We start from the raw sequence: 110,736 nt of genomic DNA on the forward strand, positions 1-110,736 counted from the left end.
CCTTCTTCCATGGCGATGGGGTTGATCAGCTTCACGGTGATCGACACGTTGTCACCCGGCATGACCATTTCCTTGCCTTCGGGCAGCTCGATCGAGCCGGTCACGTCGGTCGTGCGGAAATAGAACTGCGGGCGGTAGTTGTTGAAGAACGGCGTGTGACGGCCACCTTCATCTTTGGACAGCACGTAGATCTCACCGGTGAAGTGCGTGTGCGGCTTGATCGAACCGGGCTTGCACAGCACCTGGCCGCGCTGCACGTCTTCGCGCTTGGTGCCGCGCAGCAAGATACCGACGTTGTCACCGGCCTGGCCCTGGTCCAGCAGCTTGCGGAACATTTCCACACCGGTGCAGGTGGTCTTCTGGGTGTCGGAGATCCCCACGATCTCGATCTCTTCGCCAACCTTGATCACGCCACGCTCGATACGTCCGGTCACCACCGTGCCACGGCCCGAGATGGAGAACACGTCTTCCACGGGCATCAGGAACGCGCCGTCAACAGCACGCTCGGGCAGCGGAATGTAGGTGTCCAGCGCTTCGGCCAGCTTCATGATGGCCTCTTCGCCCAGCGGACCCTTGTCGCCTTCCAGGGCGAGCTTGGCCGAGCCATGGATGATGGGGGTGGCGTCACCAGGGAAGTCGTACTTGTCCAGGAGCTCGCGCACTTCCATCTCGACCAGCTCGAGCAGCTCGGCGTCGTCGACCATGTCGCACTTGTTCAGGAACACGATGATGTAAGGCACGCCCACCTGACGCGCCAGCAGGATGTGCTCACGGGTCTGGGGCATGGGGCCGTCAGCGGCCGAGCACACCAGCACGGCGCCGTCCATCTGGGCAGCTCCGGTGATCATGTTCTTCACATAGTCGGCGTGACCGGGGCAGTCCACGTGGGCGTAGTGGCGGTTGGCCGTCTCGTATTCCACGTGCGCGGTGTTGATCGTGATGCCGCGGGCCTTCTCCTCGGGCGCCGCGTCGATCTGGTCGTAGGCCTTGGCTGCGCCGCCAAACTTGGCCGCCAGCACCGTCGTGATCGCCGCCGTCAGCGTCGTCTTGCCGTGGTCAACGTGTCCAATCGTGCCCACGTTCACGTGCGGCTTGGTCCGCTCAAATTTCTCTTTTGCCATTTTNGTGATCGCCGCCGTCAGCGTCGTCTTGCCGTGGTCAACGTGTCCAATCGTGCCCACGTTCACGTGCGGCTTGGTCCGCTCAAATTTCTCTTTTGCCATTTTTCAGCTCCAAATCAAAACTGCCGAAACAACCAAAAAACCTGCAAGTACAGATCTGCAAACAACTGGTGCCCTTGGCGGGAATCGGACCCGCGACCTCTCCCTTACCAAGGGAGTGCTCTACCACTGAGCCACAAGGGCCAAGGAAGTCGGCAAGCCGACCATCCCGGAACATTCAAAACCGACCATCGACAGGACATGGAGCGGGAGACGGGAATCGAACCCGCGTCATCAGCTTGGAAGGCTGGGGTTCTACCATTGAACTACTCCCGCCAATTCGCCCCACATTTCGCCCCATCCGCTCGAATCCGCCCACAGGGCCTGATTCGTCGGACGCAAAGTCCCGTCGCTTACAAGTCACACATCGATCGCTGGTGGAGGAGGCTGGATTCGAACCAGCGTACGCGTAAGCGGGCAGATTTACAGTCTGCTGCCTTTAACCACTCGGCCACCCCTCCATAGCGCAGCCCGCGATTATGCCATGGTTTTCGGCGGGCGTGCCAGCCTCGCTGCAAGCCCACCGATCACCAGGAGATGGTCGGGAATCCCTGGTCGGCCAACCAGGCATTCGTCTGACTGAAATGACCACATCCGATGAACGGCAGGGGGCCGCGGCGAGCCGACAAGGGTGATGGGTGGTTGGCGAACAGCAGCAGGTGCCTCCCGGCATCGATCAGGGCCGCCTTCTTCTGGGCATGCGCACCCCAGAGCAGGAACACCTTGGGCTGGCCGGTGGCGCTGCAGCGCTCAATCACACGGTCGGTGAACGACTCCCAGCCTCGCCTGGCGTGGCTGGCGGGCTGGCCGTCTTCCACCGTCAGGCAGGTATTGAGCAGCAACACGCCCTGCCGCGCCCAGCGCACCAACGAGCCGTCGATCGGCTGCGGCAGACCCAGATCGCGCTGCAGTTCCTGGAAGATGTTGCGCAGGCTGGGCGGCGGCTTCACGCCCGGCGCCACCGAGAACGCCAGCCCTTCGGCCTGCCCGGCTCCGTGGTACGGGTCTTGGCCCAGCACGACCACTCGCACCGCCTCTGGTGCGGTGAGTTGCAGCGCCCGCAGGGGCTCGGGGGGGTAGACGGTGGCACCCTGCGCGCGTCGAGCCGCCAGGAAAGCGCTCAGCGCCGACCCTTCTGTCGACGACCAGAAATCGGCCGTCAGGTCTGCCCAAGCTTGCGCATCCCGCATGGCCGGGCGCTCAGGCGAAGAGTTCGGCCAGCGCGAGGCCCGGCTCGGGCGCGCGCATGAAGGCCTCGCCAACCAGGAATGCGTGCACGCCAGCCGCGCGCATGGTCTGCACGTCGTCCCGCCCCAGGATGCCGGATTCGGTGATCAGCAGCCGGTCGGCCGGCACGTCGGGCAACATGTCCAACGTGGTCTGCAGCGTGACTTCGAAAGTGCGCAGGTTGCGGTTGTTGATGCCGACCAACGGAGTCTTGAGCCTCAGCGCGCGTTGCAGCTCGGCACGGTCGTGCACCTCGACCAGCACGGCCATGTTCAAACCCAGCGCCAGCACTTCAAGGTCGGCCAGCTGGGCATCGTCCAGGCAGGCCGCGATGAGCAGGATGGCGTCGGCACCCATCGCCCGGGCTTCATAGACCTGGTAGGGGTCGACCATGAAGTCCTTGCGCAGCACGGGCAGGTCGCAGCTGGCGCGGGCCTGCTTCAAGTAATCGGTGCTGCCTTGGAAGAACTGCTTGTCGGTCAACACGGACAGACAGGCCGCGCTCACCTGGCCATCGCCCTCGGCATAACTTTGCGCGATGTCGGCCGGAATGAAGTCTTCGCGCAGCACGCCCTTGCTCGGGCTCGCCTTTTTGACCTCGGCGATCACCGCTGCCTGGCCGGCAGCGATCTTGGCGCGCAGCGCGCCCTCGAAATCGCGCGTGAGCACGCGGCTCTCGGCGTCGAAGCGCACCAGGTCGAGCGGCTTCTTGCGCTGGGCGGCGGCGATTTCCTCGTGCTTGACGGCCACGATCTTCTGCAGGATGTCGCTCATGGGAATGTTCCGGGTCAGGCCGCGAAGGCCTTGAGTTGCTCGAGTTTGGCCAAGGCTGCGCCGGATGCGAGCGTGCGCCGCGCCAGCGCGATGCCCGCGCCCATGTCGGGCACCACGTTCGCCGCGTACAGCGCGACACCGGCGTTGAGCGCCACGATCTCGCTGGCGGCCTTGAAGGTCGGGTCGTCCCGGCCTTCGAGCACGCCCATCAGCATCTGGCGCGAGGCCTCGGGCGTTTCCACGCGCAGCGCGCGGCTGCTGGCCATGGTCATGCCGAAATCCTCGGGATGGATCTCGTATTCGGTGATCTCGCCGTCCTTGAGTTCGCCCACCAGCGTGGCCGCGCCGAGCGAGACCTCGTCCATGCCATCGCGGCCGTACACCACCACGGCGTGTTCGGCGCCCAGGCGCTGCAGCGCGCGCACCTGGATGCCCACCAGGTCGGGGTGGAACACCCCCATGAGGATGTTGGGCGCGGAGGCCGGGTTGGTCAGCGGGCCCAGGATGTTGAAGATGGTCTTGATGCCCAGTTCACGCCGCACCGGGGCCACGTTCTTCATGGCCGGGTGGTGGTTGGGCGCGAACATGAAGCCCACGCCGACCTGCTCGATGCAGCGTGCGATGGCTTCGGGGGAGAGGTTGATGTTCACGCCCAGGCTCTCCAGCACGTCGGCGCTGCCGCTCTTGCTCGAGACGCTGCGCCCGCCGTGCTTGCTCACGCGCGCGCCGGCCGCGGCGGCCACGAACATCGAACAGGTGGAAATGTTGAAGGTGTGCGAGCCATCGCCGCCGGTGCCCACGATGTCGACCAGGTTCGTCTTGTCGGCCACATGCACCTTGGTGGAGAACTCGCGCATCACCTGCGCGGCGGCGGTGATCTCGCCGATGGTTTCCTTTTTCACGCGCAGGCCGGTGATGAAGGCCGCCATCATGACTTGCGACATCTCGCCGCTCATGATGAGGCGCATGAGGTGCAGCATCTCGTCGTGGAAAATCTCGCGGTGCTCGATGGTGCGCTGCAGGGCTTCCTGCGGGGTGATCTTGTGCGCGGCGGCGGTGTGCGGCATGGATGTCTCCGGGTCTCTTTTATTGGGCGGGATTGTCGGTCATGGCCAGCTTCAGGCCGAAGCCGACGAACAGCAGGCCGGCGGCGCGGTCGAGCCAGTGCATGACGCGCTGCACCGTGTGCACGCGCCGTGTGGCCCAGGCGGCGATCCAGGCGTAGCCGAAGTTGACCGGCAGCGAATTGAGGTTGAAGACCAGCCCCAGCAGCAGGAAGACCAGCGCCTTGTTCGGTGTCTCGGGCGCGATGAATTGCGGCACGAAGGCCAGGAAGAACAGCGCGACCTTGGGGTTGAGCACATTGGTGAGGAAGCCGCGGCGGTACACGCGCCAGAGATTCACCTCGGTGGTGCCCGCGCTCAGATCCAGCGGCGTGGCCTTCGACAGCAACAGGCGCACACCCATCCAGAGCAGGTAGGCCGCGCCGATCCACTTGAGCACGGTGAACGCGGTGGCCGACGCGGCCAGCAGCGCGCTCACGCCGATGGCCGCGGCGAACACGTGCACGAAACAGCCGCTGACGATGCCCAGAGCGGCCACGATGCCCGCGCGCACGCCGTTCCTGAGCGCGTTGGTCACGATGTAGAGCACGTCCGGGCCGGGCGTGAGGTTGAGCAGCCAGCCGGCCGCGATGAAAAGCAGGAGTTGCGGCAGGTCGGGCATGGCGCGCTCCGGTCAGTAGACGGCCGTGCCGGCGGCCCGCACGGCGGGCGCGCCGCCACCCAGCGCGAAGAAGGCCCGGGTGCTGGCGATGGCGCGGTCGATGCCGGCCGTGTCCACGTCAAGGTGGGTCACGAAGCGCAGGCCGATCAGACCAGTGGCGAGCACCCCGTCGCGCGCCAGGTGCGCCAGCAGGTCCGGCCCACGCCCTTCGGCAACATCGACGAACACGATGTTGGTCTGCGCGGAGCGAACGGACAGGCCGTCGATGCCGGCCAGCCCCTGCGCCAGGCGTTGCGCGAGCGCGTGGTCATCGGCCAGGCGGCGCACGTGGTGGTCCAACGCGTGCTGCGCCGCGGCCGCGAGCAGGCCCGACTGGCGCAGCCCGCCACCGAGCATCTTGCGCCAGCGCAGCGCGCGACGGATCAAGTCTTTGGAGCCGCACAGCGCCGAACCCACGGGCGCGCCCAGGCCTTTGCTGAAGCAGACCGAGACGCTGTCGAAGCGGTCGACGATGCCGCGCAATGCCATGTACGGATCACCACCAGCCGCCACCGCCGCGTTGAACACGCGCGCGCCGTCCAGGTGCACTGCCAGCCCGTGCTCGCGCGCCAGCGCCGTCGCCTGGTCGAGGTACTCGGCCGGCATGGGGTGGCCGTTCCAGGTGTTCTCCAGGCACAGCAGGCGCGTGCGCGCGAAGTGTGGGTCGTCGGGCTTGATGGCGGCGGCGATGTCGGCCAGCTGCATCTGCCCGCTGGCGTTCTGCACCAGCGGCTGCGGCTGGATGCTGCCGAGCACGGCCGCGCCACCGCCTTCGTAGCGGTAGGTGTGGGCGTTCTGGCCCACGATGTACTCGTCGCCGCGCTCGCAGTGCGCCAGCATCGCGCACAGGTTGCTCTGCGTCCCGCTGGGCATGAAGAGCGCGGCCTCTTTGCCGGTGATGGTGGCAATGCGTTCCTGCAATGCCTGCACCGAGGGGTCATCGCCAAACACGTCATCGCCCAGTGGCGCGGCCATCATGGCCTCGCGCATGGCGGGCGTCGGTTGCGTGACGGTGTCGCTTCTCAGGTCAACGGTTTTCATGCGATCCGGCGCCGGGCCGCCCCAAGCCGGATCAGCCCCCTCGGGGGGCAGTGACCCGCGCAGCGGTGGAACGTGGGGGCTCATATGTTTTGCTCCAGAAAATTCCTGAGCATGGCGTGGCCATGCTCGGTGAGGATGCTCTCGGGGTGGAACTGCACACCTTCGATGGCAAGCGTCTTGTGTTTCACGCCCATGATCTCGCCGTCCGGTGTCCAGGCCGTGACTTCCAGGCAGTCGGGGCAGCTCGAGCGCTTGATGGCCAGCGAGTGGTACCGGTTCACGGTGAACTGTTCGGGCAGGTTGGCGAACACGCCTTGCTGCGTGGTCGTGATCTGAGAAGTCTTGCCGTGCATCAGTTCCTGCGCCCGGATGATCTGGCCGCCGAAGGCCGCGCCGATGCTCTGGTGGCCCAGGCAGACGCCCAGAATGGGCAGCTTGCCGGCAAAGTGCTGGATGGCCGCGACCGAGATGCCGGCCTCGGCGGGCGAACAGGGGCCGGGTGAAATCACCAGGCGGTCGATCTGCCCGGCGGTCAGGCGCTGGTCGATCTCGTCGACCGTGATCTCGTCGTTGCGCACCACGGTCACCTCAGCCCCCAACTCACCGAGGTACTGCACGATGTTGAAAGTGAACGAGTCGTAGTTGTCCACCATCAGGACTTGAAGCGGCTTGTTCATTCCAGACCCTCCTCGACCAGTTCGGCCGCGCGCAGCAGCGCACGCGCCTTGTGTTCGGTTTCTCTCCACTCCATCTCGGGCACCGAATCCGCCACCACGCCAGCCGCGGCCTGCACGTAGAGCGTCTGGTCCTTGATGATGCCGGTGCGGATGGCGATCGCCACGTCCATGTCGCCGGCGTAGCTCAGGTAACCGCAGGCGCCGCCGTAGATGCCGCGCTTGGTCGGCTCCAACTGGTCGATCAGCTCCATGGCGTGCACCTTGGGTGCGCCGGTGAGTGTGCCGGCCGGGAACGTCGCCTTGAGCACGTCCATGCTGGTCATGCCGTCCACCAGCATGCCCTCGACGTTGCTCACGATGTGCATCACGTGGCTGTAGCGCTCCACCGCGAAGGCCTCCGTCACCTTGACCGTACCGATCTTCGCGATGCGACCGATGTCGTTGCGCGCCAGGTCGATCAGCATCACGTGCTCGGCGCGCTCCTTCGGGTCGGTGATCAGCTCGGTCTCGGTGGCCTTGTCCTGCTCGGGCGTGGCGCCGCGCGGGCGGGTGCCGGCCAGCGGGCGGATCGTCACCTTGGTGCCCTCGACCGTGTTCTCCTGGCGCACCAGGATCTCGGGCGAGGCCCCCACCACGTGGAAATCCCCGAAGTGGTAGTAGTACATGTAGGGCGAGGGGTTGAGCGAGCGCAACGCGCGGTACAGGCTCAGCGGCGATTCGGTGTAGCGCTTCTTGATGCGCTGGCCCACCTGCACCTGCATGAAGTCGCCGGCGGCGATCAGCTCCTTGGCGCGGTCCACCGCCTTGAGGTAGTCGGCCTTGGCGAAATCACGCTCGGCGGGGTAGCCCTGGCTGGGCTTGACCACTGGCGCGCTCACCGAGTACTTGAGTGCCTCGCGCAGTTCGCGCAGACGCTTCTTGCCGTTGGCGTAGGCCTCGGGTTGCGCCGGGTCGGCGTAGACGATCAGGTAGAGCTTGCCCGAGAGGTTGTCGATCACCGCGAGCTCTTCGCACTGCAAGAGCAGGATGTCGGGGCAGCCCAGGGTGTCGGGCGGGCAGGTCTTCTCGAGCTTCTTCTCGATGTGGCGCACCGCGTCGTAACCGAAGTAGCCGGCCAGGCCACCGCAGAAGCGCGGCAGGCCCGGGCGCAGCGCGACCTTGAAACGCTGCTGGTAAGCGGCGATGAAGTCGAGCGGGTTGCCGTGATCGGTCTCGATCACCACACCGTCGCGCACCACCTCGGTCTTGGCGTCGGCGCCAAAGCCGGTGGCACGCAAGAGCGTGCGGGCCGGCAGGCCGATGAAGCTGTAGCGCCCGAAACGCTCACCGCCCACCACCGATTCGAGCAAGAAGCTGTGCTTGCCGTCGCCGCGTCCATGCGCGAGCTTGAGGTAAAGCGAGAGGGGGGTTTCGAGGTCCGCGAAGGCTTCGGCCATCAACGGTATGCGGTTGTAGCCCTGCTGGGCCAGGCTCTTGAATTCAAGTTCCGTGATCATGTTCATTCTTTCCGTCGGCCACACCGGGAGTCATCGACACATCGGGTGGGGCGCTGGGTTCCATGCCATCCGGTCAGGCGCGCTGCCGGGCTAGGGTGGGGTGAAACAGCGGCGGGCGCCTGGCCCGTTGAACGCTGTGCCAGCCCCGGGGGGAGTGCACGTTTACGCTGGCTTGCGCCAGGGCCAGGCTCCCCGGCCGTTGCGGCTCGGCAGAACACCTGAGGGGGTTGTGCATGGGTTGAACATGGTGGCGGGAGTGTAGCAAAGGCCTTGTGGCGTGTCGTGGGTCACGCAGAGAAGCTTTGGTTTTACGGCTAAACCCTGTGAGCGCGGCTTTGACCCGAAGGGACAATTGGAAAAATAGAACGACTGTTCTTTTTTTAACCGACCCGGAACCCCATGAAACGCAACTTTCTCTCCCCATCAATCCTGGGGGCGGTCACCCTGTGCACCGCCCTGCTTTTGCCTGCACTGACCCAGGCTGCCACCGTGGACATCAGCGGCGTCAAACTGGAAGACCGGGTGACTGTCGCTGGCCAGCCCTTGCTGCTCAACGGCGCGGGCACTCGCTACAAGGCCGTGTTCAAGGTCTACGCTGCCGGGCTCTATCTCGGTCAGAAGGTGGAGACGCCCGAAGCTGTGCTGGCCGCCACCGGCCCCCGGCGCATGTCCATCACCATGCTGCGCGACATCGATTCGGCCGAGCTGGGCAAACTGTTTTCGCGCGGCATGGAGGACAACATGGACCGCGCTGCCTTCTCCAAACTCATCCCTGGCGTGCTGCGCATGAGCCAGGTGTTCAGCGATCACAAGAAGCTGGTGGCGGGCGACACCTTTCTGATCGACTGGATTCCCGGCACCGGCACGGTGCTCACCATCAAGGGCACTGTGGAGGGTGAGCCCTTCAAGGAGCCCGAGTTCTTCAACGCGCTCATGCGCATCTGGCTCGGCCCCAAGCCAGCGGACTGGGTGTTGAAAGACGCGCTTCTCGGCAAATCGAAGAAATAGAACCCCCACGCTCCGCCGCTGCGCGGGTCGCTGCCCCCCGAGGGGGCTGGGCCTGCCTTGGGGCGGCCCGGCGGCTGGCCCCGCGCGAATCGCTACGCCAACTCGGCCAACGAGCCGATCAGCCTGTCGTGCGGCGCCAGCGCGATCGGCTCGCCGTGGTTGTACCCATAGGTCACCAGCACCACCGGACAACCGGCCGCGCGCGCCGCGATGCCGTCGTTCTGAGAATCGCCCACCATCAGCGTGTTCGCCGGCGGCGTGCCCAGCGCCTCGCAGGTTTTCAGCAAGGGCAGCGGGTCGGGCTTGGTGCGCTCGAAGCTGTCGCCGCCAAACACGTGGGCAAAAAAGCCCAACAAACCTTTGGCTTTCAGCAGTGGCACGGCAAAACCGTGGGGCTTGTTGGTCAGGCAGGCCAGCGGCAGTCCGCGGGCGCGCAAAGCCGTGAGGCCCTCGACCACACCGGGGTACACGGCACTGTGGTCGCCATTGATGGCGAGGTAATGCGCCTGGTAACGCGTCCAAGCATCGGCCTGCAGCGCCGTTGCGCCATCGACCCCGAGCCCCCCCTGCAACAGCGCCGAGCGGATCAGGTGCGCCGAGCCCTTGCCCACCATGCGCTCGATGTCGGCCCGGGTCACGCCCGGCCGACCGAGTTCCTTCAGCGTTTGATTCAGGGAGACGTCGAAGTCGCCCAATGTGTCAACCATGGTCCCGTCGAGATCCACGATGACGGCTTGAACACCATCGCTCATGCCAGCGCAGCCCGCATCTGATCAATCACCGCCTTGTAGTCGGGCTTGCCGAAGATTGCGCTGCCGGCCACGAAGGTGTCGGCGCCCGCATCGGCCACGCGGCGGATGTTGTCGGGCTTGATGCCGCCATCCACCTCCAGGCGGATGTTCTTGCCGCTGGCTTCGATGCGCCGACGTGCATCTTCGATCTTGCGCAGCGCCGAGTCGATGAAACTCTGGCCGCCGAAGCCGGGATTGACGCTCATGATCAGGATCAGATCGATGTCGTCGATCAGCCAGTCCAGCACATCCAGCGACTGGCCCGGGTTGAAGGTGAGGCCGGCCTTGGCACCCTTGGCCTTGATGGCCTGTACGCTGCGGTGTACGTGGGCGCTCGCATCGGGGTGGAAGCTCACCAGGTCGGCGCCGGCGTCGATGAAGGCGCCGGCCAGCGCGTCCACCGGCTGGATCATGAGGTGCACGTCGATCGGCACCGGCGTGCCGTCGGGTTTGATGGCGTGGGGCTTGAGCGCCTGGCAGACCATGGGCCCGAAGGTCAGGTTGGGCACGTAGTGGTTGTCCATCACGTCGAAATGAATCCAGTCGGCGCCTGCGGCAATGACGTTTTTCACCTCTTCACCCAGGCGGGCAAAGTCGGCGGACAGGATGGATGGGGCGATGAACGCGGCGCTGGGGCTGTGGGACATGGTCAACCTGTGATGGATGGGAAGTGGGCGGCGGGTGCATTTTGGCAGGCATCACGGCGCTGTGCAGGCCCGGGGTAACATGCCGCCCATGCCCAAATACCTGTTCACCTGCGAGGTCGAGCCCCAGTACCTCAGCGAACAGTCTTCACCCGAAGAAGACCAATACGCCTTCGCCTACACGATCACCATCACCAACACCGGTGAGGCGACCGCGCAGCTGATCGCGCGGCACTGGATCATCGACGACGAACACGGCCACACCGAGCAGGTCAAGGGCCTGGGCGTGGTGGGCCATCAACCGCTGCTGCGCCCGGGTGAATCGTTTCAATACACCAGCGGCACCCGCCTGAAGACGCCCACGGGCACCATGCGGGGCAGCTTTTTCTGCGTGGCCGAAGACGGCGAACGCTTCGATGCCGAAGTACCCGAATTTGCCCTGCGCGCGACCGGCGCTGGCGACACACCCTCGCGAGTGCTGCACTGAGGCGCAACCCCTCGGATCCAGCCAGCGTCCACCCCTTCGCTGAGCGCATGCAAGCCCTGACCCTTTTCAAGACTCTCGACCCAGACGCGCCCCTGGCGCAGCGCCACCTGTGGCTGATCGACGCCATGCGCTGGGTGCGAGGCGACGAAAAGGACGTGCAGGCCAGCGTGGCACGGGTGCGCGAGTTTCTCGACAGCGTCCAGGCGCAGCCCGAACTGCAACTGCGCTGGAGGCGTTGGTGGCAGCGCTTCGTGGAGACGGTGGACATCACCCCCCTGCTGGCCGACCACGGCTTTGCGCCCCGCACCGCCTTTCTGAGCGAATTTGGCAACCGCCTGCGCAAGAAAGTGCTGCCCAACACGCCTGAGACCACCGATCTTGCCGAACTGTTCGGCCTGCTGCTGCCCACGCGCTTTGACGTGCGCTGGCTCAAGGCGCTGGACAGCGCCACGTTGCTGCGCCTGCGCAACCTGCTGATCGGCGCGGACGACGAGCCCGGTGCCGACACGGCCGACTTCTGGCAGGTGGCGCTGATGGACGCCATGATTTCCTGTGTGAGCCAGGTCAGCGCGACCGGCTTTGCCTCCGAGATCCGGGTGCGCATGTCGCCCGATGCGCAACAACAAAAGCCGTTTCACCAGTTGCCCAGCGATCTGGAGTCGCTGCGCCGCGAGGTGCGGGTGCACGGCGCGCAAAGCCCCGAGGCGCTGGAGGCGGCAACGCGGCTGCGCAACCAGCTCGACGCCTGCCGCCACGCGGCCTACTCGGTGTATTCGCACCTGGAAGAACACGGCGTCTCGGTGGGCATCGTGTTCCGGCTGCGCCAGTTGCGCGAGCGTGTGGTGCGGGTGAAGGAGCTGCTGGACTGCCTGCAGTCCGACCAGCCCGAACGTGCCACCGTGGCGCTGCTGGCCGATCTGGCCCAGGTGGGGCTGGACAACCGCAGCATCCGCGCACTCGTTGCCGCCAGTTCGCAGCTCACCGCGGCCAAGGTGGCCGAGCGCAGCGCCGAGAGCGGTGAACACTACATCACCCGCAACGCCGCGGAATACAAGAACATGCTGGGCAAGGCCGCGGGAGGCGGCGCGGTGGTCGGCCTCACCACCTGGGTGAAGTTCCTGCTCTACAGCCTGGGTCTCTCGGCTTTCTGGGGCGGCTTCGCCGCGGGCGTCAACTACGCGGCCTCCTTCGTGCTCATCATGTTGCTGCACCTCACGCTGGCCACCAAGCAGCCCGCCGTGACGGCGCCGGCGATGGTGGCCAAGCTCAAGGACATCAAGGAGCTCGGCGCGGTCAGGCGTTTCGTGGACGAGGTGGCCAACCTGTTCCGCTCGCAGGTGGCCGCCATCGTGGGCAACATCGGCCTCGTGGTCCCGGCGGTGGTGCTGATCAGCGCGTTGCTGAAATTCAGCACCGGCCGCGCCATGATCGACCCCGAGCTGGCGCGCCACACACTGCACGACATCAGCCTGCTCGGCCCCACGCTGCTGTTTGCCGCGTTCACCGGCGTGCTGTTGTTCGCCTCCAGCATCGTGGCGGGCTGGGCAGAAAACTGGTTTGTTTTCCACAAGCTGCACTCCGCCATGGAGCACAACCCGCGCTTCACCGGCCTGCTGGGCCGCGAACGTGCCGAACGCTGGGCCAACTACATGCGCACCAACATTTCGGGCCTGGTGGCCAACATTTCGCTGGGCTTCATGCTCGGCCTCACACCGGCCTTCCTCCAGTTCTTCGGTGTGGGGCTGGACGTGCGCCACGTCACCCTGTCGGCCGGCCAGGTGGCCGCCGCGGCATTTGCGCTCGGACTGGGCGTGCTGCTGGAGCCCTCGTTCTGGTGGGCCGTGGCGGGCATCCTGGCGATCGGCCCGATCAACCTGGGCGTGAGCTTCTACCTGGCCTTCCGCCTGGCCCTGCAGGCGCAGAACATCAGCGAGGTGAACCGCCTGCTGATCCGCACCGCGATCAAGCGCCGCATCCGCGTGGCGCCGCTGAGTTTCCTGATCCCGCCGCGCCCAAAACGCGGTGCCGGCGAAGAAGCCGCCCCCACCCATGGGTGAGTTCGAACTGATCCGGCGCCACTTCCAGCGCGAAGGCCATGCGGCCCCAACGCCGGTGGTGCTGGGCATTGGCGACGACTGCGCGCTGCTGCAGCCCCGGCCAGGCCACTTGTTGGCGGTCTCCACCGACATGCTGGTCGAAGGCCGCCACTTTTTCGCGGGCGTCGACCCCGAGGCGCTGGGCCACAAGGCCCTGGCGGTGAACCTGAGCGACCTGGCCGCCATGGGCGCCCACCCGCTGGGCTTCACCCTCGCGCTGGCCCTGCCCGAGGCGCAGGAGGACTGGCTCACCGCATTTGCCCGGGGCCTGTTTGCGCTGGCCGACCAGCATGCCTGCCCGCTGGTGGGCGGCGACACCACGCGCGGCCCGCTCAACATCTGCATCACCGTGATGGGTGAAGTGCGCCCCGGCATGGCGATGCAGCGCAGTCAGGCGCAGGTGGACGACGACCTCTACCTCACCGGGCGCACCGGCGAGGCGCGGCTGGCGCTGGAGCTGATGCGCGGCACCGACTGGGCCACATCGGCCTGTGGCCCGCAGTCGCTGTCCCTGCACCCCGAACTGCGCCAGCGACTGGAGCGCCCCACGCCGCGCGTGGCGCTCGGTGCGCTGCTGGCGGCGTTGGGCAGCGCGGTGCACGCAGCCATCGACGTGAGCGACGGGCTGGTGGGTGACCTCGGGCACATCCTGCAGGCCAGCGGCGTGGGCGCCGAGATCGCGCTGCCCGACTTGCCCGTGGCGCCCGCGCTGCTGCCGCTGACACCGGCCCGGCGTCTGGACTGCATCCTCAACGGGGGTGACGACTACGAGCTGCTGTTCACCGCCGCGCCCACCGCGCGCGCCGCTGTGGAGGCGGCCGCGCAGGCCAGCCACACCCCCGTGCAGCGCATCGGCCGCATCGGTGCGGCGCCCGGCCTGCGGGTGCTCGATGCGTCGGGCCACCCCGTGGTGGTGTCAACGCGCAGCTTCGACCACTTCGCCTGAAAAACGGGATCAGCGCTGGTCGCGCAGCAGCGCGCCCACGATCTGCGCCACGCGCTTCTGCTCCAGCCGCCCGGCCTCCACCCACACGACACGCCCTTCAGGCGCACCGACCAGATCGGCCAACGCGGTGTGGCGGTCGGTGTTGCCGTCAAACAGGAGCACCACGCGCTGCAGGTGGGGTGCGGTGGCGAGCACACCGAGCTCGTGGCGGCAGCCCTGGTTGCGTGCCTGGAAACCGCGCAGGTCCATCAGCACCACATCGGCCTGCGCCACCAGCGCGGCCAGCGCCTGCTGCCAGGTGCTGTCGAAGCAATAACACTCGTTCACGCGGTAGCGGCCGTCGGGGTCGGGATCGAGGTCGAAGTCGCGCAATCGCTCGGCCACTTGCGCCTCGTTGGCCACGAAGCGCTCGGCCAGGCGACCGTTGAGGAAGGTGAACACATCGTCCGGGTCGATGGTGCGGCTGAGCAGGTCGGTGCCGGCGATCAGCACCGTGTTGCCCGAGTGGCGCCAGCGCTCGACCACGCGGTCGAACAGAGCCTGCACGCCTGCGTCCTGCTGGAACACGCGCAACACCAGCAGCGTGGGCGGCACGCCTCGTGGCGCGAGCCAGCCACGCAAGCCCCAGGCCACCAGCGGAATCCACAGCCACGGAATGAACTGGGTGAGCGCGATCAGGCCCACCCCCTGCAGCGATGGCAGCGCGGAGGCACCCAACACCACCAGCCAGTACGCCGCGAGCAGGTACCAGAGATCGGAGAAGCGCTTGCCCCGGTACGCGCGCGCCAGTGCACGGGCGATGGCCCAGGCTGGCCAGGCGAGCAACAACCACGGCGCCAGCGCCATCAGCACGATGGCGGGCCAGGCGCCCACGGTGCCGACCAGCGTGATCAACCAGCGCGGCGGATCGTCCACGCCGCTCACCAGGAGCTGCAGGGCCAACACCGACGAGGCCGCCAGCAGCATGAAGATGGGCAGCAAATAGGGCGCCACCGCGCGGATGCGCCCGCTGGCGCCGATCACCAGCGTGACCAGCACCGGGATCAGCACGAGACCACCCAGCCAACCCAGCGAGGTGGTGAGCGGCTGCGGCGAGACGGAGCGCCACCAGGTGAGCGCCAGCATGGCCAGCAGATAGAGGCCGATGGCGCCCAGCGTGCGCAGCCAGGACCAGCGCCGCACCAGCCCCCAGGTGAGCGCCATGGGCCACGCATAGACCGCGCCGAGCGTGAGCGCCCGCCCGACACTGAGCAGCTCGCTGCCGTAGATGAAGAGCAGCGCCAGCACCGACTGGGTCACCCCGATCAGCAGACTCAGCGCACTCACCGCAAACAGGTAGCGCCAGCTCGCACGCTGATTGGCGCCCGCGTCCAGCATGACGGCGGGCCTGGCCGGCGCTGGCGCCCGGGTAGCGGCCACGGGCTGCGCCGGATCGGGCGGCGGTGAACGCCGCATGAGCGCGAGCATGCGGCGGCGGTACAGGCCCGAGACCACCCAGGAAGCGGCGCCCGTGAGCATCACACCCAGCACCATGGCGGTGAGGATGGCACCGGTGTTCATCTCCATGCGGCTCCCTTCGTCGTGCGCACCAGTATCGCGCCGGCATCACGGTCCAACAAGACCACCGGCCGATAATCCGCCCATGCTCGACACCACCGCCGCCCCTGTGGCCCGCCCGACCTGGGCCTTCCTGTTGTCCCACCCGGCCCACTTCATCGCGCTGGGCGCGGGCGCCGGCCTGAGCCGCCTGGCGCCGGGCACCGTGGGCACGCTGTGGGCCTGGGCGGCCTTCCTGCTGCTCCAGCCGTTGATGTCGACCCCCGCCTGGGCGCTGCTGATCGGGGTGGGCACGCTGGTGGGCTGGTGGGCCTGCACCGTGACGGCGAAGCACATGCGCGTTGCCGACTCCGGCCACATCGTGTGGGACGAGGTGGTGGCCTTCTGGCTGGTGCTGTGGCTGATCGCGCCAGCGGGCTTCTGGGCCCAGTTGGTGGCGTTTGCGCTGTTCCGTTTTTTTGACGCGGTGAAGTTCGGCCCGATGGCCTGGGCCGACCAGCGCTTCAAGGGCTTCGGTCCGCGCGGCGGCTTCGGCATCCTGCTCGACGATTTCGCCGCTGCGGCCTGCACGCTGCTGGTGATTGCCTTGTGGAAATTCTGATGATGAAGACACCCGAACTGGTGGAGGCGCTGGCGCGCGCGCTCAAGACGCGCGGGCTGATGATGGCCACCGCGGAGAGCTGCACGGGCGGCCTGATCGCGGGCGCCTGCACCGACCTCAGTGGCTCCAGCGACTGGTTCGAGCGCGGGTTCGTCACCTACTCCAACGCCGCGAAAACCAGCATGCTGGGCGTGCCCGCCGCGCTGATCGCGCAGCACGGTGCGGTGAGCGAGCCGGTGGCGCGCGCCATGGCCGCGGGCGCGCTGGCGCAGTCCGCGGCGCAACTGGCCGTGGCCGTGACCGGCGTGGCCGGCCCCACCGGCGGCAGCGCCGACAAACCGGTGGGCACGGTGTGGTTTGGCTGGGCCACGCCAGCGGGCACGTTCACCGAACACCAGCGTTTCGACGGCGATCGCGCCGCCGTGCGCGCGGCCACCGTGCGGCATGCACTGACCGGTCTGCTGCAGCGATTGCCTTGAGAGTGACATGGAACCGTTCAAGAACCTGATCAACGCCACCACCGTGGCCAACGCCGGCCTGCATCTGCAGCGCGCGTGGACCGACTTTGACCGCCCGCGCTTCGAGGCGCTCGCCAACGACGGTCTGGACGCGCTCGAACTCAAGGCGCGCATGCTGCAACTGGCGGGGGCGATGCACGCCACGCTGCCCGGCGATTTCAAGCTCGCCTGCACCGTGCTTGAAGCCAGCCTGGCTCCACCGCTTCCACTGAACACATTGGGCGAGCCCGTCGGTTTGTCCACGGCAGAGGCCACCACGGGCCTGAGCGGCTGGGTGATCTGGTCGATGGGCGAGTTCGTCGCGCGCCACGGCCAGCACGACGTGCCGAGCTCGCTGGCCTGCCTGCACGCGCTCACCCAGCGCTCCACGGCCGAATTCGCGATCCGCCCTTTCATCCAGCAGCAACCCGAGGCGGTGTGGCCGGTGCTGGCGCAATGGTCCACCGACCCGAGCGCCCACGTGCGCCGGCTGGTCAGCGAAGGCAGCCGCCCCCGCCTGCCCTGGGGCCTGCGGCTGCACGCGCTGGTGGCCGACCCCACGCCCGCGCTGCCGCTGCTGCGCGCCCTGCAGGACGACGCCAGCAGCTACGTGCGCCGCAGCGTGGCCAACCACCTCAACGACATCGCCAAGGACCACCCGGCCCTGGTGGCGGGCTGGGTGAAAGACCACCTGATCGCGGCCACTCCCGAGCGCAACGCACTCTTGCGCCACGCCAGCCGCGGCCTGATCAAACAAGGCCACGTGGACACGCTCGCCGCATGGGGGCTGGCCAGCGGCTTGAAAGGTCAGGCCCACCTGAGCCTGTCGGCCACCAGCGCAGCGGTGGGCGAATCGATCGGGCTGAACGTGACGCTGCGGTCCACCGCGCGCGGGCCACAGCCACTGGAGATCGACTACGCCGTGCACCACGTGCGCGCCAACGGCGCCACCTCGCCCAAGGTGTTCAAGGGCTGGAAGCTCACGCTGGCAGCCGGCGAAGAACGCACGCTGGTCAAGCGCCACAGCCTCAAACCCGTGACCACCCGCACCCTCTACCCGGGCCCGCACCGCATCGAGCTGCTGGTCAACGGCAAGGCGCTGGCCCAGGCGAGTTTCGACCTCAAGCCTTGACGATGTGCGCGTCCAGCCCACGCCGCGGCGAGGGCTCGATCGTCGGCGCATGGCCCAGCCGCGCCCACATCTGCACCGTGAAACGCGGCGACGGCGCATCCAGCAGTTGGTGAATCGCCGCATAGGTGCCGGCTTGCTCGGGGTACTCCTGCAAGGCCTGCGACAGCGGCTGCATCGACAGGCCCGCCGCGGTGGCGGCCAGCTGGGCGCGCACGTAGGCGCGGCCCGCATTGACCTGCGTGGCGCGGTCATTGCCCTCGCTCACCAGCCAGAAGAACGCGGGCGTGGTGTCGACCTTCGTGTTGAAGTCCTTGATCTGGCTGGTGGTCGCGAAGTCGTCGGGGCCGGGCGCGACGCTGCGGTCGAACAGGCCCACGGCGTCGAGCGCGCGCACCAGTGGAGCGTTGAGCGTGAGGCCGTCGCGGTGTTGCGCGATCTCCTTCGGGCCCACGCGCAGCACCCGGAACGACTCCAGCACCGTGCGCGGCGTCACCAGCTCGATGCGCCAGGCCTCCTTGGCAATGCGACGGTGCTGCGCCAGCGCTTCGGGCTGCGCGGCGCCGACCAAACCCGTGCGCACCGCATGCGGCTGCACGCTGGCGGCGATCGCCTGCAGCGCGGCGGCATCGGGCTCGCGCGCCCCGTAGGCCTCGCGGTTGGTGCGCCGGCGAAAGATCTGCGCAAACAGCGGATCGGGCTGCACCGCCGCGTCGGGCTCCAGGCGGATGCGCGCGGTGGGCCGTGCGTCCACCGTGGCCGGTCCAAAGACACCCTGGGGGAACAGGTCGATCTGCGCGCGCAAGCCCTTCTGCCGCGCGGCCAGATCGAGCAGCTCGATGAAGGTGCCCTGGCTCAACATCATCTGGCGCGAGAACGGATCGGTCTCGGGCAACAGGCGACTGCGGTCGATGAAGAGCGTGATCTCGCCGGGCACGCCCAGGTCCACCAGCCAGGACTGCAGGTTGTGCGAGTGCGGGGCGAGCAGCGCGTGGCCCACCAGCCAGCGCCGCACATCGGCCTGTTCGCCCGGGCCCTGCCAGGCGGCGATGGCCTCGGGCGGCAGCGCGCTGCTGCAGCCAGTCAAGGCGCTGGCGGCGGCGATCGCGCCGCCACCAGCGAGGTGGATGAAGCGTCGGCGGTCCATCTTGGGCTCCTCGCAACGGTGGTGAGGGTCAGGCGCAGGCGGGCGCAGGCAGGGTGGCGCTGGCTGCGTCCTGCGGCAGCAGTTCCAGGCACTGCAGTGTGCGCTGCAACGCCAGCGGCCAGGGCGTGTGCGGCTCGCCGCCGATCAGCGCGCGCAGGTGGCGGTTGTCCAGTCGGTGCGGCTGGTTCCAGAGGTAGCGCAGCGCAGCCAGCGCGCCCAGGGTGGGCATCACCGTGCCCAGCGCGCGGATCGGCAGCCAGGGCATGCCCGCCACGCGCAGCGCCTCGTTCTCGCGCAGCCAGCCCTGCCCGCGGGCCAGCGGCTGCAGCGCGCCCACCCAGTCGTGGCCGGTGAGCGTGTGGCCGCTGAAGTGCAGTTGCTCGAACGCCGGCAGCGAATGGCGCACGCGGGCCACCGCCACAAAGGTCTGCGCCAGGTCGGGCAGGTAGGCCCAGGGCGTGGCGACATCCATGGGGCCGGGGAACACCAGCTTGCCGCGCCGGATGCCGGTGAGCATGGCGCGGTCGAGCCAGGTGCCCTGGCCTTGTCCATAAAAGTTGCCCGCGCGCACGACCACCGCGCGCAGTTCGCCGCGCTGCGTGGCGGCCTCCAGCCGCTCTTCCATGGCGCTGCGGATCTGGCCCATGGCCATGCTGGGGCGGTAAGGCGCACCTTCCATCAGCAGCTCCGGCATGCTCCGACCGAAGTTGTAGACATTGCCCGGCAGCATCAGTGTGGCGCCCAGCGATCGCGCCACGCGCCTCCCGATCTGCAGCATGGGCCAGGCCTCCCGCTGCCATGCCGGGCGCGTGTACTGGTTGGGATTGAGGGCGTGCACCACCACGGTCGCTCCGCCAGACTGCCGCACCTGATCCACCAGCACCTGCACATCATCCGGCGTGCCCAGCGGCAGGGACAACCACTGCACGCCACCGACCCGCGGCGCCTGCGCACCGGGGCGCATCTGGGCCAGCACACGCCAGCCGCCCCGGGCAAACGCCTGCACCGCAGCCAGGCCGAATCGGCCTCGCCCCCCCAGGACCAGCACGGTGCCAGACGAGACAGAAGAAGGGAATGTGTTCATGAAAGGACTCCGGAGAGCACCGACCACCGGCGCCATGCAACGCATTGTGGAAACTGGCGGCCCCATACACAATTGCCTGAATTCAAACACCAGACATGCACAAATGCATACCGGCGATTTCAACTGGGCCTTGATCCCATCGTTCCTCGCGGCCCTGGACCGCGGCAGCCTGATGGCCGCTGCCCGCGCTCTCGACACCAGCCAGCCAACGGTGGGCCGCCACATCGGAGAGCTTGAAGCTCAGCTCGGGGTGGTGCTGTTCGAGCGCACCGGCCGGGGGCTGGTGCCCACCGCGCATGCGCACCGCCTGGCCGAAGCGGCGCGCTCCATGTCGGGTGCGGCCGATCAGCTGGCGCGCCAGGCTGCGGGCGCGCAGGCCGATGCGCGAGGCACCGTGCGCATCAGCGCCAGTCAGCCCGTCACGTGCGTGCTGCTGCCGCCGGTGCTGGTGCAGATGCGCCAGGCTTTTCCGGACATCCAGATCGAGCTGGTGTCGAGCAACGCGGTGAGCAACCTGCTGCAGCGAGAGGCCGACATCGCGCTGCGCATGGTGCGGCCCGACCAGGCCACGCTGCTGTGCAAGAAAGTGGGCCAGGTTGCCCTGGGCACCTACGCGCACCGCGACTACCTGCGCCGCCGCGGCACGCCGCGCGTGCCCGAGGATCTGCTGGCGCACGACCTGGTGGGCAACGACCGCAACACCGACATCCTGCGCGGCTTCGCGGCCATGGGCTACCCAATGCAACGGGAGAGTTTTGCCGTGCGCACCGACGACCTCAATGCCTACCAGGCTGCCGTGGATGCTGGGCTGGGCGTGGGTTTTCTGGCGCGCTATGTGGCGCGACAGAATCCAGACCTTGTGCCCTTGTTGCCCATGCTCGCGATCCCGCCCTTGCCCGTGTGGCTCGCGGTGCACCGCGAGATCCGCAGCAACCCGCGTATCCGCCAGGTGTGGGACTTTCTGGCGGGAGCCTTGCCGCAGGCGCTCGCCTGATGTCGCTCTGACCGACGCCTACACTCGACCGCAGGAGACAACCTCATGACCTCTGACTGGTTCGCCGGATTCGAGCTTCATCAACTGCAAACCCGGAGCGCGCAGGCCGTCGTGTGCGTGGGCGGGCGGGCCGACGGCCCCGCGCTCGTCTTGCTGCACGGCTTTCCGCAGACACACGCGATGTGGCAGCGCGTGGCGCGCGAGCTGGCGCCGCACTTCAAGCTGGTGCTGCCCGACCTGCGCGGCTACGGTGATTCGTCCCACGCGCCGGGTCTGCCCGACCATTCCAACTACAGCAAACGCGCCATGGCGCAGGACGTGGTCGACGTGGCGGACGCGCTGGGCATCGACACGTTCCACCTGTGCGGCCACGATCGCGGTGGGCGTGTGGCGCACCGCCTGGCGCTCGACCACCCCGAGCGGGTGCAAAAGCTCTGCGTGATCGACATCGCGCCCACGCTGGACATGTACGCCCGCACCGACATGGCCTTTGCCCGCGCCTACTACCACTGGTTCCACCTGATCCAGCCCGCGCCACTGCCCGAACTCATGATCGGCGGCAACGCGCAGGCTTACCTGCACGCCAAGCTCGGTGGCTGGGGCAGCGTGGCAGCCAAGGGTGGCGCGCGCCTGCCGCACATCGAACCGCAGGCACTGGCCGAGTACGAGCGCTGCTTCTGCCGGGCGGAGGCCATCCACAGTGCGTGCGAGGACTACCGTGCCAGCGCCGGCATTGACCTGGATCACGACCGCGAGAGCCGCGAGCGCGGTCTGCGCATCGCCTGCGACACGCTCGTGCTGTGGGGCGAGCGCGGCGTGGTGCAGAAGTTCTTCGACCCGCTCGCACTCTGGCAGGCGCAGTGCGCAGGCACCGTGAGCGGCGAAGCGCTGCCGGCGGGCCATTTCATTCCCGAAGAGCTGCCCGAGGCCACGGCCTCGGCGCTGCTCAGCTTCATGACCACCACCGCAGAGGCGTCAACATGATCACCGTCCACCACCTCAACAACTCGCGCTCGCAGCGCGTGCTCTGGCTGCTTGAAGAGCTGGGCGTGCCCTACCAGATCGAGCGCTACCAACGCGACCCCAAGACCATGCTGGCGCCACCTGCGCTGGCGAAGGTTCACCCGCTGGGCAAGTCACCGGTGGTCACCGACGGCAAGGCCACGCTGGCCGAGTCGGGAGCGATCCTGGAATACCTGGTCGAGACCTACGGCGAAGGCAAGTTCGCGCCCGAACCGGGCACACCGAGCTTCCTGCGCTACCGCTACTGGATGCACTACGCCGAAGGTTCGCTCGCCACGCCGCTGCTGCTGCAGCTGGTGTTCGACCAGATCGAGCGCAAGAGCCCATTGCTGGTGCGGCCGATCGCCATGGGCATCTCGTCCAAGATCAAGGGGCTGCTGGTCACGCCCAACCTGAAACGGCACTTCGACTATCTCGAAGCCGAACTGGCGGAGCACGGCCCCTGGTTCGTGGGACGCTCATTCAGCGCCGCCGACGTGCAGATGAGCTTCGGCATCGAAGCCGCCGCCGCGCGCGGCCTGCTCAAGAGCCGCCCCAAGCTCGTGGACTGGCTGCGCCGCATCCACGAGCGTCCCGCCTACCAGCGTGCGCTGGAACAGGGCGGGCCGTTCGACCTCGGAACGTTCTAGCAAACAGCCAGATTCTCTGGCCGTTGGGCTGGGTCAGGCCCCGTGGCACTTCTTGTATTTCTTGCCGCTGCCGCAGGGGCAAGGGTCGTTGCGGCCCGGCGTGGCTTCCTTGCGCACCGGTTCCACGCGCGGCCCCAGGCTCCTGCCGATCTGGGCCAGGTCAACCACCGCCCAGATGGCCGCACCGAACGCGTTGAGGCGTTCGTCGCTCACGCTGGGCGGGCCGTCCTCGGCATGCATGTTCACCGTGGGCGTACCGGTGTCGTCCTCGGTCAGGGCCACCACGTGGTCCAGCGCCTCGTCGATCCAGGCAGCGGTGTCCTTGTCGCGCGGTGGCTCCCAGTCTTCGGGCCAGTTCTCCACCACGAACATGAAGCCCAATGCCCAGACCTGCGCGTAGGCCGGCAGTTCCTGGTCTTTGAAGTCGGCGCGCTCGGCCTCGGGCAAGGCGGCCACGGCACCGCGCACGTCCATCAGCTCGGGGTGGTAGCTGCGCTCGTCTTCCAGCGTCTCCACCGGCGCGGCCAGCGAGGCCGACACCTCGGCGCTGCGACGCGTCCACAGCGTCATGAACTGCTCAAACTGCGCGGTGTTGGCGAAGTGGGTGCCGTCTTCCTGGGGTGCGGTGGGCAGCGGACCGGTGCCCAGCAGCATGGGCAGGAACTCCGCCGGCTCCACCGGGCGGCGCGTGCACAGCAGCGCGGCCATGGCGCCTTCGCAGAACTCCCACTGCGGCACGTCTTCGCCGCGTGTGCGCAAGTCGTCGAGGATGGCGTCGAGTGTGTCGAAGTCGGTGGATTCGAGGGGGGCGGATGTGGGGGTGCTCATGGGCGCGGGGCCTGGCTGAAAGGCTGCCAGTTTAGCCGCGCCTCCTGTATCAGCGGCAGTCGTCGCGGGTCATGTTCGATGGCCCCAGGGTGGGTTCGGTTCAGAGTGCGGGTTTTCGAGCGAGAAGGCGAACTGAATGGCAGCTGTCGGTGGAAGCCCCGGGCGGCAGACGGATGCCACAGTCCACCATCAGCAGGTGTTCGACCACACCCACGGTCCCGATGTCCTGCCCACTGGGCACCCGAGCAGGATCGGGCTGCGGCGCCTGCCGGACGGCTGCCACGGCCTGCGCCAGGCGCAGGGTTCCGGCGTTGGCGGCGGCGATGCGGCTGGCCGCGTTGTCGGCCAGGGTGATCGTGTAGTTGGCCCCGCCGTTGCCGTCGGCCAGCACGACCTCGTTCAGGTGCAGGGTCTTGTTGATACCGATCTCGGCCGTGTCGTAGCTCAAGGTGACGCTGCTCAGTGCGTCGGTGCCGAAGAGCGTGCCCGAACTCAGGTGCCATGTGGTCTGCGCGTCGGTGTTGCCGTCGTAGGCCTTGTAGGCGGCATCGGCCGTGAGCACCAAGGGTGCGGGTGTGATGGTGCTGCCGGCGTTGTCGGCCAGGGTGAGCGTGTAGTTGGCCCCGCCGTTGCCGTCGCTGAGCACCGCATCGCGCAGCAGCAGGCGCTTGCCGCTACCCGCGTGGCGGGTCTCGAAGCTCAGGCCCGCGCTGTCCAGTGTGTCGGTGCCGAACAGGCTGCCCGAACTCACGTGCCAGGTGGTGGTGGCATCGGTGGTGCCTTCGTACACCTTGCTCGTGGGGTCGGCGGTCAGCACCAGTGGCGCGGCGCTGATGCTGCTCGTGGTGTTGTCGATCAGCGTGAGCGCGTAGTTGGCGCCGCCTTGGCCGTCATCGACGGTGATGCCGCCCACGTTCACGGTCTTGCCGGTGCCCACGTGGCGGTCGGTGAAGACGAAGCTGCCACCGCTGAGACTGTCGGTGCCGAAGAGCTGGCCGCTCACGATGGCAGCCGTCGCGCCGGTGGCGTCGGTGCTGCCGTCGTAGACGCGGTTCACGTCGGCGCTGCTCACGCTCAGCAGCGCGGGGGTGATGGTCAGGCCGCCGGTGACTTCTTGGCCGAGCGGGGTCATGTCGATGCTGGCGGCGTAATAGCCGGCGTCGCGCCCGCTGGTTCTGCCTTCGGTCTGGGTCTGGCCGTTGAAGCTGCGCTGGGTCTGCATGTCCACGCGGCGGCGAAAGTCGCGCAGCAGCGGGATGGACTCGCCCTCGTGGATGCGCCAGATCGAATCGCCGTCGGGGTTGCTGTCGATGCTCCAGCCGGCGTAGGTGGCGGCCTGCTTCATCGCGGCGTCGGTGAGCGTGCGCGCGGTGTTGTTGTCGTAGACCTGGTTGTCGGGAAGGATGGCGTAGGTGCGGTTGATGGTGCCGGTGTTGCTGCCCACCAGGCCGATGAAAACGCTGCTTTGGGAGGGGCGGTCGTATGTCCTGATACGGCTGGAACCCACGCTGTCCTCGATCAAGCCCGCGTTGATGCCAGCGACCTGCCCTACGGGACCACCGTCTCCGTTAAGCCAGTTGTTCAAGGGTGTTGTTGAGGTCTGGCTCACGTCAATATCGACTTGAGACTGCCGTATCGTGCCGTTGTTGAGACCCACCAGGCCGCCCGAGGCGGCGTAGTAGCCACTTGTGTTGACCAGGGTGTTGGAGTACACGTTGTAAATCAGGCCGTTGTTGATCGCAGCCAGTGCTCCAAAATAATTGGAGGAGAGTTCTGCGTTGTTCATGGAGACGCCGCCGTTGATCAACTGGAAGTCGCGCAGAACGGACGCTGCGCCCACCCCGCGGAACACGCCCACATGGATATCACGGCCGTTAGCCCCGATACCGTCGGCAAAGATCCTGAAATTCATCAGTTGATGCCCCAGGCCGTGGAACTGCCCGGTGAACTCGCCACCGATGACGTTTTCGGTGGCGGTCACACCGCTGATCGACCCGCCCAGCGCGTAGTGCCCACCGAGGTCGTTGTTGATGCCGACGAAGCCGGCCCCCTGCGTGATCACCTGGTAGGCCTTGTCCGTGCCCAGCCTGCCCTGCTGCAGGTTCAGGTTCTGCCCCTGCGGCAGGTACACGCGCGTGCCGTTGTGCAGGTGGTAGTCGGCCCCCGCGCCGGTGTCCGTGGCCAGGCCGTAGGCCATGGTGAGCTGCGCACTGCCCGAGCCCACCAGGTCCTGGTAGAGGTGGATGTCGCGCTGCGCGCGCAGCGTGAGGCGGTTGGCGCTCCAGCTCACCTGGTCGCGCACGAACAGGTCGCCTACGCCTTCCTGCGCCCCAGCAGTGCTGTCGAGCACCACGTTGCCATCGACCAGCGCGGCGCTCAGCGCCGCGCCGCTGATGTCACCGCCGGTGGCGGCCACGGTGAAATCGGTCGGATCGATGAGCCAGCTGCCGTTGGCGCCGTCGGCGCTGCGCGTGGTGATGCGCGCGCCGTCGGCCACCTTCACCGTGGCCGCGCTGGTTTCGATGAAGCCGCCGTGGCCGCCCTCGGGGGCCGAGGCGTCCAGCGTGCCGTCCACGTTCGTGCGGCCCACGGCCATGTCGCCCAGCAGCACGATGCGGCCTTCGCGCTCTTGCACGGTGAACGCCTGGCTGATGCCGCTGTGGTTGACCACCGCGCTGGCCAGCGCGTCCAGCGCCTGGGCCTCGATCAGGATGGCGCCGCCATCGGCGCTGATGTGGCCGGCCTGTTCGACCAGGGCCTGCAGCGCGCCGCGTTCGATGCGGTAGCCCAGCAGGCCACCGCCTTGGAGCTGCAGCGTGACGTGTTCGCCCGCGGCCAGCACGCTGTGCCCCAGGTGCGTGCTGATGCTGCCGCTGTTGTGCACCTGCGGCGCGGTCAGCACCACGTAGCCTCCTTCGGCGGCGGTAATCTGTCCGGCGTTGCTCACGCTGCCGGTGCTGGTGCCTCTGAGTTGCAGACGCCCGGCGGCGAAGTCTTCGTTGGGCAGCGCCAGCGTGCTGGCCACCAGGCCGCCGACATCGACCCGCGCGCTGGTGCCGAACAGCACGCCATTGGGGTTGAGCAGGAACACCTGGCCGTTGGCGCTGAGCCGGCCCAGGATGTGGCTGGGCTCGGTGCCGAGCACGCGGTTGAGCGCCACCGACTGAGCGCTTGGCTGCACGAAGCGCACCGCCTCACCCGCGCCCACGTTGAAGCTCTGCCAGTCGATGGCCAGTTGCGCGCTGGTCTGGGTGATGGTGGTGGTGCCACCGCCGTGCGCCACGCTGCCGCTGCCCAGCGTGACCTGCCCGTCCTGCGGGCCGGCCAGGGCGGCCGTGCCGGCGCAGGCCAGCGCCAGCGCGGCCAGCCCGCGGGCCTGGCGGCGAACCGTTCGTTGAAGACCTCCGCCTGGGCTTCGCGCGGCAGCGGTTTCGCTCACGGCTTGCCAGGCGCAGCAGGCGGCGTTCCAGACGAGGCGGTGGGTGCGGTTCATGGCGGGTCTTTCGTGAAAACGATGAAACAGGGGGGCGACACGCGCCGGCGCGTTCGAGCAAGAGGTTCAGAAACGCGCGGTCAACGTGAACCAGAGAGCAGGTTCGTCGTTGAGCGTCGGGCGCCCGAGCAGCGGCCAGGCCAGCGTGGTTTGCAAGCTCAGTGGCGTGCCTGCGGCAGACCATTCGGCGTTCAGGCCGATGCCCGCGCCGGAGAGCGTGCGGTGGCTGGCGGCGCCGGGGTCAAAAGGTCTGCGGTTGAAGACCACACGCCCGATGTCGTAGAACACCACGCCCTGCAGCGCGGGTGAGAGGCTTTGCCGCCACTCCAGGGTGAGGCGATCGGCCTCGTCGCCACTGGCTTCACCGCTGGCGTAGGCGCGCACCGCGCGCGGGCCGCCGATGGCGAACTTCTCGGCGCTGTCGAGGTTGCGGCTGGCGCGCTGGCCGGCGTGGGCCACGAAGATCTGCGAATGCGAAGCCACGCGCTGCAGGTGGCTGATTTCCCATTCCCAACGGGTGAAGTGGCCCTGGGTGCGCGCCGTGCCGGCGTCCTGCGCGGCGGCGCCCGGGCTCTGGATGCGCAGGCGGCCGCTCACGATCTGCAGATCGGCGGTGGACAGGCGTTCGCCGGCCCGATCGTTCCAGCTGCCGCGCAAGGCGCCGCTGATCGTTGCCAGCGATTTGTCGGTAACCACCGCGACAGCATCGACCCGGTCGTGCAGCGACTGGTCGGCAGCGGTCAGCGTGGCGCTGATGCGACTGGTGGGTGTGAGCACGAACGGATGGTTCACGAAAGCGCGGCTGCTCCGGGCCCGGCCATTGGCCTGCAGTGCGGCGAAATCACCGCCCAGGCGGTAGCGCGTTTCCTGGTGTGACAGGCCGGCGCGCGTGCCGACACTGGCCACCGGCAGCTCGTAGACGATGCGGCCATGGCGCAGAGCGCGGCCGCTGGTGAGAGCCGCCAGACCGAGCTGATCGCCCAGACCCAGCGGGCTGTTGATCTGCAACAAAGCGGCCAGGCGGGCGCGGCCGGTGTAGCTGCTGCCGTGGTTGTCCAGCACCACGCTGCCCTGTGCCGGTGGCGCGGCATCGAATTCGAGGCCCAGCCGTGAAGTGCCCACGCGTTCACCAGGCTGCAGGGTGGCGCGCGCCGCGCCCACACCGGGCGTGCTGTTCCACTGCAGCAGGGCGCGCTCGATGGGTGCGGTGGCGATGACCTCGCCGACCTGCACATCACCCAGCGTGGCGGACAGGACCGCATCGCTCAGGCGGCTGCTGTTGTTCAGCTCCACGCGATCGATGCGGCCTTCGAGCACGTCGATGCGCACCTCTCCGGCTGTGACGTCTTGCGCCGGCACGAAGGCGCGCGCCACCGGGTAGCCGTTTGCGCGGTAGTGGTCGGTGATGCGCCGCGCGGCGGCCTGCACATCGGCCAGGGTGCGCCCGGGGCCGGACAGGTCGGCCACCAGCGCGAGCAGTTCGTCGGTGGACAACACCGTGTTGCCCTGCAGGACCACGGCCGTGACTGTGAACCGCGCGCCGCCCGCGGCGCCCGCACCATTGGCGGGTTCACGGATGCCGATGGGCGGTGTCGCGGGCACCGGCACCGGGGGCCGTGGCAAGACCTCGCGCTGGATCTGCCCGGCATCGGGCACCGGCTGAGCGGCCGCCATGCTCGCCATGGCCAGCAAGGCGGGTATCGGGAGCCAGGAGGAGTACGGAGCAGAGCGCATGGACGGCCAACCAGGTGTGTGGAAAGTGGGCCGATACCCCGGAGAAAGGGAAAAGTGCGCCACCTTCAAGGCCGAGCGACGGCCGGGAGTGCGAAGATGGCCATTTTTCAATCCGCTCGACACCGTACCAATACCGCTTCCGCACTACTTTGCCCGTACACCTTCCTTTCATCTCCACACACATGCTCGATCGCCTCAATGCCCTGTATCCCGTGCGCTACACCGCGCTTGGCCTGTGTGTGGTGCTGGCACTGCTGAGCCTGTTCACGCTGATCGCGTTCGGCATCGGTGGCTTCTGGTTCCTGGTGTTCGCCGGCCTCTCGGCGCTGGGCATCCACGACGTGCGCCAGACCAGGAGCTCGGTGCTGCGCAACTACCCCGTCATCGGCCACCTGCGCTTCATGCTGGAGAAGATCCGCCCCGAGATCCGCCAGTACTTTCTGGAAAGCGACAACGAAACCACACCGTTCTCGCGCAGCCAGCGAAGCCTGGCCTACGCGCGCGCCAAGGGCGAGACCGACAAGCGCCCCTTTGGTACGCAGGTGGATCAGAACGCCACCGGCCACGAGTGGCTCAACCACTCGATGTCACCCAGCCTGATTGCCTCGCACGACTTTCGCCTCACCATCGGCGGGCCGGGCTGCACGCAGCCGTATGAGGCCAGCGTGTTCAACATCTCGGCCATGAGCTTCGGCGCGCTCTCGGCCAACGCGATCCAGGCACTCAACGCCGGTGCCAAGCGCGGCGGCTTCGCGCACGACACCGGCGAAGGTTCGATCTCCGCCTACCACCGGCTGCACGGTGGCGACCTGATCTGGGAAGTCGGCTCGGGCTACTTTGGCTGCCGCGACGAAAACGGCCACTTCAGCCCCGACCGCTTCAAGGCCAACGCCATGGACCCGCAGGTGAAGATGGTCGAGATCAAGCTCAGCCAGGGCGCCAAGCCCGGGCACGGCGGTGTGTTGCCGGGGCCGAAGGTCACGCCCGAGATCGCGGCCGCGCGCGGCGTGATCGCCGGCCAGGACTGCATCTCACCCGCCGCTCACAGCGCGTTCTCCACGCCGATCGAACTCATGCACTTCATCGTCCGGCTGCGTGAACTCTCCGGCGGCAAGCCGGTGGGCTTCAAGCTGTGCATCGGCCACCCGTGGGAGTGGTTCGCCATCGTCAAGGCCATGCTGGCCACCGGCATCACGCCCGACTTCGTCGTGGTCGATGGCGCCGAGGGAGGCACCGGTGCGGCACCGCTTGAATTCACCGATCACGTGGGCGCGCCGCTGCAGGAAGGCCTGCGCCTGGTGCACAACACGCTGGTGGGGGTGAACCTGCGCGACCGCATCAAGATCGGTTGCGCGGGCAAGGTGATCAGCGCCTTCGACATCGTGCGCGCCATGGCCATCGGTGCCGACTGGTGCAACAGCGCACGCGGCTTCATGTTTGCGCTGGGCTGCATCCAGGCCCAGAGCTGCCACACCGGGCAATGCCCCACAGGCGTGACCACCCAGGACCCGGTGCGCCAGCAAGCGCTGGTGGTGCCCGACAAGGCCGAGCGCGTGCACCAGTTTCACCAGCGCACACTCGTGGCGTTGCAAGAACTCATCCAGGCCGCCGGCCTGCAACACCCTGGCGAGATCACCGCCCACCACCTGGTGCGCCGCGTCAACCAGAACGAGGTGCGCCTGCTCGCCAACCTGCTGCCAGAAACCCTGCCCGGCGCCCTGCTGCACGACCTCACCGGCCAGCACGCGGTGTTCACCATCTACTGGCCGCAGGCGCATGCGGACCGGTTCGCACTGGGCTGAATCAGGCCCCGACCTGCCTTGGGATCGACGCCTTCGGGTGCAAGAACATCACCGGGTCCAAACCAGGATCGCACACACCGCGGACGCCAGGCCAGCCGCGGTACGCACATGGTTCCAGAAGATCCATTCGCGCACATAAACCGGCCAGTAGACCGCCGCCTCCGCAGACGCGGCGTCGAGGCGCGCCAGGCGGTCGTTGCGTGGCACGTTGAAGACCATGGTGACGCCGAAGGTGCCCACGGCGTAAAGCAGGCCGGCCGCGAGCAGCCAGGCCGAGCGCGGCGCGCTCCACAGAAGGCAGGCGACCACCACACACGCGATGGACAGCAGCAGTGTGCACATGAAGGCGCCCATGAACCACGGGTTGATCACCACGACGTTGATGCGCTGCATGGCCGCCACGCCCTGGGCCGCGGGCAACTGCGCCAGCGCCCTCATCACGAAGCTGGAGAAGGCAAAGAACACGCCGCCCACCGTGGCCGCGCCCAAGGCGGTGAAGAGCACCAGAAGGTCGGTCATGCTCATGGTTCCACCTTCGCGCCTTTCTCCAGCAGCAGCTCGCGCAGAACCGAGCGGTGGCAGTGCGATTCGTGCTCGCAGTAACAGCCCATCCTGGGCACGCCGCGCGGCGGGCATCGCACAGTGCCGATGCGGGTGCCTTCGTCCGCCACCCTCTCGCTGCCCAGCCGAACCACGCGAATGACCATGTTGCGCTCCTCGTGTTGTTGCAACCCCGACCGTCGCTGATCAGATGCGCGAACCGTCTTCCAGGAATCGCTCCTCGCGCTCGAACACACCTTGCGCGCCGTAGTGCTTGCGGCGCAGCAACACGCCGCGCTCGCCGTGTTCGTCCTCTCGCGCGAGCACACCCGCTTCGGTGAAGTATTTCTGCCAGCCTTGCAGACGCCCGTTGTGCTCGTTGTTCACCGCCGCGGGCAGGCCGTTGTCCCAGAAACTCTCGGTGGTGCGCTCCTGGTTGCGGCCGTCGCGGCGAATCTGCTGGCGCAGCTTCTGCTTGCCGTTCAGGTACCACTGGTGGATGCGCTGCTCGTGGCCGTCGGCCCAGCGGGTTTCCTGCGTGAGTTGACCGCTCTCGGCCCACTCGCGCGCGATCCCCTCGCGGCCCTCGCGGCTGTTGGGGTCGCGTTCGATGAAGTCGGCCTCGGAGCGCGGCTTGCCCGATGGGTAGAACACCCGCTTGATGCGCCGGCCCTCCTTGAGCTCTTCGGTGCGCACGAGTCGACCTTCGCGGTCCAGCACAGTCAGGCGCTGCAGTTGGCCTTTCAGGTAGCTCACGGTGCCCACGGGCTGGCCCGCTTCGCGGTACAGCGTGACGTCGCTGGCGCGGCCAGCGTGACCACACACCTCGCGGTCTTGCGGCACCAGCGTCACGGCGGCGCAGCGCAGCTCGGTCAAGCGGCCATCGGCCAGGTAGCCGATGGTGAGCACGGTGCGCCGCCCGGCCGCGAAATGCAGTTCCTGCAGATGCCCGGCTTCGGCATAATTTTTCTGCACGCCCACGGCACTGCCGTCTTCCAGGTTCTCTTCCTTGCGCAGCGTGCCCTTGCCATCGAACGTGCGCGCCAGGCCGTCGCGGTTGCCGCGTTCGTTGACGCTGTACTCGCGGCGCTCGCCGTCGGCCAGCTCCATCACCACCGGTCCATGGATGCGGCCATCGCGAAGCGTCTGGTCCAGGCGGCGCACCTGGCCATCGTCGTTGACGCAGCGCATCAAGCCACTCTTGCCGGCGGTGGTGTTGCCGTTGTAGGGGCTCACGCTTTCACCATTGAGTTCGCAGCGCGGGATGGCCCAGGCAGTGGCGCTGCACAAGGCGCAGGCGACGAGCGACAGCAGGCGAATTTCAATCCACATGGCTGGGACTCCACTCTCGACAGACGTTGACGCCCACGCGCGCCAGCCGCCTGGCCATGCACAGCACCGCGTCGTCCTTGCTGACCAGTGTGGCGCGGTGGGCCGTTGCGAGGTCGATGAACTTCTGGTCGTCAGGGTCTTTGCAGGTGTAGGCCGCCTTGGGTGCGTCGGGCACGAGGCGTGTGCAGCGGTCGAAGGCGTCGAGCACATCCTGCGCGGGCCGGGCCTGCGCGCTCAGGCGGCGCGCGATCTGCGGGTAGGCCAGCACGCGCACGAGCTCCTCACGCATCGCGGCGGTGGCCAGCCATTCACCGGGCGTGCGCTCCAGAGCCTTGCGCAGCGGCGCGGTGGCCGGATCCTGGAAAACGAAAAGGTCGAGCGCGATGTTGGTGTCGAGCACCAGCATGTCGGTGGTGTCGGGCACCTCGGCCACGCTCAGGCCTCGGGTTCGGTGCGCGGCTTGCGTGCGGTGAGATCGAAGCGGAACAGGCGGCATTCGATCGGGCCGTTCCACAGCGGCACGCGGCGCGATTCCTTGAAGCGCATCTTGCCGGGCAGCTTGAGATCGGGCGTGAGCAGCCAGGCGGTCCAGCCGGCGTAGTGGCTCTTCCAGTGGGCGGCGAGCTGGTTGAAGAAGTCGCTGCCGTCGCCGCCATCAGGCATCTGCGCGCTTTCCCTGCCGAGTCCGGGCGCGGGTGGCGCCGCCTTGCCGACCGTGAACGTGCGTGGTTCGCGCGGTGCCATGCGCTGGGCGCGGGCGCTGGCGCGGTCTTCCGAGCTTTGCCCGGCTACACCGGCGGCGGCAATGCGCTCGCCATACGGCGGATTGAGAAGCATCACGCCGGGCCGGTCACTGGGCGGCATGCGCTGCAGGGCGTCGCCGCCGCGCAGCTCGATGGCGTGGGCCACACCCGCGCGCTCGGCGTTGCGCTGCGCGAAGTCGACCATGCGGAAGGACACATCGCTGCCGAAGACGATGGGTGCGTGACCCTCTGGCCACTCGCGCTGCTGGCGCTCGGCGTCTTCCAGGATGGGTTGCCACACGTGCGGCTGGAACGGCAGCAGCTTCTCGAAGGCGAAACGGCGCAGCAGGCCGGGCGCGATGTTGAGCGCGATCTGCGCGGCCTCGATCACCACCGTGCCGCTGCCGCAGCAAGGGTCGTACAGCGGCACGATGGCGTCCAGCGGCTGGTCGGCACAGGCATCCCATCCGGTGGCGGCGATCATGGCCGCGGCCAGGGTTTCCTTCAGCGGCGCATCGCCCTTGTCCTCGCGCCAACCGCGCTTGAACAGCGGCTCGCCCGAGGTGTCGATGTACAGGCTCACCGTGTCGGTGGTCAGGTGCACGTAGATGCGCACGTCGGGCCAGGTGGTGTTGACGCTGGGGCGCTCGCCACGCTTCTCGCGGAACCGGTCGCAGATCGCGTCTTTCACCTTCAGCGCGGCGAAGTTCAGGCTGGTCAGCGGGCTGTGCTGCGCGGTGATCTCGACCTTGATGGTCTGCGCCGGCGTGAACCAGATCTCCCAGGCCACGTCACTGGCGGCGTGGTAGAGGTCTTGTTCGCTGCGGTACTCGCCGTGCCAGAGCTGCACCAGCACCCGCTGCGTGAGGCGGCTGTGCAGGTTCAGGCGCATGGCGTCGCGCCATGAGGCGTTGAGCGCTACACCGCCGCGCGCCTTGTGTGGTGCGTCCACGCCGGTGATGCGTTTCACCTCGGCGGCGAGCATGTCCTCCACGCCGGCGGCGCAGGGAAGGAAAACTTGTAACTGGTTCAAAGCGATTTTCTAAGGTTCGCAGGCGCGATGCGCAAGGCTTCTCGATACTTGGCCACGGTGCGCCGCGCGCACTCGATGCCCTGCTCGCGCAGCAGGTCGGAGAGCTGGTTGTCCGACAGCGGTTTGGCCGGCTCCTCGGCCGAGATGAACTGCTTGAGCAGCGCGCGCACCGCCGTGCTCGACGCATTGCCACCGGTTTCGGTGCCCAGCGACGAACCGAAGAAGTACTTGAGTTCGTAGGTGCCGAAGGGCGTGGACATGTACTTCGCGGTGGTCACGCGGCTGATGGTGGACTCGTGCAGGCCGAGCTCGTCGGCGATCTCGCGCAGCACCAGCGGGCGCATGGCGAGCTCGCCGTGCATGAAGAAATTGCGCTGGCGCTCGACGATAGCGCTGGAGACGCGCAGGATGGTGTCGAAGCGCTGCTGGATGTTCTTGATGAACCAGCGCGCTTCCTGCAGGCGCTGCTGCATCGCGGCGTGCCCGGCCTCGCCGCCGTTGTCGCGCCCGCCGCGGTTCTGGCGCATGGCGCTGGCGTACACATCGTGCACGCGCAGGCGCGGCATCACCTCGGGGTTGAGCAGCACCTTGAAGCCACGGCCGGCGTGCGTCACCAGCACGTCGGGCACGACCACGTTGCGTTCCACGTCCACGAAGCGGCGACCCGGTTTGGGCTCCAGCCGGGCAATGAGACCGAGCGCGGCGCGCACCGTTTCGTCGTCCAGGCCGCACAGATTGCACAGGCGCTTCACGTCGCGCTTGGCCACCAGCTCCATGGACTGACCGCAGATGGCCAGGGCCGCGCGAGCCTCGGGCGTGTTGCGCATTTCCAGGATCTGCAGGCGCAGGCATTCGGCCAGGTTGCGCGCGCCCACCCCGGCGGGCTCCATGTGCTGCAGCAGCTGCAGCGCCATGGTCAGGCGTTGTTCCAGCGCTTCGCGCTCTTCCAGCCCTTCGTTGGGGTCGTCGGTTTCCATCGGACCCGACAGGGCCTGCCAGGCCGCGGCCAGTTCGGCCAGGGTGTCTTCGATGTAGCCGTCATCGCTGAGGGACTCGATCAGGAAGTACAGCGCGGCGCGGTCTTCGTCCGACAGGCGCAGGCAGCGGGCCTGGTCGTGCAGGTGGTCTTGCAGGCTGATGTGGGCGCGGGCCAGGTCGGCTGCGCTGGCGGTGTCGTCGTCGCCTGATGAATTGTTGTTGCGCGCGGGTGCGTCACCGCCCCATTCGCTGTCATCCGGCGCCATCTCCACCGTGCCGTCGCCTTCCCAGCTTTCTTCCACTGGCGTGGCGCCGTCGAGCTTTCCCTCGATGGCATCGCCTTCGCCGGTCTCACTGCTGGCGCTGCTGCTCGACTCGGTGCTGGAGAGCATGGGGCCGGGCGACTCGGGCAGCGCGGCCTCGGCGATCTGCTCGCCCGCGCTCACCGGTGCGTCGGTCTGCTCCAGTCCAAAGGCTTCGCGCTCGGCGAGGTCTTCGGAGCGTTCGAGGAACGGGTTCTCGTCGAGCATCTGCTCGACCTCCTGCGCCATCTCCAGCGTGGAGAGTTGCAGCAGGCGGATGGACTGCTGCAACTGGGGCGTGAGCGCCAGGTGCTGCGAGACGCGGAGTGACAGGCCTTGTTTCACAGGCCCTACATCCTGAAATGTTCGCCGAGATAGACGCGGCGCACGTCCGCGTTCTCGACGATCTCGGCCGGAGTGCCGCTGGTGAGCACGTGGCCGTCGTTGATGATGTAGGCGCGGTCGCAGATGCCCAGGGTCTCGCGCACGTTGTGGTCGGTGATGAGCACGCCGATGCCGCGCGACTTGAGGAAACCGATGATGCGCTGGATCTCGATCACGGCGATCGGGTCGATGCCGGCGAAGGGCTCGTCGAGCAGGATGAAACGCGGGTTGGTGGCCAGGGCGCGGGCGATCTCGACCCGGCGGCGCTCACCGCCCGAGAGGGCCGGCGCGGGCGAATCGCGCAGGTGGTCCACGTGCAGGTCCTTGAGCAGCTCGTCGAGCCGGGCTTCGATGGCGGCCTTGCTCAGGGTCTTGCCAGCTTCGTCCTCCTGCAACTCCAGCACGGCACGCACATTGTCGGCCACGTTGAGCTTGCGAAAGATCGAGGCTTCCTGCGGCAGGTAGCCCAGGCCCAGGCGCGCACGGCGGTGGATGGGCAGGTCCTGGATGGCCTGGCCGTCGAGCAGGATCTGCCCGGCGTCCGAGCGCAGCAGGCCGACCAACATATAGAAAGAGGTGGTTTTGCCCGCGCCGTTGGGGCCCAGCAGGCCGACCACCTCGCCCTTGAAGACTGCGAGCGACACGTCCTTGACCACCTTGCGGCTGCCATAGGCCTTCTGCAGGCCCTGTGCCTCCAGCCGGCTGAGATCGGGGGCGGGCAACGGGCGCTTGCCCGGGCTCAAGGCCTGCGTCGCGGGCATCGCCGTCACTGCTGACCCTCGCCAAGCTGGTTGCTGGGTCGCAGGTTGGCTGGCGGCGCCGGCCTGGGGGCGGGGGTGTCGTCCTTGGGCACGGGCGTGAGCATGGCACGCACGCGGCCGGTGGGGTTGTTGGCGGTGCGGTTGGCCACGCCACCGTCCACCGTGAAAACATCGGTGGTGTTGTTGTAAACGATCACACTGCCCGTGGTTTCGTCGTTGAGCTGGGTGCCTTTGAAGCGCTTGAGAATCGCATCGCCCACGAAACGCACGGTGTCGGCCTGGCTGTCGTACTCGATGCGAAGGGCCGTGCCTTCAATGAATTCGTCCACACCGTCGCGCTTCTGGCGGAAAAAACCCGGGCTGCCGTTGACGATGCCGAACTGGTTGCCCTGGGCATCCTGACGCACCTCGACCTTGGCGCCCCGGATGACGATGGTGCCCTTGGTGATGACCACGTTGCCCGTGAAGATGCTGGTCTGGCGAACGTCGTCGTAACGCAAGGCATCGGCCTCGGCATTGAGCGGCAGGTTGCGATCGGCCTTTTCGGCCTGCGCTGCACCGGTCAGGAGCAAACCCACCGCCAGGCAGGCGCCCGGCCAGAACGACCGACGGAAGGAGAAGTGGGGCAAGGTGGAATGCATGGCGTTGTAGGGCACGAAACTTGCATTCATTGTAACGACCGGATGCAGCTTGAGCGGGCCCAAGCGCTCCCTTTACCGACTCTTTTCTCACATGAATTCATGGATGCCGTGGAAGTCGGCCGCACCTCGACACCACACCCCCCAAAGAGAAAGCCCGCACAAGCGGGCCTTCTCTTTGGCATGACGCGACTCAGGCCTTGCGCGCTGCTTCGGCGATCAATGCGTCGGCCACCACCAGGGTGCGGGAGCCCTGACCATTGACGTAGTAGCGACCGGCAACGCCCAGAGAGGGCGTGCCCTCGACCTGGTAGGCCTCCTGCAACTGGGTGGCCTTGGCGGCCAGACCGACCGCCGCGCCGTTGTAGAACTCGTTGAAACGGGCCATGTCCACGCCACCCTGCTTTTCGATCCAGGCGGTGATGACGGGCTGGGTGGTGAGTTGCTGGCGGTCCACATGCATCGCCTGGAACACCTTCGTGTGCAGCCGGTCCACCAGCTTCATGGCTTCCAGCGTGAAGTACAGGCGTTGCATGGGCACAAAAGCGGGGCTGAAGGCCACCGGCATGCGCCGCACGTTCACGTTGGCCGGCTTCTTCTTCATCCATTCGTCGAACGCGGGCTCGAAATTGAAGCAATGGATGCAGCTGTAGGCGAAGAATTCGACCACCTCGACCTGGCTGGCCGGGGTCTCCACGGGCGCGGGGCGACTCAGGCGAACGAAATCGGTGCCTTCCTTGGGCGCCACGCGCTGGGCCAGCGCAGGGGTGAGCGTCAGGCCGCCGGTGGCGGCCAGGGCGGTGGTGCCAGCGGCCAGCAGGGACCGGGAAAAATCACGACGTTGCATGGAATCAGACTCCTTGATGAGGCTTGCTTGGGGCAGCCAGTGCGCTGAAAGTTCCCGATCTGCCTGGGCGGCGGATCAGCGCTGGACGCGCACCAGCGCCGCTTCGACACCATTGGCGGCCAGTTGCTCCTGGGTGAGATCGGCCAGCGCCTTCTGGTTGAACGGACCCACGCGCACGCGGTACACGGTTCGGCCGGATTGTTCGCGCTCGGTCACATCGGCGTTGATGCCCAACATGGCGAGCTTGGCACGTTGGGTTTCGGCGTCTTCCGGCGAGCGGAAGGCGCCGGCCTGCACGAAGTAGGTGAACGGGTCCGCCCCGGGCGCGGGCGCGGCTGCGGGAGGTGTGCCCGCGGGCGCGGCGACCGGTGGCGTGCCCAGCCTGGACTGGACCAGTTCACCCAGGGGGTCGGCGGCCGGCTTGCTTGCGGCTGCGGGCACGGCTGGGAGACCCTTGCCGTCGGCCGGTGGCACCACGATCGCACCTGCTGCCTCCGGTGCCGGCACCGCCGCCGGAGCGGTCTCGCCATTGAGCATCTTGTTGGGGTTCCAGCCTTTGTTGCGCTCGGTTTCCAGCGCGTCCTGGCCGGCGTTGCGCGACACATTGCGGTCAACAAACGGGATCGGAACGCGTGTGACGTAGACCGCCACCGCGAGCGCAATGCCCAGCCCCACCAGCAGACCCACCACGAGGCCGATCAAGGTGCCGCCGAGCGAACTCCGGGATTGCACAGATTTCTTTTTCATCGCTTGTTTCGCCATCACATTTTCTGCGGGGCACTCACGCCCAGCACTGCCAAACCATTGTGCAACACCTGCGCGGTGGCCGCGACCAGGGCCAGGCGCGCCATCTTCACCACAGCGTCGTCGACCAGGATGCGCTCGGCGTCGTAGTAGCTGTGGTAGCTCGCGGCCAGTTCGCGCAGGTAGAAGGTCACGTCGTGCGGCGCGAGGTCGCGCGCGGCGTCGCTCAGCATGGCGGGGTATTTGGCCAGCAGCAGCATCAGGGCCTGGGCCGGCGCGCTGTCAAGCGCGGACAGGTCGGCGTCTTTCAGTGTGGCCACATCGCCGCCCCAGCTGGCCAGCACCGAGCAGATGCGCGCGTGCGCGTACTGCACGTAGTAGACCGGGTTGTCGTTGTTCTTCTGCACCGCCAGGTCCACGTCGAAGGTGTATTCGGTGTCGGGCTTGCGCGAGAGCAGGAAGAAGCGCACCGCGTCCTTGCTGGTCCATTCGATCAGGTCGCGCAGCGTCACGTAGCTGCCGGCGCGCTTGCTGATCTTGACTTCTTCGCCACCCTTGACCACGCGCACCATGGTGTGCAGCACGTAGTCGGGGTAGCCCTCCGGGATGCCCACGTTGGCCGCCTGCAGGCCAGCGCGCACGCGGGCAATCGTGCCGTGGTGGTCGGTGCCCTGGATGTTGATGACCTTGGTGAAGCCGCGCTCCCACTTGCTGATGTGGTACGCCACGTCGGGCACGAAGTAGGTGAACGAACCGTCGGACTTGCGCATCACGCGGTCCTTGTCGTCCCCGTAGTCGGTGCTTTTGAGCCACAGCGCGCCGTCCTGTTCGTAGGTCTTGCCGGCGTCGATGAGTTTCTGCACCGTGGCCTCAACCCGCCCGCTGGTGTACAGGCTGGACTCCAGGTAGTAGTGGTCGAACTTCACCGCGAAGGCCTGCAGGTCCAGGTCCTGTTCGTGGCGCAGGTAGGCCACGGCAAACTGGCGCATGCCGTCGAGGTCGTTGATGTCGCCGCTGGCGGTGAACTCGCGGTCGTCGGCCTTCACCGTTTTCTTCGCCAGGAAGTCGGCCGCGATGTCGGCGATGTAGTCGCCGTTGTAGGCGGACTCGGGCCACTGCGGATCCCCCGGCTTGAAGCCCTGCGCACGCAGGTGGGTGGAGGTGCCCAGCGTGGCGATCTGCACCCCCGCGTCGTTGTAATAGAACTCCCGGTGCACGCTCCAGCCCTGGGTCTGGAACAGGCTGCAGATCGCGTCTCCCAACGCTGCCTGGCGACCGTGGCCCACGTGCAGCGGGCCGGTGGGGTTGGCCGACACGAACTCCACCATCAGCTTCTGGCCGTTGGACTCCGCGATGCCGAAGCGCGCACCAGCGGCCAGCACCTCGCGCACGATCTGCTGTTTGGCCGCAGGTCTGAGGCGGATGTTGATGAAGCCGGGGCCGGCGATGTCGATGTCGGACACCCACTGCGCGTATTCCGGGCGAGCCAGCAGCGCTGCGCGCAAGGTATCGGCCAACTGGCGCGGATTGAGCTTGAGCGGTTTGGCCAGCTGCATGGCCGCGGTGCTAGCGAAATCGCCGTGCGCCGCCACCTTGGGCGACTCGAACGCAGCGCGCGCGCCCGCGCCGGACAAAAGTGTGTCGAGCTCGGCGGCCAGGCCGTCGAGCAATTCCTGTTTGATCTTGAGCATAGAGAGGGGATTTTAGGCGGGGGGCTGCGACAGCCATTGCGCCCAGTGGTCGATGCAGGCGCGCAGCTTGGGCAGGCGGTGGCGCTCGGCCAGCATCACGGCGTAAATCGGGATGCGGCTGTGGTCGAACCAGTCGTCGAGCACGGGCACCAGTTCGCCGCGCGCCATGTGCGGTGCGGACAGCAGGTCGTTCAGGCGCGCGATGCCCACGCCGCGCAGCGCCAGCGAGAGCAGGATCGCCGAGTTGTCGGTGCGCGTGTGGCCTTGGGCGAGAAACACCGCACCCTTGGGCTGGCCCGCGCGGGCGGCCCAGGGCCAGCGGTTGAGCCCCGGGCTGGCGCTGCTGGTGATCAGGCGGTGCGACACCAGTTCGTCCGGATGCCGGGGCGTGCCGAAGCGGGCGAGGTAGCCGGGCGCGGCGCAGAGCCGGCGGCCATGTTCGGCGATAGGGCGCGCCACCAGGTTGTCGCCCAGCACCGCGCCGGTGCGGATGGCGATGTCCACGCCGTCGCGCGCCATGTCGCTGATGCGGTCGTCGGCCAGCACCTCCAGCTGCAGTTGCGGGTGCGCCTCGTACAGCGACGGCAGGCTGGGCACGATCAGGGTCTCGGCCAGCACCGGGCTCACGCTCAGGCGCACCCAGCCGCTCGGGCCGGCGCGCTTGTGGCGGAACGCCGCGGCCAGTTCGTCGCGCGTGTCGAGCAGGCGGCGCGCGTGCGCCGCGAAGGTGTCGCCCTCGTCGGTCAGGCTCAGGCCGTGGGTGCTGCGGTGCATCAGCCGCGCGCCGCAGCGCTCTTCGAGCCGCACCAGCGTGCGCGAGACCAGGCTCACCGGCGCGGCCGCATTGTGCTGGTTTTGCAAAAAACGCAAAGCCATTGAGCAAATCAAGGCGTTTCCGATTCGCGGTCACATCAATACAGTGAATCACCCGCCCCCAGACCCAGGAGATCGCCATGAGCCAGCCCAGCCGCCCCAACCCCCACGACTATGCGAGCGCCCGCCGTGGCGCCGAGCACCTGCGCCGCGAGGCCGTCGACGAACTCTGGCGCGGCGCCGACGCCGTGCTGGACCGCGTCTGCCTCGACGCGAGCGCCCGCCTGGCGCGCAGCACGCAGCGCCTGCAGGCGCGGCTGCGGCGCCACCGGGCTGGCGCTGCGCCAACCCTGGCGGCCTGAGACGCGGGGAGCACGCCATGCCCCTCGTCACCCTCACGGTCCGTCAATCCGCATCCCCGGCGCTCAAGGCCGGCATTCTCGATGCCGTGCATGCGGCGCTGGTGTCCACCGGCGTGCCGCCGGCCGACCGTTTCCAGCGCGTGCTGGCGCTGAGCGAAGAGGACTTCCGCTTCGACCCGCGCTACCCCGACCTGGACAGTGATCGCACACCGGACTTCGCCCTGATCGACATCCTGTGGTCAGCGGGCCGCAGCGTGAAGGTCAAGCGTGCCCTGCTCGCCCACCTCATGGCATCGCTGGCGGTGGCGGGGGTTCAGACCGAGCAGGTCATGGTGTGCTTCCAGGAAACGACCTGGGAGAACTGGTCGTTTGGCGGCGGCCGGATGCCGCACGTCTGAGGTGGCGGGCCCGCCTCAGGCGGGCTGCGCCATCGGCCGCAGGTGCTCGCGCGCCGCGGCCTTCACCGCCGCCGTGAGCCGTTGGGCCGAGAGCGACTCGTGCGCCCAGTGCTGCCAGTAGAGCACCACGTCCACGGTCGCATCGGGCAGCAGTTCCTGCAGGCCGGGGCGCTGCACCAGGTGCTGCTCGGGCACCATGCCCCAGCCCAGGCCGAGCTCGATGGCCGTTTCAAACGCCTCGACCGCCGGCGCGAAGTGGCGTGGGTAATTGGGCTGACGCAGACCAAAGTGCTGTTCGAGGAACGCGTCCTGCAGCGCGTCCTTGCGGTTGAAGATGATGGCCGGCTGCGCCAGCAGCTTGTGCACCGACACCGCACCGCGCGGCGTGCGGCAGCGTTGCACCACGGCGGGCGCGGCCACGCAGCGGTAGCGCATCACGCCCAGCGGCTCGGCCACGCAGCCACGCATCGCCGTGGCCAGCGTGGTCACGCAACCCATGACGTCGCCGCTTTTCAAGGCGTCGTGCGTGTGGTCCTGGTCGTCGATCAGGATCTCCAGCAGCAGGTGGTGGCGCTGCAGCAAGGCGGCCACGCCGGGCAAGAACCAGCTGGCCACCGAATCGGCGTTGATGGCCACGCCCAGGCTTTGCCAGCGCAAGCCGCTTCGGGGCTGCGCACCGCCCTGCAAGCCGTCGAGCAGATCGGCCTCCATCAGGCGCACCTGTTTCACATGGCCCAGCAGCGCCTGGCCGGCCGGCGTGGCGCGCACCTGTTTGCCGCGCACCAGCAGGCGCTGGCCCAGCGTGTCTTCGAGCGACTTGATGCGCAGCGACACCGCCGCCAGCGTGAGCGAAAGGGCCTTGGCGGCCGGGCCGAAACCGCCGTGTTCGATCACGGCGTTGAGGGCCTCCAGTTGGCGGGCGTCGAGCATGGCGCTTGAGAAAAACTCAACCCGAACGGGTTTGGTGAGTTTCAGTTTAAGCCCGGCGCACTCCCTGCTGGGGTGGGCAGACCGGTCAGCGGCAGGCCGCTGTGGTCCTTGAGCCCGACACCGGTGAGCCCCAGGCGGCGGCTCTCGCCGAGCAGCCAGGCCAGGCGGCGCGCGGCGGTGTCCAGGTCCTGCCCGGCGGGGCGCACGTTGGAAATGCAGTTGCGTTGCGCGTCGCTGCAGCCCACGCGCGGCGCGTGGGTGAGGTAGATGCCCACGCTGTCGGGCGAACTCAGGCCGGGGCGCTCGCCCACCACCATGGCCACCGCGGCGGCGCCCAGGCGCTCACCCACCTCGTCGGCCACCGCCACCCGCGCCTGGCGCACCACCACGAGCGGCCCGAGCCGGACCGCGGGGTCGAGCGCGCGGCGGATCGCGCCCAGCAGCGCCGCGCCGTGTTGCTGGATGCCCAGGGCCGAGAGGCCGTCGCCCAGCACCAGCACCAGATCGGGGCTGGTGGCATCGGGCGGTCCGAGCCGCGCCACGCTCTCGTCGTCCAGCCGCCGCCCGAGGTCGGGCCGCAGCAGGTACTCGTGGCGGTCGCGCGCCTGGCTGTGCAGCAGCAGCGGCGACGGCCAGCCCTGCCGCTGCAGGTCCGCGCAGAGGGCCTCGGTGTCCAGCGGCAGGTGGATGGCGTCTCGCGCCTGCGCGTGGGCCAGCGCGAAATCGAGCACCTCGCGCGTGGGCAGGCTCACGCCGGTACGCCCGAGCGCGATGCGCGCCGGGGTGTGCTGGCGCAGGTGCGCCCAGAGGTCGCGGCTGGGTGTGCTCATGCGGGTAGTGGCAGGGTCCACAGCGAAGACGGCAGCGCCGGCTGGCGCGGCGCGGGCAGCAGTTGGCCACGCGCGTCGGTCAGGCCCACGCCCTGCAGCCAGGTCTCGAACTCGGGTGCGCGCTTCAGGCCCAGCATCTCGCGCAGCACCAGCGCGTCGTGGAACGAGGTGCTCTGGTAGTTCAGCATGATGTCGTCGGCGCCAGGCACGCCGATCAGGAAATTCAGCCCCGCGGTGGCCAGCAGCACCATGAGGTTGTCCATGTCGTCGCTGTCGGCCTCGGCGTGGTTGGTGTAGCAGATGTCGCAGCCCATGGGCAGGCCCAGCAGCTTGCCGCAGAAGTGGTCTTCGAGCCCCGCGCGGGTGATCTGCTTGCCATCAAACAGGTACTCCGGCCCGATGAAGCCGACCACGGTGTTCACCAGCAGCGGCTTGTAGCGACGCGCCACCGCGTAGGCGCGCGCCTCGCAGGTCTGCTGGTCCAGGCCGTGGTGGGCGTTGGCCGAGAGCGCGCTGCCCTGACCGGTTTCGAAATACATGAGGTTGTTCCCCACCGTGCCCCGCCCCAGCGCCTGCGCCATGGCGTGGGCCTCGTCGAGCAGCGCGAGGTCGATGCCGAACGAGCTGTTGGCCGCCTGCGTGCCGGCGATGGACTGGAACACCAGGTCCACCGGCGCGCCGTGCGCCATGGCCTGCATGGTGTTGGTGACGTGGGTGAGCACGCAGGTCTGGGTCGGGATCTCGCCGCGCGCCAGCACGTCGGCCAATATGTGGTTGAGGCGCACCAGGTCGGGCACGCTGTCGGACACCGGGTTGATGCCGACCACCGCATCGCCCGCACCGTGCATCAGGCCATCGATCATGCTGGCGACGATACCGGCGGGGTCGTCGGTCGGGTGGTTGGGCTGCAGGCGCACCGAGAGGTGGCCGCGCAAGCCCTGCGTGTTGCGAAAGCGCGTGACCACCTCGCAGCGTTTGGCCACCAGCATCAGGTCCTGGTTGCGCATGAGCTTGCTGACCGCGGCCACCATCTCGGGCGTGAGGCCGGGCGTCAGCCCGCGCAGCACCTCCGGCGTGGCCTGCGCGGACAACAGCCAGTCGCGCAAACCGCCCACCGTGAGCGAGGCAACCGGCGCGAAGGCAGCGGCGTCGTGGCTGTCGAGGATCAGGCGCGTGACTTCGTCGTCTTCGTAGGGGATGAGCGCTTCGTTGAGGAAGACGGACAGTGGCATGTCGGCCAGCACCCAGCGCGCGGCGACCCGCTCCTGCTCGGTGGCGGCGGCCACGCCGGCCAGGCAGTCGCCCGAGCGCAACGGCGTGGCCTTGGCCATCACCTCGCGCAAGCTGGCGAACCGGTGGTTGTGCCCCCCGAGAGTGACAGACAGGCTCACGGTTGCACGCCCCTTGCCCGACTCACTCCACCACGCCGAGCATGGCGTCCAGCGGCGCCGCGCTGCGCTGCGCCGTGGTGAGGCGGAAGTAGAGGTAGGCCAGGGCCATCAGCACCACGAACAGCACCGTGATCATGACGTTGAAGTACACCAGCGCGAACAGGCAGACCACACCGCAGACCAGCGCGATGGCCGGGAACAGCGGGTAAAACGGCGCGCGGTAGGGGCGCTCGAGCAGCGGCTCGCTCATGCGCAGCTTGAACAGCGAGGCCATGGACACGATGTACATCACGAGCGCGCCGAGCACGGCCATGGTCACGATGTTGGCGGTCAGAGGCAGGCCACCGAAGGTGACCCACTGGTCGCTGAACACCGCGATCACACCCACCACGCCGCCGCCCACCAGCGCGCGCACCGGCGTCTTGAAGCGCGGATGCACCTTGGCGAAATAGGCCGGCAAATAACCGGCGCGGGCCAGCGCGAACATCTGGCGAGAGTACCCCAGGATGATCCCGTGGAACGAGGCCACCAGACCAAAAAGGCCAATCCACACCAGCATGTGCAGCCAGCCGCTGGACTCGCCCACCACCATCTTCATCGCCTGGGGCAGCGGGTCGTTGATGTTGGAGAGCTTGCTCCAGTCGCCCACGCCACCGGCCATGATCATGACCAGGAAAGCCAGCACCACCAGCGTGAGGATGCCGGTGATGTAGGCGATGGGGATGGTTCGGCGCGGCTCCTTGGCCTCTTCGGCGGCCATGGCCGCGCCCTCGATGGCCAGGAAGAACCAGATCGCAAACGGGATGGAGGCGAAGATGCCGGCCCAGGTGCCCATGGTGAACTCGCTCGAACCGGCCCAGCCGTTGGCGGTGAAGTTGGCCAGCGACCAGCCGGGTGCGACCACGCCGGCAAACACCAGCAGCTCGGCCACGGCCAGCAGGGTCACCACCAGCTCGAACATCGCGGCAATGCCCACGCCCAGCGCGTTGAGGGTGATGAAGATCACGTAGGCGCCCAGCGCCGCGATCTTGGGGTCGAGCGAGGGGAACTGCAGCCCCAGGTAGGCACCGATGGCCAGCGAGATCGCCGGCGGCGCGAACACGAACTCCACCAGCGTGGCGAAACCCGCGATGAAGCCGCCCGTGGGCCCGAAGGCGCGCCGCGCGTAGGCGAACGGCCCGCCGGCGTGGGGGATCATGGTGGAGAGCTCGGTGAAGCTGAAGATGAAGGTGGTGTACATCAGCGCCACGAACAGCGTGGCCACCAGGAAGCCCAGCGTGCCGGCACTGGCCCAGCCGTAGCTCCAGCCGAAGTACTCGCCCGAGATCACCAGGCCCACGGCGATGCCCCAGAGGGAGAAAGCGCCCAGCACGGGCTTGAGTTCCCGCGATACCTGCTTGGGAGTTGTAGACATGTTGTTGCTCGCATCAAGGATGGATGACGCCCGAAACGGCTCGGGCAGCCCGGTTGGCATCTTGTGCAATCCGGTGCGCGCGGTGGTATCCCGTTTGGGCAAGCGTCGGGGCCCGGGCCGTCTTTTTTCCGATTCGGGATAGCGCAGGGCGGGTTTTCCTGCGGAGCGCCCGGTGGCATGAAACTTGATACTCAGTCCCGGCTGGAACCACGCCCCAAGGAGCACGCCATGTTGGTGCAGTCCGACACCCTCGCCGCCTGCTTCCGCATCAAACGCACGCAGGACGTGGACATCCACGCCCGCAATCTGGACGCGTGGGAGCAGCAGTACGAACAAACGTCACCGGGTGCGTTCCGCGGTGAGGTGCGCGAGCTGCTCGACCACGACCTGCAAGTGTTCGAGGAGGTGGCCAATTGCGCCACCAACCAGCGCTGTCGGCCCTGGCGTGGTGGCGTCTGGGTGGGCCTGGCCGTGCCGGAGGCCGACGGCGGCCTGCGCTTCATGGGGCGTCCCTCGCACGGGCTGCAGCTCATGCTGGCCGGTGGCGAAGAGCCGTTCGACCTGCAGGTGCCGGCCGGCCACGGCCTGTACGGCATGGTGCTCGACAAGGAACAGCTCGCGCGCCACGTGCAGGCCCTGCACCAGCAGCCCTGGCCCGAGCACTGGGCCGGCGTGCCACGCGTACAGCCCGTGACGGCGCGGCAGCGCCACCGACTCGCCGGCATGGTGCGCGAGGTGCTGCGCTGCCTGCACGAACAACCCGAAGCGCTGCACCACGAGGCCAGTCGACGCAAGCTGCGCGAGGCCTTGCTGACCGTGCTCTGCGACGTGGTGATGCCGCAGACGTTGAGCGAAGCCGCGAGCCCGCGCCATCTGCGCCGCCAGGAGCTGGTGCGCAAAGTGCGCGAGTTGGTCTTCGAGCACCCGGAGCAGCCCCTGAGCGTGGCCGAGCTGTGCGCGCGCCTGCACGTCACGCGTCGCACCCTGCAGAACGGTTTTCAGGAAGCGCTGGGCACCAGCCCGGCGACCTACCTGCGCACCGTGCGGCTCAACGCGGTGCGCCGCGCCCTGCGCGAGCAGGCCCCGGCAGTCACCATCGCCGACACCGCGGCGCGCTGGGGCTTCTGGCACATGGGCCATTTTTCGCAGGACTACAAGGCGCTGTTTGGCGAGACGCCTTCGCGCACGCGGCAGCTGGTTTGAAGAGGCGCGGTACCGAGACTACCCACGGACCTTCAGCCACCGGTCGAGGTGCGGGAGCGGTTGCGCAGCGGCTCCATCACCTCGTCGGCCAGGGACTCCAGCAGCTTCGCATCACGCAAGCTCATGGTGCGCGGCTGGGTGTCCAGCAGGCACAGCGTGCCCAGGATGTGTCCTTCCGCATCCCGAAGCGGCGCCCCCGCGTAGAAGCGGATCGCGTTTTCGATCAGCACCGGGTTGGCAGCAAACCGCGGGTCCCGCTGCACGTCGGGCACGACCAGCGCCGCGCCGCCAGCGACGACGTGGCCGCACATCGAGGCACTGCGCTGCGGCCCGCGCTCCGGCTCTCCGACGCCCAGGCGCCCGGCCTTGGCAGAGTCGCCGTGCGTGTACTGCCACTGTTCGTCGATCAGCGTGATCATGGCCACGGGCACGTCAAAGATGTCGGCTGCGCGGCGTGCCGCACTGTCGAACGTGCCGCGCAGCGAAGCGTCCAGCACACCGCTGTCTCGCAGCGCTTGCACCCGCTGTGCGTCGTCGGCGCCGTATTGCGCCGGCGACCAGCCCACCGTTCCTTCGCGTTCCAGCCGGGCGCAGACTTCGGTCACCATGGCGTTGATGGAGCCGACGGCCGCGTCCACCCCCCAGTCGGCAATCGGCAGCGCCGCCAGTTCGGCGCCTTCCACATTCCACAAGGCCAGGATCACTTTCGAGTCGGGCCAGCGCCGCTTGAGCCGGCGTGAGAAGTACTGCGCGTGTTCCTGAGGTTGTGGGCTGAAGTACGACAGCACAAACACTTTCGCGCCTTCGGAGCCCAGCGACGCAATGAGTTCCGCCGTGACCGCGCCGGCTGCCGTCGGCGCTGCCGCAGCGGCCACGCCGTCCAGCGCCAGCGCATGGGCGGCCATGCCCGCGCCCAGGGTATCCACCGTCCAGCGGCTGCCGATGCACAGGGCTTCCAGGGGTGCCTGCGGCCGCTCGGCGGCGTGGCGCATCCGCAGTTCGTCAATCACCGCCGTCATGCCGCTGACGATGCGGTGCCGGTGTTCCGCCGAGGCCTCCTGCAAGCGGTGATCCACAGTGGCCATGCGCAGCACGGGAATGCCGACGTCTTCGTAGAACTGGCGTGGGCTCGACTCGGCCACCGATTCTTCGGCCAGCTCGATGGCATCGGCGCTGTTGCCGGCCAGGAGTCTCTGGTACATGCGGCTGGGGGGTTCCAGGGCGGGCCGGCTACCCAGCATCACGTCCAGGAAAGCCAGTTGCGGCAAGTGCCTTCCGATCACGAGCATGCACACTGTCAGCGGCGTCGACAGCACCAGCCCGATCGGGCCCCACAGCGCCGTCCAGAAGGTTGCTGCAACGATCAACGACATGGCCGACAAGCCCGTGCTCGACCCATAGAGCCAGGGTTCCACGATGTTGTTGCTGATCAGTTCCAGCACCACGATCAGGGCCAGTGCCCAGGCCACCATCGTCCAGCCGGGGTCGACCGCAAAAGCCAGCATCAGTGGAAACGCCGCCCCCACCAGCGAGCCGACGTAGGGGATGAAGCGCAGCACGGCAGACAGCAGCCCCCACAGCAGGGCCCCGGGTATGCCGATCAACCACAGCCCGGCGGCCATGGGAACGGCGTAACAAAGATTGACCACCAACTGCATCGTCAGATAGCGGCTGACGCGCTGGCCAGCGTCGTTGAGCGCATCGGTGGTGCGGTGCACGCTGCCACCGAGCAGACTGACCAGCCGATCGCGCAGGTCACCCGGATTCAGCAGCACCAGGAACAGATAGATCAGGGTGGTGCCGAAGAGCGCGGCGGGTGGGCCGATGCGTTCCAGCCAGCGGCCCACCGCCTCAAACGCCCCGGGTGCCGTCGGAACCAGCTCGACGCGGGCTGGACGCCGACTGCCTGTTGCGGGCTTTTGCTCCAGCTCTCCCTGCGTCTGTTCAATTTCGGATTCGACCGCGTCGATCACCCGGCTGGCCTCGCTGAAGACCCCCGGCGTGCGCAACTGCGCTCGAAACCGGTCGAACTTCGCGGCGATGTTGCTTTGGTAGGTGGGCAGTTCCTTGCCCAGCACGCGGACCTGTCCGGCCATGAACATGCTGAGTCCGATCAAGGCGCCCAGCGTGATCGCGACCACCACCGTCACCGTCACCGCGCGGGGAACGCCCAGACGCCGTATGCGGTCGGTCAAGGGCGCCAGCACGAACGCCAGCAAGGTCGCCAATGCCAGAGGGATCAGCAGGTCGCGCCCGAAGTACAGCGCCGTCACGACCACAGCCACCGCCAGCAAACGCTGGGGAAGCGGCAACGATGTTTCTGGCTCTTGCAAGCTGCACCTCCGGATAGGGAGCAAATAAGTGGAACGCCCATGACGGGCTTCGCCCGTGCAACGCCCCCTCGGTGGCCTGATTCTCAAAGAATACCCGGTGCGCTGTTGGTTGCTCAGCGCACAGTCCGGCGATTTTCGCTGCACGGTCTCAACAATTACTTGATCAACCCAAGTTTGAATTGATTTGGTTTAAATCATGTCCGCCCGCGGGCACACTCCACCCCATTCACCCGCCACCCCGAGCGGGCACCTTTGGTTTCCGGAGCCGCTCGCCATGACCCTCGCTTTCCCCACCTTCACCGCCGGCATGGTGTTGAGCATCTCGTTGATCATGGCCATCGGCCCGCAGAACGCGCACGTGCTGCGCATGGGCTTGCAGCGCCAGCACCTGTGGCTCACGGTGGTGGTGTGCGCGTTGGCCGACATCGCCCTGATCTCGCTCGGCGTGCTGGGCCTGGCGCAGCTCGGTGGTCTGTCGGACAAGCTGATGGGCGCCCTGGTCGGTGCCGGCGTGCTGTTCCTCTCGGTCTACGGCTGGCAGGCGTTCCAGCGCTTCCTGCACCCGCGCGCCCTGGCGCTCGACACCCAGGACGGTGACCAACACGCCACCCTGGTCGCCGAGCCGGTCTCGCGCCGCCAGGCCGTGCTCTCGGCACTGGCCTTCTCGTGGCTGAACCCGCACGCCTGGCTCGACACTGCGGTGCTGATCGGCACGGCGTCGCTGGCCTATGGGCAGGGCAGCACCGTGTTCGGCCTGGGGGCGGCCGCGGGCTCGGTGGTGTGGTTCCTGGCGCTGGGGGTGGCGGCCTTCTGGCTCGGGCGTCGGCTCAACTCCCTGCACGTGTGGCGCGCGCTGGACGGCATGGTTGCGCTCATGATGTGGGGCACGGCGCTCTGGCTGATCAGCAGCCTGGCCTGAACCCTGGAGATGTCCATGTCCCTGCCCTTGCGCAGCGCTGATGCGCCCGTCACCGTTTTCGGCCCTGACTTTCCTTTTGCCTTCGACGACTGGATCACCCACCCGCAAGGCCTGGGCGAGATTCCCGCCGAGCGCCTGGGGCAGGAAGTGGCCATCGTCGGCGCCGGCATGGCCGGCATGGTGGCGGCCTACGAGCTCATGAAGCTGGGCTTGAAGCCCGTGCTGTACGAGGCCTCGCGCATGGGTGGGCGGCTGCGTTCGCAGACTTTCGAGGGCGCCCAAGGCGTGGTGGCCGAGCTCGGCGGCATGCGCTTCCCCGCATCGGGCACGGCGTTTTTCCACTACGTGAGCCGCCTGGGCCTGAAGACCCGGCCGTTTCCCAACCCGTTGACCACCGCTGCCGGCTGCACCGTGGTCGACCTCGAAGGCCAGACGCACTGGGCGCGCGAACTCGCCGATCTGCCGCCCCTGTTCAGCGAAGTGGCCGAAGCCTGGGCGCAGGCGCTTGAAGAAGGCGCGGGCTTCACCGGCCTGCAGCAGGCGCTGCGCGAGCGCGACATTGCGCGCCTCAAGGCGCTGTGGGACCGCCTCGTGCCGCTCTGGGACGACCGCACCTTCTACGACTTCGTCGCCACGTCGAAGGCGTTCGCGAAGCTCTCGTTCCAGCACCGCGAGGTGTTCGGCCAGGTCGGCTTCGGCACCGGTGGCTGGGACTCGGACTTTCCCAATTCCATGCTCGAAATATTGCGCGTGGTGCTCACCGGCTGCGACGAGAACCAGCACCTCGTCGTGGGCGGTGTGCAGCAGGTGCCGCTGGGCCTGTGGCAACACGCACCCGCCGCCAGCGAGATGCGCCACTGGCCCGCCGGCACCACGCTGGCCAGCCTGCACCATGGCGCGCCGCGCGCCGGCGTCACGGCCATAGCCCGTGCAGCGAGCAACGAACTCGCCGTCACCGACACCTGGGGCAACACGCAAACCTACCCGGCCGTGCTCACCACCTGCCAGAGCTGGCTGCTGACCACGCAGATCGCGGTGGAGGAGTCGCTGTTTTCGCAGAAGCACTGGATGGCGCTGGACCGCACGCGCTACATGCAGTCGTCCAAGACCTTCGTGATGGTGGACCGCCCGTTCTGGAACGACCTCAAGGCCAACGGTTGGCCGACCATGGGCATGACGCTCACCGACCGGCTCACGCGCGGCACCTATTTGTTTGACAACGGACCCGACCAACCCGGCGTGATCTGCCTGAGCTACGCCTGGATGGGCGACGCGCTCAAGATGCTGCCGCACGGTACCGAAAAACGCGTGCAGCTCGCGCTCTCGGCGCTGAAGAAGATCTACCCCGACGTGGACATCGCCAGCCACATCATTGGCGACCCGATCAGCGTGTCGTGGGAAGCCGACCCGCATTTCCTGGGCGCCTTCAAGGGCGCGCTGCCCGGCCACTACCGCTACAACCACCGCATGTACAGCCACTTCATGCAGGACGGCTTCGCGATCACCGAGCGCGGCATCTTCATCGCCGGCGACGACGTGTCGTTCACGCCCGCGTGGGTCGAAGGCGCGGTGCAGACTTCCTTGAATGCGGTGTGGGGCATCGTGAAACACCTCGGTGGTCACACGCATGCAGACAATCCCGGGCCGGGCGACGTGTTCGCCGAACTCGGGCCGGTGGCCTTGCCCGACTGAGAAGCCAAGCCCTCACCCACACGCATGACCTCCAACACCCTCACCCTCGCGCTCTGGCAGTGCCCCTACACGGCCAACACCGCCGCAGCCCTGACCAGGCTGGACGCCACCGCCGCGCAGGCGCACGCCCAAGGTGCCGCGCTGCTGGTGTGCCCCGAAATGTCGCTCACCGGTTACCAGATCGGCGCGCAGGCGGTGGCCGCGCTCGCCGAGCCAGCGGACGGCGCACTGGCTCAAGCCGTGAGTGCCATCGCACAACGCCACGACATCGCCATCGTCTACGGCTACCCCGAGCACAACCCAGAGGGCTGGCCGTTCAACGCCGCGCAGTTCATCAGCGCCGAGGGCCAGCGCGTGGCCAACTACCGCAAGACCCACCTGTTCGGCGACATCGACCGCGCCCAATTCAGCCCCGGCCCGCAAGCGCCCGAGGTGTTCGAGTGGAACGGCTGGCGCCTGGGCCTGCTGATCTGCTACGACATCGAGTTCCCCGAGCCCGCGCGCGGGCTCGCGCTGCAGGGTGCCGACGCCATCGTGGTGCCCACGGCCAACATGATCAACTTCGACGAAGTGCAGCGCGTGCTGCTGCCCGCGCGTGCGCTGGAAAACCGGGTGTATGTGGCCTACGCGAACGCGTGCGGGCAGGAAGCCGACACCACCTACGGAGGCCTCAGCACCGTGTGCGGTCCCACGGGTGGAGCCAACCCTTCGGCGGGGCGTGAGGCGGAACTGCTGCTGGTCACGCTCTACCCGGCGGCGTTGCAAAGCGCCCGTGGCGCCGCCCAATGGCCCGACCGTCGGCCTGACCTGTACCCGCAGGGGCGCAGTTGAACCTTAGCAGCCCCGGATCGGCATCAACCCAAATAGAAATCCATGGGGATCAACTCGATGCCCCACCCGCCCGCCTCACCCAACGAGGCGGCGGGGTGCATGGCCGCGAGGCGCACCGCCTCGTCACGGCTTGCAGCCTCGATGATGAACAGACCACCCACCATTTCCTTTGACTCGGCATAGGGTCCGTCGCTGATCTGCGGCTTGCCGCCGCGCGGGCGCAGCGTCATCCAGTCCTTGGGCTCGGACAGTGACGCAGACACCAGCACCTTTCCAGTGGCACGCATCTTCTCGTCCATCGGCGGGCACTGACTCACCAGCGCCTGCACGTCGTCTGGCGCCATCGCGGCGAATTTGGTGGGGTTGTAATACGCAAGACCCAGGTACTTCATGAGAACATCCTTTTTTGATGGTTGGTGTCTTCACGACGAAGCTGGCGAGTGGCAATCGACAGGATTCGGGATGTTTGTGTTGTGACGCCCCCTTCGGACCCCGCTCAAGACGCGGCTACCATGGCGGGCATCGGCCACTTCCAGTCATCCGATTGACAGGGCCATTGACCGGTTCCAGCGCACAGCCGTCGCAGGCCGATCTTCACTTGAAGGTGCCCGTTCTCCAATGCAGTCGCTCAAGGAATCTCGGCGCTGGTAAGCATCCGACGCAGACCGAGCGAGGTCAGATCAAAAAGCCCGGAGTTGCCAGGCCAGAGCTCAGCCATTTGCGATGCGGCTGACCAGGGCTTTGGTGAATTCCGCCGTGCTCGCCTTGCCACCGAGATCGCCCGTCCGAACTTTGTCGATGTTCAGCGTCGCGCCTAGTGCCTGGCGCAGGGTCGTGGCCTTTTCCGTGAGCTGGACGTGGTCAAGCATCATCGCGGCTGCAAGCAGCAGGGCAGTGGGGTTGGCGATCCCCTTGCCAGCGATGTCCGGCGCTGAACCGTGGACCGCTTCGAAGATGGCTGCGTCTGCTCCGATATTGGCGCCGGGAGCCATGCCAAGCCCGCCCACCAAGCCGGCGACCAGATCAGACAGAATGTCGCCGAAAAGGTTGGTGGTGACCAGCATGTCGAACTGCCAGGGGTTGAGCACCAGTTTCATCGCACAGGCATCGATGATGACGGTGTCCAGTTCGAACTTGCCCTTGTACTTGCGTTCGTACAACTCCAGTCCGGTCTCCAGAAAGATGCCGGTGAGCGCCTTCATGATGTTGGCCTTGTGCACGATCGTGACCTTCTTGCGGCCAGTCGCGACGGCTTGTTCGAACGCGAACTCCAGCAACCGGCGGCTCCCCGCGCGGGTGTTGATGCCGGTGGCCATGGCCACGGCATGTGGATCGTCATCGATCTGCACGAAATGTTCGTGTCCGATGTACAGGCCCTCCAGGTTCTCGCGCACCACGACGAGATCGATCTTGTCGAAGCGACCGCCGGGAATGATGGTCAGGGCCGGCCGCAGGTTGGCGTAGAGCTTGAACTCTTCACGCAGTCGAACGTTCGATGAGCGATAGCCCCCGCCAGAGGGAGTTTCCAGCGGACCCTTGAGCGCCAGACGCGTGCGGCGAATGCTGTCGATGGTGGCATGTGGCAGTGGGTCACCGGCTTGTTTGACGCCTTCGAGACCCGCGATCTGGCGGTCCCAGTCGAAAGGGGCTTTGAGGGCATCCAGGGCGGCCATCGTGGCATCGACGATTTCAGGACCAATACCGTCGCCGGGGATCAGGGTGGCAGGTATCGATGCGGTCATGGCGGAGGTCCTGGAAAGAGGGTTGTTGGGGTGGTTGCCCGCTCATCAGGCAGGCGCGCGGGAAAGATACGCTGTTTCAGGCCTTCTTGACCACGGATGACTTCAGCTGCATCGCCCCCGCGCCGTCCACCTTGCAGTCGATGTCGTGGTCGCCTTCGATACGCCGGATGTTGCGCGCCTTGGTGCCCACCTTGAGCACAACCGAAGAGCCCTTGAGCTTGAGGTCCTTGGTCAGGGTGACCGTGTCACCGTCCTGCAGCACATTGCCCACGGCGTCTTTCCAGACCGTCACCGGCTCGGCGGTCTCGGTGGGTGCGCTGGCGCCCCATTCGTGGCCGCATTCGGGACAGATGAGCAGTTCACCATCAGGGTACGTGAGGGTGGACAGGCATGTCGGGCAAGGTGGGAAGCTCATGAATCGGCAGAAAGAAGCGTCAAGAAAAAGAAATCAGACCGTCAGATCGTCCGGCAGCCGGCGCAGCACACCGGCCAGGTCGTCGGCGTAATCGCCTTCGGCCAAGGTGTCAAGCACGCCGCTCTTCCAGAGCTTGGCGCGAACGCGGTGGTTGGCCTCGCACAGCAGTATGCGCACGCCGCGCTTTTGCAGTTTGCGCACCACGTCCTGCAGCGCCTGCAGGCCGGTGAAGTCCATGAACGGCACCAGCCGCAGCCGCAGGATCAGCACCTTCGGGTCGGTGCGGGTCTGCAGCAGCGTGCGCTCCAGGCTCTCCACTGCACCAAAGAAGAAGGGGCCGTTGATTTCGAAGACCAGCACGCCCTTGGGCAGCGCTGGTCGTCCCAGCCCGTGCAGGGCGGACTTGAGGTCGTCCTCGTCCACAGACTGCACCTCCACCGTCGCGGCCATGCGGCGCAGGAAGTGCAGCGTGGCCAGGATCACGCCCACGTTCACGGCCACCACCAGATCGGCAAACACCGTCAGCACGAAGGTGATGACCAGGATCAGCCCATCGGCCCGTGGCGCGCGCAGCAGGATGTGCAGGAAGTGCGGAATCTCGCTCATGTTGTAGGCCACCACGAACAGGATGGCTGCCAGCGCCGCGAGCGGAATGTTCTGTGCCAGCGGCGCCATGAACAGGATCACCGCCACCAATGTCAGCGTGTGCGTGACGCCGGCCAGCGGGCTGGTACCGCCGTTGCGCACATTGGTCGCCGTGCGCGCGATGGCGCCGGTGGCCGCGAAGCCGCCGAACAGCGGCGCCACGATGTTGGCCAGGCCCTGGCCCACCAGCTCCTGGTTCGAGTCGTGTTTGGTACCGGTCATGCCGTCTGCCACCACCGCCGACAGCAGCGACTCGATGGCGCCGAGCATGGCAATGGTGAAAGCCGGCCCGATAAGCTGAATCAGCTGCGTGAGCGTCACCGTGGGAATGGAGAAGTCGGGCAGGCCCAGCGGAATACCACCGAAGGCGGTGCCGATGGTCGCCACACCTGGAATGTTCCAGACCGACTGGATCACCGTGGCCACCACCATCGCCGTCAGCGGCCCCGGCACGCGCGCCATGCCGCGGATGCGCGACGAATACAGCACCAGCAGCAGGCTCAGCACACCGATCGCCAGCGTCGGCACATGCACCTGCGTGATCACGCCCAGCAGGTGCAGCAGCTTCTCGTGGAAATGCTCACCGCCGGTGGCTGGCAGGCCCAGAAAATCGCGCCATTGCCCGACGAAGATGATCACGCCGATGCCGCTGGTGAAACCCACCACCACCGGCGCCGGGATGAATCGGATCACTGCCCCCATCTTGGCCACGCCCATGAGCAGCAGGATGAAGCCCGCCATCAGCGTCGCCACGCGCAGGCCGTCGATGCCGTACTTGGCCGTCACGCCCGCCAGGATGGCGATGAAGGCGCCGGTGGGCCCGGCGATCTGCACACGGCTGCCGCCCAGCAGCGACACCATGAAGCCACCGATGATGGCGGTGTAGATCCCCTGTTCGGGCCGTGCGCCCGAGGCGATCGCAAAGGCCATGGCCAGCGGCAGCGCCACCACACCAACGATGACGCCAGCCACGATGTTGGGCAACAGCCGCCCCTTGCCGAACTGGCCTGAGCGCTTGGCTTCGAGGATGGTGATCATGCGAACGCCCGGGCGCTCCTGGCCTCCCTGAGCACGTCGAGCACATCGGCCTCGATGTCGGTCCACGCCGGTTCCGACATGCCCGATGGCCGTTGCAAATGGTTGGGCAGGCGCGTGCAGACGCTCAAGTTGTTGCGCCCAAACACCACGCTGTTGCCGCACTCCCTCGTGGCCACCGCCAGGGCATTGCCCTCAAAGTTCATGGCGATGCGCTCCAGATAGGCGCCAAAGTAGATGTCGAGTTCGTGCAGGTTGCAGACCATGACACCGCCGGTGGTCAGCAGGCGGGCGCAATGCCCATAGAAGCTCGGGGTGCCCAGCGCGGGCGCCATGCTCTCGGCATCGAAGCCGTCGACCATGATCACGTCATAGCTCGCATCGTCCATGGCCGCGACGAAGTCCGCCCCATCGGCCTGCACCACCCGGAAATCTTGCTGATCCGGCGGCACCTTGAACTGATCCCGCAGCGCAATCACCCGCGGGTCGATCTCCACCACAGTGATGTCCGTGCCCGGAAAGTGCTGGTGGCAGAACTTGGGCAGCGATCCGCCGCCCAGTCCGATCATCAGCATGTTCAGCGGCCTGGGCTGAAACAGCACGAACCCCATCATCAGCCGCGTGTAGTTAAGCACCAGGCGGTCGGGGTTGCGCAGGTCCATGGCGCTTTGCACGTCGGTCGCGCCAAAGCGCAGCGCCCGCTCGAAACGAGCATGATCGATCCGTACCTGCCGCAAAGTCAGGCCTGCGTTGACCGCGGCCCGTTGCAGTGAGGATTCGAAGTCCCATGTCATGCGGGTTCACCGTTGCCGAGCGTTTCGCTGAGCCCCTCAGCGCGGACACAAACCAGGCCATATTCCGGGTTGGTTTTGCAGGCCGCGATCACTTCTTCCAGGCCTGAGGCGGCGAAGCACACCGAGTCCAGCCAGTTCATGGAGCGCATGAAGGCTGGAAATGTGCAGGCGCAGTCGCCAAATTTGTGCTCGAACGCCTCGACGTTGGCGTGCTCATGGCTGTGGTCCAGACAGGGTGACGACCACAGCACGAAGCGACCGTCCAGCCAAGCCGTGGCGACTGGCCAGGTGCGCACCTCGCCCATGGGCCGGAAGCAGATGGCCATCGTTTCGGACGCTTCGGACGCGTCGGACGCCGGTACGAAGACGCGGGCTGTTTTCACGTGCGGGCGCTTTCCTGCCGGCGCAACCAATCCCCCAGGTCTTGCCACAGCGGAGCCGCCACGGCGCTCAGCACCAGCGCCAGCGGCACCGTGGCCACAAAGCCCACCTGCTTGAACGCCAGCGCGCCCGCCAGGCCCCCGGCGAAAAACAGGCCCAGGATGGAAGCGTGAATGCCCAGCTTGTCGCGGTCGGCTTCCACGAAATGCACCAGGTTGCCCGCGTGGGTGCGGTTCCGGTACAGGAGGCGGCCCAACTCGATGCCCAGATCAGTCACGATGCCGGTCATGTGCGTGGTGTAGCGCTGGATCGCCAGAAAACCGCCTGCACTGGCCGCGCCCGCAACGAACGCCGGCATGCCGCCCCACTGGCGGTTCGCGCAGCGGGTGCGCACTTTGTGCGTCAGGCTTCGGATCATGGGGGTGGATTATGCGCCCTGAGCACATCTATAGATTAAATATGATGTGCCTACAATTTCAATACCATGATCATATGATGATCATGCAAAGCACGCTTGTTGAAGCGTCCCCAGGGCCAGTCCGAACGCCCCGCTCCGCCGCCCCCAGAAAGGTTGAACGCCATGTCCTTGTCCGCCCTTGAACGAAGCCTGCGCGCCAAACACCCGCGCTGCATCCGCGTGAATCTGCGTCTCTGGTATGCGCTGAAGTCCGCCAATCTCATCGAGCAGCGCGAGATATCCCCAGACGCACCCGCGCTGGCCGGGGTGCTCTTGCCGCACTTCAAAGAGGTGTTGGTCGTGCTCGATCCCGATCTGGAAGACCGGGCATTCCGGGTTGAAGACGCTGCCGAGCCGTCCGGGCGATCCGCTCCCGGGCCAGTCCACGCAGCGCCCCGAGAGGCGAAGGCCCAGGCACCCGATAGCGCGAAGCCCGAATTGGCCTCCGACCGCCGCTGGATGGGCCGCTACTGAAGTTCGGCCCTGGCGACACGCACATCCCATTTACATAGAATGCCCACATGGAGCTCAAAACCGCCCGTCTGACAGTCCTCATCGACCCGGCCAAGAAGAAAGCCTTCGAGAGCCTGTGTGCGCGCCAGGACGTGACCCCGTCCCAGGTTGTGCGGCGGCTGATCCGCGACTATCTCGCCAGCCACGGCGAGGGTTTTGTACCCAGCGGTGCGGTTCAAGCCGTCTTGGATGCGGAAAAGATCGAGCAGTCCTGATTCGATTCGGGCCTATTCGAAAGAAACCCCGCAAACATTGGTCGGCGGGGTCAGCGCCATCAGATCGCCAATCGGATGCGACAAGAGCTGAAGGACCAGAACGGGTTGCGGTAGAGCGAGATCGCGACTTGTGGATGAAGCCTTTCGATTGCGAACTTGTCTCGTTGGTCGATTGGCAGGTGCGAACGACCGCAATCGCCACATCGGATTTGCCCTGCGGTTTCGGCGAACGTCAAGTTCCAAGGTGGACAGGTCGTCCACCCAACGAATTTTCTATGGGAATGTGCTTGGCTTCCGGACGCAGCACTTTGAGGGACTTTCGTATGGCATAGCGGTGCGCGGCGAGACGGCGTTGTACTTCTGGGCCTGCAATGACAAGCACATCGCTGAAAACACCTCTTGCTACATCCGCGTGCAGGACATCAGGGGCATGCTGCGGGAACTCAGTCCGAAGCTACCCTCGCTGCAGGCCGTGGTCCGAACGGCATGGGGCATGGATGAACTCTACGTCATCGACCCGGACGGCAACCTCATCAAGTTCGGGCAGGAATCGTCGGCGCAGTAGCGCATAGCACCGGCTGGCGCGCCCCGCTGCTCAAGCCTTCACTTCGACCACCTGTTCGAAGCCGCCGAAGATCATGCGTTTGCCGTCGAAAGGCATGGGCAGGTTGCCAGGTGTGGACGGATCCATGCGCGGGTCTTCCATCATTTTCTTCATGGCCGCGTCACGTGTGGCCTTGTCCGGCCATTCGACCCACGAAAAGGCCACCGTCTCCTCGGCCGTGGCCTGTACCGCACGGCGGAAATCGGTGACTTTGCCGTCGGGGACGTCGTCGCCCCACCCCTCGATCACCCGGATGGCGCCCAGCTCGATGAACATCGAGTCGAACTGGCGCGCGTGCTCGATGAACTTCTGCTTGTTCGCGGTTGGGACTGCAATCACGAATCCGTCGATGTACGACATGTCTTCACTCCTGTTGGGTTGACCGGTCGACGCGCCCCCTGTGGGCGCCTCGTATCCCAACGACGAACGACGGGTAGCCAGATCGACAGGCCCCGAGCGCTCAGGGGGCGGCTGCCTGCACACCGCCACCGAGCACGAACTCACCCGGCAGCGCAAAACCGTCCGCAAGGGCCCAGCGCTGCAGGGAGGCGAGGTACTCGGCGCGCACGGCCGTGCGGGTGGGCGCGTCGAAGTGGTTGTAGGCCAGCGCCACCGGCCCGCCCACAAAAGCCGCGTCGCACGCGGTGGTGGCGTCGGGGTAGTCGATGGTGGTGGTGATGCGCTCGGTGTGCACCTGCTGCAGACCGGCACCGGCCAGCGCGTTGCGCAGGTTGTCGCCCCCGCCCAGTCGGAAAAACATCGGGCAGACCTCGGACTGCACGCGCGCATCGACGATGGGAAAGACGCCGGACCATCCGCAGGCCAAGCGCTCGCCCCAGACCGACACCACCAGCCGCCCGCCGGGTCGCAGGCAGCGCGCCATGGCGGCCAGGCAGGCTTCGGGGTCGGGCATGTACATCAGACCCAGGCCACACAGCACCACGTCGAAATGCGCCGGCGGCAACACCTCGTCCACCGTTTGCGCATCGGTGCGCAGGAAGTGGCAACCAGGCGATGCAGCCTGTGCCACCGCCACCATGCCCGCCGACACGTCGCAGCCCACGGCCTCGCCCCGCGGCCCGACGGCGGCCAGCGCCGCGCGCGTGAGCACGCCCGAGCCACACGCCACGTCGAGCACACGCTCGCCCGGGCGCAGTCGGGCCAGGCGCAACACGCCTTGCGTGGCGGGCGCCAGCGCCTCGCGCCATAGGTCCTCGTAGCGGGCCGAGGCATGGTCCCACCCATAGCGCTGCACGCGCAGTTGAAGCCGCCCGTCCATGCTCAGCCCCGGGGGCCGTACACCACGCTGCCCTGCAGCGGCTGGGGGTCGGCGAACACGTGCAGGTAAGGACTGCAGCGGCGCGCTTCGGCAAGCACCGGCTCCAGCTGCTCGGGCGTGGCCTCCGCCTCCAGGTACAGCGTGTGGCGCACCCCGAGGTAGGCGGGGTAGACGCCCTCCATGCCGAGCAAGCCCCGGTTGTCGTAGTCGGCCGCGACCTCGACCTCCAGGCTGCGCACGCCGATGCCCGCGCGCGCCAGAAAGATGCTGTAGCCGATGGCCAGGCAGCTTGCCAGCGCGGCGCGACCGTGCACACCGGGCGTGGGGCCGGCGCCGATGCCACCCCCCTCCACCGGCATGTCGATGCTGAAGCGCCAGTCGCCCTCCTGGGCCTCGCAGTGCAGCCCCTCCACCACCCGCGCCCGCATCACGCTGGTGTCCTGGGCGGCTTCCGGCTTCTTGGCAAAGACGTGCGCCATGCGGCTGAAGGCGTTGCGGATGTGGTCCTGTGCGTCCATGGCGTGTCTCCGGGTCGGTTCAGCGGCGCGTGACGACCACCTCGAGGTATTCACTGGGCACGACCAGCGAGTGCGCGCCCCCCTGGTTCAGGCGGTTGAGCAGCTCAATGAGATCGCGCTCCAGCAGGGCCGCGGTCTCCGGGGGCAAGGCCGCGAAGGCCTTGTGCACCGGCCCGTACCAGGTGCGGAACACCTCGACGAAGTGTTCAGCCGAACGGTACCGGAAGTTGAAGACTTTGGGTGTGGCCGCGATGGCCGATGCCTGGTCGCCGAACAAGGTTTCCAGGTGCGACTTCACGCCCCAGAGCGACGGCGACTTGACGCCCGCGGGCGGTGGCAGGTGGCGGCCCAGGGTCTTGAACAGCTGGCCAATGAAGCCCTCGGGCGTCCAGTTGGCCAGGCCGATGCGTCCACCCGGGCGGCACACCCGCGCCATCTCGTGGGCCGCGCGCTGCTGGTCGGGCGCGAACATCACACCGAAGGTGGACAGCACCGCGTCGAAACGGGCGTCGTCGAAAGGCAGCGCCTCGACGTCGGCCACCTGGGTGGTCATGGCCAGGTGCTCGGCGCGCGCACGCTCGGCGCCGCGCTCCAGCAAGCTGTCCACATAGTCGGTGGAGGTCACGTCGCAGCCGCGCCGCGCCGCGGCCAGGCTCGCGTTGCCGTTGCCGGCGGCCACGTCCAGCACGGATTCGTCCCAGCGCAGGTCGCAGGCTTCGGCCAGCGATTCGCCCACGATCTGCAGCGTGGTGCCGATCACGGCATAGTCGCCACTGGCCCAGGCCATCTGTTGCTTGTTCTTCAGAGCGGTGAAATCGGTCGGGGTGTCCATGTGTCTTCCTTCGGGTTGGGGTTGAACAATGTCGGTGTCTGGAGACCCGACTGTCTGCCCGGGACGCGCAAGGCGTCCTTGGCTTTTTCTGAAGACTTCCTGTATTTTCTGAAGCCACCGTTCACCGGGAGCCCGCGTGCAAGAGTCCTACCGCTTCGATCGCTTCGAACTCCGGCCGTCCGAGCGCGTGCTGCTGGTCGACGGCGCACCCGCCGCGCTGGGCTCGCGCGCGTTTGATCTGCTGCTGTGCCTGGTGGTGCATCACGACCGCGTGCTCACCAAGGGCGAGGTGCTGGAGCAGGTGTGGCCAGGCCAGGTGGTGGAGGAAAACAACCTCTCGGTGCATGTGTCGGCGCTGCGCAAGGTCCTCGGGGCCGGCGCGATCACCACCATCTCCGGCCGCGGCTACCGTTTCACGCTCGACCTGCTCCCGGCCCCCGGCACCCGCCCGGACGCCGCGCCACCAGCCCCGGAGCAGCTGGCGCAACTGGAGCGCCCCACCATCGCGGTGCTGCCGCTGAGCGTGCTGTCGAACGACCCGCGCATCGGTTTCTTCGCGCAAGGCCTGGTCGAAGACGTCACCGCATTGCTGGCCCGTGTGCCCGGCTTCATCCTCATCGCGCACGCCTCGTCGCTGGCGTTTCGCGGCCTGCAGGCGCCGCTGCAGGACGTGGCGCGGCAGCTCGGTGTGCGTTTTCTGGTGCAGGGCAGCGTGCGCCCCAAGGCCGACGCGCTGCGCGTCTCGCTGCAGCTGATCGAGGCGGCCTCCGCCCGCATCCTGTGGAGCGCGCAGTTCGACAGCCAGGCCGACAGCCTGGCCGATGGCGCCGTGGATGCGCAGGAGAACATCGCGCGCGGCATCATCAGCGAACTGGAGCCCGAACTCACCCGGGCCGAAATCGCCCACATCCGCCGCCAGCGTCCGGAAAACCTCGATGCCTGGGCGCACTACCACGAGGCCGTGGGCGCGCTCGCCGCCCAAGGCTGGAGCGCCGACGGCATGGCCACGGCGCGAGACGAACTGCGGCGCAGCACCGCGCTCGACCCGAACTTCGGCCTGAGCCACGGCCACTACGCGCTGCTCACCATCGTGGCGTCCAACATCGGCATGGTCCCGGACACGCCGGACCTGCGCGCCGACGTGCTGGCCTCGGCCAACTCGGCCATCACGCTGGACGACGGCAGCTCCGAGGTGCTGGGCTATGCGGGTTGCGCTCTGTGCGACCTGGGCCATTACAAGCGCGGCATCGACACGCTGCAACACGCGCTGGAACTCAACCCGAGCAACGCCCAGGCACACGTGGCCATGGGCGCCGCGCTGGCGATGAACCGCAAGTTCGACGAGGGTGTTGAACGGATGCGCTACGGGATGAAGATCAGCCCGCGTGACCGCCGCCTGGGCTTCTGGGGCTGGCTGCTCGGGCGCTTCCTGCTGCGCGCCGACCGCGTCGACGAGGCGCTGGTGGAAGCGCGGCGCTCGTGCCGGGTCGACCCGCGCTTTCACCTCCCGCACCTGCTGCAGGCCGCCGCCCTCGATCGCCTGGGCGCCCCCACCGATGCGGTCAACGCCCTGAGGGCCGCGCGCCAGCGACGCAGCCAACTCTCGCTGGACGAGGTGACGCTGACGCACGGGCGGCGCATCGGCGAACGGATCGCGCTGTTGTGGGATCAGACGGAGTGATCCGACGAGAAGCGGCACACCGCCAGCACCTTCGAGTTACGCCGCTACAATTTTCAACCGCCCACTCCACACCCCATGGCCTGCACGAGCAGGCGCTGAGGGTGCACCCACATGAACAACGACAATCCGGGATCCGAACGCCATGAGTGCGACGTTCTCGTGATCGGCGGGGGGCCAGCCGGCTCCACCATCTCACCCATGCTGGCCGAAAGAGGTCACCGCGTGGTGCTGCTGGAAAAGGCACACCACCCTCGCTTTCACATTGGCGAATCCCTGCTCCCGGCCAACCTGCCCTTGCTGGAACGCCTGGGCGTGGCCGACGCGGTGCGCGCCATCGGGCAATACAAGCCGGGCGCCGAATTCGTCTCACCTCACCATGAGCACACACAGACCTTCGAGTTCGCCGATGCCTGGGACAAGTCCATGCCCTACGCGTATCAGGTCAAGCGCGCGGAGTTCGACGAGATCCTGATCCGCAACGCACAAAGCAAGGGTGTCGAGGTGTTTGAGGGCTGCACGGCGCGGTCGGTGGAGTTCCTGCCCGACCACACGGTGCGCGTGCATGCCGAACACGACGACGGCCGCAGCACCGTGTGGAATGCGAAGTTCCTGGTGGACGCCTCGGGGCGCGACACGTTTCTGGCATCGCGCTTCAAGATCAAGGAACGCAACCCGCGCCACAACAGCGCGGCGGTGTATTGCCACTTCGCCAACGCGCGCCGCAACGAAGGCGAGGCCGAGGGCAACATCACGATCTTCTGGTTCGACCACGGCTGGTTCTGGTTCATCCCGCTGCACGACGGCGCCACCAGCGTGGGCATGGTGACCTGGCCATACAACATGAAGACGCGCAACGGGCGCAGCGTGGAGCAGTTCCTGATGGACAACATCGCCACCTGCAAGGGGCTGACCGAGCGCCTGGAGAAGGCCCACCTCGTCGCGCCGGTCGAGGCCACCGGCAATTTTTCCTACGCCGCCCAGCGCAACCATGGCAACAACTACCTGATGCTGGGCGACGCCTTCACCTTCATCGACCCGGTGTTCTCTTCGGGCGTCTGGCTGGCCATGAGCGGCGGTGAGCTCGGCGCGCAGACCATCGACACCTGCCTGCGCGAGCCCGCGCGCGCGGCTGCCGCGCTCAAGCGCTTCGACCGCCACATGCGCTACGGGCCGAAGGCCTTCTCGTGGTTCATCTACCGCGTGACCAACCCCATCATGCGCGACTTCTTCATGGGCCCGCGCAACATCTTCCGCGTGAAGGAGGCCCTGCTCTCCACCCTGGCCGGCGACGTGTACGGCGGCGCGCCCATCGCGCGCTCGCTGTTGGCGTTCAAGGCACTCTACTTCGCGGCCAACATCATGCAACCCCGGCGCGCCTTCGCCGCCTGGCGCAACCGCCGCGCCAACATCCGGCCGGTGGACGACGCGGCCCTGGCCCGCTCGCCGTGACGCTGCACCACACCACCTCGCCGGCATCCGGTGCGCAGGACGCGGGCGCAGAACTGGGGGGCGCGGTGATCGGCGATTTCAAGGAAGCGCCCACCGTGGCCTGGCCGCAGCAGCACCTGCGCGCACCGCTGCTGAACGCCAGCGCGCCGTGGCTGCAGGAAGTCTGGCGCGCCGACGGCCCGGTGCAGCAGGGGCACAGCGAGGGCATCCACTGGCGGCGCAGCGCCGACCTGCTGTACGGCGTGATCGAGCTGCATGAAAACGACTGCGCTGCCAGCGGGACCACGCCCCTGCAATCCGCCAGCCGGCTGGTCTACGAGCGCCTGTTCGGCCTGCTGCGCGCGCAGGGCACGCCCCACCTGTGGCGGGTGTGGAACTACCTGGGCCGCATCAACGGTGAGTCGCACGGACTGGAGCGTTACCGCCAGTTCAACCAGGGCAGGTACGAGGCGTTCGTGCAGGCCCGGCGCGACACCGGTGGCCAGGTGCCGGCGGCCTGCGCCCTCGGCGTGGCGAACGGCCCGCTGTCGGTGGCCTTCCTGGCCGGCATTTCGCCGGTGGTGCCGCTGGAGAACCCGCGTCAGGTGAGCGCCTGGCGTTACCCGGCGCAATACGGACCGCGCGCACCCACCTTCTCGCGCGCCGCGCTGGCCTACCCACAGGGGCAGGAGGCGCTGTTCATCTCGGGCACGGCCAGCATCGTGAGGCACGAGACGGTGCACCCGGGCGACGTGGCCGCGCAATGCGTGGAGACCGTGCGCAACCTGGAATGCATCGTCCTGGAGGCCAATCGCCAGGCCCGCTCGGCCCAGCCGTTTTCGCTCGAAGGCCTCGGTCATCGTGTCTATGTGCGGCACGCGGGAGATGCCGACACCGTGCAGCGCACGCTGCAGCCCCTGCTGCGTGGCGCGCCGGTGGTGTGCGTGCAGGCCGACATCTGCCGAGCCGATCTGCTGGTGGAAATCGAATCCCAGGCGATCCACCCGATGCCACCGGCATGACCGCGATGGCCCGCCCGACCTCGCTGCTGTGGAGCGTGTACGAGCACGTCGCCATGGTGGTGGGCCTGGGTGCGCTCGCGGTGGTGTGCCTGAGCTGGTCGCCGCTGGCGCTCGCGCTGTACCCGGTGCTGCCAGGCCCGCTGGGGCGCTGGCTGGGCCGCCAGGCCATCATGCGCGGCTTCCGGCTGTACGTCGGCGTGCTGCGCCTGCTGTGTGCCTGCCGCTTCGATCTCACCGCCATCGATGCGTTGCGCGACCAGGGGCCCATGGTCATCGCGGCCAACCACCCTTCCCTGCTGGACGCGGTGCTGATCACCTCACGCCTGCCCAACGCGGTCTGCATCATGAAGGCCAGCCTGATGGACAACCCGCTGTTCGGTGCGGGCGCGCGCATGGCACGCTACGTGCGCAACGACAACCTGCTGGGCGCCGTGCTGAGCTGCCGGCGCGAGCTGCGGCAAGGCGCGCAGGTCGTGATCTTCCCCGAAGGCACGCGCACGCAGGGCTACCCGGCGAACCCGCTCAACCCGCTGTCGAGATCGACCGCGCTCGTGGCCACCCGCGCTGCCGTGCCGGTGCAAACCCTGATCATCGAGTTCTCCAGCCCTTACCTGGGCAAGGGCTGGCCGCTGTGGCGCAAGCCCAGCCTGCCACTGACCTGCCGCGTCCGCCTGGGCAAGCGCTTCGAGGCGCCACGCGATGCGCGCGCCTTCACCACCGAGCTCGAAGCCTACTTTCGCTCCGAGCTCGCACAACCTTCCATGGCATGAACCTTCCCAGCACCACACACCTGGTCCTCATCCCCAGCTTCAACCCGGGCCGCAAGGTGCTCGCCACGGTGCGCGCAGCGCGCGCGCAGTGGACACCGGTGTGGGTGGTGGTGGACGGCAGCACCGATGGCTCGGCCGACTGGCTGAGTGCCGAGGCCGCCACCGACCCCGGCCTGCGTGTGCTGGTGCTGACCGAGAACCAGGGCAAGGGCTCGGCCGTGCTGCATGGCATCACGCTGGCGGCGCAGGCCGGCTTCACGCACGCGCTCACCATGGACTCCGACGGCCAGCACCCCGAGACCCTGATCCCCGATTTCATGGCAGCGTCGCAAGCCGCGCCGAACGCCATGGTGCTGGGCAAGCCGGTGTTCGGGGCAGAGGCACCTCTGGTGCGTGTGATGGGCCGCAAACTCTCCAACGGCTGGGCCAACCTGGAAACGCTGAGCTTGGGCATCGGCGATTCGCTCTACGGTTTTCGCGTCTACCCGATCGCGCCGCTCATGAAGGTGATGCACGGCACGCGCTTCATGCGCCGCTTCGACTTCGACCCCGAGGCCGTGGTGCGCCTGTGCTGGGCCGGCGTGCGGCCGATCAACCTCGACGCACCGGTGCGCTACTTCTCGCCGCAGGAAGGCGGCGTCTCGCACTTCAACTACGTGCGCGACAACCTGCTGCTGAGCGGGATGCACGCGCGGCTGCTGGTCGGCTTTGTGCTGCGCCTGCCGCTGCTGCTGTGGCGGCGCCTCGTCAAATGAGCCCCACGGCATGAACACCACCGAGATTTTCCTGATCGCCATGGCGGTCATCTTCACCCTGCCCTGGCTGATCTGGCGCCTGGGCCGCACCGACTACTGGGCGCCGCTGGTGGTGGTGCAGATCATCACCGGCATCCTGCTCGGGCCCGGCGTGCTGGGCCAGGCGTTTCCCGAGATCTACCGCTTCGTCTTCAACCCCACGGTGATCCAGTCGCTCAACGGCATCGCGTGGTGGGCGGTGATGCTGTTCGTGATGATCGCCGGCGTGGAGCTGGACCTGCGCCAGGCCTGGAAGCACCGGCGCGAAAGCGGCATCACCGCGGGCCTGGCGCTGGGCACGCCGCTGCTGCTGGGCTGCGCCGCCGCGCTCGTGCTGCTGGGCCAGTCCGGCTGGGTCGGCGCCGCCGCGCGGCCCTGGCAGTTCGTGATGGGCGTGGGCATGGCCTGCGCCGTCACCGCCCTGCCCATCCTCATCCTGCTGATGGAGAAGCTGCACATGCTGCGCCAGCCGCTGGGCCAGCGCATCCTGCGCTACGCGAGCCTGGACGACATCGCCATCTGGGGCGTGCTCGCGCTGATCCTGATGGACTGGCAGCGCGTGGGCAAACAAGCGACCTTCCTGTTGGCCTTTGTGGTGCTCAGCTTTGCCTTTCGCCACCTCATGCGCCGCCTGACCGAGCCCGACCGCTGGGCCGTGAGCCTGATCTGGCTCGCGGTGTGTGCCTTCGGCGCCGACTGGTCAGGCCTGCACTACATGGTGGGTGCGTTCCTGGCCGGCGTGGTGATGGACACCGAGTGGTTTGACCAGGAAAAGCTGGATCTGTTGCGCCACCACGTGCTGCTGGTGCTGATGCCGGTGTTCTTCCTCTCCACCGGGCTGCGCACCGAATGGGCCGTGGGTGGCGCGGCGGTGTTCGGCGCGGCGGCCCTGCTGCTGCTGGCCTCGGTCAGCGGCAAGCTGCTGGGCGTTCACGCCGCCGGGCGCTGGCTGCGATGGCCCGCCGGCGAGGCGTCCATCATCGGCTGGCTGCTGCAGACCAAGGCACTGATCATGATCATCTTCGCCAACATCCTGCTGGACAAACAGATCATCACCAACGAGACCTTCACCGCGCTGCTGCTGATGGCGGTGGCCAGCACCATGCTGACGGTGCCGATGGTGGCGCCCAAGCTGCGCGGCATTGTGCGCGGCGCCTCGGCACTGCGCAGCAGCCCCTAGCTCAATCCAGGAACGCCAAAGGCCGAGCTTCCGTGACACCCGGTGCTCCCCGGGCCACCAGCGTCCTCCATTGGTTCAGGTCGTTGGTGAGTCGTCTGCGCAGAGCCTCTGGCGTGTCGGGCTACATGCCGATGGCGTGGGCTTTGTGTCTTGTCTTGGGCTTCGCCGAGAACTCCACGGCCACCGTGCCCACCAGTTCTCCATCGGCAAAGGCGCCAATGGCTGCACTCCTGCCCGATGGGTCCGCGATGCGCTTGATCCAGAAGGACTTCGGCTCGGCGACGCGTTCCTGGGGCGTGGCTGTAAAGGCGTCAGTGGCCAGCTCGCAGGCTTCGAGCATCAGAAGCCGGTAGCGTGGTGCGTCTGATGGTTGCAGGAGGGCGACGTGCATGCCGTCTGCGGCCTGTGATTGGAGCTCACCGATCGCCTTGATCGACGGATCACGCTGTCCGCTGATCAGGGCGCCAGACTGTATTCGAGCACAACCGGACCGCCCGCGAGCGGTTGCGCGGTGGCCAGCGACAACCGGCGCAAACCCAGGTCCGACGGGGCAAAGGATCGGCCACGACCCAGCAGCACCGGCAGCACACGCAGGCGCAGCACGTCGACTTCGCCCGCGCGCAGCAACGCATCGCTCAGACTCAGGCTGCCCCAGATGATCAGGTTGCCGGTGAATCGGTGGCGCAGGTCGCGGACCGCGGCCACGCCGTCGCCCCTGAGAATTTCAGCCGAATCGCTCGTTCCCCAGGGGGCCGATTCGAGCGAGGAGGAAACGACGAACTTCGGGAGTTCCCGGATCGGCGTCGCGACCGGATCGACTGCGGGATCGGCGGTTGGCCAATAGTCGGCGAACATCCGGTAGGTCTTGGCGCCGAGGACGATGGCCGCGACGCCGGACAACATCCGCAGCTGCTCGCCATCCACGCCGTTGATCCACTCCGCATTGGCGAAGAATCCGATGCCGCCATCCGCGTCTTCGGCATAGCCGTCTGCGCTGACGATCTGCTCCACGATGACTTTGCCCATGTGTCGCTCCTTTGATACCGGGAAGACGGCCCGGCTTCCCTGTTCGACGAACAAGGGGACGCGAAATCGACACGGCACCTGCTGGCGACGGCACTCCACTCAGGCGGTGTGGCCTCAGGCCATCCCCCCATTGATCGAAATCACCTGCCCGCTCAGGTAGGCGGCCTTGTCGGAGGCCAGGAAAGCCACCAGCTCGGCCACTTCGTCGGCTCGGCCGGCGCGCTGCATCGGCACCAGGCGTTTGATGGCCTCGGCATCGAAGGCGCCTTCGATCATGTCGGTCTCGATGATGCCGGGCGCCACCGCGTTGACGGTGATGCCGCGGCTGGCGAGTTCGAGTGCGAGCGACTTGCTGGCTGCGTGCAGCGCTCCCTTGGCGGCCGCATAGTTCACCTGGCCCCGGTTGCCCATGACGCCGGCGATCGACGAGATGGAGATGATGCGGCCCCAGCGTTTGCGGATCATGGGCATCGTGAGCGGCTGCGTCACGTTGTAGAAGCCGTTGAGCGAGACGTCGAGCACGCGGTCCCATTGCTCACCGGTCATGCCGGGAAACACCGCGTCGTCGTGGATGCCGGCGTTGTTCACCAGGATCTGCACCGCCCCGGCTTCGAGCAGCGCTTGGAGCGCGGCAGCGGTGGCGGCGCGGTCGGTCACGTCGAAGGCGACGGCCTCGGCGCTGCCGCCGCTGTCGCGGATGGACTGCGCGATGGCGGTGGCTTTGTCCAGCGCGCGGTGCGCGTGCACGATGACGTGATGTCCGTCGGCGGCCAGGCGCTGGCAAATCGCCGCGCCGATGCCGCCGCTGCCGCCGGTGACCAGGGCTCGTTTCATGGGGTTGTGTCCTTGTTCAGCGTGCGTCCGCGTCGAGCACCACGGCCGCGCGCCCTTCGAGCAGGCAGCGTTCGCCGTGGTGGAGCGTGAAGCGGTAAAGCACGTTGTTGGCGTCGCCCGAGACGCGCTCGGCGCGCACGCTCAAGGGGCCTGGCAGGTCGTCGAGCCGTTCGGCGTGCAAGGTGACACCGCGCACGCTGGTGAGGTAGCCCTGGCGCGGCGCATCGTTCGCACCGGCCACGAGCGCGCCATGCACCGCCATGGCCTGCGCCGCGTATTCGATTCCGGTGGACGCGCCCAGGCGACCGGCTTCGCGCAGCGGGTGCGCCGGGTCGGTGTGGCCCACGGCGCGGCAGACGACGTGATCGGCCGACCAGTCGATGACCGCGTCCAGCAGGCACATGCTGCCCTGGTGCGGAATGCGAGCCGCGATCCAGGCGTGATCCAGGGCTGTGGGGCTCACTGGAGGACCTTCGCCCTGCGGGCTGCGGTGCGAGCTGGCTTGGGAACGGCCCGGCGCGGCGCTCACCGGGATACCTTCGCCCTGCGGGCTGCGGTRCGAGCTGGCTTGGGAACGGCCCGGCGCGGCGCTCATACCGGCTCCACCCGCACCACGAGCTGCAGGCCGGGCAGGTAGTCCAGGCACACCTCGCCAGCCTCGCCTTGCGCCAGGCGATCCAGAAGCGGCAACGCGCGCAGCGCGGGGATGGCCGCGCGCAGGGGCTCCAACGCGGCGTGGCCCCAGGGCGGCGCGGGCGCCTCGGTGGTCTGCACCGTGATGCGTGCCAGCGCCTGCGCAGACGGCGCGGGCTCCAGTCGCAGCGCGACGCCCGCGCAGTCGGGCACCGGGCGCTTGGCGCGCAGTGGCTCGGGGTACTCGCTGTCGTAGGCCAGCAGCAGTGTGGCTTGCTGGTCCAGCACCACCTGGCCCAGCGCATCCAGCAGGCCGGCGCCAAAGCTGCCGTCGAAGGCGCACATCACCTGGCAAGGCGCCATCGACTTCGTGGCGATGCCCCAGTAACCGGCGGGCGCGTTGTGCACCGAGTTGTGAAAGCGCGTGGGCGAGACGTGGCGGTCGTCGGTGGCGAGCTGTTCGCACAGCGCGTGGCAGTTGTGGCCGTCAGACCCCGAGGAGCTGAACACGGTGGCGAGGGTGGACACGTCCGCACCCGCCGCGGCCTCCAGACCGATGCCCAGGGTGAGCTTGATCACGCGGCTGGCGCGGCGCCGCTCGGCCGGTGGCAGGATCGCCGGGGCCGGCAGCAGCGAAGGCACCGATACCCAGGCCTGCTCGCCGCGCAGCACAGCGCGCGCGCTCGGCCAGTCGGGCAGGCCGGGCGCGATGAAGCCCACGCCGGTGATCCAGGCGGTCAAGGGCACGCCAGCTGGAATACCTCCGTGCTGCGCACTGCGGTGCGAGCTTGCTTGGGAACGGCCCGGCGCAGCGCTCATGCCGCGCCCCTGCCGAACACCAGGCTGCAGTTGCTGCCGCCAAACCCGAAAGAGTTGGTGAGCGCGTGGCGCAGCGGTGCGTCGGCCCCCTGCAACTGGTAGTTCATCGGGATCGCGGGATCGAGCGCGCGCGTGCCGGGGCTGCCGGGCACGAAGCCGTCGACCAGCGCGATCGTGCACAGCACGGTCTCGACGGCACCGGCGGCGCCCAGCGTGTGGCCGGTGGCCCCCTTGGTGGACGAGCAGGCCACATGTTCTTCGAACACGGCGGACACGGCCAGGCCCTCGGCGCTGTCGTTGGCCGGCGTGGCCGTGCCGTGCAGATTGATGTAGTCGATGGCGCCCGGGCTCAGCGATGCAGAGCGCAAGGCGGCCTGCATCGCCATCTTTGCGCCCAGGCCCTCGGGGTGCGGCGCGGACATGTGGTGCGCGTCACTCGATTCGCCCGAACCCAACAACCACACGGCGTCAGTGGGCGCGGCGTCGGCGCGTTCGAGCAGCGCGTAGGCCGCGCCCTCGCCGATCGAGATGCCGTTGCGGCCAGCGTCATAAGGGCGGCAAGGTTCGCGCGACGTGAGCTCGAGCGAAGCGAAACCGTACAAGGTGGTGAGGCACAGCGAGTCGACACCGCCGACCAGCGCCGCGTCGATGGTGCCCAGCTCGAGCTGGCGCGCCGCCGCGGCAAACACCTTGGCGCTGGACGAACACGCGGTGGAAATCGTGGTGGCCATGCCGGTGATGCCCAGGTGCTGGCGCAGAAGCTCGCTGAGCGCGTAGGGGTTGTGCGTGGTGCCGTAACTGAACGACGCGGGCAATGCGCCGGTGACAGGATCGCGCTCGCGGTAGGCCAGCTCGGTCTGCAGGATGCCGGAGGTGCTGGTGCCCATGAAGACGCCCACGCGCCCCGCACCGTGCTTGGCGACGGCAGCGCGCACGCGATCCTCGAAGCCGTCGGCCCTGAGCGCGAGCAGGGCCAAGCGGTGGTTGCGGCAGTTGTAGGCGCGCAGCGCCGCGGGCAAAGGGTGATCGTCCACCCCCGCGACCTCGCCCACCCAGGTGGGCAGGTCCACGGTCTCGAATGCACAGGGCTGCAGGCCGCTGCGGTTGTCACGCAAGGCCGCGCGGTGGGCATCGAGCCCGACGCCCAGGCAGGTGGTGACGGTGGTGGCTGACAGCAGCAGGGGCTTCACGTGGAGAGGGAGGAAACGGGGTCGGGCATTGTCTCAGATGGTGGCAGGTTCACCGGCGCCGCTCCGTGCGGCACCTTACACACCAGCATCACGTTGGCAAAGGGTTTGCGCCCGCTCATGGGCTCGGTTTCGACCACGAAGCCCAGTCGTTCGAGCTCGGCCACCCAGTCCTGCAGCGTGCGGCAGTACAGGCGGGGCAGACGGTGGCCGCGCGAGTAGGTGACGAGGCGGTCCAGGCCGTTGCAGATGCGGTAGGTGAGGCCGGCGCCGGCGTCGCCGATGCGCGTGAGGAACACGCCGCCGGGCGGCAGCGCCTGGCGGATGCGCGCGAGCACGGCGCGCTGCTGCTCGTGGCTGAAGTAGTGCAGCGCGTCGAGGATCACGATGGCATCGGGCCGACCGAAGTCCACCGCGTTCATGTCGCCCTGCTCCACCCGCACCACCGGGTGCTGCGGGCCGAAGGCGCACGCGGCGCGGTCCACGTCGCGCTGCATCAGTTCCACGCCGCGCAGCTGCTTCGGCTGCGGTGGCGGCGCCCAGCCCGTGGGCCAGTGCCCTTGTTCGTGCAGGCGGCGCGCCGCCAGCAGCCAGGCGAACAGGCTGCCCTGGCCGCAGCCGAGGTCGAGGTAGTGGCCGCCCTCGGGCAGCAGGCCGCGGCGCAGCATCTCGTGAAAGATGCTGTCGTAACCGAGCTTGCCGCGCGCGTAGTGGTAGGCGAAGTGCCCGCTGGCGCGGAAGGTCTGGCTCGCCTCGTGAACCAGCTGTTGAACGGAGTGGCGGCTCATGGGGACAGCGCCTGGGTCAGCGTGACGGGATGCAGCTGGCGTTCGGCAATGGTCTGCAGCAGGCGCGGCAGCACCGCGAGCACCACCGGCTCGCCGGTGGGCGTGCGCGCGCAGTGGCCGTCGTGCATCAGCACGATGTCGCCTGCACCCAGGTGCCGCGCGAGGCGCTGGTGCACGCGCTCGGCGTCGCCGGTGCGAGTGTCGTAGGCGCGGCGCGTCCAGGTGGCGAGCTTCAGGCCCAGGCCGTGCAGCACGGGATCGAGGAAGGGGTTGCGCAGGCCGGCTGTGGCGCGGAAGAACGCTGGCGCCTCACCGGTGATGTCGGCAAGCAGGGTCTGCGCGCGCACGATGTCGCGCCGCATCGCGCCCGGGCCGAACAGCGAGAAGGCGTTGCTGTGTGCATACCCGTGGTTTTCGACGCGGTGGCCGCGCTGCACGATGGAGCGGCACAGCGCGGGATGTTGTTCGGCGATGCGCCCGATGCAGAAGAAGCTGGCGCGCGCGTCCGCCGCGTCGAGCAGGTCGAGCACACGCGGCGTGACCTCGGGGTCGGGCCCGTCGTCGATGGTCAGCGCGATCTCGCGCCGCCGCGCGGCGGCCTCGGGCAGGCGGATCAGGTTGGGGCCGAGCAGCGTGGCGCGCGGCAACAGCCCGGCGCCGGCCAGCAGCACGTGGTTGGCCACCAGCGCGCCCACGGCCCAGGGCCAGGCGGTGGGCACGGCCAGCGTGCCGAGGGCGGCCGCGCCGTGCACGGCGGCGCTCGCGCTCAGAAAGGGGGCCGGGGTCCAGCGCGACATGTCAGCGGGAGAATTGGCCGGCATCCAGGAAACGCTCCCACAGCGGCAGCCAGGCCGCCCAGTCGTGACCACCCGCAACGGTGTGGCGCGAGGCCGGCGGGAAACGTTCGGCCACGCGCTGGATGCGCGCGGCAAAACGGTCTTCGGTGCCGTGGCCGATGAACACCGGCAAGTCGGGTGGCGGGCGCTTGAGCCATTGCCAGACGCGCAGCTCGGGGTCGCGCAGGTCTTCCTCGCTGGGTTGCCATGGGTCCGGGCCCCCGGCGCGCTCGACGATGTTGACGCTGGGCAGGCTGCCCGGGTAGGGCGCGAGCAGGCACAGGCCGTCGGCCACGCCGGGCCGCGCGGCCAGGTGCGCCATGGCCACCATGCCGCCGAGCGAGATGCCGCCCAGCCACACGCGTGCGCCGCGCTCACGCGCCGGCGTGAGGATGTCTTTCTGCAGGGCGTCCCAGGTGTGCACGGCATCGAGCCCGACACCACTGATGTCGACCGCCAGCAGGTCCAGCGGCAGGCCGCGCTGCGCGATGGCGCGGGAAAAGCCGGCGTCGAATATGGCTTCGGGGCGCATGGCCACACCAGGCAGCATCACGAGCAACTGCGGCGCAGCGCGCAAGGTGCCGACGGTGCGCAGCGTGGTGGTCACGGCGTGGGCTTTCTCACCGCGAACGCCGCCGACAGCACCAGCGCCAGCACCGCGCCCGGCCCCACCGTCACGCCGATGGCCTGCAGCACGGGCACCGAGGAAATGGCCAGCACGCCGAAGCCGATCGCGGTGGTGGTGCTGGCCACGCCGATCGACAGCAGGGTTTCATCGTCCAGCGCTTCCCCGAGCGCGAGGCGGTCGAAGAACAGCGCGTAGTTGGAACCCACCGCCACCGTGAGCAACACGCCCACCAGGTGCAGCAGGTGCAGGCGCACGCCACAGGCGTGCAGGCCGGCCACCACCACCATCACCGCCATCACCAATGGCAGCATCACGCCGGCCAGCCGCCGCGGGCTGCGCAGCACGAAGGCCAGCACCACGACGATGGCGAGGAAGCCCGCCAGCGAGAGCAGGATGGCTTCGTCGATGTACTCGCCGTAGAGCGTGTCGAACTCGCCCTTGAGGTCGATGAAGATCGCGCCGCTGCCGGCCAGCGCGGCCCGCACCGCCTCGACCGGGATGTCGGCACCCGCGGCAGCCGGCGCCGGACGCAGCGGCAACAACACGCTCCAGCCCTGGGGACGTTGCAGCAGCAGCGCGTCCACCGCCAGGCCCAGACCGGTGCCGTCCAGGTCTTTGCGGGTGAGGTTGGGGGCGCTGCGAGCGGCCTGCACGTCGTCCAGGAACGGCTGCAACCGATCGGCCGACAGCGGCGCATCGGCCAGCGCGATCCGCAGGCGCGCGCCGAGTTCGTCGGGCGGCGGCAGGCTGGCGCGCCGCGCGTTCTGCATGGCCTCGCTCGGCAGGAAACGCGCCGGGGAATCAAAGCCGCCGATGAGCCCCTGGTCAACCAGCCGGCGCAGCGGCTCGCCGGCGCGCTCGGCCGCCTGCAGCGCGCTCTCGCGGTCGGGTGCGGTGATCACCGCCATGTAGCGCGCGTCGGGCGCGCCGAGGTCGGCGCGCAGGCGGGCGTCCAGCTCGCCTTCGGCTTCGGTGACCGTGGACAGTGCCGACAGGTTGGGGTACCAGAGGTCGTTGCGGTGCTGGGCCAGGTACACGCCGGCCACCAGCACCACCACCAGCAAAGGCCAGCGCAGCCCGCTGGCGTGCGCCACCAGCGGGCGCAGCAGGCGGCCCTGGCGCGCGCCATCGGCCAGATGCACACCGGGGCCCGCCAGGTGCGGCAGCAGGTAACGCGTGACCAGCGCGGCTGTGACCACGCCGCTGATGGCGTACAGGCCGAGCTGCGCCAGGCCGGGGAAGCCCGAGAACAGCAACGCGCCAAACCCCAGCAACGAGGTGAGCACACCCAGGCGAATGGTGGGCCAGTACTGCTCGCGCCAGGACACCGTGCCCATGCGCCCCGACTGCACGAAGTAGTAGATGGCGTAGTCCACCGCCTCGCCAATGAGTGCGGCGCCAAAGCCAACCGTGATGCCGAACACGGTGCCGTGCACCAGCCCCACCGTGACGATGGCGGCCAGCGTGCCGCTGAGCACCGGCACCAGCGTGAGCAGCATGAGGCGAGCGCGGCGGTACACGAAGCCCAGCAGGACGGCGATGATGACCGTGCTCATGATCGACAGGCGCGCGACCTCTTCCTGGATGGTGGCGCGCGCGCGCACCGCAAACAGCCCGGGGCCCGACATCTCCATCGTCAAGCCGGCCATTCCCGGCTGCTGCGTGGCTTGCGCAAAGCGCTCGCGGATCAGCTCCACGGCCGCCGACTGTCCATCGGTGTCGGAGCCGAGCGCGTGCGTCTGCACCAGCAGCATGGCGCGTTCGCCGTCGCGCGAGGCCCACACGCCTTCCATCTCGTTGGGCTGCACCCCGCCGCCCAGGCCCGAGACCAGCTCCACCAGTTCACCGGTGGGGTCGCGCGCGAGGAAGGGCTTGAACAGCAGTCCGGCCGACGAGCTGAGCAGATCGATGCTGTTGTTCACCGCGCTGCGCAGACCTTCCACGCTGAAGCGCTCGGGCGTGACGGCGGTGCTCAGCAGGTAGCGGTGAGCCAGCAGGAAGTCGCGCGTGGCGTCCATCGCCTCGGCTTCGCCGTTCTGCACCGTGGCAAAGGCCTCGTTGCCCGCCAGCGAGGCGCGCAGCGCGCGCGACGCGTCGGCCCGCTGCGCCGCGTCGCCACCGGCAATCGCCACCATCAGCAGACGCGACACCGCGCCCTCGCGCAGCTGGTCCACCATCACCGATTGCTCGGCCGTGGGGTTGGAGGGCAGGAAGAAGGAGACATCCGCGGAGAAACGGGTGTTCCAGAGCAGGCCCAGCCCCAGCGCCATCGCCGCCAGCCAGATCAACAGCGCACGCCAGACGCTCCGGGTCATGGGAAAACCTYCGTGCTTCGCACTGCGGTGCGAKCCCCCTTCGGAGCGGCCGGGCGGGAACATTCGAAAACCTCCGTGCTTCGCACTGCGGTGCGATCCCCCTTCGGAGCGGCCGGGCGGGGGCTCATTGAGGTTTCACCGGCTCGATGGTCATCTCGGTGCGGTCACCGTCGGTCTGCAGGTATTCGATGCCCAGCACCTGCTGGCGCACACCGCTCAAGGTGATGCGCTGCAGCAGCGTGGCAATGCGCTGCTCGATCGGTACCAGGGTCAGCTCCCAGGCGTCGACGTTGCCGGCGAGCTGGAGCGTGTAGTTGCGCTCCAGCGAGGCGCGGTTGCCTTGCAGTGTGCTGCGGATGCTCTCCACGAAAGCGGCGACCTCGGGCCGCTGGCTGAGCTGGATCTGCATCTTTTGGCGCCCGCGCTCCAGGCTCAGCGTGTCCTTGTAGAGCACCATGGTCTCGGCCTTGGGGGTGTAGGTGCGCTTCTCCAGCCGGTCGGGCGCGTTGTAGAACATTTCGCCGGTGGCCACCACCGGCTTGTCGAGCAGCGCGAGATGGCGTTTTTCGACAAACCTGGCGTGGCCGCCGGGGTTGCGCGCCAGCTCGGTCATGAGCTGCTCGATGTCGAACGCGGCGTGGCCCAATGCCGTGTAGCCGAGGAACACGAGGCCGGTGAGAAGTCGTCGAATCATGTGCGTTGCCAGAAATCGAAAAAGTTGAACCAGTTGTACGGTGCCCGGCGACACATGTCCCCGAGCCGGTCGGCGTAGGCCTGCATGGCCTGCGCCATGGCGGCCTCGCGGTCGCCGCGCTCGACGTTGGAGAAGTCCGCCAAGGGTTCGAAGCGCAGTTCGTAGCGGTTGCCACCGAGGTACAGACCGGACATGAAAAACACCGGCCTGCGCAGCATGGCAGCCATGCGCCACGGCCCCAGCGGAAATCGCGCCGGCGCGCCCAGGAACATGCATTCTGCCGTGGAGTCGTTCGCCAGCGACCGGTCGGCCAGCATGCCCACCAGGCACCCCGCATCCAGTTTGTCGCGTGCCCGCAGCATCGAGTCCGGGTGGCCGAGTGCCACCACGTCGTGCTGCGCGCGCGGATTGATGGCGTGCAGGATGGCGTTGATCTTGCGCGCGTTGTCCTCGTACATCAGCATCGCCACCGGCGTGCGCGCGTGCTGGTGGGCCATGGCGCGCAACACCTCGAAGCTGCCCAGATGGGCGCCCACCAGGAACGCCCCCGGCTGGTGGTCCAGTGCCTGTTGCACGGCCTTGTCGCCGGTGATGCGGATGTCGAACAGGTCGAAGCGGTCGTTGAGCAGGTAAATGCGGTCGTGCACGGTGCTCGCAAAGCTCAACACATGCCGGTAGCCGTCGCGCCAGGTGGGCGGACGGTCCAGTGCGCGCGCCAGATAGGCACGCCCGTTGCGACGCGCCGTGGGCGAGAACAGCAGGAAGTACAGCGCGATGCCGCGCAGCACCACACGCCCGGCCGGGCGCCCCAGCCGCAGCGAGATCCAGACCATCAGCCGCAAAGCGCCCAGGTGGCTGCGCTCCTGTTGACGCATCCACTCGGGTGTGGGTTCGCCGGTCATGGGGCCGGGGGCACGAGGCTGCCGGCCGCCACTTCGCGGCCTTCGCAGTTCACGCTGAAGGCGATGGCGCCACGCGGCGTGGTCTGCAAAACGAAGCGCAGCACCTGCGACGGGCCGACCGGCACGAAGAACTTGGCCTGTGCGATCTGCCAGCCAGCACCGGGCACCGCACCGCGCATCTGTGCGGCCAACAGGAGCGCGTGATCGAGCAGCACCACGCCGGGCACGATGGGTCGCGCCGGAAAGTGGCCGGCAAAGGCCGGGTGGTCGGCCGGCAGGCTCCAGGTGAATTCAGCCGTGTCCATGCACCACCTTCTCGGCGTACAGCCCCTGCAGCGCCTGGCGCGTGAGCTTGCCGGTGGCGTTGCGCGGCAAAGCATCCACCAGCACCAGGGGGCGCGGCAGAAAGATCGCGTCGAGCCGCGTGCGCAGCCCGGCGAGCAGCGTGCGCGCGTCCAGCGTGGGCGCCACCACGAAGGCGGCCAGGCGTGTCACGCCATCACCGTCGGCGGTGTCGTCGGGCAGGAAAAAGGCCGCGTCGACCACGCCCGGCAACGCGCCGATCTGGTGGTTGAGGTAAGCCAGCGAGGTGCGTTTGCCCGCGATGTTGACGAGGTCGGCGTGGCGGCCGTGCAGCAGAAATGTGCCGTCGGCGCAGGACTCGATCACGTCGGCCAGCGGCACGCGACCTTCGACGTGTCCGCCGCTGGCCCAGGTGGTGTCGCCCTCGTGCTCAAGACGCACCGCACCCAGCGGATGCCAGGCCGCGCCGTCGAGCGTGCGGCGGCTGGCCAGCGCGGACGACTCGGTGGAGCCATAGATCTCATGCACCGGCGCGCCGCAGCGCGCTTCGGCGCGGCGCGCCAGATCGGGGCTGAGCGGCGCGGTGGCCGAGAGCACGAGGTCCAGCGGCGGCACCGGCAGTTCCGATGCCAGCAGGGCCGATAGGTGGAACGGTGTGGTCACGAGCATGCGCGGGCGCGGCAAGGCCTGCAGCGCGGCAACGATGTCTTGCGGGTAGAACGGTTTGGCTGCCGCGAACTGGCAGCCGCCATGCAGGGCCACGAGGAAGGTCGACTCAAAACCGTAGCTGTGCTGTGTGGGCACGGTGCCGACGATGGCTTGCGGCCGCTGCAACAGGCCCAGGGCAGCGGCTTCCGCACGCCCGTTCTGCACCAGCTTGCCCCAGGTTTTGCAGTGCGGCTGTGGCAGGCCGGTGGAGCCGGAGGTGAACAGGATCGCAACGGGCCGGTCGTCGTCGATCTGCGGCATCTCGTGCACCGCCGGGCGATCCAGGGCGGCGAGATCGGGAAACACCGTGCCGGGCATGCCGGGCAGGTCGGCGGGCTTGTCGGCCAGCCAGGTGGTGCCGGGGTGATCGACGGCCAGGCGCTGCAGCGTTTCAGGCGACTGCGACGAGGGTTGCAAGCTGACCTTGCCAGCCAGCAATCCGGCCACGAAACCGACCGCGAAGTGGTAACGGTCCTCGCACAGGTTGAGCTGCCAGCCGCCGTCCGGCAGCCGGGCGGCGAGCGCGAGCGCGTCGGCGAGGAATTCGCGCACCGTCACCGGCCCCTGCGGGCGCCAGGCCAGCACGTCGTCCAGGCCGCGGCCACTGATCAGCGGGTGCGCACTCACTCGGAGACCTCCGTGCTGCGCACTGCGGCGCGAGCTGGCTTGGGGCGGCCCGGCGCTGCGCTCATGACCGCGGGGGAGGCGCGCTGCGCTGCGCCGATTCGCGCCGGTAGGCGCGCACGACGTCGGCGATGCCGGGACGCTCGTGCGGTGGCAGCACGCACATGCGCCAGAGGTGCTCGACCAAGAACATCAGACCGACCAGCGGGCCGGTCAGCAGGTTGGCGTGGATCGACCAGATGGCCGGCGGCGCCCAGATGAACAGCAGCGTGGAGACCAGCGCGTTGATGAAGAAGAACAGGGTCCAGCCCAGCGTGACGTTGCGCGTGTAGCGCACCTTGCGCTCGGACAGCTCGTGGGCAAAGATGCGCCGCGCCATGCGCGTGATGAGCGCCTCGCCCGGGCCGAGCAGCGACTTGCCGAAGAACACGCCAAGCGCCACGTGGATGCCCAGGTGCTGCAGGTAGTAGAGCAGCGGCACGTTGTGGCGCAGTTGCGGCCAGAGCCAGGCCAGCAGCGCACCCAGGGCCAGCACGCCGGCCGCGCGCAGAAACCACTGCGGCAGGCGCCACAGGGCCATGAGCACGGCCACCGCGATCGGCAGCACACCCACCGCGGCGTTGAAGCTGGCGTTGCCCCAACCCGTGCTGCCCACATGCGCTGCGACCACCCACGCCACCATCAAAAGCAGCAACCCGAGGTCCCGCAGCACCGTGATGGGGGTCATTTCACTGCGTGCGCTGGCTGGCAATGTGGGCCGACAGGGCTCTGGGCGACGAAAAGATCTTCTCGTTGTCTTCGTTGTCCGAGCGCATCTGGAAGCCGTAGCGTTTGGAGATCACGAGCGAGATCTCCAGCATGTCGATGGAATCGAGCCCCATGCCGTCGCCGTACAGTGGGCCGTCGGGGTCGACGTCGCCGGGCACCAGCTCCATGTTGAGGGCTTCGATGATCAAGGCGACCACCTCGGGCCAGAGGGCATCGACGGTGGCAGGGGAAACAGGTTCGGTCATGGCGGTCATTCAAGAAAACAAAAAATCTTCAGCGGGGCGGCGGCGCCCGGAACGCCAACACGGCGTTGCTGCCGCCAAAGGCAAACGAATTCGACAGAGCCGCCTGCAACGGCTCCTGGCGCCTGCCCTGCAGGATGTGATCAACCCCCTCGCAGGCGGGGTCGATGCGCCCGGCGAGGTGGGCGGTCGGCGGCACTGCCTGCTTGCGCAGGGCCAGCGCGGTGACCACGGCCTCGATGGCGCCCGAGGCACCGAGCAGGTGGCCGTGCATGGACTTGGTGGCACTCACGGGCAGGCGCCGCGCCCCCTCGCCAAACACCTCGCGAAGGGCCGATATCTCCACCGGGTCGCCCTCGGCGGTGGCCGTGCCATGGGCATTGACGTAACCGATGTCCGCCGGCACGAGTCCCGCGTCCGCCAGCGCGGCCCGCAGGGCCCGCACCTGGCCGTCGCAACTGGGGCGAACCAGGTGGCTGCGATCGCAGCTGGCACCATAACCGACGATTTCACCATGGATGGGTGCGCCGCGGTCCACCGCGTGGTCCCAGGCTTCCAGCACCAGCGCGGCACCGCCTTCGCCGAGCACCAGACCGGCGCGGTCAGCCGCGAACGGCCGGCAGGCCACCGGCGCGGTCTGCGCGTCGCCCGGTGCCATGACGCGCATGGCTTCCCAGGCACGCACCACGCCATAGGCCTGACAGACGTCGGAGCCGCCGGTGAGCATCACGTCTGCGTCGCCACTGCGCACGCGCCGAAACGCCTCGCCAATGGCAATGGCCGACGAAGCGCAGGCCGCCGTGTGGCTGGTGCTCATGCCCCCCAGGCCGAGCTGGATGGAGATGTGCGCATTGACGGCGTTGTTCATGCCCTGCACCACCGACAGGGGGGAAAGCCGCTCGCGCCCCTTGAGCCACAACTCGCGGCTGCCCCGCTCGTGGGCCGAGAGCCCGCCCAGCGCGGTGCCCCAGATGCAGCCCCAGCCATCGCGGGCATCGGCGGCATCGGTCTTTCGCGGCAGGCCGGCCTGTTCCCAGGCCTGAAACGCGGCGGCCATGCCGAGCTGCGCGAAACGTTCCATCATCAAGGCCAAGGGCTTGCCCAGCACGGCCTCGGCGTCAAAGGCCTGGCAATTCACGAACGGCGTGGACAAGGGTCGCGGCAGGTCCTCGGTCAGCAGGTGGCGCACCGCCGATTCGCCTGCCAGCAGGCGATCGAAGAAGTCGTCGACATCGCCACCATAGGGACTGATCAATCCGATGCCGGTGATCGCGACGCGACGGCGATGCATCGGTCAGCCGGTCTTCAACAGCGTCAGCGAGTCAAGCGCCGCCTGCATGTCAGCCACGGTTCTGGGCAGCGGCAGATCGGACGGAATTTCGATGCCCAGACGGTCTTCGGCTTCGAACATGAGTTCGGCGAGCATCAATGAGTCGACCCCCAGGTCGGCCAGCAAGGACGCCGGCTCAACCTGTGCCGGTTCGATGCCCAGGCGATCGGTGAGAAAGCTGCGGATGAGTTCGGCGGAACTCATACCGGGCATCCGGACACGGGAACGGCGGGGAAAGGCCTGCATTCAGGCCCGGACACAAACGGGAACATGGGAAATCTCCTCCGGGGCAAAGGCCATCTTGTCGTTCTGCAGCGGCCTGGGGCAGGCACACGCCGCCCGCGTTTCGCAGGGCGACGGATTATACAAAGCGTGCGCTCACCTCCTCTGCGCCGCGCGAGCGTGTCGTACATTAGCGCGGCCCGTCGCCGGTCGCACACCCACCCATCTCATGACTCCCTCCCCCGACCGCGCCTGGCCCCGTCAACTCCTGTCCCGGTTCACCCATCTCTGGTACCTCAAGGCCTTCGGCACCATGGCCTTCATGGTGGTGTTCTTCCAGGCCTATTTCTGGGTGCAGCGCCATCCGCTGGCTGAGCCGTTCACGATGCCCATGCTCGCCATCGACCACTGGGTGCCGTTCACACCCGCGGGATTCGCGGCCTATGTGTCGCTGTGGGTGTATGTATCGCTCCCCGCGGCATGGATGCCCAACCTGCGCGCGCTCCTGCATCAAGGCCTCTGGATGGCGGCGCTGTGCATCTTCTGCCTGCTGCTGTTCTGGATCTCTCCCACGCAGACGCCTGTGCTCGACATCGACTGGTCGCGGCATGCCCAGCTGGCGTTCATGAAAGGCCTGGACGCCACCGGCAACGCCTGTCCGTCGCTGCACGTGGCCTCGGCCGTGTACGCGGCGGTGTGGCTGCATCGCATCTTTGTGCAGGTGGGTGCACCGGTGGCGCTGCGCTGGCTGAGCGTGCTGCAGTGCGCCGTCATCCTGTGGTCCACGATGGCGATCCGCCAGCATGTGTTTCTTGACGTGCTGGCCGGTGCGGTGGTGGGCGGCGTGTTTGCCTGGCTCTCGCTGCGCGTGGCACCGTCCGAGGCACTGGCGCGCTGATCAGTTCAGCGGTGCGGGCCTTCACACGCGAGCGCGGGTGAATCCCGGCGCGAGGATGGCCACCACCATCGCGGCCAGCATCACCCAGCCCTGCGCCGATCCCATGGTGCCCAGAGTGGCTGCACTCATGGCGCACCACGCCAATGCGCCCGCGCGCAACGCGCCCAGCAGAACGCGCGTGGCGCGTGTGGCCGGATCGGCGCACAAGAGCACGCCCAGGGTGGCGATGGCGGTGGGGTCGGGTGCGAGCCCGAAGACCTCGGCCTGCGCCCATGGCCGACCCAGCGCCGGGGCCAACACCGGGTGCGCGAGCAACGACCAGAGCACCAGACCGAGGCCCGCCAGGCGGCGGCGCGGCTCGGCCGCCATCAACAGCGAAGGGCGTGTCGACAAAACCAGCAACCCGATCGCCTGCACCCCGAAGCCCCAGGCAACGCCGATCGCGGCCCAGTTGATGGCAGCGTAACGTTGCCAGAGAAACGTCCAGGCCACGAAGGCCCAGCCCAGCGCCAGCGCCAGGGCGGCGCCACGCAGGGCACCCGCCTGGCCACGGCACAGGCCCGCCACGATGGCAAGACCCACCAGCACGGCCAGCACCTGCGCCGGCCACAGCGCCTGGTTGTGCAGCTCGAACAGCCGCCAGTAGGTGCCTGGCGCGAACATCAGGAAGTCCGCCGGGCGGTAGGTCCGCCACTCGCTCACAGCGCGGCGACCTCACGCGCCATGCGCACGCGCAGGGCCGCGTCGGGCAGGGGCCCCAAGGCCGCGCCCATGTTCTGCCGCAGGTGCGCCACCTGGCTCGTGGCCGGGATGGCGCAGGTCACGCCCGGGTGTGACACCACGAACTTCAGCGCCACCTGCGCCCAGTTGTCGCAGCCGATATCGGCCGCCCAGCCCGGCAGCGGGTGGCGCGCGAGCTGGTCGAGCAAGGCGCCCTGGCGAAACGGCCGGTTCACCAGCACCGCGATGCCGCGCTCCTGCGCCAGCGGCAGCAGACGCTGTTCGGCCTCGCGGTCAAGCAGGTTGTGGGTGAGTTGCACGAAGTCGAGCCGCTGCGTGCGCATGATGCGTTCGAGTTCGGCGTGACGCCGGCCTTCGGAGGTGCTGATGCCCACGTAGCGCAGGCGCCCGCTGGCCTTCATCTCGAACAGGCGCGGCAGGTGTTCCTCCCAGGAGAGCAGGTTGTGCACCTGCATCAGGTCGAACCGAGGCACGCCCCAGAAAACGCGCGAAGCCTCCATCTGCGTGGCGCCGCGCGACGCATCGCCGATCCACACCTTCTCGGCAGAGAACAGGGACGCGGGGTGTTTGAGCTTCGCGAGTGCATGGCCGATGACGGGCTGCGAGGAGCCGTACATGGGCGAGCTGTCGATCACGCGTCCACCGGCGGCAAAGAACGCGCGCACCACCTCGGCGCAGACGTCGCGGGCCTGGGGGTCGTTGCCCACATTGAAGGTGATCCACGAGCCCAGGCCGATCACCGGGAGGGCTTCGCCGCTCGAGGGGATGCGGCGCACGTGCATCGGCGGCGCGGCACTCGGCTGCGCCAGCGCGGGCCAGACGAGCGGCGCCAGCGATGCGCTTGCGGTGGCCAGCCACTGGCGGCGGCTGCGCCATGGCGCGGGTGGGATCTGCATGCCTGGCCTCGCGGGGATGAAGAGGCAGGTGGGACGCTGCGCGGTCGGGGGAAGTTCCGACCGCGGCATCTGACGCGCCGTCCAGGCCCACGGCTCGGTGTAGCCTGTGGCCATGGATTCCCTGATCACCGCTGCCGCGCGAGCGCTCGCCGGGGGCGACGCACTCGGCGCGCTCAAACGCATCGCCCTGCGCGACGACCCGCCGGCGCTGGCCTTGCGCGGCATCGCCATGGCCCAGCTCGGTGAGCATGCGCGTGCACGCGAACTGCTGCGACGCGCCAGCCAGGGCTTCGGCACGCACGAGGCGCTCGCACGCGTGCGCTGCGTGGTGGCCGAGGCCGAGGTGGCGCTGGCCATGCGCGATCTCGGTGGTTCCTCCCGCCCATTGGCGGGCGCCGCGGACACGCTCGATGCGCACGGCGACCGCGCAAACGCGCTGCAAGCGCGTCTCATCGCGGCACGCCGGCTGGTGCTGCTCGGCCGCCTGGACGAAGCCGCGCAAGCGCTCGCCCCGCTCGATGCGCGCGGCCTGTCGCCCGCGCTGGCAGCGGTGGCCGAGCTGGTCGCGGCCGAACTCGCGCTGCGCTCGCTGCGGGTCGACGCGGCGCGTGACGCACTCGCACGCGCGCAGGCGGCGGCCGAGCGCTCGGGTGTGCCGGCGCTGCGGGCCGAGGTGGCGCGCGCGCTGGCCACACTGGACCAGCCCGCCGCCCGGCGCGTGGTGGCCGGTGGCGGCGAACAGGCGCTGCGGCTGGCCGAGGTGGCGGCGCTGCTGGCCTCGGACGCGCTGGTGATCGACGCCTGCCGCCGCGGCCTGGGCACGGGTGCCGCGTGGCAAGCGCTGGCGCGTCGCCCCGTGTTGTTCACGCTGGCTCGCGCGCTGGCGAAGGCCTGGCCGGGCGACGTGGACCGCGAAGCCCTGATCGCGGACGCGTTTCGCACCCGCCACCCCGACGAGACGCACCGCGCGCGCCTGCGGGTCGAGATCGGCCGCCTGCGCGCGCTCGTGAAGTCGATGGCGCGCATCGAAGCCACCGGGCGCGGCTTCATGCTCCAGACGCTGGGCGGGCGCGAGGTCGTGGTGCTGGAGCCGCCCATCGTCGGCGAGCAGGCCTCGCTGGTGGCGCTGCTCTCCGACGGCGCGGCTTGGTCGACTTCGGTCCTTGCGCTGGCGCTGGGCGCGAGCCAGCGCACCGTGCAGCGCGCGCTGGCCGAGCTGGAAGCCGAAGGGCGCGTGCGCGCCATCGGGCAGGCGCGCGCACGGCGCTGGCTGGCGCCGACCCTGGCGGGTTTCACGACGATCTTGTTACTCCCCACTGCGCTGCCGATTGAATAGAGTGGACTCCAGGCACCGAGACACGGTGCTGCCCAACAGGAGTCCACCATGACCAGCAAGACCGCAACAACCCCCAAGCGAGCCACCGCGCGCCCCGCCGAGATCGTGCGCGAGTACGGCCCCTTCGCCGGCGCCAACATGATCGCCGGCGTCACCCACGATGGCCAGCGCGTCTGGGCCGCCACCGGCGCGCAGATCCTCGCCTTCGATCCCGCCAGCGGCGAAACCACCCGCACTCTGGAGCGCGCTGGTGACGCCGGCACCGCCTTCGACGGCACGCACCTCTACCAGATCGCCGAGGCGCGCATCGACAAGATCGATCCTTCCACCGGGCAGGTGCTGCACTCCATTCCCGCGCCCGGCGGCGGCAGCGACTCCGGGCTTACCTGGGCCGAAGGCAGCCTGTGGGTGGGCCAGTACCGCGACCGCAAGATCCACCAGATCGACCCCGCCACCGGCGCCGTCCGGCGCACCATCGAGTCCGACAGCTTCGTCACCGGCGTGACCTGGGTCGACGGTGAACTCTGGCATGGCACCTGGGAAGGCGAGGCGAGCGACATCCGGCGCATCGACCCGCAGACCGGCGCCGTGCTCGAACGGCTCGACATGCCGCCGGGCACCGGCGTGAGCGGCCTCGAGTCCGACGGCACCGATCTCTTCTATTGCGGCGGCGGGGAGAGCGGCAAGGTCCGCGCCGTGCGGCGCCCGAAGGCCGCGTGAGCGGCACCTACCTGCCGCATCAACCGTCTCTCAAACCCAGGATCCCATCATGAACACCACCGCTGAAACGAACACCGCGCGCCACGTCATCGTGTCCCGGGACCAATGGCTCACCGAGCGCCATGAGCTGCTGGCGCGCGAGAAGGAACTGACCCGGCTGCGCGACCAGATCGCCCGCGAGCGCCGCGCGCTGCCCTGGGTTCGCGTCGAGAAAAACCATGTCTTCGACGGGCTGGAAGGCCGGTGCACGCTCGCCGAGCTGTTTGAAGGCCGCCACCAGCTGCTGGTGCAGCACTTCATGCTCGGCCCGGACTGGGAACAGGGCTGCCCGAGCTGCTCCTTCATGGCCGACCACACCGACGGCATGTTGCCGCACCTGGCGCAGCGCGATGTGACGATGGTGGCGATCTCGCGCGCGCCGCTGGCCCGCATAGAGCGCTTCCGCCAGCGCATGGGCTGGCGGTTCAAGTGGGTGTCATCGAACGCAAACGACTTCAACTTCGACTTCGGCGTGAGCTTCACGCCGGAAGAAAAAGCGAAGAACAAGGTCACATACAACTACGGCACACGGCCCTACGAGTCGGATGAATTGCCCGGCATCAGCGCCTTCTACCAGGACGACGCCGGCGATGTCTTCCACACCTACTCGACCTACGGGCGCGGTGTTGAGGTGATGATGGGCACCTACAACCTGCTGGACCTCGCGCCCAGGGGCCGCGACGAGCGCGACGTGCCCCACAAGATGGAGTGGGTCCGCCACCATGATCGCTACGCGGCGGCACCTCAGGCGACACCGGCAGCCGGCGCCTGCTGCCATGCGCAGGCCTGAAGCGCAGCGGGCACCGGCACTGCGGTCCCTGGTGCCGATCACGATCGGGCACGTCGCCTCGGTGGCTGTCGTGTGCGCGGCGCTGGTGTCCGGTCTGTCGATGGACCGCCAACTGATGCTGGCGCTGGCGGGCGGGCTGCTGGTGGTGGCCGCGGTGGTGTGCCTCGCGGGCCGCACACCGCAGGTGACCCGCGCACTGGCCGGGAAGGCCGGATGGGGGCTCGGATCTTTCGTGGTGTCCACCGCGCACGGTGCTGGCCTGGCGCTCGTGCCCGCGCTGATGCCGCTGTGCCTGGGCGGCGCGCAGGCCGGCGGGGCCATGGTCTCGGGCGCGCTGTGGCAGGCCATCGGCGCGGTGGTGGTGCACGGCGCGGTCATGGTCGTCGTCACCGGCGCGATCGCCACCGGGATGCGCGCCTGTCGAAACCGCGCACGCTGGATCGTCGTGCATCGGTGGCCGGGCATGTTTCCCTCTGGCTGCGATCTGTTCAGACGAACCTCACCGTGAAAGGACCCCCCGCCATGTCATCCCGCACTGTTCGACTGCACCGCGTGCTCCGCGCTCCGCCCGAGAAGGTCTACCGGGCCTTCCTCGACCCCGATGCGATGGCCCGCTGGCTGCCTCCCTACGGCTTCATCTGCAAGGTGCAACACTTTGAAGCCCGGGTCGGCGGCAGCTTCAAGATGTCGTTCCACAACTTCTCGACCGGCCACGGCCACTCGTTCGGCGGGGAATACCTGGAGCTGGTGCCCAACGAGCGCCTGCGCTACACCGACCGGTTCGACGACCCCAACCTGCCCGGCCTGATCACGGTGGACGTGCAGCTCAAGGCCGTCTCGTGCGGCACCGAGCTCAACGTGGTGCAGGACGGCATTCCGGAAGCGATTCCTCTGGAGATGTGCTACCTCGGGTGGCAGGAGTCGCTGCTCCAGCTGGCCCACCTGGTGGAGCCCGACATTCCGGGCTGAGGCACGTGCCTCAGGCTTTCGCGGCCGCCACGAAGGCGGCGAAACCCTGCACGAATTCGGCCAGCTGCTGGCGCACTTTGTCGTCCTGCAGCGCGCCGTCGGGCGCAAACACCGATGACGCACGCGAGACCATCAACCGCCCGCCGTGCCACTGCCGCGTGCCCAATGTGCGCAGCACCTGAAGCCAGTGGGTCTGCGACATGATGGTGCCGAAGCCGCCAGGAGACGCCCCGATGACGGCCACCGGGCGGTCGTGGAACACGTCGGGCAGGCCGGGCGTGGGCCGCGAGAGCCAGTCCACCGCGTTCTTGAAGACGCCGGGCACGCCGTTGTTGTATTCGGGGGTGACGAGCAGCAGGCCGTCGCTGGCGAGGATGCTCTCCTTCAACGCCCGCACGGCCGCTGGCGTGCCCTCGCTCTGTTCCAGATCGCCGTCGTAGAGCGGAACGCCATGCAGCGTGGCCGCATCGAGTTGAGCCACGCCGCCCGCCAGCGGCTGGGCGGCATGCAGCAGCGCCGTGTTGAAGGACTGCGCCCGCAGGCTGCCGGAAATGCCGAGGAGCTTGATCATGGTGGTGTTCCTTGCAGGTTCAGGTTTTCCAGAAATCGGGCCTCGCGTACTCGTGCTTGAGGAAGTCGATCCACAGGCGCACGCGCAGCGCGAGGTGCTTGCGCTGGGGGAACAGCGCGAAGATGCCGTTGGGCGGCGCGGCGAACTCGTCGAGCACGCTCACCAGCCGCCCGGCAGCGATGTCGGCCTCCACCTCCCAGGTGCTGCGCCAGGCGATGCCGTAGCCGGCCAGGCACCACTCGTGCAACACCTGTCCGTCGGTGCAGTCCAGCGGGCCGCCGGGGCGCAGGTGGGTGATGGTGGTCTCGCCCGCTTCGCTGGGCACGGTGAACGCCCAGCCACGGGTTTGTGATGCGTCGCTGGAGAGCGTGAGGCAATCGAAACGCACCAGGTCGGCCGGGGTTTGTGGGCGCCCGTGGTGCTGCAAATAGCGCGGCGTGGCCACGCACAGGCGGCGGTTTTCGGCCAGGCGCACGCTCACCAGCGACGAGTCGGGCAGGTCACCCACGCGCACCGCGCAGTCGTAGGCTTCACCGGCCACGTCGACCACGCGGTCGCTCAGGTTGAGCGAGATCGTCACCTCCGGATGCAGCTCGCGAAAGTGCGGCACCAGCGGCGCCACGTGGCGGCGGCCGAAGCCGGCCGGTGCCGTGATGCGCAGGTGCCCGCTGGCTTTCACACCCCCGGCGCTCACGCTGGCCTCGGCGTTGGCCAGGTCGGTGAGCAGGCGGTGGCAGTCTTCGAGGAAGGCGCTGCCTTCGTGGGTGAGGGTGATGCGCCGCGTGGTGCGCACCATGAGCTTCACACCGAGGCGGGCTTCGAGGGCGTCGAGCCGGCGCCCGATGATGGCCGGGGCCACGCCCTCGGCCTTGGCGGCGGCGGTGAGGCTGCCACGCGTGGCGACCGATGCAAAAGTTTCAAGTTGTTTGAGTTTGTCCACCGGGGCAGATTACCCCACGAACCGTAACGGATCAATGACGATTGCGCCGGGATTGATGACTTCTCAGGCCGCTTTCGCCACTGTCTGGCTCAAGCGGGTAGCGTCTTCGGCGGTGTAGCCGAGTTCGGCCAGCAGCTCGGCGCTGTGTTCGCCAAGCTTCGGCGGGCTGCGCCGCACGCCCAGGCGTTCGCCATCGAGCGCGAGCGGCAGCAGCACGGTCTGCGCGGTCTGGCCGGCACGCTCGCCGTCGGGCAGGGTGATGGGTGCCAGGCCACCGGTGGCGCAGAGGTGCGGGTCGTCCAGCAGCTCGTGGGGCTTGGTGATGGGCGCGAACGGCAGGCCGTGGCGCTCGAACAGCGCGGCCAGGTCGGCCGCGCTCTGCAGCGCCAGGCGCTCGCGCAGCAGCGGGATGAGCCAGTCCCGGTTGCGCACGCGGTTGTTGTTGCCCAGCAGTCGCGGGTCGGCCTTGAGGTCTTCATAACCGAAGGCATCACAGAAGATGGCCCACTGCGTGTCGCTCACCACGGCCAGGAAGATCTGCTCGTCGTTCTGCACCTTGAACACGTCGTAAATGCCCCAGGACGAGATGCGGTCGGGCATGGGCGCTGCGGGCTGGCCCGTGACGGCGAACTGCATCATGTGCTGCGCCACCAGGAACACGTTGTTCTCGAACAGCGAGCTCTGCACCTCGCTGCCCACGCCGGTTTTCTCGCGCGCGCTCAGCGCGGCCATGACGCCGATGGCACCGAACAGACCGCCCATGATGTCGTTCACCGACGAGCCCGCGCGCAGCGGGTCCCCCGGACGCCCGGTCATGTAGGCCAGGCCGCCCATCATCTGCACCACCTCGTCGAGCGCGGTGCGGTGGTCGTACGGCCCGGGTAGAAAACCCTTGTGGCTCACGTGGATGAGGCGCGGGTTGAGCGTCTTCAGGCTCTGGTAATCCAGGCCCAGCTTCTTCATGGTCTCGGGCTTGAAGTTCTCGCTCACCACGTCGGCGGTGGCGATCAGCTTGAGCACGGCCTCCTTGCCTTCGGGCGATTGCAGGTCCAGCACCAGGCTCTTCTTGTTGCGGTTGAACAGCGGGTAGAAGCCCGCGCCCGAGCCGAGCAGGCGGCGCGTGTTGTCACCGGCCGGTGGCTCGACCTTGATGACCTCGGCCCCCAGATCGGCCAGCACCATGCCGCAGGTGGGGCCCATGACCATGTGGGTGAATTCGACGACGCGCAGGCCTTCGTAGGGGAGTTTTGTCATGTGCGGAGAAGTTGAGAAGGCTTCGACAAGCTCAGCCCGAACGGGACATATTGGACGGCCAGCCCTTGGGCAAGCCGGCTTCGGGCGTCATGCCGTACACCGGTTCGCCGGGCAGTCCGGCCTTGAGAGGTTCGCGCGCGGCGATGAGTTTGGTGATGTCGATGCCGGTGCGCACACCCATGGCCTCGAACATGAACACCAGGTCTTCGGTGACCACATTGCCCGAAGCGCCGGGCGCATACGGGCAGCCACCCAGGCCGCCGAGCGAGGCATCGAACGTGCGCACGCCCACGTCATACGCGGCCAGGCAGTTGGCCAGGCCCAGGCCGCGCGTGTTGTGCATGTGGGCCGCGCCCGCGCGCTCGCCCAGCTCGGCGCGCAGCCGTGTGAACAGGCGGCGCACCTGCGCCGGGTTGGCCATGCCGGTGGTGTCGGACAGGCCGACCTCGTCCGCGCCGGCTTCCACACAGGCCACGGCGAGGCGGATCACATCGTCCTCGTCCACCGCACCCTGCAGCGTGCAGCCGAACGCGGTGGACAAGCCCACCTCCATCGCCACGCCGGGCACGGCGTCGCGCCGCAGCGCGTGCACCTCGCGCAGTTCGTCGAGCATCTGCGCCGGCGTCTTGCGCACGTTGGCCATGGAATGCGCCTCGCTCACCGACACCGGCAGGGTGATCTTGAGCACGCCCGCGGCCAACGCGGCCTCGGCGCCGCGCCGGTTGGGCACGAGCGCCATCACCATCAGGCCAGCGTGCTGCAGGGCGTGTTGCACCACCGCGGGCGCGTCCGCCATCTGCGGCAGCAGCTTGGGCGGCACGAAGGAGCCGACCTCGATCTCGCGCAGGCCGGCCGCCACGAGCGCGTCGATCCAGCGCAGCTTGTCGGCCGTGGGCATGGTTGCCTTGACGGACTGCAGGCCGTCGCGCGGGCCGACTTCGCTGATGAGGACTTCGGGAGTGTTGTGCATGGGAAAAGCGGTTTTTCTTGCGTTTCGCTAGATAGAACGATATTCTTTCTGCTGAAAGAATCGCAGATCGCCCCAACGCTGTCAACCCGAACCCTTCTCATGCCCCGCAAAGCGCAGACCCCATCGCTCGCCGACGCCAACGCCGCCACCGGCGGCACGGCCGCGGTGGACCGCGCGCTCTCGCTGCTGGGTGCGTTCCGCGCGGGCGACGCGGCCTTGTCGCTGGCCGAGCTGGCCGAGCGCACGCAGCTCTACAAAAGCACCGCACTGCGCCTGCTCGCCTCGCTCGAACACGCACACCTGCTGCAGCGGCTGGACGACGGGCGCTACGCCCTGGGCGGTGAGGTGGCGCGGCTGCACGGCATCTACGCCGCTTCGTTTTCGCTGGACCGCGTCGTCATGCCCGTGCTGCGCCAGCTCGTGGCCGCCACCGGCGAGAGCGCGGCGTACCACGTGCGCCAGGGCCAGGCGCCCAACCAGACGCGCCTGTGCCTCTACCGCGTGGACTCACCGCACCCGGTGCGCGACCACATCCGCGCCGGCGACGTGTTGCCGCTGCACCAGGGCACGGGCGGGCGCGTGCTCTCGGCCTTCGGCGCGGGCGACGACAGCCGCAAACCCACACAGGCCGAGAAGCGCATCCACGCGCGCATCCGCGCCGATGGCTTCATGACCGCCGTGGGTGACCGCCTGGCCGAAGTGGCCGGCATCTCGGCACCAGTGTTCCATGCGGACGGCTCGATTGCCGCTGCGCTCACGCTCACGATGCCGGCGCACCGGTTTGATGAGCGGCATGTGGGCAAGGTGCTGGCTGCGGCGCGGGGGTTGGGGGGACGGGTGGGGTAGCCCAAGCGCCGGTCAGTCACTTTTTCACGCCTTTCTTCTTCTCTTTGGTTTTTCTTCTATCTGAATACAACACTTAGGTATTCATTTTTGAGAACGCTCGCCAGAATGCGCGGTGTTTCGAAATGATCACCAAAAAGTATTCAGGCGAGGAAAAGGATGGAACGCAGACAGGCCTTCGGGCCGGTTCGGCGCATGGCCGAGGCGACGCTCCTGATGGGCGCGCTGTGGGCATGGCCAGCCACCGGCCAAACCCCCACCGACACAACACAAAGCACATCGGAGCAACGCCGGGCACAGGAGCGTGATGCACGCCAGCGCGACCAGGCGCTGCGGGAGCGTGAACAGCGCACGCAGGCCGCGCAAGCCACCCCGGCGCGGCGCTTGCTCGACGCCGAGTCACCTTGCTTCCCGATCCACCAGATCGAATTGCGAGGAGAAGATGCGAGCCGCTTCAGTTGGGTACTCGACGCACTCACCGCACCCGACGGCCTGGACGGGCCCCTGCGCCGCTGCCTGGGTGCAGGCGGCATCGGCATCCTGGCCCAGCGCGCGCAACACGCCGTCGTCGCGCGCGGCTTCGTCACGAGCCGGGTGCTGGTCGAACCACAAGACCTGAGCCCAGGCCTCCTGACGCTCACGGTGATCCCCGGGCGCATCCGGCAGGTGCGTTTCGCCGATCCCACGGCGCGAAACGCCTCCGCCCACCATGCCTTGCCCGCCCAAGCCGGCGACATCCTCAACCTGCGCGACATCGAGCAGGCGCTGGAGAACTTCAAGCGGGTGCCCAGCGCCGAGGCCGACATCCAGATCGTTCCGGCCGACGAACCTGGACGGAGCGATCTGCTGATCCACTGGAAGCAGGGCCGACCGGTGCGCATGCAACTGAGCGTGGACGACAGCGGCTCGCGCAGCACGGGCCGCTACCAGGGCGGTGCAACGCTCAGCATCGACAACCCGCTCTCGCTCAACGATCTCTTCTACGTGGGCCTGCAGCGCAGTCTGGGCGGCGGTGACCCGGGAGCACGGGGCACCAGCGGCAGCTCGTGGCACTACTCGCTGCCCTGGGGCCGGGCATGGCTGGGCTTCGACGTCAGCCGGCACCGATACCTGCAGACCGTGGCGGGCGCCGCGCAGGACTATGCCTACCGCGGCACCACCGGTTCACAGGAGGCCACGCTGTCGTACTTGGTGCACCGCGACGCCATGAGCAAGACCACCCTCCACGCCAAGGCGTTCGCGCGGCAGTCGCGCAACTTCATCGACGACACCGAGGTCGAGGTGCAGCGCCGCCGGGTGGGGGGCTGGCAACTGGGCGTCGGGCACCGGGCGTTTGTGGGACCGGGCACGCTGGATCTGAACCTGAGCTACCGGCGTGGCACGGGCGCCTTCGGCTCGCTGCGCGCGCCCGAAGAGGCCTTTGGCGAGGGCACCTCGCGGTTCGCGCTGGTGCAGGCCAACGCCCAGTGGCAGTGGCCCTTCAAGCTCGGCACACAGCCCTGGCAATACAGCGGCCAATGGCGCGCGCAGGCCCACCGCACACCCCTCGCGCCCCAAGAGCGCTTCGCCATCGGTGGTCGCCACACGGTGCGCGGTTTCGACGGCGAATCCAGCCTGAGTGCCGAGAGCGGCTGGATCTGGCGCAACGAACTCGCCACCCCGCTCGGTGCCAGCGGCACGTCGGCATTTGTGGGGTTGGACCACGGCCAGGTGCATGGCCCCAGTGCGCGGCGAATCGTCGGCACCCGCCTGACCGGCGCGGTGGTCGGCTTGCGGGGCAGCGCGGGCGGCGTTCAGTACGAGCTGTTCGCCGGCTGGCCCGTCCACAAGCCGGAAGGCTTTCGCACCGCCCACGCCGCGCTGGGCTTCTGGCTGGCCACCGGCTTCTGAGCCCGTCGCCCTCCACCACAACAACGCCTCGAACACCCCATGAACCGCAACCACCACCGCATCGTTTTCAACGCAGCGCGCGGCCAGCTGATGGCCGTGAGCGAAACGGCTTCGTCCGGCACCCGTTCATCGGCCAGCGGCGAAGCCCCTGCCAGTGCCGCCACGCCGAAGCGCTGGCAAAGGCCTGGCATCGCCCTGCTGCTGGCCTTCGCCGCCTGGAGCCTGCCCGCTCATTGCCAGATCACGGCCGACCCCAGCGCTGCGGGCAACCTGCGCCCCACGGTGCTCACCGCGCCCAACGGCGTGCCCTTGGTCAACATCCAGACCCCGAGTGCGGCCGGCGTCTCGCGCAACGTCTACCGCCAGTTCGATGTGAGCGCCCAAGGCGCCATCCTCAACAACAGCCGCACCGATGTGCAGACCCAGCTCGGCGGCTGGGTGGGCGCCAACCCGTGGCTGGCAGCAGGGCCGGCGCGGGTCATCCTCAACGAGGTGAATTCGAGCCAGGCCACCCAGCTGAGCGGCTGGGTGGAGGTGGGCGGGCAGCGCGCCGAAGTGGTCATTGCCAACCCCGCCGGCATCAACGTCAACGGCGCGGGCTTCATCAACGCGAGCCGCGCCACCCTCACCACCGGTGTGCCGGTGATGAACGCCGGGGCGCTGGAGGGCTTTCGGGTGCAGGGCGGGCAGGTGCACATTGAAGGCCTGGGGCTGGATGTCTCAACGAGCGACCATGCCGCCATCCTGGCGCGCGCCGTTGAACTCAACGCCGGGATCTGGGCCAACGCGCTCACCGTGGTGACCGGCGCCAACGATGTGTCGCTGGACGCCACCCACATCACTGCGACGGCACCGCCGGGTGCGGCTCCAGCCTTTGCCCTGGACGTGGCCGCGCTGGGCGGCATGTACGCCGGCAAGATCCGCCTGGTGGGCACCGAGGCCGGGCTGGGGGTGAACCAGGCCGGCCTGATCGATGCCCGGGGCTCCCTCAGCCTGGATGTCAACGGCTGGCTGAGCCAGTCCGCTGGCGCGCGCACCTACGGTGATGCGCTGAGCGTCCGCGCGCAGGGCGTGCGCAACGAAGACGGCGCTGTGATTGCCGCGCGCGAGCAGTTGCAGGTCACAGCCGACAGCATCTTCAACGTCGAGGGCGCGCTGTTGCTGAGCGCGGGCGACATGGCGCTGACGGCCAGCGAACGTATCGAGAACCGATCGGCTGGCATCGAGGCGCTGGGCAACTTGAGCATCACCACACCGGTGCTGGTCAATGCCAACGATCACTTGAGCCACACCGTGGTGAGCGATGCCACCACGAACCACACGGTGTACTTCACACCCTCGGGCGCGCTGGACGCCACCGATGTGGCCTGGAGCGCCATCAAACCGCCGGAGCTGGCGCAGACCGAGTACGACGCGCACCAGCGCGCCTGGCTGCTGCCCGCGACCAGCGCCTACGCTGACCCGGCCTACAGGGACTACTACGTGAACGCGCTGCCGTTCGTGGCCGCGCACACGGTGACCTCGGGGTTCGGGGAATCGACCACCACCGAGTTCGTGGACGACACCTTCACCTACAGCCGCCATTCACCGGTGTGGTCGCAGTTCGGCATGAGCGCCCCCGCCTGGGACACGCCGGGGCCCAAGCCGGGCCCTACCTACGACGCCGACGGCCACCTCATTCCCACCAGCCCGGCGGCCCTGGCCACCTGGGAGGCCCAGGCAGCGCCCTGGATGGAACTCACCGCACACGTGGCCAGCTTCAAGACCGCCGTGGACAGCGAGCTCCTGCGCTTCGATGCATACAGCAGCTACGCGCAGACCACGCAGCGCGCCGTGATGACGCACAGCGAGCCCGCGCGCATCAGCAGCGGCGGCGCCATGATCCTGAACACCAGCCAGAGCCTGATCAACCAGGACAGCGAGATCGTCGCCGGCGGGGTGCTCAGCGTGACCGGTGCGAGCGTGACCAACCAGGCCACCCAGGTGAGCGCGCCCACCAGCCGCAGCGGCACCTTCAGCAGTTGGGGCGTGACGGGGCGCGACTGCGATCTCTTCGGCTGCGACCCCGAATACGGCTGGATCCACACGCCCTACACCGAGACCATCGCAAACACCGCGCCGCTGCCCGCGTTGCACTTTGGCAGCCAAAGCACTGCCGCGCCCACCGAAACCCTCACCAGCGCGATCTCCGCGCTCTCCACCCTGAACCCCGACCCGACCTCGGGCCCTGTCTTCGAGACCGACCCACGCTTCATCGACGAGCGCCAATGGCTGAGTTCAGACCACCTGCTGCGCACCCTGGCCCTGGACCCGGCCACCACCCAGAAGCGCCTGGGCGATGGCTTCATCGAGCAGCGCCTCATTCGCGAGCAGGTGGGCGCGCTTACCGGCCAGCGCTTCCTGGGCGATTTCACCGATGACGAGCAGCAGTACCTCGCCCTCATGACCGCGGGCGCCACCTTCGCGCAGGCCCATCAACTGCGTCCGGGCATCACGCTCTCGGCCCAACAGGTGGCCGCCCTCACCAGCGACATCGTCTGGCTGGAAACCCAGACCATCACCCTGCCCGATGGCAGCACCACGCAAACCCTGGTGCCGCGCGTGTACCTGCTGCCGCGCGCGGGCGATCTGTCTGCCGACGGCGCGCTCATGGCCGGGCGCGACGTGCAACTGAACCTCAGCGGCAATGCGCTGAACACTGGAAGCATCGCCGGGCGAGAGCTGATGCGGATCAGCGCCCAGAACTTGCACAACACCGGACTCATCACCGGACAGACCACCGCGCTCGATGCCCGCGACGACGTGACCAACATCGGCGGCACGATCAGCGCCACCGATGCATTGCTCGTGCAGGCCGGGCGCGACCTGAACGTGCGGACCACCACCGCCAGCGGCCAGGGCGCTGTCGGCGTGGGCCGCTACAGCAGCGAGCAGGTCAACCGCGTGGCGGGCCTCTACGTCTCGGGCCCGGCTGGCGTGCTGCTGGCCAGCGCGGGGCGCGATGTGAACCTGACGGCGGCTGCGCTGCAGGCCGACAGCATTGAGGTGGATGCCGGGCGCGATCTGAATCTCTCCACCGTCAACACCGCCCGACACCTGGACGCCACGCGCGATGTCCGCAACTTCGCGCGCGTGCAACAAAGCGCAGAAGTCGGCACCCGGATCCAGGGCACAACCATCAGCCTGCAGGCCGGGCAGGACATCACCGCACGCGCAGCCAGCGTGCAGGCTCAGGGCGCACTGGCGGTGCATGCCGGGCGCGACATCGCGTTGACCGCAGGTGAATCGAGCTACCAGATCGACCACGGGGTCTACGCCAAGAGCAGTGGCCTGCTCGGCTCCTCCAGCGTTGAGACCCGCACCCACAACAGCCGCACCGATGCCGTGGGCACCTCACTGGGCGGCGCCCAGGTGCTGGTGCAAAGCGGGCAGGACATCACCCTGACCGGCTCCAGCGCCATTGCCGATGACGCCATCAACATCACGGCCGGGCGCGACGTGAGCGTCACCGCCGCGCAGACGCGCTCGGGCAATGGCCACTTCCGCGAAGAGAAAACCAGTGGCCTGTTCAGCTCGGGCGCGGGCTTCACGCTGGGCAGCCAGCAGCAAAGCACCGAGCAGCAGAACCAGGGGACTGGCGCAGCGGCCTCCACCGTGGGGGCGATCGGCGACAACGTGAACATCACGGCCGGGCGGGTGTATGCGCAGACCGGCTCCGACGTGTTGGCTCCGGGCGGTGACATCAGCATCCACGCCCAGTCCATCGCCATCACCGAAGCTCGAACCTCCGAGCGCAACACCACCGAGGAGAGGTTCAAGCAGAGCGGCCTAACACTGAGTCTGTCCAACCCGGTCATCGACGCGGTGCAAGGCTTGGCCAATACCGCCGAAGCGTTGGGCAACACCGGCGATGGCAGAACGCAAGCCCTGGGTCTGGCTGTGGCAGCCCTGCAGGGCAAGCAGGTGTACGACGCAGCGCAGTCCATTGCCAGCAACCCTGCTGCGGCCGCAGGCATCGGCATCAACATCAGCCTGGGCTCCAGCAAGAGCCAGAGCAAAAGCGAAGTCCTGCACGCCGGGGCGCACGGCTCCAACGTGGTGGCTGGGGGTGATGTGACGATGGTCGCTGGCGGCACTGGCACGGCCTCCAACCTACTCGTCCAAGGCAGCGCCATCGAAGCAGGCAACACCGTTCGATTGACAGCCGAGGGCGACATCAACCTGATCGCCGCCAGTCAGACCATCCAGGAGACGAACAGCCAGAGCGGCCAAAGCGGCAGCATCGGAATTGGCTTCAACGTGGGGGGCACGCAGACCGGTATCAGCTTCAACGCGGGCGCCAGCCGCAGCAAAGGCCAGGGCACGGGTGAAGAAATCGCTCACGCCAACACCCGCGTTCAGGCGGGCCAGCGCGTGGAGCTTGAATCGGGCGCGGACACCACGCTGCGCGGCGCCGTGGTGACGGCTCCCAACGTGCAGGCGCGTATCGGCGGCGACCTGCTCATCGATAGCCTGCAGGACCGCGCCAGCTACAGAGAGAAAAGCGAGAGCGCCAGCGCAGGCGTGAGCCTGTGCATCCCGCCCCTGTGCTACGGCGCATCCAGCATCAGCGGCGGTGCGGGCAAGACCAAGATCGACAGCGGCTATGCCAGCGTGAGGGAACAGAGCGCCATCCGCGCAGGCGACGGCGGCTTTGACGTGACCACCCGGGGCAAGACCACGTTGATCGGCGGGGCCATCACCAGCACGCAGGTGGCCGTGGACGCAGGAGCCAACCGCTTCGACAGTCAAGGTGGCACCGAACTCTCCGACATTCAGAACCACGCCGCATACGAGGCCGAGGGCCATTCGGTCAATGTTTCCCTCAGCGCCAAGCTGGGGGATCAGAGCACTGCCGCAACCGCGGAGGAAAAGAAGTCAGCCGCCGCCCACACCAGCCCGGGAGGCAGCGCAGGCGTCGGATCCGACGAGGGCACGGCCTCATCGGTCACCCGCTGGTGGTGGGCGGCGGGAGTACCCGGCTGGTTTACGAGAACCTGGCGGGCACTGAAGAAGCCACGTATCGCCTCAAGACCGACCTCGTGGTTTACCGAAAAAGGGGGGCCGGCGCCTCGATCAAATCCTTGATGGCTCCAAGAACTGTCTCGTGCGCCGACCAGTCTGCGCACGCTTGGCCGCAATCCCGCTGGGCAGAAGGCAACTACCTTCCGGTGAAACAGGAGATGGACGCTCTGCTAGCGGCCTGCGAGACCAAAGTGGTTGCGGCCTTGGACGAGTTGCTTCGCGATTGATTCATAGAAACTGGAAACACCCATGCAAACCAATCCAAAGATTCAGCAAGCCGCCGAGTTCCTTGAAACTGCGGTGAGGCATCACATCATGGACGGAAAGGGAATCGCTGCCGAAACAAGTCTGGCCTGTGCGGGCTGGATGGCGGGCACGCAGCTGTACCGGCTTGAGATCGACCCCGCGCTCGACGTGAAGCCAGGCACGGTGGTGCTGAGTGAACCTGTCAACCAGCGTCTGCCAGGTCTGATGGGCTTGGTGGCTGCGATGGCAGCGCAGGGGGATGCAGCCCCACCGGAAATGGACAACGCCGACACCACCGGCGCGCAACCCATCTATCGCTTGTCCCTTGCCCAGACCCAGGAAGGGCTGGACCCTGTGTACCTGAGCTACGCCAGGCGCACCTCACTCGCGCCCGAGGAGCTGCTGCATGCGGCCACCGGAGCCCTGGGCATTCTGGCCGCCAAGTCGCGCCCTGTGCTCGGGCTTTCATTGGCCAGGTACATCTCGCACTACTGCATGCTCGAAGCCGCCAAGACCGCGGGGCGCAGGCCACAAATGAGTGACTTCTCAGAAGCCCACCTGCGGCCTCTGGCGTCGCTCCTGCCGCCGCAATCCTTGTTGCAACGCGTTTCCAGTTGGTTCGATCGGTCGGTCACCAGGAATTACCTGCATTCAGGTCACAAATAATCGACAAAAAAGCTGATAAATCAGCGCGCAAGTGTGGAATACAGTGCGGAGATGCAAAAACCCCGCGCAGTTCTCTTTGACGCCTACGGCACGCTTTTCGACGTGTACAGCGTGGGCCTGCTCGCCGAGCAGCTGTTCCCCGGGCAGGGCGCGCGCCTGGCCACACTGTGGCGCGACAAGCAGATCGAATACACCCGGCTGTTGACCACCAGCGACCACGGTGCGCACTACCGACCGTTCTGGACGCTCACGCAGAACGCCCTGGCATATGCCATCAAGACGATAGAGTCCCAGGCGCGCAGCGATTGGGCCGCCTATGAGGAACGCGCAGCGCGGCTCATGAACCAATACCGCCACCTCTCCGCCTTCCCGGAAAACCGCGAGGTGCTGCAGGCGCTGCGCGATCGCGGTGTGGTCACTGGCATCCTGTCCAACGGCGACCCCGAGATGCTGGGCATTGCGGTGCGCAGTGCCGGGCTGGAAGGCCTGCTCGACCACGTGATCAGCGTGGACCCGATCCGCAAGTACAAGACCCACCCGGAAGCCTACGCGCTGGGCGAGCAGGCCACGGGTTTGCCACGAGCGCAGATCGCCTTTGTGAGCAGCAATGCCTGGGACGCGCTGGCCGCCACCTGGTTTGGCTACCAGACGCTGTGGGTGAACCGCATGAACCTGCCGTTCGAGGAGCTGGGCACCCAGCCCCGCCACCAGGGAAACAGCCTGCGCGACGTGCTGGCGCTTTTCGACTGATTCCTTTTTTCCTTCTCTTTCACTGACTCACTTCTGCGGGAGCACCTCATGACACAACGCACTTCCATCCACGGCCTTCAGGTCGCCACCGTCCTGGCCGACTTCATCAACCAGAAAGTGTTGCCCGGCACCGGCGTGAGCGAGTCCGCCTTCTGGGCGGGCTTTGACGCCATCGTGTCCGACCTCGCGCCCAAGAACGCCGCGCTGCTCGCCGAGCGCGACCGCCTGCAGACCGAGCTGGACACCTGGCACGCAGCCCACCCCGGCCCGATCGCCGACATGGCGGCGTACCGCGCGTTCCTCGAGGGCAATGGCTACCTGGTGCCACAGCCCAAGAAGGTGAAGGCCACCACCAAGAACGTGGACGACGAGCTGGCTGTGCAGGCCGGCCCGCAGCTGGTGGTGCCGATCCTGAATGCGCGCTATGCGCTGAACGCGGCCAACGCGCGCTGGGGTTCGCTGTACGACGCGCTGTACGGCACCGATGTGATTTCGGAAGACAAGGGCTGCGAGAAGGTCGGCAAGAAGGGCGGCTACAACCCCATGCGCGGCGCCAAGGTCATTGAATACGCGCGCCATGTGCTGGACCGCACCGCGCCGCTGAAGAAGGGCTCGCATGTGGGCTCCACCGGCTACAAGATCAACAAGGACGGCGAGCTGGTGGTGGGTCTGGCCGAAGGCGGCACCAGCAAGCTGGCCAACAAGTCGCAGCTGGTGGGCTACCAGGGCGAGGCCAAGGCGCCCAGCTCGGTGCTGCTCAAGCACAACGGCCTGCACCTCGACATTCAAATCGACCGCAACATGCCCATCGGCAAGACGGACGCGGCCGGCGTGAGCGACCTCGTGCTCGAAGCCGCGCTCTCCACCATCCTCGACCTGGAAGACTCCATCGCCGCCGTGGACGCCGAAGACAAGGTGCTGGCCTACAGCAACTGGCTGGGCATCTTGCAGGCCACGCTGACCGAGTCGGTGAGCAAGGGCGGCACCACCTTCACGCGTGGGCTCAACGCCGACCGCGAGTACACCGCGCCCAACGGCAAGAAGAACGCGGTTCGCCTGCATGGCCGCTCGCTCATGTTCCTGCGCAACGTGGGCCACCTCATGACGAACCCGGCCATCCTCTGGGGCGCTGAAGGCAAAGAGATTCCCGAAGGCATCATGGACGCGGTGGTCACCACCACCATCGCCCTGCACGACTTGAAGCGCACCAAGAAAGACGCCATCCGCAACTCGCGCAAGGGCTCGGTCTACATCGTCAAGCCCAAGATGCACGGCCCGGCCGAGGTGGCGTTTGCCGCCGAACTCTTTGGGCGCGTGGAGAAGCTGCTCGGCCTGCCCGAGAGCACGGTCAAGCTCGGCATCATGGACGAGGAGCGCCGCACGTCTGTGAACCTCAAGGCCTGCATTGCTGCGGCCTCCAGCCGCGTGGCCTTCATCAACACCGGCTTCCTGGACCGCACCGGCGACGAGATGCACAGCGCCATGCTGGCCGGCCCCATGGTGCGCAAGGGCGACATGAAAACCAGCGCCTGGATCCAGAGCTACGAGCGCAACAACGTGCTGGTGGGCCTGAGCTGCGGGCTGCGCGGCAAGGCGCAGATCGGCAAGGGCATGTGGGCCATGCCCGACCTGATGGCCGAAATGCTCAAGCAGAAGATCGGCCACCCCAAGGCCGGCGCCAACACCGCCTGGGTGCCCAGCCCCACCGGCGCCACGCTGCACAGCCTTCACTACCACCAGGTGCTGGTGAGCGACGTGCAGAAGGAGCTGGAGAAGATCGACGCCAACAAAGAGCGCGACGTGTTGCTCACCGGCCTGCTCACCATCCCCGTGACGGCCACACCGAACTGGAGCGATGCGGAGAAGCAGCAGGAGCTGGACAACAACGTGCAGGGCATCCTGGGCTATGTGGTGCGCTGGGTCGACCAGGGCGTGGGCTGCTCCAAGGTGCCCGACATCCACAACGTGGGCCTGATGGAAGACCGCGCCACGCTGCGCATCAGCAGCCAGCACATCGCCAACTGGCTGCACCACGGCGTGGTGACCGAAGCGCAGGTGACCAAGACCTTTGAACGCATGGCCGCCGTGGTGGACGGCCAGAACGCCGGTGACCCGCTCTACAAGAGGATGGCCGGCAACTTCAAGACCAGCATGGCCTACCAGGCCGCGCTGGACCTGGTGTTCAAGGGCAAGGCACAGCCGAGCGGGTACACCGAGCCGCTGCTGCATGCGTGGCGCTTGAAGGTGAAGGCGGGCTGATCCCCGCATCCACGCCCTCTCCCGCTGGGAGAGGTCTGGGGTGAGGGCTTACGCCGGCTGCGGATCGACCGAGTCCGCAATCAACCGCTCCACGATGCGGCGTGCGCGGTTGCCGCCCACGTCCACGTGGATGTCGAGCCAGTTGGGCTTGCCGCCAAAGCGCTGAATGTTGCGGTACTGCTCTTCGATCACCACGCGGTCCTCGTCGAAGGTGAAAGCCGTCTGCTCGATGACCGCCTCGATGTTCTCGGGCATGTCGGGGTGCTTGGTGCTCGACATGCTCCAGAAGTAGTGGCAGGACTCTTCGGTCTCGGGCGTGATGCCGTGCAGGCCGCGCATGTGGAAGCCACCGCGCTCGGGGTCGTCGATGGCGTCGGTGCCCGGCTCCACGGCACCGGTCCAGATCTTGAGGTGCGAGAGTTCGAACTCGATTTCCTGCCAGCGGTCGCAGGTGTCGCCGAAAGGCCAGGCGGCCTTGTAGGTGGGTGGTGGCGTGGAGCCCGGCATGAGGCGCACCACCTTGACCGTGTCACCTTCCTGCGTGACGTTCATCTTGGCGCTCATGTGCAGCTTGGCGTTGCCGCCGATGGTCTTCAGGTGCACATAGCCCAGGTGACTCAGGTCCAGCAGGTTGTCGTGGATCAGTTGCCACGGCGCGTTGTAGTGGTACTGACCGGAGCCGAACTTGTAGCGGGGATCGTCGTGCCAGCGGTAGTCGGGCGCCTCGACCGTGGGCGCGCCGCCTTCTTCCTTCGGCATCCAGATCCAGACGATGTGGTTCTTCTCGGCGACGTGGAAGGTCTTGACCCTGGCCTTGGCGGGAATGCGCTCCTGGCCCGGAATCTCGATGCAGGTGCCATTGGGGGCGTAGAGCATGCCGTGGTAGCCGCAGCGCACACCCGATGTTTCCACCGTGCCGCACGACAATGGCAGCGAACGGTGGCAGCAACGGTCTTCCAGCGCGGCGACCTGGCCCTCACCGGTGCGGAACAGCACGACCTTCTGGTTCAGGAAGGTCCGGCCCACGGGCTTGTCGGTCAGGTCGGTCGAGAAGCCGGCCATGTACCACTGGTTCAGCGGGAACCTGCCGAGGCGGCTGGCGGGCGTCTGGATCGGTTGGATGGCGATGCATTCGGCGTTCATGGAAATCTCCTTGGATGGCGGTCGGGCAGCCCTCACAGGTCGAGGACCAGCGTGGGCGATGTCGAGCGGGAACAGCAGGGCGTGAACTGGTCGTTGGCGGCGCGCTCCGCGTCCGTCAGAAAGGTGTCGCGGTGCTCGGGCGTGCCTTCGAGCACGCGGGTGAGGCAGCTGCCGCAGACACCCGCCTCGCACGAGTAGTCCACGTCAATACCGTGGCCCAGCAGCACCTGCAGCACGCTGTGGTCAGCCGGCACGGCCAGCGTGGTGCCGCTGCGCTGCAGGCGGACCTGGAACGGCCGGTCGCCCGTGGTGTTCACGACGGTCGCGGCGGCAAAGTGCTCGCGGTGCAGGCGTTCTTGCGGCCAGCCCGCGGTGCGCGCGGCCGACAGCACGAACTCCATGAAACCGGCGGGGCCGCAGATGTACAGGTGCGCGCCAGCGGGCACGGCCTTCAACATCGCGTGCACATCGAAGGTCTGCTCGGGCGCTGCATCGTTGAAGTAGAGGCGGCAGTGGCCGGCCAAGGGGCCCGCCGACATCTCGTTGCGGAACGCCATGCGCTCGGGCGAGCGCGCGCAGTAGTGCACTTCAAAGGAACGCCCGCCGCTTTGCAGGTGCTGCGCCATCGCGAGGATGGGCGTGACGCCGATGCCGCCCGCCACCAGCACGCTGTGCGGGGATTTTTCGACGAGTTCAAACAGGTTCCGGGGCGCGCTGACCTTGAGCACCGAACCCACCTGCACCCGGTCGTGCATGCCGGCCGAGCCGCCGCGCGACTGCGGCTCGCGCAGCACGCCGATGCGCCAGCTGCGCCGCTCCTGCGGGTGACCGCACAGGGAGTACTGGCGGATCACGCCGGGCGCGACCTGAACGTCGATGTGAGCCCCGGCGCTGAAGACCGGCAGCTCGCTCGCGCCGACGGGCTCCAGTTCGAAGCTGCAGATGCCATCGGCCTCCTGTTGGCGCGCGCGCACCCTGACGTCCAGTTCCACCATGGTCAATCGGTCTCGTTCGGCGCCCGCTTGCGGGGCTTCTTGGGTTTCGCGTACTTCTGCTCGATGAAGCGCTGGGTCGCGGTTTCCACGGCCGGCAGGTTCTCGTGCAGGCGCCGCAGCAGGTTCAGCAGGGTTTCAGATTCGTCGTCGGACAGCACTTCCAGGAAAGCGCGCTCGCGCTCCAGCGCCACTTCACGGATCTCGTCGTGCAGGGCGCGGCCCTTGGCGGTCAGCACCGCGATGCGGGCACGGCCATCGCGCGGGTCCAATGCGATGCGGATGAAGCCGCTCTCCTGCATGGTCTTGAAGCAGCGGCTCACCGAGGCCTTGTCCATGCCGATGACGCGCGAGACCTGCTGCGCAGAGATCGATCCCTCGATGGCCAGCAGCACCAGGCAGCGCCATGTCTCGATGCCCACCCCGAAGACCTTCAGGTAGTGCTGGGACGCACCACGGGACAGTTTGTTGGACGTCCAGGTCAGGTAGGCCGGGACGTAATGGTCCAGGTCGATCTTCTTGACGGACTCGTTGGTGGCTGCGGTGGAGGGCTTGGAGGTTTTCATGCCTCTATTCTCGGCAAACATCTCAGTGCACCGCCATTCCGACCCAGCGCTCGAGCGTTTCGGTGTCGCTCGCGAGTTCGGCGGCATTCGCACCGTGCACCACCACGCCGTGGTCCAGCACGATGGCACGGCCCGCATAGGACAGGGCCTCGTCCACCTGTTGCTCCACGATGACCACGCCGATGCCGGTCTGCCGGCTCATGGCACCGAACGCACGCAGCAGCTCCAGGCGGATCAGCGGGGCCAGGCCCTCCAGCGGCTCGTCCAGCAGGATCAGTTGCGGTTGCCCCAGAATCGCGCGGGCCACGGAAAGCATCTGCTGCTCGCCGCCCGAGAGCTGCGCACCGCCATTGCGGCGGCGCTCCGCCAGGCGCGGGAAGAGATCGTAGGCATCGCTCAGCGCCGAGCGGGGCCGGTGCTTGAGTCCGGCCAACAGGTTCTCTTCAACGGTCAACGAAGGGAACACGTCGCGGGTCTGCGGCACATAGCCCAGGCCACGCTGCGCGCGCTGGTGCGCGGACAGGCGCGTGACCTCTTCGCCCTGGAAGGTGATGGCGCCCGAGCGCAGCGGAATCAGGCCCATGACGGCGCGCAGCGCCGTGGTCTTGCCCACGCCGTTGCGCCCGATCATGGCCAGGCGTTCGCCGGCAGCCACCTGGAACGACAGCCCGTCAAGCACGGTCGTGGGGCCGTAGCCGGCCGTGGCGTCCTTGACTTCAAGCATCCAGTTCGACATCTCAATTTCCCAGGTAGGCCGCGCGGACCTTGGGGTCGCGGCGGATCTCGTCCGGCGTGCCGTCCGCCAGCACCGCGCCCTCGGCGAGCACCAGGATGCGGCTGGCGAAGCGGAACACCAGGTCCATGTCGTGCTCGATGATCAAGACCGCGAGATCCCTGGGCAGGGCGTCAAGCGCTGCGAGCAGGCGCGCGCCGTCGCCCTTGGGCACGCCGGCCATGGGTTCGTCGAGCAACAGCACCTTGGGCCGCAGCGCCATGGCCAGCGCCATCTCGATGAGGCGTTGTTCGCCGTAGGCCAGGTCCTGCGTGGGTGTGGCGGCCTGGCTGCGAAGGCCGAACCGACCCAGCAGCGCGTGCGCTTCGGCCTTGAGTGCTGGGAAGCTGTCGATGCTGCGCCAGAAGCTGCCGCCGAGGCCTTCGCGTTCGAACAGCGCCAGCTCGATCTGGCGCTGCACCGGGAAGTGCGGTGCCAGTGTGGTGATCTGGAAGGTGC

General features: G+C 67.9%; 109 protein-coding genes, 3 tRNA genes and 1 pseudogene (1 of these 113 only partly in view). 38 read left to right on the forward strand and 75 right to left on the reverse strand.

The window, feature by feature from the left end; genetic code table 11:
- From tuf to trpE, 11 genes are all read right to left on the reverse strand, one after another.
- Positions 1 to 1,124, reverse strand: a 1,124-nt coding sequence (gene tuf, locus ASE11_RS00005) for an elongation factor Tu (protein WP_414842415.1), incomplete at both ends; no start/stop codon positions are given.
- Between the two features lie 165 nt (positions 1,125 to 1,289).
- Positions 1,290 to 1,364 (reverse strand) — tRNA-Thr (locus ASE11_RS00010).
- A 58-nt stretch (positions 1,365 to 1,422) separates the two neighbouring features.
- Positions 1,423 to 1,496: transfer RNA gene (locus ASE11_RS00015), tRNA-Gly, on the reverse strand.
- Positions 1,497 to 1,595: 99 nt separating this feature from the next.
- A tRNA-Tyr gene (locus ASE11_RS00020) sits at positions 1,596 to 1,681 on the reverse strand.
- 66 nt (positions 1,682 to 1,747) lie between these two features.
- The gene (locus ASE11_RS00025; protein ID WP_056263973.1) at positions 1,748 to 2,410 is read right to left on the reverse strand and encodes a uracil-DNA glycosylase; all 663 of its coding nucleotides are present in this window, start codon (positions 2,408 to 2,410) and stop codon (positions 1,748 to 1,750) included.
- A 10-nt stretch (positions 2,411 to 2,420) separates the two neighbouring features.
- Positions 2,421 to 3,221 carry an indole-3-glycerol phosphate synthase TrpC gene (gene trpC, locus ASE11_RS00030; RefSeq protein WP_056263978.1) on the reverse strand — a complete coding sequence of 267 codons (801 nt, stop codon included), beginning with the start codon at positions 3,219 to 3,221 and terminating at the stop codon, positions 2,421 to 2,423.
- A 14-nt stretch (positions 3,222 to 3,235) separates the two neighbouring features.
- Positions 3,236 to 4,288, reverse strand: a complete 1,053-nt coding sequence (gene trpD, locus ASE11_RS00035) for an anthranilate phosphoribosyltransferase (protein ID WP_056263982.1) — start codon at positions 4,286 to 4,288, stop codon at positions 3,236 to 3,238.
- 19 nt (positions 4,289 to 4,307) lie between these two features.
- A complete protein-coding gene (locus tag ASE11_RS00040) occupies positions 4,308 to 4,946 on the reverse strand; it encodes a LysE family translocator (RefSeq protein ID WP_056263985.1) in 639 nt (212 codons plus the stop codon).
- A 12-nt stretch (positions 4,947 to 4,958) separates the two neighbouring features.
- Positions 4,959 to 6,026, reverse strand: coding sequence for a low-specificity L-threonine aldolase (gene ltaE, locus ASE11_RS00045; protein ID WP_056263988.1), 1,068 nt, complete (start codon positions 6,024 to 6,026; stop codon positions 4,959 to 4,961).
- Between the two features lie 80 nt (positions 6,027 to 6,106).
- Positions 6,107 to 6,703, reverse strand: a complete 597-nt coding sequence (locus ASE11_RS00050; RefSeq protein WP_056263993.1) for an anthranilate synthase component II — start codon at positions 6,701 to 6,703, stop codon at positions 6,107 to 6,109.
- On the reverse strand, positions 6,700 to 8,199 hold the full coding sequence (trpE, locus tag ASE11_RS00055; protein WP_056265482.1) for an anthranilate synthase component I: 1,500 nt from the start codon (positions 8,197 to 8,199) through the stop codon (positions 6,700 to 6,702). The genes ASE11_RS00050 and trpE overlap by 4 nt, the downstream gene beginning before the upstream one ends.
- Positions 8,200 to 8,598: 399 nt before the next feature.
- Between trpE and ASE11_RS00060 the strand changes: the two genes are divergently transcribed.
- Positions 8,599 to 9,207 (forward strand): chalcone isomerase family protein, encoded by a 609-nt coding sequence (locus tag ASE11_RS00060; RefSeq protein WP_056263997.1) that lies wholly within the window; start codon positions 8,599 to 8,601, stop codon positions 9,205 to 9,207.
- Positions 9,208 to 9,299: 92 nt separating this feature from the next.
- Here the strand turns inward: ASE11_RS00060 and ASE11_RS00065 are convergent, their stop codons facing one another.
- On the reverse strand, positions 9,300 to 9,914 hold the full coding sequence (locus ASE11_RS00065) for an HAD-IA family hydrolase (protein ID WP_414842416.1): 615 nt from the start codon (positions 9,912 to 9,914) through the stop codon (positions 9,300 to 9,302).
- Positions 9,915 to 9,955: 41 nt separating this feature from the next.
- A complete protein-coding gene (gene rpe, locus ASE11_RS00070) occupies positions 9,956 to 10,645 on the reverse strand; it encodes a ribulose-phosphate 3-epimerase (protein ID WP_056264003.1) in 690 nt (229 codons plus the stop codon).
- An 88-nt stretch (positions 10,646 to 10,733) separates the two neighbouring features.
- Between rpe and apaG the strand changes: the two genes are divergently transcribed.
- Genes apaG through thiL form a run of 3 tightly spaced genes read left to right on the forward strand, consistent with a single transcriptional unit; the run spans position 10,734 to position 14,171 of the window.
- Positions 10,734 to 11,129, forward strand: a complete 396-nt coding sequence (gene apaG / locus ASE11_RS00075; protein WP_056265485.1) for a Co2+/Mg2+ efflux protein ApaG — start codon at positions 10,734 to 10,736, stop codon at positions 11,127 to 11,129.
- A 47-nt stretch (positions 11,130 to 11,176) separates the two neighbouring features.
- The gene (locus tag ASE11_RS00080; RefSeq protein ID WP_056264006.1) at positions 11,177 to 13,186 is read left to right on the forward strand and encodes a site-specific recombinase; all 2,010 of its coding nucleotides are present in this window, start codon (positions 11,177 to 11,179) and stop codon (positions 13,184 to 13,186) included.
- A complete protein-coding gene (thiL, locus tag ASE11_RS00085) occupies positions 13,179 to 14,171 on the forward strand; it encodes a thiamine-phosphate kinase (protein ID WP_056264007.1) in 993 nt (330 codons plus the stop codon). Before ASE11_RS00080 ends, thiL begins: the two co-directional genes overlap by 8 nt.
- A gap of 9 nt (positions 14,172 to 14,180) precedes the next feature.
- On the opposite strand, the gene ASE11_RS00090 is transcribed toward thiL, so the two are convergent.
- Entirely contained in the window at positions 14,181 to 15,737 is a 1,557-nt protein-coding gene (locus tag ASE11_RS00090) for a hypothetical protein (protein ID WP_056264010.1), read from the reverse strand.
- Positions 15,738 to 15,813: 76 nt separating this feature from the next.
- Here ASE11_RS00090 and ASE11_RS00095 point away from each other — a divergent pair, with 76 nt between their 5' ends.
- The 3 genes from ASE11_RS00095 to ASE11_RS00105 are packed head-to-tail and all read left to right on the forward strand — an operon-like array spanning position 15,814 to position 17,958.
- Positions 15,814 to 16,329, forward strand: a complete 516-nt coding sequence (locus tag ASE11_RS00095) for a phosphatidylglycerophosphatase A (RefSeq protein ID WP_082585408.1) — start codon at positions 15,814 to 15,816, stop codon at positions 16,327 to 16,329.
- The gene (locus tag ASE11_RS00100) at positions 16,329 to 16,808 is read left to right on the forward strand and encodes a CinA family protein (RefSeq protein ID WP_235501152.1); all 480 of its coding nucleotides are present in this window, start codon (positions 16,329 to 16,331) and stop codon (positions 16,806 to 16,808) included. The genes ASE11_RS00095 and ASE11_RS00100 overlap by 1 nt, the downstream gene beginning before the upstream one ends.
- 7 nt (positions 16,809 to 16,815) lie before the next feature.
- Positions 16,816 to 17,958: a hypothetical protein gene (locus ASE11_RS00105; protein ID WP_056264011.1), complete on the forward strand. Its 1,143-nt coding sequence runs from the start codon at positions 16,816 to 16,818 to the stop codon at positions 17,956 to 17,958.
- Here ASE11_RS00105 and ASE11_RS00110 read toward each other — a convergent pair.
- Positions 17,948 to 19,102 carry an Acg family FMN-binding oxidoreductase gene (locus tag ASE11_RS00110; protein ID WP_056264014.1) on the reverse strand — a complete coding sequence of 385 codons (1,155 nt, stop codon included), beginning with the start codon at positions 19,100 to 19,102 and terminating at the stop codon, positions 17,948 to 17,950. The genes ASE11_RS00105 and ASE11_RS00110 overlap by 11 nt on opposite strands.
- A gap of 28 nt (positions 19,103 to 19,130) precedes the next feature.
- Positions 19,131 to 20,186 carry an NAD-dependent epimerase/dehydratase family protein gene (locus tag ASE11_RS00115; RefSeq protein ID WP_056264016.1) on the reverse strand — a complete coding sequence of 352 codons (1,056 nt, stop codon included), beginning with the start codon at positions 20,184 to 20,186 and terminating at the stop codon, positions 19,131 to 19,133.
- Positions 20,187 to 20,289: 103 nt separating this feature from the next.
- On the opposite strand from ASE11_RS00115, the gene ASE11_RS00120 reads away from it, so the two are divergent.
- From ASE11_RS00120 to ASE11_RS00130, 3 genes are read left to right on the forward strand one after another with little or no spacing between them, the layout of a single operon-like run.
- Positions 20,290 to 21,180, forward strand: coding sequence for a LysR family transcriptional regulator (locus ASE11_RS00120; RefSeq protein ID WP_056264018.1), 891 nt, complete (start codon positions 20,290 to 20,292; stop codon positions 21,178 to 21,180).
- Positions 21,181 to 21,225: 45 nt separating this feature from the next.
- A complete protein-coding gene (locus tag ASE11_RS00125; protein ID WP_056264021.1) occupies positions 21,226 to 22,164 on the forward strand; it encodes an alpha/beta fold hydrolase in 939 nt (312 codons plus the stop codon).
- Positions 22,161 to 22,832, forward strand: coding sequence for a glutathione S-transferase family protein (locus ASE11_RS00130; protein WP_056264023.1), 672 nt, complete (start codon positions 22,161 to 22,163; stop codon positions 22,830 to 22,832). The genes ASE11_RS00125 and ASE11_RS00130 overlap by 4 nt, the downstream gene beginning before the upstream one ends.
- Before the next feature lie 33 nt (positions 22,833 to 22,865).
- Here the strand turns inward: ASE11_RS00130 and ASE11_RS00135 are convergent, their stop codons facing one another.
- From ASE11_RS00135 to ASE11_RS00145, 3 genes are all read right to left on the reverse strand, one after another.
- Entirely contained in the window at positions 22,866 to 23,660 is a 795-nt protein-coding gene (locus ASE11_RS00135) for a YecA family protein (protein WP_056264024.1), read from the reverse strand.
- A 100-nt stretch (positions 23,661 to 23,760) separates the two neighbouring features.
- Positions 23,761 to 27,153, reverse strand: a complete 3,393-nt coding sequence (locus tag ASE11_RS00140; protein WP_056264026.1) for a YDG domain-containing protein — start codon at positions 27,151 to 27,153, stop codon at positions 23,761 to 23,763.
- 66 nt (positions 27,154 to 27,219) lie between these two features.
- Positions 27,220 to 28,887, reverse strand: coding sequence for a ShlB/FhaC/HecB family hemolysin secretion/activation protein (locus ASE11_RS00145; protein ID WP_082585410.1), 1,668 nt, complete (start codon positions 28,885 to 28,887; stop codon positions 27,220 to 27,222).
- A gap of 182 nt (positions 28,888 to 29,069) precedes the next feature.
- On the opposite strand from ASE11_RS00145, the gene ASE11_RS00150 reads away from it, so the two are divergent.
- Positions 29,070 to 30,689, forward strand: a complete 1,620-nt coding sequence (locus ASE11_RS00150) for an FMN-binding glutamate synthase family protein (protein ID WP_056264029.1) — start codon at positions 29,070 to 29,072, stop codon at positions 30,687 to 30,689.
- Positions 30,690 to 30,737: 48 nt separating this feature from the next.
- Here the strand turns inward: ASE11_RS00150 and ASE11_RS00155 are convergent, their stop codons facing one another.
- From ASE11_RS00155 to ASE11_RS00210, 12 genes are all read right to left on the reverse strand, one after another.
- Positions 30,738 to 31,214: a DUF1772 domain-containing protein gene (locus ASE11_RS00155; RefSeq protein WP_156406175.1), complete on the reverse strand. Its 477-nt coding sequence runs from the start codon at positions 31,212 to 31,214 to the stop codon at positions 30,738 to 30,740.
- On the reverse strand, positions 31,211 to 31,396 hold the full coding sequence (locus tag ASE11_RS00160; protein ID WP_056264034.1) for a hypothetical protein: 186 nt from the start codon (positions 31,394 to 31,396) through the stop codon (positions 31,211 to 31,213). The genes ASE11_RS00155 and ASE11_RS00160 overlap by 4 nt, the downstream gene beginning before the upstream one ends.
- Before the next feature lie 40 nt (positions 31,397 to 31,436).
- Positions 31,437 to 32,561 carry a toxin-antitoxin system YwqK family antitoxin gene (locus ASE11_RS00165; protein WP_056264037.1) on the reverse strand — a complete coding sequence of 375 codons (1,125 nt, stop codon included), beginning with the start codon at positions 32,559 to 32,561 and terminating at the stop codon, positions 31,437 to 31,439.
- A complete protein-coding gene (locus tag ASE11_RS00170) occupies positions 32,551 to 32,967 on the reverse strand; it encodes a putative toxin-antitoxin system toxin component, PIN family (RefSeq protein WP_056265496.1) in 417 nt (138 codons plus the stop codon). The genes ASE11_RS00165 and ASE11_RS00170 overlap by 11 nt, the downstream gene beginning before the upstream one ends.
- Before the next feature lie 29 nt (positions 32,968 to 32,996).
- Positions 32,997 to 34,337, reverse strand: a complete 1,341-nt coding sequence (locus ASE11_RS00175) for a THUMP domain-containing class I SAM-dependent RNA methyltransferase (protein ID WP_056264040.1) — start codon at positions 34,335 to 34,337, stop codon at positions 32,997 to 32,999.
- Positions 34,334 to 35,962: an RNA polymerase factor sigma-54 gene (rpoN, locus tag ASE11_RS00180; protein ID WP_056264043.1), complete on the reverse strand. Its 1,629-nt coding sequence runs from the start codon at positions 35,960 to 35,962 to the stop codon at positions 34,334 to 34,336. The genes ASE11_RS00175 and rpoN overlap by 4 nt, the downstream gene beginning before the upstream one ends.
- 5 nt (positions 35,963 to 35,967) lie before the next feature.
- Positions 35,968 to 36,762: an LPS export ABC transporter ATP-binding protein gene (gene lptB / locus ASE11_RS00185; RefSeq protein ID WP_056264046.1), complete on the reverse strand. Its 795-nt coding sequence runs from the start codon at positions 36,760 to 36,762 to the stop codon at positions 35,968 to 35,970.
- 5 nt (positions 36,763 to 36,767) lie between these two features.
- Complete coding sequence (gene lptA / locus ASE11_RS00190; protein WP_156406204.1) at positions 36,768 to 37,403, reverse strand: lipopolysaccharide transport periplasmic protein LptA; 636 nt, start codon at positions 37,401 to 37,403, stop codon at positions 36,768 to 36,770.
- Positions 37,404 to 37,593: 190 nt separating this feature from the next.
- A complete protein-coding gene (locus tag ASE11_RS00195) occupies positions 37,594 to 38,247 on the reverse strand; it encodes a thiol:disulfide interchange protein DsbA/DsbL (RefSeq protein WP_056264048.1) in 654 nt (217 codons plus the stop codon).
- Positions 38,248 to 38,322: 75 nt separating this feature from the next.
- Positions 38,323 to 38,994: an SPOR domain-containing protein gene (locus tag ASE11_RS00200; RefSeq protein WP_056265504.1), complete on the reverse strand. Its 672-nt coding sequence runs from the start codon at positions 38,992 to 38,994 to the stop codon at positions 38,323 to 38,325.
- A 14-nt stretch (positions 38,995 to 39,008) separates the two neighbouring features.
- Positions 39,009 to 40,682: an arginine--tRNA ligase gene (gene argS / locus ASE11_RS00205; RefSeq protein ID WP_056264052.1), complete on the reverse strand. Its 1,674-nt coding sequence runs from the start codon at positions 40,680 to 40,682 to the stop codon at positions 39,009 to 39,011.
- Positions 40,683 to 40,694: 12 nt separating this feature from the next.
- Positions 40,695 to 41,558 (reverse strand): LysR family transcriptional regulator, encoded by an 864-nt coding sequence (locus ASE11_RS00210; protein WP_056264054.1) that lies wholly within the window; start codon positions 41,556 to 41,558, stop codon positions 40,695 to 40,697.
- Between the two features lie 77 nt (positions 41,559 to 41,635).
- On the opposite strand from ASE11_RS00210, the gene ASE11_RS00215 reads away from it, so the two are divergent.
- Positions 41,636 to 41,857, forward strand: a complete 222-nt coding sequence (locus ASE11_RS00215) for a hypothetical protein (RefSeq protein WP_056264056.1) — start codon at positions 41,636 to 41,638, stop codon at positions 41,855 to 41,857.
- Positions 41,858 to 41,874: 17 nt separating this feature from the next.
- On the forward strand, positions 41,875 to 42,255 hold the full coding sequence (locus ASE11_RS00220; protein WP_056264059.1) for a tautomerase family protein: 381 nt from the start codon (positions 41,875 to 41,877) through the stop codon (positions 42,253 to 42,255).
- Between the two features lie 15 nt (positions 42,256 to 42,270).
- Here ASE11_RS00220 and ASE11_RS00225 read toward each other — a convergent pair whose 3' ends face one another.
- From ASE11_RS00225 to eat, 4 genes are all read right to left on the reverse strand, one after another.
- On the reverse strand, positions 42,271 to 43,185 hold the full coding sequence (locus ASE11_RS00225; protein WP_056264062.1) for an HTH-type transcriptional regulator ArgP: 915 nt from the start codon (positions 43,183 to 43,185) through the stop codon (positions 42,271 to 42,273).
- 41 nt (positions 43,186 to 43,226) lie between these two features.
- The gene (eutC, locus tag ASE11_RS00230) at positions 43,227 to 44,015 is read right to left on the reverse strand and encodes an ethanolamine ammonia-lyase subunit EutC (RefSeq protein ID WP_056264063.1); all 789 of its coding nucleotides are present in this window, start codon (positions 44,013 to 44,015) and stop codon (positions 43,227 to 43,229) included.
- Positions 44,012 to 45,346 (reverse strand): ethanolamine ammonia-lyase subunit EutB, encoded by a 1,335-nt coding sequence (locus ASE11_RS00235; RefSeq protein WP_056264066.1) that lies wholly within the window; start codon positions 45,344 to 45,346, stop codon positions 44,012 to 44,014. The genes eutC and ASE11_RS00235 overlap by 4 nt, the downstream gene beginning before the upstream one ends.
- 82 nt (positions 45,347 to 45,428) lie before the next feature.
- A complete protein-coding gene (gene eat, locus ASE11_RS00240; protein ID WP_056264071.1) occupies positions 45,429 to 46,820 on the reverse strand; it encodes an ethanolamine permease in 1,392 nt (463 codons plus the stop codon).
- Between the two features lie 177 nt (positions 46,821 to 46,997).
- Here eat and ASE11_RS00245 point away from each other — a divergent pair, with 177 nt between their 5' ends.
- The gene (locus ASE11_RS00245; RefSeq protein WP_082585413.1) at positions 46,998 to 48,023 is read left to right on the forward strand and encodes a helix-turn-helix domain-containing protein; all 1,026 of its coding nucleotides are present in this window, start codon (positions 46,998 to 47,000) and stop codon (positions 48,021 to 48,023) included.
- 32 nt (positions 48,024 to 48,055) lie between these two features.
- Here the strand turns inward: ASE11_RS00245 and ASE11_RS00250 are convergent, their stop codons facing one another.
- A complete protein-coding gene (locus tag ASE11_RS00250; protein WP_162258005.1) occupies positions 48,056 to 50,356 on the reverse strand; it encodes an AI-2E family transporter in 2,301 nt (766 codons plus the stop codon).
- A 274-nt stretch (positions 50,357 to 50,630) separates the two neighbouring features.
- On the opposite strand from ASE11_RS00250, the gene ASE11_RS00255 reads away from it, so the two are divergent.
- From ASE11_RS00255 to ASE11_RS00265, 3 genes are read left to right on the forward strand one after another with little or no spacing between them, the layout of a single operon-like run.
- Positions 50,631 to 51,275: a LysE/ArgO family amino acid transporter gene (locus tag ASE11_RS00255; RefSeq protein WP_056264079.1), complete on the forward strand. Its 645-nt coding sequence runs from the start codon at positions 50,631 to 50,633 to the stop codon at positions 51,273 to 51,275.
- 15 nt (positions 51,276 to 51,290) lie between these two features.
- On the forward strand, positions 51,291 to 52,967 hold the full coding sequence (locus tag ASE11_RS00260) for a flavin monoamine oxidase family protein (RefSeq protein WP_056264082.1): 1,677 nt from the start codon (positions 51,291 to 51,293) through the stop codon (positions 52,965 to 52,967).
- Positions 52,968 to 52,991: 24 nt separating this feature from the next.
- Positions 52,992 to 53,798, forward strand: a complete 807-nt coding sequence (locus tag ASE11_RS00265; RefSeq protein WP_056264085.1) for a carbon-nitrogen hydrolase family protein — start codon at positions 52,992 to 52,994, stop codon at positions 53,796 to 53,798.
- Between the two features lie 23 nt (positions 53,799 to 53,821).
- Here ASE11_RS00265 and ASE11_RS00270 read toward each other — a convergent pair whose 3' ends face one another.
- From ASE11_RS00270 to ASE11_RS00300, 7 genes are all read right to left on the reverse strand, one after another.
- Positions 53,822 to 54,190 (reverse strand): YciI family protein, encoded by a 369-nt coding sequence (locus ASE11_RS00270; RefSeq protein ID WP_056264087.1) that lies wholly within the window; start codon positions 54,188 to 54,190, stop codon positions 53,822 to 53,824.
- Positions 54,191 to 54,508: 318 nt separating this feature from the next.
- Positions 54,509 to 55,540 (reverse strand): isocitrate/isopropylmalate dehydrogenase family protein, encoded by a 1,032-nt coding sequence (locus tag ASE11_RS00275; RefSeq protein WP_056264090.1) that lies wholly within the window; start codon positions 55,538 to 55,540, stop codon positions 54,509 to 54,511.
- 76 nt (positions 55,541 to 55,616) lie between these two features.
- A complete protein-coding gene (locus tag ASE11_RS00280) occupies positions 55,617 to 55,955 on the reverse strand; it encodes a zinc ribbon domain-containing protein YjdM (RefSeq protein ID WP_056264093.1) in 339 nt (112 codons plus the stop codon).
- A 33-nt stretch (positions 55,956 to 55,988) separates the two neighbouring features.
- Positions 55,989 to 57,638 carry a SulP family inorganic anion transporter gene (locus ASE11_RS00285; RefSeq protein WP_056264096.1) on the reverse strand — a complete coding sequence of 550 codons (1,650 nt, stop codon included), beginning with the start codon at positions 57,636 to 57,638 and terminating at the stop codon, positions 55,989 to 55,991.
- On the reverse strand, positions 57,635 to 58,429 hold the full coding sequence (locus tag ASE11_RS00290) for a fused MFS/spermidine synthase (protein ID WP_056264098.1): 795 nt from the start codon (positions 58,427 to 58,429) through the stop codon (positions 57,635 to 57,637). The genes ASE11_RS00285 and ASE11_RS00290 overlap by 4 nt, the downstream gene beginning before the upstream one ends.
- Positions 58,426 to 58,812, reverse strand: a complete 387-nt coding sequence (locus ASE11_RS00295; protein WP_056264102.1) for a hypothetical protein — start codon at positions 58,810 to 58,812, stop codon at positions 58,426 to 58,428. The genes ASE11_RS00290 and ASE11_RS00295 overlap by 4 nt, the downstream gene beginning before the upstream one ends.
- Positions 58,809 to 59,228, reverse strand: a complete 420-nt coding sequence (locus ASE11_RS00300) for a DUF1275 family protein (RefSeq protein ID WP_056264107.1) — start codon at positions 59,226 to 59,228, stop codon at positions 58,809 to 58,811. Before ASE11_RS00300 ends, ASE11_RS00295 begins: the two co-directional genes overlap by 4 nt.
- A 162-nt stretch (positions 59,229 to 59,390) precedes the next feature.
- Here ASE11_RS00300 and ASE11_RS00305 point away from each other — a divergent pair, with 162 nt between their 5' ends.
- The 3 genes from ASE11_RS00305 (at position 59,391) to ASE11_RS00315 (ending at position 60,560) form a co-directional block, all read left to right on the forward strand.
- Entirely contained in the window at positions 59,391 to 59,741 is a 351-nt protein-coding gene (locus tag ASE11_RS00305; RefSeq protein ID WP_056264110.1) for a hypothetical protein, read from the forward strand.
- A gap of 47 nt (positions 59,742 to 59,788) precedes the next feature.
- On the forward strand, positions 59,789 to 59,995 hold the full coding sequence (locus tag ASE11_RS00310) for a ribbon-helix-helix protein, CopG family (protein WP_056264114.1): 207 nt from the start codon (positions 59,789 to 59,791) through the stop codon (positions 59,993 to 59,995).
- A 130-nt stretch (positions 59,996 to 60,125) separates the two neighbouring features.
- Positions 60,126 to 60,560, forward strand: a complete 435-nt coding sequence (locus ASE11_RS00315) for a VOC family protein (RefSeq protein ID WP_235501153.1) — start codon at positions 60,126 to 60,128, stop codon at positions 60,558 to 60,560.
- Between the two features lie 30 nt (positions 60,561 to 60,590).
- Here ASE11_RS00315 and ASE11_RS00320 read toward each other — a convergent pair whose 3' ends face one another.
- From ASE11_RS00320 to ASE11_RS00335, 4 genes are all read right to left on the reverse strand, one after another.
- Positions 60,591 to 60,959, reverse strand: coding sequence for a DUF1428 domain-containing protein (locus ASE11_RS00320; RefSeq protein ID WP_056264117.1), 369 nt, complete (start codon positions 60,957 to 60,959; stop codon positions 60,591 to 60,593).
- A 100-nt stretch (positions 60,960 to 61,059) separates the two neighbouring features.
- Positions 61,060 to 61,878 carry a methyltransferase domain-containing protein gene (locus tag ASE11_RS00325; protein ID WP_056264120.1) on the reverse strand — a complete coding sequence of 273 codons (819 nt, stop codon included), beginning with the start codon at positions 61,876 to 61,878 and terminating at the stop codon, positions 61,060 to 61,062.
- 2 nt (positions 61,879 to 61,880) lie between these two features.
- The gene (locus ASE11_RS00330) at positions 61,881 to 62,396 is read right to left on the reverse strand and encodes an OsmC family protein (RefSeq protein WP_056264125.1); all 516 of its coding nucleotides are present in this window, start codon (positions 62,394 to 62,396) and stop codon (positions 61,881 to 61,883) included.
- A 19-nt stretch (positions 62,397 to 62,415) separates the two neighbouring features.
- Positions 62,416 to 63,228, reverse strand: coding sequence for a class I SAM-dependent methyltransferase (locus ASE11_RS00335; RefSeq protein WP_056264129.1), 813 nt, complete (start codon positions 63,226 to 63,228; stop codon positions 62,416 to 62,418).
- Positions 63,229 to 63,364: 136 nt separating this feature from the next.
- Between ASE11_RS00335 and ASE11_RS00340 the strand changes: the two genes are divergently transcribed.
- From ASE11_RS00340 to ASE11_RS00365, 6 genes are all read left to right on the forward strand, one after another.
- Positions 63,365 to 64,909, forward strand: a complete 1,545-nt coding sequence (locus tag ASE11_RS00340) for a winged helix-turn-helix domain-containing protein (RefSeq protein ID WP_056264132.1) — start codon at positions 63,365 to 63,367, stop codon at positions 64,907 to 64,909.
- Between the two features lie 111 nt (positions 64,910 to 65,020).
- Complete coding sequence (locus tag ASE11_RS00345; protein ID WP_056264137.1) at positions 65,021 to 66,358, forward strand: NAD(P)/FAD-dependent oxidoreductase; 1,338 nt, start codon at positions 65,021 to 65,023, stop codon at positions 66,356 to 66,358.
- Complete coding sequence (locus ASE11_RS00350; RefSeq protein ID WP_056264141.1) at positions 66,355 to 67,359, forward strand: hypothetical protein; 1,005 nt, start codon at positions 66,355 to 66,357, stop codon at positions 67,357 to 67,359. The genes ASE11_RS00345 and ASE11_RS00350 overlap by 4 nt, the downstream gene beginning before the upstream one ends.
- On the forward strand, positions 67,356 to 68,129 hold the full coding sequence (locus ASE11_RS00355) for a lysophospholipid acyltransferase family protein (RefSeq protein WP_056264145.1): 774 nt from the start codon (positions 67,356 to 67,358) through the stop codon (positions 68,127 to 68,129). Before ASE11_RS00350 ends, ASE11_RS00355 begins: the two co-directional genes overlap by 4 nt.
- Positions 68,126 to 68,884, forward strand: a complete 759-nt coding sequence (locus ASE11_RS00360) for a glycosyltransferase family 2 protein (RefSeq protein WP_056264149.1) — start codon at positions 68,126 to 68,128, stop codon at positions 68,882 to 68,884. The genes ASE11_RS00355 and ASE11_RS00360 overlap by 4 nt, the downstream gene beginning before the upstream one ends.
- A gap of 10 nt (positions 68,885 to 68,894) precedes the next feature.
- Positions 68,895 to 70,103, forward strand: a complete 1,209-nt coding sequence (locus ASE11_RS00365; protein WP_056264152.1) for a cation:proton antiporter — start codon at positions 68,895 to 68,897, stop codon at positions 70,101 to 70,103.
- A 121-nt stretch (positions 70,104 to 70,224) separates the two neighbouring features.
- Here the strand turns inward: ASE11_RS00365 and ASE11_RS00370 are convergent, their stop codons facing one another.
- From ASE11_RS00370 to ASE11_RS00455, 17 genes and pseudogenes are all read right to left on the reverse strand, one after another.
- A complete protein-coding gene (locus ASE11_RS00370; protein WP_156406178.1) occupies positions 70,225 to 70,494 on the reverse strand; it encodes a hypothetical protein in 270 nt (89 codons plus the stop codon).
- A gap of 65 nt (positions 70,495 to 70,559) precedes the next feature.
- Positions 70,560 to 71,129: a dihydrofolate reductase family protein gene (locus ASE11_RS00375; RefSeq protein ID WP_056264158.1), complete on the reverse strand. Its 570-nt coding sequence runs from the start codon at positions 71,127 to 71,129 to the stop codon at positions 70,560 to 70,562.
- 114 nt (positions 71,130 to 71,243) lie between these two features.
- Positions 71,244 to 71,963 carry a 3-oxoacyl-ACP reductase FabG gene (fabG, locus tag ASE11_RS00380; protein ID WP_056264162.1) on the reverse strand — a complete coding sequence of 240 codons (720 nt, stop codon included), beginning with the start codon at positions 71,961 to 71,963 and terminating at the stop codon, positions 71,244 to 71,246.
- A gap of 16 nt (positions 71,964 to 71,979) precedes the next feature.
- Positions 71,980 to 72,558, reverse strand: coding sequence for a hotdog family protein (locus ASE11_RS00385; protein WP_321166252.1), 579 nt, complete (start codon positions 72,556 to 72,558; stop codon positions 71,980 to 71,982).
- The gene (locus tag ASE11_RS00390; RefSeq protein ID WP_056264165.1) at positions 72,555 to 73,343 is read right to left on the reverse strand and encodes a beta-ketoacyl synthase chain length factor; all 789 of its coding nucleotides are present in this window, start codon (positions 73,341 to 73,343) and stop codon (positions 72,555 to 72,557) included. The genes ASE11_RS00385 and ASE11_RS00390 overlap by 4 nt, the downstream gene beginning before the upstream one ends.
- A 68-nt stretch (positions 73,344 to 73,411) precedes the next feature.
- A complete protein-coding gene (locus ASE11_RS00395; protein WP_056264169.1) occupies positions 73,412 to 74,605 on the reverse strand; it encodes a beta-ketoacyl-[acyl-carrier-protein] synthase family protein in 1,194 nt (397 codons plus the stop codon).
- Complete coding sequence (locus ASE11_RS00400) at positions 74,602 to 75,390, reverse strand: class I SAM-dependent methyltransferase (protein WP_056264172.1); 789 nt, start codon at positions 75,388 to 75,390, stop codon at positions 74,602 to 74,604. The genes ASE11_RS00395 and ASE11_RS00400 overlap by 4 nt, the downstream gene beginning before the upstream one ends.
- On the reverse strand, positions 75,387 to 76,187 hold the full coding sequence (locus ASE11_RS00405; RefSeq protein WP_082585415.1) for a polysaccharide deacetylase family protein: 801 nt from the start codon (positions 76,185 to 76,187) through the stop codon (positions 75,387 to 75,389). Before ASE11_RS00405 ends, ASE11_RS00400 begins: the two co-directional genes overlap by 4 nt.
- 1 nt (position 76,188) lies before the next feature.
- Positions 76,189 to 76,833, reverse strand: a complete 645-nt coding sequence (locus ASE11_RS00410) for an alpha/beta hydrolase (protein ID WP_056264180.1) — start codon at positions 76,831 to 76,833, stop codon at positions 76,189 to 76,191.
- Positions 76,830 to 79,169 carry an MMPL family transporter gene (locus ASE11_RS00415; RefSeq protein WP_056265515.1) on the reverse strand — a complete coding sequence of 780 codons (2,340 nt, stop codon included), beginning with the start codon at positions 79,167 to 79,169 and terminating at the stop codon, positions 76,830 to 76,832. Before ASE11_RS00415 ends, ASE11_RS00410 begins: the two co-directional genes overlap by 4 nt.
- 124 nt (positions 79,170 to 79,293) lie before the next feature.
- The gene (locus ASE11_RS00420; protein WP_056264183.1) at positions 79,294 to 79,863 is read right to left on the reverse strand and encodes a LolA-related protein; all 570 of its coding nucleotides are present in this window, start codon (positions 79,861 to 79,863) and stop codon (positions 79,294 to 79,296) included.
- Positions 79,860 to 80,765 (reverse strand): acyl-CoA synthetase, encoded by a 906-nt coding sequence (locus tag ASE11_RS00425; protein WP_056264185.1) that lies wholly within the window; start codon positions 80,763 to 80,765, stop codon positions 79,860 to 79,862. Before ASE11_RS00425 ends, ASE11_RS00420 begins: the two co-directional genes overlap by 4 nt.
- Positions 80,762 to 82,403: pseudogene (locus ASE11_RS00435) on the reverse strand (AMP-binding protein). The gene ASE11_RS00425 and the pseudogene ASE11_RS00435 overlap by 4 nt, the downstream one beginning before the upstream one ends.
- Before the next feature lie 61 nt (positions 82,404 to 82,464).
- Positions 82,465 to 83,127, reverse strand: a complete 663-nt coding sequence (locus ASE11_RS00440; RefSeq protein WP_056264198.1) for a hypothetical protein — start codon at positions 83,125 to 83,127, stop codon at positions 82,465 to 82,467.
- Position 83,128: 1 nt separating this feature from the next.
- The gene (locus tag ASE11_RS00445; RefSeq protein WP_056264200.1) at positions 83,129 to 83,413 is read right to left on the reverse strand and encodes a phosphopantetheine-binding protein; all 285 of its coding nucleotides are present in this window, start codon (positions 83,411 to 83,413) and stop codon (positions 83,129 to 83,131) included.
- A 28-nt stretch (positions 83,414 to 83,441) separates the two neighbouring features.
- Entirely contained in the window at positions 83,442 to 84,701 is a 1,260-nt protein-coding gene (locus ASE11_RS00450) for a beta-ketoacyl-[acyl-carrier-protein] synthase family protein (protein WP_056264204.1), read from the reverse strand.
- A gap of 3 nt (positions 84,702 to 84,704) precedes the next feature.
- Complete coding sequence (locus tag ASE11_RS00455; RefSeq protein ID WP_056265518.1) at positions 84,705 to 84,944, reverse strand: acyl carrier protein; 240 nt, start codon at positions 84,942 to 84,944, stop codon at positions 84,705 to 84,707.
- Positions 84,945 to 85,191: 247 nt separating this feature from the next.
- Here ASE11_RS00455 and ASE11_RS00460 point away from each other — a divergent pair, with 247 nt between their 5' ends.
- The gene (locus ASE11_RS00460) at positions 85,192 to 85,860 is read left to right on the forward strand and encodes a phosphatase PAP2 family protein (RefSeq protein WP_200959295.1); all 669 of its coding nucleotides are present in this window, start codon (positions 85,192 to 85,194) and stop codon (positions 85,858 to 85,860) included.
- 21 nt (positions 85,861 to 85,881) lie between these two features.
- Here the strand turns inward: ASE11_RS00460 and ASE11_RS00465 are convergent, their stop codons facing one another.
- Together ASE11_RS00465 and ASE11_RS00470 are read right to left on the reverse strand one after the other, a co-directional pair.
- The gene (locus ASE11_RS00465) at positions 85,882 to 86,523 is read right to left on the reverse strand and encodes a DUF6064 family protein (protein WP_082585462.1); all 642 of its coding nucleotides are present in this window, start codon (positions 86,521 to 86,523) and stop codon (positions 85,882 to 85,884) included.
- A 35-nt stretch (positions 86,524 to 86,558) separates the two neighbouring features.
- Positions 86,559 to 87,497: an aldo/keto reductase gene (locus ASE11_RS00470; protein WP_082585463.1), complete on the reverse strand. Its 939-nt coding sequence runs from the start codon at positions 87,495 to 87,497 to the stop codon at positions 86,559 to 86,561.
- 112 nt (positions 87,498 to 87,609) lie between these two features.
- Here ASE11_RS00470 and ASE11_RS00475 point away from each other — a divergent pair, with 112 nt between their 5' ends.
- Genes ASE11_RS00475 through ASE11_RS00495 form a run of 5 tightly spaced genes read left to right on the forward strand, consistent with a single transcriptional unit; the run spans position 87,610 to position 91,351 of the window.
- Positions 87,610 to 88,833, forward strand: coding sequence for a hypothetical protein (locus ASE11_RS00475; RefSeq protein ID WP_056264207.1), 1,224 nt, complete (start codon positions 87,610 to 87,612; stop codon positions 88,831 to 88,833).
- 48 nt (positions 88,834 to 88,881) lie between these two features.
- Positions 88,882 to 89,553, forward strand: coding sequence for a hypothetical protein (locus ASE11_RS00480; RefSeq protein ID WP_056264210.1), 672 nt, complete (start codon positions 88,882 to 88,884; stop codon positions 89,551 to 89,553).
- Between the two features lie 49 nt (positions 89,554 to 89,602).
- Positions 89,603 to 90,382 carry a DUF899 domain-containing protein gene (locus tag ASE11_RS00485; RefSeq protein ID WP_056264213.1) on the forward strand — a complete coding sequence of 260 codons (780 nt, stop codon included), beginning with the start codon at positions 89,603 to 89,605 and terminating at the stop codon, positions 90,380 to 90,382.
- Positions 90,383 to 90,413: 31 nt separating this feature from the next.
- Positions 90,414 to 90,890, forward strand: coding sequence for a hypothetical protein (locus ASE11_RS00490; RefSeq protein ID WP_156406179.1), 477 nt, complete (start codon positions 90,414 to 90,416; stop codon positions 90,888 to 90,890).
- A gap of 14 nt (positions 90,891 to 90,904) precedes the next feature.
- Positions 90,905 to 91,351 carry an SRPBCC family protein gene (locus ASE11_RS00495; RefSeq protein WP_056264221.1) on the forward strand — a complete coding sequence of 149 codons (447 nt, stop codon included), beginning with the start codon at positions 90,905 to 90,907 and terminating at the stop codon, positions 91,349 to 91,351.
- 10 nt (positions 91,352 to 91,361) lie between these two features.
- Here ASE11_RS00495 and ASE11_RS00500 read toward each other — a convergent pair whose 3' ends face one another.
- The 4 genes from ASE11_RS00500 to ASE11_RS00515 form a co-directional block, all read right to left on the reverse strand.
- Positions 91,362 to 91,922, reverse strand: a complete 561-nt coding sequence (locus ASE11_RS00500) for an NADPH-dependent FMN reductase (protein ID WP_200959296.1) — start codon at positions 91,920 to 91,922, stop codon at positions 91,362 to 91,364.
- Positions 91,923 to 91,941: 19 nt separating this feature from the next.
- Complete coding sequence (locus tag ASE11_RS00505) at positions 91,942 to 92,862, reverse strand: LysR family transcriptional regulator (RefSeq protein WP_056264224.1); 921 nt, start codon at positions 92,860 to 92,862, stop codon at positions 91,942 to 91,944.
- 63 nt (positions 92,863 to 92,925) lie between these two features.
- Complete coding sequence (locus tag ASE11_RS00510) at positions 92,926 to 94,116, reverse strand: CaiB/BaiF CoA transferase family protein (protein ID WP_056264229.1); 1,191 nt, start codon at positions 94,114 to 94,116, stop codon at positions 92,926 to 92,928.
- Positions 94,117 to 94,147: 31 nt separating this feature from the next.
- On the reverse strand, positions 94,148 to 95,086 hold the full coding sequence (locus tag ASE11_RS00515) for a hydroxymethylglutaryl-CoA lyase (protein WP_056264235.1): 939 nt from the start codon (positions 95,084 to 95,086) through the stop codon (positions 94,148 to 94,150).
- Positions 95,087 to 95,185: 99 nt separating this feature from the next.
- On the opposite strand from ASE11_RS00515, the gene ASE11_RS00520 reads away from it, so the two are divergent.
- The 6 genes from ASE11_RS00520 to ASE11_RS00545 all read left to right on the forward strand — a co-directional run bounded on the left by ASE11_RS00520 (position 95,186) and on the right by ASE11_RS00545 (position 106,804).
- On the forward strand, positions 95,186 to 95,932 hold the full coding sequence (locus ASE11_RS00520) for an IclR family transcriptional regulator (protein ID WP_056264238.1): 747 nt from the start codon (positions 95,186 to 95,188) through the stop codon (positions 95,930 to 95,932).
- Between the two features lie 156 nt (positions 95,933 to 96,088).
- Positions 96,089 to 97,819: a ShlB/FhaC/HecB family hemolysin secretion/activation protein gene (locus tag ASE11_RS00525; RefSeq protein ID WP_235501154.1), complete on the forward strand. Its 1,731-nt coding sequence runs from the start codon at positions 96,089 to 96,091 to the stop codon at positions 97,817 to 97,819.
- A gap of 39 nt (positions 97,820 to 97,858) precedes the next feature.
- Entirely contained in the window at positions 97,859 to 102,946 is a 5,088-nt protein-coding gene (locus ASE11_RS00530; RefSeq protein WP_056264241.1) for a hemagglutinin repeat-containing protein, read from the forward strand.
- A gap of 186 nt (positions 102,947 to 103,132) precedes the next feature.
- Entirely contained in the window at positions 103,133 to 103,795 is a 663-nt protein-coding gene (locus ASE11_RS00535) for a hypothetical protein (protein ID WP_056264247.1), read from the forward strand.
- 51 nt (positions 103,796 to 103,846) lie between these two features.
- Positions 103,847 to 104,545 (forward strand): haloacid dehalogenase type II, encoded by a 699-nt coding sequence (locus ASE11_RS00540; protein WP_056264250.1) that lies wholly within the window; start codon positions 103,847 to 103,849, stop codon positions 104,543 to 104,545.
- Between the two features lie 48 nt (positions 104,546 to 104,593).
- A complete protein-coding gene (locus ASE11_RS00545) occupies positions 104,594 to 106,804 on the forward strand; it encodes a malate synthase G (RefSeq protein ID WP_056264255.1) in 2,211 nt (736 codons plus the stop codon).
- Between the two features lie 48 nt (positions 106,805 to 106,852).
- Here the strand turns inward: ASE11_RS00545 and ASE11_RS00550 are convergent, their stop codons facing one another.
- The 5 genes in view from ASE11_RS00550 to ASE11_RS00570 are tightly spaced (at most 32 nt apart) and all read right to left on the reverse strand, a layout consistent with a single transcriptional unit that may run on beyond the window.
- Positions 106,853 to 107,947: an aromatic ring-hydroxylating dioxygenase subunit alpha gene (locus tag ASE11_RS00550; RefSeq protein WP_056264259.1), complete on the reverse strand. Its 1,095-nt coding sequence runs from the start codon at positions 107,945 to 107,947 to the stop codon at positions 106,853 to 106,855.
- 32 nt (positions 107,948 to 107,979) lie between these two features.
- Positions 107,980 to 108,948: a PDR/VanB family oxidoreductase gene (locus ASE11_RS00555; protein WP_200959297.1), complete on the reverse strand. Its 969-nt coding sequence runs from the start codon at positions 108,946 to 108,948 to the stop codon at positions 107,980 to 107,982.
- Complete coding sequence (locus ASE11_RS00560; RefSeq protein ID WP_156406180.1) at positions 108,945 to 109,505, reverse strand: MarR family winged helix-turn-helix transcriptional regulator; 561 nt, start codon at positions 109,503 to 109,505, stop codon at positions 108,945 to 108,947. The genes ASE11_RS00555 and ASE11_RS00560 overlap by 4 nt, the downstream gene beginning before the upstream one ends.
- Positions 109,506 to 109,527: 22 nt before the next feature.
- Positions 109,528 to 110,241, reverse strand: a complete 714-nt coding sequence (locus ASE11_RS00565; protein WP_056264265.1) for an ABC transporter ATP-binding protein — start codon at positions 110,239 to 110,241, stop codon at positions 109,528 to 109,530.
- 1 nt (position 110,242) lies between these two features.
- Positions 110,243 to 110,736, reverse strand: the 3' portion of a protein-coding gene (locus tag ASE11_RS00570; protein ID WP_056265537.1) for an ABC transporter ATP-binding protein. 247 nt of this gene lie beyond the right edge of the window; 494 of the gene's 741 nt are visible here — the last part of the coding sequence; the start codon falls outside the window, past its right edge; its stop codon occupies positions 110,243 to 110,245.

This window comes from Hydrogenophaga sp. Root209 (genome assembly GCF_001428625.1).
In the GTDB taxonomy this organism is placed as follows: domain Bacteria; phylum Pseudomonadota; class Gammaproteobacteria; order Burkholderiales; family Burkholderiaceae_C; genus Hydrogenophaga.

Excerpts from the sequence above, each read along its gene's own strand:
- ASE11_RS00255 (WP_056264079.1), top strand. The coding sequence starts at position 50,631 with ATGACCCTCGCTTTCCCCACCTTCACCGCCGGCATGGTGTTGAGCATC.
- ASE11_RS00095 (WP_082585408.1), top strand. The coding sequence starts at position 15,814 with ATGCTCGACACCACCGCCGCCCCTGTGGCCCGCCCGACCTGGGCCTTC.
- ASE11_RS00125 (WP_056264021.1), top strand. The coding sequence starts at position 21,226 with ATGACCTCTGACTGGTTCGCCGGATTCGAGCTTCATCAACTGCAAACC.
- ASE11_RS00405 (WP_082585415.1), bottom strand. The coding sequence starts at position 76,187 with ATGTCGCGCTGGACCCCGGCCCCCTTTCTGAGCGCGAGCGCCGCCGTG.
- ASE11_RS00425 (WP_056264185.1), bottom strand. The coding sequence starts at position 80,765 with ATGACCGGCGAACCCACACCCGAGTGGATGCGTCAACAGGAGCGCAGC.
- trpE (WP_056265482.1), bottom strand. The coding sequence starts at position 8,199 with ATGATCACGGAACTTGAATTCAAGAGCCTGGCCCAGCAGGGCTACAAC.
- ASE11_RS00450 (WP_056264204.1), bottom strand. The coding sequence starts at position 84,701 with ATGCATCGCCGTCGCGTCGCGATCACCGGCATCGGATTGATCAGTCCC.
- ASE11_RS00415 (WP_056265515.1), bottom strand. The coding sequence starts at position 79,169 with ATGACCCGGAGCGTCTGGCGTGCGCTGTTGATCTGGCTGGCGGCGATG.
- ASE11_RS00165 (WP_056264037.1), bottom strand. The coding sequence starts at position 32,561 with ATGTGGATTGAAATTCGCCTGCTGTCGCTCGTCGCCTGCGCCTTGTGC.
- ASE11_RS00460 (WP_200959295.1), top strand. The coding sequence starts at position 85,192 with ATGACTCCCTCCCCCGACCGCGCCTGGCCCCGTCAACTCCTGTCCCGG.
- ASE11_RS00535 (WP_056264247.1), top strand. The coding sequence starts at position 103,133 with ATGCAAACCAATCCAAAGATTCAGCAAGCCGCCGAGTTCCTTGAAACT.
- ASE11_RS00270 (WP_056264087.1), bottom strand. The coding sequence starts at position 54,190 with ATGAAGTACCTGGGTCTTGCGTATTACAACCCCACCAAATTCGCCGCG.
- fabG (WP_056264162.1), bottom strand. The coding sequence starts at position 71,963 with ATGAAACGAGCCCTGGTCACCGGCGGCAGCGGCGGCATCGGCGCGGCG.
- ASE11_RS00105 (WP_056264011.1), top strand. The coding sequence starts at position 16,816 with ATGGAACCGTTCAAGAACCTGATCAACGCCACCACCGTGGCCAACGCC.
- ASE11_RS00480 (WP_056264210.1), top strand. The coding sequence starts at position 88,882 with ATGACCAGCAAGACCGCAACAACCCCCAAGCGAGCCACCGCGCGCCCC.
- ASE11_RS00330 (WP_056264125.1), bottom strand. The coding sequence starts at position 62,396 with ATGGACGCACAGGACCACATCCGCAACGCCTTCAGCCGCATGGCGCAC.
- lptB (WP_056264046.1), bottom strand. The coding sequence starts at position 36,762 with ATGCCCGCGACGCAGGCCTTGAGCCCGGGCAAGCGCCCGTTGCCCGCC.
- ASE11_RS00420 (WP_056264183.1), bottom strand. The coding sequence starts at position 79,863 with ATGATTCGACGACTTCTCACCGGCCTCGTGTTCCTCGGCTACACGGCA.
- ASE11_RS00090 (WP_056264010.1), bottom strand. The coding sequence starts at position 15,737 with ATGGAGATGAACACCGGTGCCATCCTCACCGCCATGGTGCTGGGTGTG.
- ASE11_RS00400 (WP_056264172.1), bottom strand. The coding sequence starts at position 75,390 with ATGAGCCGCCACTCCGTTCAACAGCTGGTTCACGAGGCGAGCCAGACC.
- argS (WP_056264052.1), bottom strand. The coding sequence starts at position 40,682 with ATGCTCAAGATCAAACAGGAATTGCTCGACGGCCTGGCCGCCGAGCTC.
- rpe (WP_056264003.1), bottom strand. The coding sequence starts at position 10,645 with ATGTCCCACAGCCCCAGCGCCGCGTTCATCGCCCCATCCATCCTGTCC.
- ASE11_RS00325 (WP_056264120.1), bottom strand. The coding sequence starts at position 61,878 with ATGGACGGGCGGCTTCAACTGCGCGTGCAGCGCTATGGGTGGGACCAT.
- ASE11_RS00465 (WP_082585462.1), bottom strand. The coding sequence starts at position 86,523 with ATGTTCGCGCCAGGCACCTACTGGCGGCTGTTCGAGCTGCACAACCAG.
- ASE11_RS00155 (WP_156406175.1), bottom strand. The coding sequence starts at position 31,214 with ATGAGCATGACCGACCTTCTGGTGCTCTTCACCGCCTTGGGCGCGGCC.
- thiL (WP_056264007.1), top strand. The coding sequence starts at position 13,179 with ATGGGTGAGTTCGAACTGATCCGGCGCCACTTCCAGCGCGAAGGCCAT.
- ASE11_RS00225 (WP_056264062.1), bottom strand. The coding sequence starts at position 43,185 with ATGCTCGACGCCCGCCAACTGGAGGCCCTCAACGCCGTGATCGAACAC.
- ASE11_RS00360 (WP_056264149.1), top strand. The coding sequence starts at position 68,126 with ATGAACCTTCCCAGCACCACACACCTGGTCCTCATCCCCAGCTTCAAC.
- ASE11_RS00370 (WP_156406178.1), bottom strand. The coding sequence starts at position 70,494 with ATGCACGTCGCCCTCCTGCAACCATCAGACGCACCACGCTACCGGCTT.
- ASE11_RS00550 (WP_056264259.1), bottom strand. The coding sequence starts at position 107,947 with ATGAACGCCGAATGCATCGCCATCCAACCGATCCAGACGCCCGCCAGC.
- apaG (WP_056265485.1), top strand. The coding sequence starts at position 10,734 with ATGCCCAAATACCTGTTCACCTGCGAGGTCGAGCCCCAGTACCTCAGC.
- ASE11_RS00195 (WP_056264048.1), bottom strand. The coding sequence starts at position 38,247 with ATGCAACGTCGTGATTTTTCCCGGTCCCTGCTGGCCGCTGGCACCACC.
- ASE11_RS00305 (WP_056264110.1), top strand. The coding sequence starts at position 59,391 with ATGTCCTTGTCCGCCCTTGAACGAAGCCTGCGCGCCAAACACCCGCGC.
- eat (WP_056264071.1), bottom strand. The coding sequence starts at position 46,820 with ATGTCTACAACTCCCAAGCAGGTATCGCGGGAACTCAAGCCCGTGCTG.
- ASE11_RS00445 (WP_056264200.1), bottom strand. The coding sequence starts at position 83,413 with ATGACCGAACCTGTTTCCCCTGCCACCGTCGATGCCCTCTGGCCCGAG.
- ASE11_RS00345 (WP_056264137.1), top strand. The coding sequence starts at position 65,021 with ATGAACAACGACAATCCGGGATCCGAACGCCATGAGTGCGACGTTCTC.
- ASE11_RS00470 (WP_082585463.1), bottom strand. The coding sequence starts at position 87,497 with ATGCAGATCCCACCCGCGCCATGGCGCAGCCGCCGCCAGTGGCTGGCC.
- ASE11_RS00515 (WP_056264235.1), bottom strand. The coding sequence starts at position 95,086 with ATGCACAACACTCCCGAAGTCCTCATCAGCGAAGTCGGCCCGCGCGAC.
- ASE11_RS00140 (WP_056264026.1), bottom strand. The coding sequence starts at position 27,153 with ATGAACCGCACCCACCGCCTCGTCTGGAACGCCGCCTGCTGCGCCTGG.
- ASE11_RS00120 (WP_056264018.1), top strand. The coding sequence starts at position 20,290 with ATGCATACCGGCGATTTCAACTGGGCCTTGATCCCATCGTTCCTCGCG.
- ASE11_RS00025 (WP_056263973.1), bottom strand. The coding sequence starts at position 2,410 with ATGCGGGATGCGCAAGCTTGGGCAGACCTGACGGCCGATTTCTGGTCG.
- ASE11_RS00150 (WP_056264029.1), top strand. The coding sequence starts at position 29,070 with ATGCTCGATCGCCTCAATGCCCTGTATCCCGTGCGCTACACCGCGCTT.
- ASE11_RS00455 (WP_056265518.1), bottom strand. The coding sequence starts at position 84,944 with ATGAGTTCCGCCGAACTCATCCGCAGCTTTCTCACCGATCGCCTGGGC.
- ASE11_RS00495 (WP_056264221.1), top strand. The coding sequence starts at position 90,905 with ATGTCATCCCGCACTGTTCGACTGCACCGCGTGCTCCGCGCTCCGCCC.
- trpD (WP_056263982.1), bottom strand. The coding sequence starts at position 4,288 with ATGCCGCACACCGCCGCCGCGCACAAGATCACCCCGCAGGAAGCCCTG.
- eutC (WP_056264063.1), bottom strand. The coding sequence starts at position 44,015 with ATGAGCACACCCAGCCGCGACCTCTGGGCGCACCTGCGCCAGCACACC.
- ASE11_RS00065 (WP_414842416.1), bottom strand. The coding sequence starts at position 9,914 with ATGGTTGACACATTGGGCGACTTCGACGTCTCCCTGAATCAAACGCTG.
- ASE11_RS00050 (WP_056263993.1), bottom strand. The coding sequence starts at position 6,703 with ATGAACAAGCCGCTTCAAGTCCTGATGGTGGACAACTACGACTCGTTC.
- ASE11_RS00285 (WP_056264096.1), bottom strand. The coding sequence starts at position 57,638 with ATGATCACCATCCTCGAAGCCAAGCGCTCAGGCCAGTTCGGCAAGGGG.
- ASE11_RS00565 (WP_056264265.1), bottom strand. The coding sequence starts at position 110,241 with ATGTCGAACTGGATGCTTGAAGTCAAGGACGCCACGGCCGGCTACGGC.
- lptA (WP_156406204.1), bottom strand. The coding sequence starts at position 37,403 with ATGCATTCCACCTTGCCCCACTTCTCCTTCCGTCGGTCGTTCTGGCCG.
- ASE11_RS00440 (WP_056264198.1), bottom strand. The coding sequence starts at position 83,127 with ATGACCCCCATCACGGTGCTGCGGGACCTCGGGTTGCTGCTTTTGATG.
- ASE11_RS00260 (WP_056264082.1), top strand. The coding sequence starts at position 51,291 with ATGTCCCTGCCCTTGCGCAGCGCTGATGCGCCCGTCACCGTTTTCGGC.
- ASE11_RS00280 (WP_056264093.1), bottom strand. The coding sequence starts at position 55,955 with ATGAGCTTCCCACCTTGCCCGACATGCCTGTCCACCCTCACGTACCCT.
- ASE11_RS00525 (WP_235501154.1), top strand. The coding sequence starts at position 96,089 with ATGGAACGCAGACAGGCCTTCGGGCCGGTTCGGCGCATGGCCGAGGCG.
- trpC (WP_056263978.1), bottom strand. The coding sequence starts at position 3,221 with ATGAGCGACATCCTGCAGAAGATCGTGGCCGTCAAGCACGAGGAAATC.
- ASE11_RS00485 (WP_056264213.1), top strand. The coding sequence starts at position 89,603 with ATGAACACCACCGCTGAAACGAACACCGCGCGCCACGTCATCGTGTCC.
- ASE11_RS00540 (WP_056264250.1), top strand. The coding sequence starts at position 103,847 with ATGCAAAAACCCCGCGCAGTTCTCTTTGACGCCTACGGCACGCTTTTC.
- ASE11_RS00080 (WP_056264006.1), top strand. The coding sequence starts at position 11,177 with ATGCAAGCCCTGACCCTTTTCAAGACTCTCGACCCAGACGCGCCCCTG.
- ASE11_RS00110 (WP_056264014.1), bottom strand. The coding sequence starts at position 19,102 with ATGGACCGCCGACGCTTCATCCACCTCGCTGGTGGCGGCGCGATCGCC.
- ASE11_RS00130 (WP_056264023.1), top strand. The coding sequence starts at position 22,161 with ATGATCACCGTCCACCACCTCAACAACTCGCGCTCGCAGCGCGTGCTC.
- ASE11_RS00500 (WP_200959296.1), bottom strand. The coding sequence starts at position 91,922 with ATGATCAAGCTCCTCGGCATTTCCGGCAGCCTGCGGGCGCAGTCCTTC.
- ASE11_RS00200 (WP_056265504.1), bottom strand. The coding sequence starts at position 38,994 with ATGAAAAAGAAATCTGTGCAATCCCGGAGTTCGCTCGGCGGCACCTTG.
- ASE11_RS00265 (WP_056264085.1), top strand. The coding sequence starts at position 52,992 with ATGACCTCCAACACCCTCACCCTCGCGCTCTGGCAGTGCCCCTACACG.
- ASE11_RS00520 (WP_056264238.1), top strand. The coding sequence starts at position 95,186 with ATGCCCCGCAAAGCGCAGACCCCATCGCTCGCCGACGCCAACGCCGCC.
- ASE11_RS00100 (WP_235501152.1), top strand. The coding sequence starts at position 16,329 with ATGATGAAGACACCCGAACTGGTGGAGGCGCTGGCGCGCGCGCTCAAG.
- ASE11_RS00320 (WP_056264117.1), bottom strand. The coding sequence starts at position 60,959 with ATGTCGTACATCGACGGATTCGTGATTGCAGTCCCAACCGCGAACAAG.
- ASE11_RS00300 (WP_056264107.1), bottom strand. The coding sequence starts at position 59,228 with ATGATCCGAAGCCTGACGCACAAAGTGCGCACCCGCTGCGCGAACCGC.
- ASE11_RS00275 (WP_056264090.1), bottom strand. The coding sequence starts at position 55,540 with ATGACCGCATCGATACCTGCCACCCTGATCCCCGGCGACGGTATTGGT.
- ASE11_RS00530 (WP_056264241.1), top strand. The coding sequence starts at position 97,859 with ATGAACCGCAACCACCACCGCATCGTTTTCAACGCAGCGCGCGGCCAG.
- ASE11_RS00220 (WP_056264059.1), top strand. The coding sequence starts at position 41,875 with ATGCCCCTCGTCACCCTCACGGTCCGTCAATCCGCATCCCCGGCGCTC.
- ASE11_RS00290 (WP_056264098.1), bottom strand. The coding sequence starts at position 58,429 with ATGACATGGGACTTCGAATCCTCACTGCAACGGGCCGCGGTCAACGCA.
- ASE11_RS00375 (WP_056264158.1), bottom strand. The coding sequence starts at position 71,129 with ATGGGCAAAGTCATCGTGGAGCAGATCGTCAGCGCAGACGGCTATGCC.
- ASE11_RS00245 (WP_082585413.1), top strand. The coding sequence starts at position 46,998 with ATGAAACTTGATACTCAGTCCCGGCTGGAACCACGCCCCAAGGAGCAC.
- ASE11_RS00160 (WP_056264034.1), bottom strand. The coding sequence starts at position 31,396 with ATGGTCATTCGCGTGGTTCGGCTGGGCAGCGAGAGGGTGGCGGACGAA.
- ASE11_RS00135 (WP_056264024.1), bottom strand. The coding sequence starts at position 23,660 with ATGAGCACCCCCACATCCGCCCCCCTCGAATCCACCGACTTCGACACA.
- ASE11_RS00310 (WP_056264114.1), top strand. The coding sequence starts at position 59,789 with ATGGAGCTCAAAACCGCCCGTCTGACAGTCCTCATCGACCCGGCCAAG.
- ASE11_RS00365 (WP_056264152.1), top strand. The coding sequence starts at position 68,895 with ATGAACACCACCGAGATTTTCCTGATCGCCATGGCGGTCATCTTCACC.
- ASE11_RS00355 (WP_056264145.1), top strand. The coding sequence starts at position 67,356 with ATGACCGCGATGGCCCGCCCGACCTCGCTGCTGTGGAGCGTGTACGAG.
- ASE11_RS00545 (WP_056264255.1), top strand. The coding sequence starts at position 104,594 with ATGACACAACGCACTTCCATCCACGGCCTTCAGGTCGCCACCGTCCTG.
- ASE11_RS00040 (WP_056263985.1), bottom strand. The coding sequence starts at position 4,946 with ATGCCCGACCTGCCGCAACTCCTGCTTTTCATCGCGGCCGGCTGGCTG.
- ASE11_RS00235 (WP_056264066.1), bottom strand. The coding sequence starts at position 45,346 with ATGGCCAAGGCCACGCCGTTGCGCTCGGGCGACTGCCTGGCCGGCGTG.
- ASE11_RS00560 (WP_156406180.1), bottom strand. The coding sequence starts at position 109,505 with ATGAAAACCTCCAAGCCCTCCACCGCAGCCACCAACGAGTCCGTCAAG.
- ltaE (WP_056263988.1), bottom strand. The coding sequence starts at position 6,026 with ATGAAAACCGTTGACCTGAGAAGCGACACCGTCACGCAACCGACGCCC.
- ASE11_RS00170 (WP_056265496.1), bottom strand. The coding sequence starts at position 32,967 with ATGCTGGTGCTCGACACCAACATCGCGCTCGACCTTTTCGTTTTCCAG.
- ASE11_RS00335 (WP_056264129.1), bottom strand. The coding sequence starts at position 63,228 with ATGGACACCCCGACCGATTTCACCGCTCTGAAGAACAAGCAACAGATG.
- ASE11_RS00510 (WP_056264229.1), bottom strand. The coding sequence starts at position 94,116 with ATGACAAAACTCCCCTACGAAGGCCTGCGCGTCGTCGAATTCACCCAC.
- ASE11_RS00215 (WP_056264056.1), top strand. The coding sequence starts at position 41,636 with ATGAGCCAGCCCAGCCGCCCCAACCCCCACGACTATGCGAGCGCCCGC.
- ASE11_RS00060 (WP_056263997.1), top strand. The coding sequence starts at position 8,599 with ATGAAACGCAACTTTCTCTCCCCATCAATCCTGGGGGCGGTCACCCTG.
- ASE11_RS00475 (WP_056264207.1), top strand. The coding sequence starts at position 87,610 with ATGGATTCCCTGATCACCGCTGCCGCGCGAGCGCTCGCCGGGGGCGAC.
- ASE11_RS00115 (WP_056264016.1), bottom strand. The coding sequence starts at position 20,186 with ATGAACACATTCCCTTCTTCTGTCTCGTCTGGCACCGTGCTGGTCCTG.
- ASE11_RS00145 (WP_082585410.1), bottom strand. The coding sequence starts at position 28,887 with ATGCGCTCTGCTCCGTACTCCTCCTGGCTCCCGATACCCGCCTTGCTG.
- ASE11_RS00210 (WP_056264054.1), bottom strand. The coding sequence starts at position 41,558 with ATGGCTTTGCGTTTTTTGCAAAACCAGCACAATGCGGCCGCGCCGGTG.